Annotated in this window: 112 protein-coding genes and 3 pseudogenes (1 of these 115 cut by a window edge); 54 read left to right on the top strand and 61 right to left on the bottom strand. The window is 58.5% G+C overall.

Features of this window, described 5'->3' with window-relative positions:
- The 4 genes and pseudogenes from treS to ACODTZ_RS24815 all read right to left on the bottom strand — a co-directional run.
- Positions 1–209, bottom strand: a pseudogene (treS, locus tag ACODTZ_RS24830) (maltose alpha-D-glucosyltransferase); its annotated part reaches 1453 nt to the left of the window's first position; the annotation flags it as partial.
- Positions 206–1543 carry a PQQ-dependent sugar dehydrogenase gene (locus tag ACODTZ_RS24825; RefSeq protein ID WP_489028923.1) on the bottom strand — a complete coding sequence of 446 codons (1338 nt, stop codon included), beginning with the start codon at positions 1541–1543 and terminating at the stop codon, positions 206–208. The gene ACODTZ_RS24825 and the pseudogene treS, both read right to left, overlap by 4 nt.
- Position 1544: 1 nt before the next feature.
- Positions 1545–1988 (bottom strand): DUF2231 domain-containing protein, encoded by a 444-nt coding sequence (locus ACODTZ_RS24820; protein WP_489028921.1) that lies wholly within the window; start codon positions 1986–1988, stop codon positions 1545–1547.
- Positions 1989–2088: 100 nt separating this feature from the next.
- On the bottom strand, positions 2089–2724 hold the full coding sequence (locus tag ACODTZ_RS24815) for a glutathione S-transferase family protein (protein WP_489029046.1): 636 nt from the start codon (positions 2722–2724) through the stop codon (positions 2089–2091).
- A 206-nt stretch (positions 2725–2930) separates the two neighbouring features.
- Between ACODTZ_RS24815 and ACODTZ_RS24810 the strand changes: the two genes are divergently transcribed.
- The 5 genes from ACODTZ_RS24810 (at position 2931) to ACODTZ_RS24790 (ending at position 6925) form a co-directional block, all read left to right on the top strand.
- Entirely contained in the window at positions 2931–4331 is a 1401-nt protein-coding gene (locus ACODTZ_RS24810; RefSeq protein ID WP_489028919.1) for an HWE histidine kinase domain-containing protein, read from the top strand.
- Between the two features lie 2 nt (positions 4332–4333).
- A complete protein-coding gene (locus ACODTZ_RS24805) occupies positions 4334–4714 on the top strand; it encodes a response regulator (protein ID WP_489028917.1) in 381 nt (126 codons plus the stop codon).
- Between the two features lie 867 nt (positions 4715–5581).
- Positions 5582–5830 (top strand): hypothetical protein, encoded by a 249-nt coding sequence (locus ACODTZ_RS24800; RefSeq protein ID WP_489028915.1) that lies wholly within the window; start codon positions 5582–5584, stop codon positions 5828–5830.
- A 1-nt stretch (position 5831) separates the two neighbouring features.
- Positions 5832–6323 carry a cupin gene (locus ACODTZ_RS24795; protein ID WP_489028914.1) on the top strand — a complete coding sequence of 164 codons (492 nt, stop codon included), beginning with the start codon at positions 5832–5834 and terminating at the stop codon, positions 6321–6323.
- Between the two features lie 392 nt (positions 6324–6715).
- Positions 6716–6925 (top strand): hypothetical protein, encoded by a 210-nt coding sequence (locus ACODTZ_RS24790; protein ID WP_489028912.1) that lies wholly within the window; start codon positions 6716–6718, stop codon positions 6923–6925.
- A gap of 310 nt (positions 6926–7235) precedes the next feature.
- Here ACODTZ_RS24790 and ACODTZ_RS24785 read toward each other — a convergent pair whose 3' ends face one another.
- On the bottom strand, positions 7236–7544 hold the full coding sequence (locus ACODTZ_RS24785; protein ID WP_489028910.1) for a hypothetical protein: 309 nt from the start codon (positions 7542–7544) through the stop codon (positions 7236–7238).
- Positions 7545–7712: 168 nt separating this feature from the next.
- On the opposite strand from ACODTZ_RS24785, the gene ACODTZ_RS24780 reads away from it, so the two are divergent.
- Positions 7713–7886 carry a hypothetical protein gene (locus ACODTZ_RS24780; protein WP_489028908.1) on the top strand — a complete coding sequence of 58 codons (174 nt, stop codon included), beginning with the start codon at positions 7713–7715 and terminating at the stop codon, positions 7884–7886.
- Between the two features lie 23 nt (positions 7887–7909).
- Positions 7910–8092: pseudogene (locus ACODTZ_RS24775) on the top strand (DUF4142 domain-containing protein); the annotation flags it as partial.
- Positions 8093–8345: 253 nt separating this feature from the next.
- On the opposite strand, the gene ACODTZ_RS24770 reads toward ACODTZ_RS24775, so the two are convergent.
- From ACODTZ_RS24770 to ACODTZ_RS24760, 3 genes are all read right to left on the bottom strand, one after another.
- The gene (locus ACODTZ_RS24770) at positions 8346–9251 is read right to left on the bottom strand and encodes a hypothetical protein (protein ID WP_489028906.1); all 906 of its coding nucleotides are present in this window, start codon (positions 9249–9251) and stop codon (positions 8346–8348) included.
- Positions 9252–9285: 34 nt separating this feature from the next.
- Positions 9286–9927 carry an alpha/beta hydrolase gene (locus tag ACODTZ_RS24765; RefSeq protein WP_489028904.1) on the bottom strand — a complete coding sequence of 214 codons (642 nt, stop codon included), beginning with the start codon at positions 9925–9927 and terminating at the stop codon, positions 9286–9288.
- A 117-nt stretch (positions 9928–10044) separates the two neighbouring features.
- Positions 10045–10311: a hypothetical protein gene (locus ACODTZ_RS24760; protein WP_489028902.1), complete on the bottom strand. Its 267-nt coding sequence runs from the start codon at positions 10309–10311 to the stop codon at positions 10045–10047.
- A gap of 372 nt (positions 10312–10683) precedes the next feature.
- On the opposite strand from ACODTZ_RS24760, the gene ACODTZ_RS24755 reads away from it, so the two are divergent.
- Positions 10684–11253 (top strand): type 1 glutamine amidotransferase domain-containing protein, encoded by a 570-nt coding sequence (locus ACODTZ_RS24755; protein ID WP_489028900.1) that lies wholly within the window; start codon positions 10684–10686, stop codon positions 11251–11253.
- 286 nt (positions 11254–11539) lie between these two features.
- Here the strand turns inward: ACODTZ_RS24755 and ACODTZ_RS24750 are convergent, their stop codons facing one another.
- The 3 genes from ACODTZ_RS24750 to ACODTZ_RS24740 form a co-directional block, all read right to left on the bottom strand.
- Positions 11540–12034: an MgtC/SapB family protein gene (locus ACODTZ_RS24750; protein WP_489028898.1), complete on the bottom strand. Its 495-nt coding sequence runs from the start codon at positions 12032–12034 to the stop codon at positions 11540–11542.
- Between the two features lie 69 nt (positions 12035–12103).
- Complete coding sequence (locus ACODTZ_RS24745) at positions 12104–13126, bottom strand: aldo/keto reductase (protein WP_489028896.1); 1023 nt, start codon at positions 13124–13126, stop codon at positions 12104–12106.
- A gap of 52 nt (positions 13127–13178) precedes the next feature.
- Positions 13179–13793: a flavodoxin family protein gene (locus tag ACODTZ_RS24740; protein WP_489028894.1), complete on the bottom strand. Its 615-nt coding sequence runs from the start codon at positions 13791–13793 to the stop codon at positions 13179–13181.
- 287 nt (positions 13794–14080) lie between these two features.
- Here ACODTZ_RS24740 and ACODTZ_RS24735 point away from each other — a divergent pair, with 287 nt between their 5' ends.
- The 4 genes from ACODTZ_RS24735 to ACODTZ_RS24720 all read left to right on the top strand — a co-directional run bounded on the left by ACODTZ_RS24735 (position 14081) and on the right by ACODTZ_RS24720 (position 16630).
- Positions 14081–14395, top strand: a complete 315-nt coding sequence (locus ACODTZ_RS24735; RefSeq protein ID WP_489028892.1) for a plasmid stabilization protein — start codon at positions 14081–14083, stop codon at positions 14393–14395.
- Between the two features lie 54 nt (positions 14396–14449).
- A complete protein-coding gene (locus ACODTZ_RS24730) occupies positions 14450–14746 on the top strand; it encodes a DUF3175 domain-containing protein (protein WP_489028890.1) in 297 nt (98 codons plus the stop codon).
- An 83-nt stretch (positions 14747–14829) separates the two neighbouring features.
- Complete coding sequence (locus tag ACODTZ_RS24725; RefSeq protein ID WP_489028888.1) at positions 14830–16161, top strand: zinc-binding dehydrogenase; 1332 nt, start codon at positions 14830–14832, stop codon at positions 16159–16161.
- 25 nt (positions 16162–16186) lie between these two features.
- Positions 16187–16630: a PPC domain-containing DNA-binding protein gene (locus ACODTZ_RS24720; protein ID WP_489028887.1), complete on the top strand. Its 444-nt coding sequence runs from the start codon at positions 16187–16189 to the stop codon at positions 16628–16630.
- A gap of 712 nt (positions 16631–17342) precedes the next feature.
- Here the strand turns inward: ACODTZ_RS24720 and ACODTZ_RS24715 are convergent.
- A complete protein-coding gene (locus ACODTZ_RS24715; protein WP_489028885.1) occupies positions 17343–18095 on the bottom strand; it encodes an SDR family NAD(P)-dependent oxidoreductase in 753 nt (250 codons plus the stop codon).
- Between the two features lie 242 nt (positions 18096–18337).
- On the opposite strand from ACODTZ_RS24715, the gene ACODTZ_RS24710 reads away from it, so the two are divergent.
- From ACODTZ_RS24710 to ACODTZ_RS24665, 10 genes are all read left to right on the top strand, one after another.
- Positions 18338–18844 carry a flavin reductase family protein gene (locus ACODTZ_RS24710; RefSeq protein ID WP_489028883.1) on the top strand — a complete coding sequence of 169 codons (507 nt, stop codon included), beginning with the start codon at positions 18338–18340 and terminating at the stop codon, positions 18842–18844.
- A gap of 57 nt (positions 18845–18901) precedes the next feature.
- Entirely contained in the window at positions 18902–19996 is a 1095-nt protein-coding gene (locus ACODTZ_RS24705; protein WP_489028881.1) for an LLM class flavin-dependent oxidoreductase, read from the top strand.
- A 74-nt stretch (positions 19997–20070) separates the two neighbouring features.
- On the top strand, positions 20071–20898 hold the full coding sequence (locus tag ACODTZ_RS24700) for a transporter substrate-binding domain-containing protein (protein ID WP_489028879.1): 828 nt from the start codon (positions 20071–20073) through the stop codon (positions 20896–20898).
- 121 nt (positions 20899–21019) lie between these two features.
- Positions 21020–21847 carry an ABC transporter substrate-binding protein gene (locus ACODTZ_RS24695; protein ID WP_489028877.1) on the top strand — a complete coding sequence of 276 codons (828 nt, stop codon included), beginning with the start codon at positions 21020–21022 and terminating at the stop codon, positions 21845–21847.
- 59 nt (positions 21848–21906) lie between these two features.
- Positions 21907–22569 carry an amino acid ABC transporter permease gene (locus ACODTZ_RS24690; protein WP_489028875.1) on the top strand — a complete coding sequence of 221 codons (663 nt, stop codon included), beginning with the start codon at positions 21907–21909 and terminating at the stop codon, positions 22567–22569.
- A 1-nt stretch (position 22570) separates the two neighbouring features.
- A complete protein-coding gene (locus tag ACODTZ_RS24685; protein WP_489028873.1) occupies positions 22571–23227 on the top strand; it encodes an amino acid ABC transporter permease in 657 nt (218 codons plus the stop codon).
- Positions 23224–23979, top strand: coding sequence for an amino acid ABC transporter ATP-binding protein (locus tag ACODTZ_RS24680; protein ID WP_489028871.1), 756 nt, complete (start codon positions 23224–23226; stop codon positions 23977–23979). The genes ACODTZ_RS24685 and ACODTZ_RS24680 overlap by 4 nt, the downstream gene beginning before the upstream one ends.
- A 38-nt stretch (positions 23980–24017) precedes the next feature.
- Positions 24018–24779 (top strand): SDR family NAD(P)-dependent oxidoreductase, encoded by a 762-nt coding sequence (locus ACODTZ_RS24675; RefSeq protein WP_489028869.1) that lies wholly within the window; start codon positions 24018–24020, stop codon positions 24777–24779.
- A gap of 33 nt (positions 24780–24812) precedes the next feature.
- Positions 24813–25253: a RidA family protein gene (locus ACODTZ_RS24670; protein WP_489028867.1), complete on the top strand. Its 441-nt coding sequence runs from the start codon at positions 24813–24815 to the stop codon at positions 25251–25253.
- Positions 25254–25413: 160 nt separating this feature from the next.
- Positions 25414–26136 carry a GntR family transcriptional regulator gene (locus tag ACODTZ_RS24665; protein ID WP_489028865.1) on the top strand — a complete coding sequence of 241 codons (723 nt, stop codon included), beginning with the start codon at positions 25414–25416 and terminating at the stop codon, positions 26134–26136.
- 3 nt (positions 26137–26139) lie between these two features.
- Here ACODTZ_RS24665 and otnC read toward each other — a convergent pair whose 3' ends face one another.
- Genes otnC through ACODTZ_RS24650 form a run of 3 tightly spaced genes read right to left on the bottom strand, consistent with a single transcriptional unit; the run spans position 26140 to position 29132 of the window.
- Complete coding sequence (gene otnC / locus ACODTZ_RS24660; protein ID WP_489028863.1) at positions 26140–26787, bottom strand: 3-oxo-tetronate 4-phosphate decarboxylase; 648 nt, start codon at positions 26785–26787, stop codon at positions 26140–26142.
- Positions 26784–28049 carry a 3-oxo-tetronate kinase gene (gene otnK / locus ACODTZ_RS24655; RefSeq protein ID WP_489028861.1) on the bottom strand — a complete coding sequence of 422 codons (1266 nt, stop codon included), beginning with the start codon at positions 28047–28049 and terminating at the stop codon, positions 26784–26786. Before otnK ends, otnC begins: the two co-directional genes overlap by 4 nt.
- 27 nt (positions 28050–28076) lie before the next feature.
- On the bottom strand, positions 28077–29132 hold the full coding sequence (locus tag ACODTZ_RS24650; protein WP_489028858.1) for a LacI family DNA-binding transcriptional regulator: 1056 nt from the start codon (positions 29130–29132) through the stop codon (positions 28077–28079).
- Positions 29133–29255: 123 nt separating this feature from the next.
- On the opposite strand from ACODTZ_RS24650, the gene ltnD reads away from it, so the two are divergent.
- Genes ltnD through ACODTZ_RS24630 form a run of 4 tightly spaced genes read left to right on the top strand, consistent with a single transcriptional unit; the run spans position 29256 to position 33303 of the window.
- Positions 29256–30170, top strand: a complete 915-nt coding sequence (ltnD, locus tag ACODTZ_RS24645) for an L-threonate dehydrogenase (protein WP_489028856.1) — start codon at positions 29256–29258, stop codon at positions 30168–30170.
- Between the two features lie 3 nt (positions 30171–30173).
- Positions 30174–30941, top strand: a complete 768-nt coding sequence (gene otnI, locus ACODTZ_RS24640; RefSeq protein ID WP_489028854.1) for a 2-oxo-tetronate isomerase — start codon at positions 30174–30176, stop codon at positions 30939–30941.
- A 21-nt stretch (positions 30942–30962) separates the two neighbouring features.
- On the top strand, positions 30963–31859 hold the full coding sequence (locus tag ACODTZ_RS24635) for an SMP-30/gluconolactonase/LRE family protein (protein ID WP_489028852.1): 897 nt from the start codon (positions 30963–30965) through the stop codon (positions 31857–31859).
- Between the two features lie 13 nt (positions 31860–31872).
- A complete protein-coding gene (locus ACODTZ_RS24630; protein WP_489028850.1) occupies positions 31873–33303 on the top strand; it encodes an aspartate ammonia-lyase in 1431 nt (476 codons plus the stop codon).
- 73 nt (positions 33304–33376) lie between these two features.
- Here the strand turns inward: ACODTZ_RS24630 and gndA are convergent, their stop codons facing one another.
- The 11 genes from gndA to ACODTZ_RS24575 all read right to left on the bottom strand — a co-directional run bounded on the left by gndA (position 33377) and on the right by ACODTZ_RS24575 (position 42772).
- Positions 33377–34807: an NADP-dependent phosphogluconate dehydrogenase gene (gene gndA, locus ACODTZ_RS24625; RefSeq protein ID WP_018900641.1), complete on the bottom strand. Its 1431-nt coding sequence runs from the start codon at positions 34805–34807 to the stop codon at positions 33377–33379.
- Between the two features lie 28 nt (positions 34808–34835).
- On the bottom strand, positions 34836–35867 hold the full coding sequence (locus tag ACODTZ_RS24620; protein WP_489028848.1) for an L-idonate 5-dehydrogenase: 1032 nt from the start codon (positions 35865–35867) through the stop codon (positions 34836–34838).
- Positions 35868–35877: 10 nt separating this feature from the next.
- Positions 35878–36819: a 2-hydroxyacid dehydrogenase gene (locus ACODTZ_RS24615; RefSeq protein WP_489028846.1), complete on the bottom strand. Its 942-nt coding sequence runs from the start codon at positions 36817–36819 to the stop codon at positions 35878–35880.
- 10 nt (positions 36820–36829) lie between these two features.
- The gene (locus tag ACODTZ_RS24610) at positions 36830–37387 is read right to left on the bottom strand and encodes a gluconokinase (protein WP_489028844.1); all 558 of its coding nucleotides are present in this window, start codon (positions 37385–37387) and stop codon (positions 36830–36832) included.
- A complete protein-coding gene (locus ACODTZ_RS24605; protein ID WP_489028842.1) occupies positions 37356–38123 on the bottom strand; it encodes an SDR family oxidoreductase in 768 nt (255 codons plus the stop codon). Before ACODTZ_RS24605 ends, ACODTZ_RS24610 begins: the two co-directional genes overlap by 32 nt.
- Positions 38124–38142: 19 nt before the next feature.
- Positions 38143–38817, bottom strand: coding sequence for a 4-carboxy-4-hydroxy-2-oxoadipate aldolase/oxaloacetate decarboxylase (locus ACODTZ_RS24600; protein ID WP_489028840.1), 675 nt, complete (start codon positions 38815–38817; stop codon positions 38143–38145).
- Between the two features lie 196 nt (positions 38818–39013).
- A complete protein-coding gene (locus ACODTZ_RS24595; RefSeq protein WP_489028838.1) occupies positions 39014–39757 on the bottom strand; it encodes an amino acid ABC transporter ATP-binding protein in 744 nt (247 codons plus the stop codon).
- Between the two features lie 22 nt (positions 39758–39779).
- Complete coding sequence (locus ACODTZ_RS24590) at positions 39780–40511, bottom strand: amino acid ABC transporter ATP-binding protein (RefSeq protein WP_489028837.1); 732 nt, start codon at positions 40509–40511, stop codon at positions 39780–39782.
- A complete protein-coding gene (locus tag ACODTZ_RS24585) occupies positions 40508–41218 on the bottom strand; it encodes an amino acid ABC transporter permease (RefSeq protein ID WP_489028836.1) in 711 nt (236 codons plus the stop codon). The genes ACODTZ_RS24590 and ACODTZ_RS24585 overlap by 4 nt, the downstream gene beginning before the upstream one ends.
- The gene (locus tag ACODTZ_RS24580) at positions 41218–41916 is read right to left on the bottom strand and encodes an amino acid ABC transporter permease (protein ID WP_047515231.1); all 699 of its coding nucleotides are present in this window, start codon (positions 41914–41916) and stop codon (positions 41218–41220) included. The genes ACODTZ_RS24585 and ACODTZ_RS24580 overlap by 1 nt, the downstream gene beginning before the upstream one ends.
- A 19-nt stretch (positions 41917–41935) precedes the next feature.
- A complete protein-coding gene (locus tag ACODTZ_RS24575) occupies positions 41936–42772 on the bottom strand; it encodes a transporter substrate-binding domain-containing protein (RefSeq protein ID WP_489028835.1) in 837 nt (278 codons plus the stop codon).
- A gap of 120 nt (positions 42773–42892) precedes the next feature.
- Between ACODTZ_RS24575 and ACODTZ_RS24570 the strand changes: the two genes are divergently transcribed.
- Positions 42893–43825, top strand: coding sequence for a LysR family transcriptional regulator (locus tag ACODTZ_RS24570; RefSeq protein WP_489028833.1), 933 nt, complete (start codon positions 42893–42895; stop codon positions 43823–43825).
- A gap of 116 nt (positions 43826–43941) precedes the next feature.
- Here the strand turns inward: ACODTZ_RS24570 and ACODTZ_RS24565 are convergent, their stop codons facing one another.
- From ACODTZ_RS24565 to ACODTZ_RS24545, 5 genes are read right to left on the bottom strand one after another with little or no spacing between them, the layout of a single operon-like run.
- Positions 43942–44775, bottom strand: coding sequence for an ABC transporter substrate-binding protein (locus ACODTZ_RS24565; RefSeq protein ID WP_489028831.1), 834 nt, complete (start codon positions 44773–44775; stop codon positions 43942–43944).
- A gap of 32 nt (positions 44776–44807) precedes the next feature.
- Entirely contained in the window at positions 44808–45575 is a 768-nt protein-coding gene (locus tag ACODTZ_RS24560) for an amino acid ABC transporter ATP-binding protein (protein WP_047515222.1), read from the bottom strand.
- Positions 45572–46330 carry an amino acid ABC transporter permease gene (locus ACODTZ_RS24555; RefSeq protein WP_047515219.1) on the bottom strand — a complete coding sequence of 253 codons (759 nt, stop codon included), beginning with the start codon at positions 46328–46330 and terminating at the stop codon, positions 45572–45574. Before ACODTZ_RS24555 ends, ACODTZ_RS24560 begins: the two co-directional genes overlap by 4 nt.
- Positions 46327–47034, bottom strand: a complete 708-nt coding sequence (locus ACODTZ_RS24550) for an amino acid ABC transporter permease (RefSeq protein ID WP_047515216.1) — start codon at positions 47032–47034, stop codon at positions 46327–46329. Before ACODTZ_RS24550 ends, ACODTZ_RS24555 begins: the two co-directional genes overlap by 4 nt.
- Positions 47031–47810: an SDR family oxidoreductase gene (locus ACODTZ_RS24545; protein WP_047515213.1), complete on the bottom strand. Its 780-nt coding sequence runs from the start codon at positions 47808–47810 to the stop codon at positions 47031–47033. Before ACODTZ_RS24545 ends, ACODTZ_RS24550 begins: the two co-directional genes overlap by 4 nt.
- Positions 47811–48044: 234 nt before the next feature.
- Between ACODTZ_RS24545 and nac the strand changes: the two genes are divergently transcribed.
- Positions 48045–48950, top strand: a complete 906-nt coding sequence (gene nac, locus ACODTZ_RS24540) for a nitrogen assimilation transcriptional regulator NAC (RefSeq protein WP_047515210.1) — start codon at positions 48045–48047, stop codon at positions 48948–48950.
- 33 nt (positions 48951–48983) lie between these two features.
- Here nac and ACODTZ_RS24535 read toward each other — a convergent pair whose 3' ends face one another.
- The 8 genes from ACODTZ_RS24535 to ACODTZ_RS24500 all read right to left on the bottom strand — a co-directional run bounded on the left by ACODTZ_RS24535 (position 48984) and on the right by ACODTZ_RS24500 (position 56593).
- Entirely contained in the window at positions 48984–50189 is a 1206-nt protein-coding gene (locus tag ACODTZ_RS24535) for a pyridoxal phosphate-dependent aminotransferase (RefSeq protein ID WP_489028827.1), read from the bottom strand.
- 54 nt (positions 50190–50243) lie between these two features.
- A complete protein-coding gene (locus ACODTZ_RS24530; protein WP_489028825.1) occupies positions 50244–51011 on the bottom strand; it encodes a LamB/YcsF family protein in 768 nt (255 codons plus the stop codon).
- 24 nt (positions 51012–51035) lie between these two features.
- Positions 51036–52025, bottom strand: coding sequence for a 5-oxoprolinase subunit C family protein (locus tag ACODTZ_RS24525; RefSeq protein WP_489028823.1), 990 nt, complete (start codon positions 52023–52025; stop codon positions 51036–51038).
- Positions 52022–52729 (bottom strand): 5-oxoprolinase subunit PxpB, encoded by a 708-nt coding sequence (gene pxpB / locus ACODTZ_RS24520; RefSeq protein ID WP_489028821.1) that lies wholly within the window; start codon positions 52727–52729, stop codon positions 52022–52024. The genes ACODTZ_RS24525 and pxpB overlap by 4 nt, the downstream gene beginning before the upstream one ends.
- Positions 52726–53136, bottom strand: coding sequence for an acetyl-CoA carboxylase (locus ACODTZ_RS24515; RefSeq protein ID WP_489028819.1), 411 nt, complete (start codon positions 53134–53136; stop codon positions 52726–52728). Before ACODTZ_RS24515 ends, pxpB begins: the two co-directional genes overlap by 4 nt.
- Positions 53133–54527 (bottom strand): acetyl-CoA carboxylase biotin carboxylase subunit, encoded by a 1395-nt coding sequence (locus ACODTZ_RS24510; protein ID WP_489028817.1) that lies wholly within the window; start codon positions 54525–54527, stop codon positions 53133–53135. Before ACODTZ_RS24510 ends, ACODTZ_RS24515 begins: the two co-directional genes overlap by 4 nt.
- Complete coding sequence (locus ACODTZ_RS24505; RefSeq protein WP_489028815.1) at positions 54524–54946, bottom strand: acetyl-CoA carboxylase biotin carboxyl carrier protein; 423 nt, start codon at positions 54944–54946, stop codon at positions 54524–54526. Before ACODTZ_RS24505 ends, ACODTZ_RS24510 begins: the two co-directional genes overlap by 4 nt.
- A gap of 234 nt (positions 54947–55180) precedes the next feature.
- Positions 55181–56593, bottom strand: coding sequence for a DUF4365 domain-containing protein (locus ACODTZ_RS24500; protein ID WP_489028813.1), 1413 nt, complete (start codon positions 56591–56593; stop codon positions 55181–55183).
- 370 nt (positions 56594–56963) lie between these two features.
- Between ACODTZ_RS24500 and ACODTZ_RS24495 the strand changes: the two genes are divergently transcribed.
- The 4 genes from ACODTZ_RS24495 (at position 56964) to ACODTZ_RS24480 (ending at position 61323) form a co-directional block, all read left to right on the top strand.
- The gene (locus ACODTZ_RS24495) at positions 56964–58220 is read left to right on the top strand and encodes a hypothetical protein (RefSeq protein ID WP_489028811.1); all 1257 of its coding nucleotides are present in this window, start codon (positions 56964–56966) and stop codon (positions 58218–58220) included.
- Positions 58220–59326, top strand: a complete 1107-nt coding sequence (locus ACODTZ_RS24490) for a hypothetical protein (RefSeq protein ID WP_489028809.1) — start codon at positions 58220–58222, stop codon at positions 59324–59326. The genes ACODTZ_RS24495 and ACODTZ_RS24490 overlap by 1 nt, the downstream gene beginning before the upstream one ends.
- A gap of 256 nt (positions 59327–59582) precedes the next feature.
- Positions 59583–60191 carry a hypothetical protein gene (locus ACODTZ_RS24485; RefSeq protein WP_489028807.1) on the top strand — a complete coding sequence of 203 codons (609 nt, stop codon included), beginning with the start codon at positions 59583–59585 and terminating at the stop codon, positions 60189–60191.
- Between the two features lie 28 nt (positions 60192–60219).
- Positions 60220–61323, top strand: coding sequence for a helix-turn-helix domain-containing protein (locus ACODTZ_RS24480; protein ID WP_489028805.1), 1104 nt, complete (start codon positions 60220–60222; stop codon positions 61321–61323).
- 105 nt (positions 61324–61428) lie between these two features.
- On the opposite strand, the gene ACODTZ_RS24475 is transcribed toward ACODTZ_RS24480, so the two are convergent.
- From ACODTZ_RS24475 to ACODTZ_RS24465, 3 genes are all read right to left on the bottom strand, one after another.
- A complete protein-coding gene (locus ACODTZ_RS24475; protein WP_489028804.1) occupies positions 61429–61992 on the bottom strand; it encodes a hypothetical protein in 564 nt (187 codons plus the stop codon).
- Positions 61993–62314: 322 nt separating this feature from the next.
- Positions 62315–62878, bottom strand: a complete 564-nt coding sequence (locus ACODTZ_RS24470) for a DUF4238 domain-containing protein (RefSeq protein ID WP_489028802.1) — start codon at positions 62876–62878, stop codon at positions 62315–62317.
- Between the two features lie 89 nt (positions 62879–62967).
- Positions 62968–64137, bottom strand: a complete 1170-nt coding sequence (locus tag ACODTZ_RS24465; RefSeq protein WP_489028800.1) for an RHE_PE00001 family protein — start codon at positions 64135–64137, stop codon at positions 62968–62970.
- Positions 64138–64649: 512 nt separating this feature from the next.
- On the opposite strand from ACODTZ_RS24465, the gene ACODTZ_RS24460 reads away from it, so the two are divergent.
- The 6 genes and pseudogenes from ACODTZ_RS24460 (at position 64650) to ACODTZ_RS24435 (ending at position 71335) form a co-directional block, all read left to right on the top strand.
- A complete protein-coding gene (locus ACODTZ_RS24460) occupies positions 64650–65567 on the top strand; it encodes a recombinase family protein (protein WP_047511041.1) in 918 nt (305 codons plus the stop codon).
- A gap of 361 nt (positions 65568–65928) precedes the next feature.
- The gene (locus ACODTZ_RS24455) at positions 65929–66216 is read left to right on the top strand and encodes a DUF7673 family protein (RefSeq protein WP_209234197.1); all 288 of its coding nucleotides are present in this window, start codon (positions 65929–65931) and stop codon (positions 66214–66216) included.
- A pseudogene (locus ACODTZ_RS24450) lies at positions 66216–66572 on the top strand (integrase); the annotation flags it as partial. The gene ACODTZ_RS24455 and the pseudogene ACODTZ_RS24450, both read left to right, overlap by 1 nt.
- Before the next feature lie 62 nt (positions 66573–66634).
- On the top strand, positions 66635–67441 hold the full coding sequence (locus ACODTZ_RS24445) for a helix-turn-helix transcriptional regulator (protein ID WP_209234196.1): 807 nt from the start codon (positions 66635–66637) through the stop codon (positions 67439–67441).
- Between the two features lie 124 nt (positions 67442–67565).
- A complete protein-coding gene (locus ACODTZ_RS24440; RefSeq protein ID WP_489028797.1) occupies positions 67566–68969 on the top strand; it encodes an NAD-dependent succinate-semialdehyde dehydrogenase in 1404 nt (467 codons plus the stop codon).
- A gap of 1886 nt (positions 68970–70855) precedes the next feature.
- The gene (locus ACODTZ_RS24435) at positions 70856–71335 is read left to right on the top strand and encodes a hypothetical protein (protein WP_489028795.1); all 480 of its coding nucleotides are present in this window, start codon (positions 70856–70858) and stop codon (positions 71333–71335) included.
- Positions 71336–72066: 731 nt separating this feature from the next.
- Here the strand turns inward: ACODTZ_RS24435 and repC are convergent.
- From repC to ACODTZ_RS24395, 8 genes are all read right to left on the bottom strand, one after another.
- Positions 72067–73281 (bottom strand): plasmid replication protein RepC, encoded by a 1215-nt coding sequence (gene repC, locus ACODTZ_RS24430; protein WP_489028793.1) that lies wholly within the window; start codon positions 73279–73281, stop codon positions 72067–72069.
- Between the two features lie 153 nt (positions 73282–73434).
- Positions 73435–74427, bottom strand: coding sequence for a plasmid partitioning protein RepB (gene repB, locus ACODTZ_RS24425; protein WP_489028791.1), 993 nt, complete (start codon positions 74425–74427; stop codon positions 73435–73437).
- The gene (gene repA / locus ACODTZ_RS24420) at positions 74424–75659 is read right to left on the bottom strand and encodes a plasmid partitioning protein RepA (RefSeq protein ID WP_489028789.1); all 1236 of its coding nucleotides are present in this window, start codon (positions 75657–75659) and stop codon (positions 74424–74426) included. The genes repB and repA overlap by 4 nt, the downstream gene beginning before the upstream one ends.
- A gap of 473 nt (positions 75660–76132) precedes the next feature.
- Entirely contained in the window at positions 76133–76888 is a 756-nt protein-coding gene (locus ACODTZ_RS24415; protein ID WP_489028787.1) for a 5-formyltetrahydrofolate cyclo-ligase, read from the bottom strand.
- Positions 76889–76907: 19 nt separating this feature from the next.
- On the bottom strand, positions 76908–78491 hold the full coding sequence (locus ACODTZ_RS24410; protein WP_489028785.1) for an ABC transporter permease: 1584 nt from the start codon (positions 78489–78491) through the stop codon (positions 76908–76910).
- Complete coding sequence (locus tag ACODTZ_RS24405; protein ID WP_489028783.1) at positions 78481–79251, bottom strand: ABC transporter ATP-binding protein; 771 nt, start codon at positions 79249–79251, stop codon at positions 78481–78483. Before ACODTZ_RS24405 ends, ACODTZ_RS24410 begins: the two co-directional genes overlap by 11 nt.
- The gene (locus ACODTZ_RS24400; RefSeq protein WP_489028781.1) at positions 79251–80222 is read right to left on the bottom strand and encodes an ABC transporter substrate-binding protein; all 972 of its coding nucleotides are present in this window, start codon (positions 80220–80222) and stop codon (positions 79251–79253) included. Before ACODTZ_RS24400 ends, ACODTZ_RS24405 begins: the two co-directional genes overlap by 1 nt.
- A 46-nt stretch (positions 80223–80268) precedes the next feature.
- Entirely contained in the window at positions 80269–81006 is a 738-nt protein-coding gene (locus ACODTZ_RS24395) for a 5-formyltetrahydrofolate cyclo-ligase (RefSeq protein ID WP_489028779.1), read from the bottom strand.
- Between the two features lie 101 nt (positions 81007–81107).
- Between ACODTZ_RS24395 and ACODTZ_RS24390 the strand changes: the two genes are divergently transcribed.
- A complete protein-coding gene (locus ACODTZ_RS24390; RefSeq protein ID WP_209234186.1) occupies positions 81108–81956 on the top strand; it encodes a MurR/RpiR family transcriptional regulator in 849 nt (282 codons plus the stop codon).
- Here the strand turns inward: ACODTZ_RS24390 and ACODTZ_RS24385 are convergent.
- Positions 81881–82465, bottom strand: coding sequence for a hypothetical protein (locus ACODTZ_RS24385; RefSeq protein ID WP_489028777.1), 585 nt, complete (start codon positions 82463–82465; stop codon positions 81881–81883). The genes ACODTZ_RS24390 and ACODTZ_RS24385 overlap by 76 nt on opposite strands.
- On the opposite strand from ACODTZ_RS24385, the gene ACODTZ_RS24380 reads away from it, so the two are divergent.
- From ACODTZ_RS24380 to ACODTZ_RS24350, 7 genes are all read left to right on the top strand, one after another.
- Positions 82464–83300 (top strand): alpha/beta fold hydrolase, encoded by an 837-nt coding sequence (locus tag ACODTZ_RS24380; RefSeq protein ID WP_489028775.1) that lies wholly within the window; start codon positions 82464–82466, stop codon positions 83298–83300. The genes ACODTZ_RS24385 and ACODTZ_RS24380 overlap by 2 nt on opposite strands.
- Positions 83301–83378: 78 nt before the next feature.
- A complete protein-coding gene (locus tag ACODTZ_RS24375; protein WP_489029044.1) occupies positions 83379–84056 on the top strand; it encodes a gamma-glutamylcyclotransferase in 678 nt (225 codons plus the stop codon).
- 105 nt (positions 84057–84161) lie between these two features.
- The gene (locus ACODTZ_RS24370) at positions 84162–85325 is read left to right on the top strand and encodes an isovaleryl-CoA dehydrogenase (protein WP_489028773.1); all 1164 of its coding nucleotides are present in this window, start codon (positions 84162–84164) and stop codon (positions 85323–85325) included.
- Entirely contained in the window at positions 85325–86920 is a 1596-nt protein-coding gene (locus ACODTZ_RS24365) for a carboxyl transferase domain-containing protein (RefSeq protein WP_489028771.1), read from the top strand. The genes ACODTZ_RS24370 and ACODTZ_RS24365 overlap by 1 nt, the downstream gene beginning before the upstream one ends.
- A 26-nt stretch (positions 86921–86946) precedes the next feature.
- Positions 86947–88806, top strand: coding sequence for an acetyl/propionyl/methylcrotonyl-CoA carboxylase subunit alpha (locus ACODTZ_RS24360; protein ID WP_489028769.1), 1860 nt, complete (start codon positions 86947–86949; stop codon positions 88804–88806).
- Positions 88806–89258 carry a MaoC family dehydratase gene (locus ACODTZ_RS24355; protein WP_489028767.1) on the top strand — a complete coding sequence of 151 codons (453 nt, stop codon included), beginning with the start codon at positions 88806–88808 and terminating at the stop codon, positions 89256–89258. The genes ACODTZ_RS24360 and ACODTZ_RS24355 overlap by 1 nt, the downstream gene beginning before the upstream one ends.
- The gene (locus ACODTZ_RS24350; RefSeq protein ID WP_489028765.1) at positions 89255–90094 is read left to right on the top strand and encodes an HpcH/HpaI aldolase/citrate lyase family protein; all 840 of its coding nucleotides are present in this window, start codon (positions 89255–89257) and stop codon (positions 90092–90094) included. The genes ACODTZ_RS24355 and ACODTZ_RS24350 overlap by 4 nt, the downstream gene beginning before the upstream one ends.
- 166 nt (positions 90095–90260) lie before the next feature.
- Here ACODTZ_RS24350 and ACODTZ_RS24345 read toward each other — a convergent pair whose 3' ends face one another.
- Positions 90261–91025: a FadR/GntR family transcriptional regulator gene (locus tag ACODTZ_RS24345; protein ID WP_052214167.1), complete on the bottom strand. Its 765-nt coding sequence runs from the start codon at positions 91023–91025 to the stop codon at positions 90261–90263.
- Between the two features lie 274 nt (positions 91026–91299).
- Here ACODTZ_RS24345 and ACODTZ_RS24340 point away from each other — a divergent pair, with 274 nt between their 5' ends.
- The 7 genes from ACODTZ_RS24340 (at position 91300) to ACODTZ_RS24310 (ending at position 99413) form a co-directional block, all read left to right on the top strand.
- A complete protein-coding gene (locus ACODTZ_RS24340) occupies positions 91300–92280 on the top strand; it encodes a substrate-binding domain-containing protein (RefSeq protein ID WP_489028762.1) in 981 nt (326 codons plus the stop codon).
- 78 nt (positions 92281–92358) lie between these two features.
- The gene (locus ACODTZ_RS24335; protein WP_489028760.1) at positions 92359–93885 is read left to right on the top strand and encodes a sugar ABC transporter ATP-binding protein; all 1527 of its coding nucleotides are present in this window, start codon (positions 92359–92361) and stop codon (positions 93883–93885) included.
- 12 nt (positions 93886–93897) lie between these two features.
- On the top strand, positions 93898–94905 hold the full coding sequence (locus ACODTZ_RS24330; protein WP_112437129.1) for an ABC transporter permease: 1008 nt from the start codon (positions 93898–93900) through the stop codon (positions 94903–94905).
- A gap of 9 nt (positions 94906–94914) precedes the next feature.
- Positions 94915–95805, top strand: coding sequence for an aldose 1-epimerase (locus tag ACODTZ_RS24325; RefSeq protein WP_489028758.1), 891 nt, complete (start codon positions 94915–94917; stop codon positions 95803–95805).
- 26 nt (positions 95806–95831) lie between these two features.
- Complete coding sequence (locus tag ACODTZ_RS24320) at positions 95832–97460, top strand: GMC family oxidoreductase (protein WP_489028756.1); 1629 nt, start codon at positions 95832–95834, stop codon at positions 97458–97460.
- 13 nt (positions 97461–97473) lie between these two features.
- Positions 97474–98622, top strand: coding sequence for a galactonate dehydratase (dgoD, locus tag ACODTZ_RS24315; RefSeq protein ID WP_489028754.1), 1149 nt, complete (start codon positions 97474–97476; stop codon positions 98620–98622).
- 14 nt (positions 98623–98636) lie between these two features.
- The gene (locus ACODTZ_RS24310; RefSeq protein ID WP_489028752.1) at positions 98637–99413 is read left to right on the top strand and encodes an SDR family oxidoreductase; all 777 of its coding nucleotides are present in this window, start codon (positions 98637–98639) and stop codon (positions 99411–99413) included.
- 416 nt (positions 99414–99829) lie between these two features.
- On the opposite strand, the gene ACODTZ_RS24305 is transcribed toward ACODTZ_RS24310, so the two are convergent.
- The 9 genes from ACODTZ_RS24305 to ACODTZ_RS24265 all read right to left on the bottom strand — a co-directional run bounded on the left by ACODTZ_RS24305 (position 99830) and on the right by ACODTZ_RS24265 (position 109959).
- Positions 99830–100069, bottom strand: a complete 240-nt coding sequence (locus ACODTZ_RS24305) for a hypothetical protein (protein ID WP_489028750.1) — start codon at positions 100067–100069, stop codon at positions 99830–99832.
- A gap of 257 nt (positions 100070–100326) precedes the next feature.
- A complete protein-coding gene (locus ACODTZ_RS24300) occupies positions 100327–101760 on the bottom strand; it encodes an NAD(P)(+) transhydrogenase (Re/Si-specific) subunit beta (protein ID WP_489028748.1) in 1434 nt (477 codons plus the stop codon).
- 30 nt (positions 101761–101790) lie between these two features.
- Positions 101791–103365, bottom strand: coding sequence for a Re/Si-specific NAD(P)(+) transhydrogenase subunit alpha (locus ACODTZ_RS24295; protein ID WP_489029042.1), 1575 nt, complete (start codon positions 103363–103365; stop codon positions 101791–101793).
- A 303-nt stretch (positions 103366–103668) separates the two neighbouring features.
- Positions 103669–104715, bottom strand: coding sequence for a LacI family DNA-binding transcriptional regulator (locus tag ACODTZ_RS24290; protein WP_489028746.1), 1047 nt, complete (start codon positions 104713–104715; stop codon positions 103669–103671).
- A 2-nt stretch (positions 104716–104717) separates the two neighbouring features.
- Positions 104718–105971 (bottom strand): sulfatase family protein, encoded by a 1254-nt coding sequence (locus ACODTZ_RS24285; RefSeq protein WP_489028744.1) that lies wholly within the window; start codon positions 105969–105971, stop codon positions 104718–104720.
- A 40-nt stretch (positions 105972–106011) separates the two neighbouring features.
- On the bottom strand, positions 106012–106845 hold the full coding sequence (locus ACODTZ_RS24280) for a carbohydrate ABC transporter permease (RefSeq protein WP_047510950.1): 834 nt from the start codon (positions 106843–106845) through the stop codon (positions 106012–106014).
- Entirely contained in the window at positions 106845–107732 is an 888-nt protein-coding gene (locus ACODTZ_RS24275; protein WP_489028741.1) for a carbohydrate ABC transporter permease, read from the bottom strand. The genes ACODTZ_RS24280 and ACODTZ_RS24275 overlap by 1 nt, the downstream gene beginning before the upstream one ends.
- Before the next feature lie 28 nt (positions 107733–107760).
- Positions 107761–108993, bottom strand: coding sequence for an ABC transporter substrate-binding protein (locus ACODTZ_RS24270; protein ID WP_209234169.1), 1233 nt, complete (start codon positions 108991–108993; stop codon positions 107761–107763).
- Between the two features lie 138 nt (positions 108994–109131).
- Positions 109132–109959 (bottom strand): formylglycine-generating enzyme family protein, encoded by an 828-nt coding sequence (locus tag ACODTZ_RS24265; RefSeq protein ID WP_489029040.1) that lies wholly within the window; start codon positions 109957–109959, stop codon positions 109132–109134.
- Positions 109960–110305: 346 nt separating this feature from the next.
- Between ACODTZ_RS24265 and ACODTZ_RS24260 the strand changes: the two genes are divergently transcribed.
- Positions 110306–112012, top strand: coding sequence for an adenylate/guanylate cyclase domain-containing protein (locus ACODTZ_RS24260; protein ID WP_489028739.1), 1707 nt, complete (start codon positions 110306–110308; stop codon positions 112010–112012).
- Positions 112013–112168: the final 156 nt, after the last annotated feature.

Genomic DNA, 112168 nt, shown 5'->3' with positions numbered 1-112168 from the left:
GAAGGGTAGAATGGCAATAGCCAGATCGTGTTCACCCCGAGTGAGGCAATGTAGTCCAGCTTGCGTGTCAGCCCTTTGATATCACCTATACCGTCTCCATCGGCATCAAAGAAGCTCTTGATGTGAAGCTGATAGATGACCGCATCCTTGTACCACACCGCGTCGCCGCCTAATTTGTGGTCTCGCACGGGCCGCTCGTATCGGTTCATTGTGCGGTCACCCGCCAGATCGTGTTGCCGACGTCATCGGCGACCAATAACGCCCCCTTAGCGTCAACGCCAATGCCGACGGGCCGGCCTCGCGCCTGGTTTTGATCGCTAAGGAAACCGGTCACCACATCCTGCGGCGAGCCATCAGGCTTTCCATCCTTGAATGGCACGAATACGACCTTGTAGCCGTTGAAGGCATGCCTGTTCCAACTGCCGTGCTCGCCAATGAAAGCGCCGCCTCGATAGGTCTCGGGCAGATTGTTGGCGGTATAGAATGCCATGCCGAGCGGGGCGACGTGCGAGCTCAACGCATAATCCGGGACGATCGCCTTTGCGACCAGATCTGCACGCTGCGGCATCACGCGCGGATCGACATTCTGCCCGTAGTAGCTGTACGGCCAGCCATAGAAGCCGCCATCCTTAACCGAGGTCATGTAGTCGGGCACGAGGTTCGGGCCGAGCTCGTCCCGTTCATTCACGACGGTCCAGAGCGCTTTCGTCTGCGGCTCCAGGCTCAATCCGTTCGGATTGCGCAGGCCGGCAGCAAAAATCCGGTGGCGGCCCGATTGACGGTCGACCTCCCAGATCGCGGCTCGGTTCTTCTCCGCTTCGATGCCGTTTTCCGTGATGTTGCTGTTGGAGCCTACGCCGACATAAAGCAGGCTGCCGTCGCCGCTCGCCACGAGGCTCTTCGTCCAGTGATGGTCGATCGGGCCGCCCGGCAGCTCGGTCAGAACCGTGCCGGGGTCGCTTATCTTGGTATCGCCCTCGTGGTAGGGATAACGGATAATTGCGTCAGTGTTGGCGACATAGAGGTCGCCTCCGACCAGCGTCACGCCGAAAGGTGAATTCAGATGATCGAGAAATACCTCCCGCGTCTCAGCCACACCATCTCCATCGGCGTCGCGCAGTAGCGTAATACGGTTGCTGGGCTCGCCTCCGCCACCTCCGCTGCCCGTCGCGAAGGACTGTACCCATCCCACGATAAGATCCTTGGGGCGCATAATGGGCTCGCCTTTCGGCGCCGTGGATTCGACGACGAGAATGTCGCCGTTGGGAAGCGTATAGACGGAACGAGGATGTGAAAGCCCGGTGGACAGAGCTTGGACCTTTAGCCCTGCCGCCACCTTCGGCGTCTCGCCATCTTTCCAGCCGACCACCTTCGCGACGTTCATCGGCGGCACGAAATATTCGGCCTGGGCCGGAAGTTTCGGGTTGGGGCCGATCTCCGTCGGCTCCGGCTCATTGTCACTGCACCCGGCTAGCGCCAATAGTCCGGCGCTTGCGAACAGGCCGGCGGTGAATATGCGATATCGCTGGGACAGAAGCTTCATTTTACCATCCTCCCGCAGCGAGGCGTCGAACGCGCGCGCCCAGCACTGCAACGATCGGCACCAGCAAGACAGTCACCACAGAGAGAGCCAACCCCAGCGGCATCACTGATGTCCAGGCGTCACGGCTATGAACGAAGGAGTTGAAGATGGCGAGGCCAAACACGATGAGATTCCCGACAACATAGAGCCAACCCGCCGCGGACCTCAGCGCAAGAAGACCCCGCGCCGCATCGATCAGCCCTGCCAGCAATCCGACGGCACCAAGTACAGCCCCGGCAAGCAGGAGCCACGCGGAGAAGTTGGTCCACATCATCTGCATCGTTCGCCAATAGGCGATATCGGTGAGAAGCGCGCCGATGAAACAGGCAGCGGCGAAATGTAGGGGGATTGAGCGGAAGGAAGATTTAAATACCTGCAGCACGGGCGGAGCGGCGACATAGGTCATGGGTATTATCCAACGAGACTGGCAACTTGATGATGAACTGGCAATCTCGCTGATTGTTCCCCTCGTCCTCATTCGCCCAACGGCAAACTGATTTTGTCATTCACACGGCGAAACTATACGTTCCACCTTTCGCCAGCGCCCGTTTGTAAGCAGGGCGGGCATGGATCCTCTCAAGCCAGTCAACTGTCGCTGGGCGTGACTGGTCGAGGCCTGCCTTGGCCCGAGCGGCTTCAAGCGGGAAACTCATCATGATGTCCGCAGCCGAGAGGATGTCGCCGGCAAACCACGGTCGCGAGGCGAGTTCCGCCTCGATGTAGTCCAGATGGACATCCAGCATCGGCCGGACCTTTTTCACGGCAAAGCGGCCAAGGATCGGTACTCGCGACGCCACAAGCAGCGCAAACAGCACCGGCATGACGGAGCCTTCCGCGTAGTGGAGAAACTGCTGGTATCGTCGGATCCCGTCGGCACCAGCGGGCGGCCCGAGAATACCACCCGCTCTATCGACCAGATACTCGCATATCGCGCCCGTCTCCACGAAGACGGTCCGGCGCCCGTTTAGGTCGTCCTCAATAATCGGCGATTTGCCTAGCGGATGGACCCTCTTCAGTTCAGAGGGGGCGCTCATATCGGGCAGGCGCTGATAGCGGCGGATGGTATATTCGATTTCCAGTTCTTCAAGCATCCATAGGACGCGCTGCGACCGGCTGTTGTTCAGGTGATAGACTGTAAGCACAAACTGCTCCGTATGATGATCCTTCAACTGTTTACGAAAACTGGATCATAGCCAACCGAGACAGCCGTCCAGAATGAAGGGCAAGCCCACTTTGAAATGTCGCTCACCGCCCTACTTTGTAGCGGTGCGTTCGCTGCAATGACACGCAAATTCCATCACCCGAGGACGTCCCGCTGCTGAACGAACTGAAGTCTCCATATCCATCGATGCGGCAGCGCGTTGAAGACTTCGACTGGTCACGGACGCCGCTTGGCCCTCGATCCCAGTGGCCGGTTTCCCTGCGAACGATCGTTGATCTGGCCCTCGATTCAAAATTTCCCAAGGCTATCGTCTGGGGCTCGGCCCTGACGACGATCCACAATGATGCGTTTCTCCCGATCCTTGGTGACAAACCATCGGCACTCGGCCGCTCCTTCGCGGATGTCTGGCAAGAAGCGTGGAGCGACATCGCCCCTATCGCCGAGAAGGCTTTCCGTGGCGAGTCCACCTTCATTGAGAACTTCCCGCTCATCGTCGACCGCCATGGATTCGCTGAGACGGCTTATTTCACATTCTGCTACAGCCCGATCCGTGGGGACGATGGCGCCGTGGCCGGGATGATGGACACGGTGGTGGAAACGACGGCGACCGTGCTTGCGGAGCAAAGTTTGCGGCAGAGCGAGGAGCGCTTCCGGGCGTTCACGAACGCCACGAGCGACGTCGTGTACCGCATGAGTGCGGACTGGAAAGAGATGCGCCAGCTCGAAGGACGTGGATATCTCGTGGACACCCTACAGCCAAGCGCTGCCTGGCAAGACGCGTATCTGTTTGCCGACGATGTGCCGGAGATCGAGCTCGCCATCAATGAGGCGATCGCCGCCAAGTCGATGTTCGCACACGAGCACCGCGTCAGGCGGGCCGATGGAAGCGTCGGCTGGACCTTGTCGAGGGCAGTCCCTGTCCTGGATGACACCGGCACCATTCTCGAGTGGTTCGGTGCGGCGTCCGACATCAACGACAGAAAGCTTGCCGAAGAGCGTCAGGAGATCATCAACAGAGAGATGAGCCATCGCCTGAAGAACTCGCTGGCGATGGTACAGGCGATCGCCACCCAAACCCTCAAACCGGTTGGCGAGCGCCAGTACGTTGCCGCCCTGCAAGAGCGGATCCAGGCGCTCAGTTCCGCACATGACATCCTGTTTGATAGGTACTGGCAGCAGGCGCCGATCCGATCGCTCGTATTCTCGACGCTGCAGCGTCTCGTCCCGGCAGGACGATTGGACGTGAACGGCGCCGATGTGATGATTGGTCCGAAAAGCGCTTTGTCACTTTCGCTCGTCCTCCACGAGATGGCGACCAATGCTGTCAAGTACGGAGCGCTTTCGAACGACACGGGCCGGGTCACTGTTTCCTGGCACGTAGAAGGTGTCGGAGAGGATGCCGTTTTCCAATTCTCGTGGACCGAGAGGGGTGGACCTCCTGTCAGCACCCCAAATGAGAAGGGTTTTGGTTCGAAGCTTATCCGTATGGGGCTGATTGGAACCGGAGGGGTGCAGGTGAGTTATGATTTTGCAGGGTTTAACGCGACGATGACCGCCCCTCTGCGCCAACTGCAAGATACGGAATAACGATGGGACAATTCGCGCAGCCGTGCCGCCAGGCCGTTCTTGTGGTGGAGGACGAGCCTCTTCTTCGGTTGATGGCACTCGATCTCGTTGAAGACGCAGGATTCGAAGCAGTCGAGGCGCGAGATGCGGACGAGGCGATCTCCATTCTTGAGGCTCGCAAGGATATCACCGTCGTATTCACCGACGTCGACATGCCGGGCTCGATGGACGGCCTCAAGCTAGCGGCGGCGATACGGGATCGATGGCCCCCCATTGCAATCATCATCACCTCCGGCCATGTCCGCCTTGATGATGGCGGCATCCCTCCGCGTACTGTGTTTTTCTCAAAGCCATACGATCACTCGGAGGTCACTTCCACGCTTCGGTGGATGGCCAAGCAGTAGCGAGAACGGCTCCTGCGAATGAGTTTCACTGTTGCCTTCCATCGAGGAGAAAGCCTTACGGCCTCGACCATCACAATGTGCCGACGGTCCGATAGGAACCAATTGCAATCCAGACGGTTGAATATCACAGACGAAATTAAGCCGGCGATGCTGCTGGTCGCCAAGAACTGCCTTGCATCCCGCTCAGGTTGGATCGCGATTAGAAGAATATCCAATCCCAAACGTCGCGCAGGGAAGGCGGACTATCACAACGGCATTAGAGTTGGTCGAGGCGAAGCACAGCACGACAACTCTTCTAGATGACCTTGATCTGCGGCTACACTCTTAGCCGCCACTAGATGCCGATGTCTGGAACCGGTATAAAGCCAGCTGGGCGTAATTCGGGCGGTGCGTTGCAGACCGCTCGAAACGTAGACCCTTCAACGTCGCGTCCAGCTGGCTACGCTCCATCGATCTGATCGGCTTCAATCACCTTAGCCGCGATCATTTGGACCGTTTTGGGGTGGGCAATTTCCTTTGCCTTGTTTCAGCTATCGAGGGCGCCGAACATCGCGGACCACTCCTGCTTGTGGTTTACATCGACATCAACTGTCTGCTCTGGCGCACCTCATCCACGGTTCGGGATCGCTGTTGCAGCAGCCACCGGTTGCGCTGTTCTTTTCGTCTTCATCTCGTCCACGAGGGTGTCGATGGCCGTCACTGTTTGCGCGTTTGCTGCCTCCTTCACATTGGGGCTAATAGGCGTGCAAGCTTTGTCGCTGCCAGTGACTCCTCTGACCGGGATACTCTTCTGTCGATCTGCCGTTTTCTCCGGAACTGCACCAAGCGGCAAAAGTTATGCCCTGAAGTTAGTAAGGAGAAAGCATCTTGGACAACGCCTCGAAAGAACTTGCCAACGAATATCGACGTCTAGGTGGCCGACGGATTGCGGTGATTGACGACAATCTTGGCTCATCAAGAGACTGGGATGGCGATCCGCCAGAGGCAGCGCGGTTTTGGAACGAGAAAATAGCATCACTATCTGATCGGGAAAGACGCGATGTTGAAACCTTTCTGCCGTCGCTGAACGACGAGAGCGACGAGCCAAAACCCGACTTCAAAAACCGAGACCGATAAAATGGACATTGAAGAGGTCATGTTCCCATCAAGTGACTGGGTACCGAATAATCTTCGGCTCCCGGTCCTGGTCTATAGAAACGTAGGCGGAGCAGCGGTCGCCAGTTCGTTCGAAGCTCTCTTCGCTGACAATGGCTGGACCGGCGTTTGGCGAAATGGGGTCTTCAGCTATCAGCACTATCATTCAGGAGCGCACGAGATCCTTGGCATTGGCCAGGGATCTGCGACCCTGTTGATCGGGGGCCCCGGGGGGCGAGCACTGCAGGTTTCGTGCGGTGACTGCTTGCTATTACCGGCAGGAACAGGTCACCAAAACCTCAAATCTTCTCCGGATTTCGAGGTAGTCGGCGCTTATCCGCATGGGCAACAAGCGGACATCCAAAGAACGGCTCCGACACTAGGCGTTCTAACCAAGATATCTAGGTTGCCCGTACCTGATACTGACCCGGTTCTAGGGACGTCCGACGGACTGGTAAGACGCTGGAAAGTGTGAAATCGGATGCCAGACGCCGTTAGAGGGAGTGGGTTGGAAAAGCCAGCGAACTTGTGCTCGAAATCGTTGGCTAGCTCGCTCACATCATCAGGTGCGAAAAAATCCAAGTCATCAGCTCCGCGGGCGAGGAAAGGTGAACGATTTCAACTGTACCCCCTGCCCTCGACGGTAAACTGAACTCATCTTCTAGGCTGTCGAGCGCCAAGAGATCGCTAGATACGACACCTAATCGCCTAGGCACGAATCTCGGATTGAACCACAGGGTGCGCCCCTGCGGGCTTGATGGCCGGAGGGCCGGGCTACGAACAAGAGGGTAGCGCAGTTGGCGAAATTTGCTCAAGGGAACAAATTACCTGCGATGGCATTTCTCCGCCAACTGAAGGAGGCCGCGAATGAACGACAAACTCTCAGAGCGCGCACGCCCCCTGCGTGGCAGGCCATACTCCCTTGAGGAATTTTGCGCGAAGTATGGCCTAGACAGGCGGGATGCTGATGACCTGTTCAAACGTTTTGGACCTTCCTCCATCGAGCTTGATCTTCTAATGGCGGCCAAGCGCCGGAGACCATCATTCCAGGCCGTCGCCGCCGACATCATACTGTGAGGCAGGGCGCTTCTATGCGAAGTGATCGCAAAGATGTCGTAACGAGCCGTAGCGCGCAGACCCACCAAGCTTTTGCTTTCTGTGTGAGTGTTTACAGGGACCAAAATCCAAGTTGAATGTTCTCCATACAAACAGGAGGCAACCCAGTGGAGTTCCCCGACACGGCGCCTAATACTGAAGTTTCGTTTTCGGCTATTCAGACTAGGACCACGTCCCCTGCCAGCCACAACGGTCAACACTTCTTGAAGAAATCCGCCGCAAACAATGTGTCGCGACGGACCCAATTGATCGCTATATCCAGAGCGGGAATCTAGTTGTTATGCGAGGCGCAGGCTTCGTCCTCTGGCGTGGCGTTGCTTTTGCCGCCCTGTGTCTGGAGCTTGCCATTGCCTGCGCTGCTTGCAGGATTGGCACACTTGGTCTTGTCCATCTTCATCGTGCTACCGGTCTTCGTAGAATCCATAGTCATCGGTTTCTTCATATCCGAACTCGCGCCGCCACCGGTGTCGGCCTGGTTCTTGTCCATAGTGGAACCTGCCGGCGCGGGGTTGGATTGAGCAAGAGCGGAGCCGGCGAGGCCGACTGCCAAGATCGCGGTGGCAATAATGTTTGAGCGCATAGTCTCCTCCTAGGTTGGGATGTGGTGCACTTGGCACAAAGGTCTCCGTTGGTTGTTCCCGTGGAAACGTTAGCGGGCGCTCGCGATTTCTCGGATGTGGGCGTCGCTTGTCGTGGAACGTTTTACCGCTTTAGTAGCTTTCCCTAACAATAAAGCCAGGAGATCGACATGAAAGCTAAAGACGAACCAACCCTTGCACCATCGACCGACAGTCCCGCGCAGACCCGCCAGAAGGCGCGGTTCGGCCGTGGAGCCGTCTGGGTCGGCGTTGCGATCGCTCTTGCCGCTTTCGCATTCTACGTCGGCATCGGCATTTACGGCGGCTATCACGCGGCAGGGTAAATTGATCTGCGAGTGCCTGCGAGCTGAACGGCGACGACTTCACCAAGCATTATCATTCCGACCAGGAGGACGTGCATGAAGACGCAGTCGACCTGTTCAAGCGCTACGGCGACCAGGGCGAAAATGCGGAACTGAATGCCTGAGCCGCGAAGACCCGGCCGGCGTTGGAGCACCATCTGATGATGGCCAAAGACATGAACAAGTAAGCCTTACGTGGCACCCCGCCCAACGCGTACCAGATGCTCGTCCGGATTCGATATCGCGAACTCGAACATCCCCCATGGCTTCAGCCTTGGGGATGCAGAAGCCTCCCCTTCAGCTTACCGGCCAACTCCTCGACGTTTTCCGCATGGAAGTAGAGGCCGAACTCCACTCGATGGGAGCTTGCACGAAATCAGCGAAGGGCCACGCGGGGCCGGCGACCTGCCTCGGACACCGGATCGCGCAACTTCGCTGTTGCTACTTTGGCAGAGGCGAGGCGTTCTCCGCTTCGACGCCTGCAGCCGCGTGCTTGCGCCGCTCGCGAGATTTCGCATCTCTTCGGGCTTGCCTCAATTCATCGATCGTCGGCATCCACCATCCGCGGAGCCGCTCGTATGGTCCCGGAGCTGACTTCGCCGGCCATGTGTGGACCAGTTCCTCCAGGGTAGCCGCCCGCCATCCGGCCCAGACGTGTTCGTCGCTGGCATCGGGATGATGCTCTGCAACCTCTTGCGGATCGACGATCTCTCCGGTGACCTCCGTAATGACGACAATCCCGTATGACACCGCGACCGGCCTTCCGATTGGCGGCAAGTCGTCGCTCGAGACTGGAACCCGACGCTTCTTGCGTTCTATCGTCCGACGCTTCGCCTTCGCCTCTTCCTCCGTGCCCTTGCGGGCCTCGGCGCGCTTTCGCCGTTCTCCCGGCTCTGATCGCTTCGCGGCTTCCTCGATCGTCTGCCAACGATGCTGCAAGTCGTCGTAGGACGAGTACGGAATCTCCCATACCTTGTCATCGCCGTTCCACCTGGCGAAAGGAATCTGCCGAAGCTCGTCGACGACCGTTCGGGAGAACGGCGTCTTCACGCGGAAACCGCGGTCGTAGACCTGCAGATATGGACTTAGGATGGGCTCGAACTCATATGCGTCGCGACCGCGCTCATCCTCGTATGGCTTCTTGCGGTCGGCTTCGGAGGCGAGCCATCGGTCGATGCGCCTTCGCGCAGTCTTGCCGGGAACCGTCCATGCCTGCAGACGGTCGCTCCATCGTGCATTTGGGAAAGTCTCGCGGAAGCGGGCGACCGTCATTCGGTCGAAGGCGAACGAGACCGTTTCCTGCGGCGATGCGTCGGCTTCGTTGTGTTCGATGTGCTCGTCGGCCATGGGAATAAACGGTTTGGCGATCGCCCGGTTGCGTTCAGAGGAGCGACTTCTTCAAGAAGGATAGCGCCTTCTGCGCGCCGCCGCTTGAAATCGTGTGACCCGTGCCGCGCTCGATGTCCAGTTCGACCTTAAAGCCGGCGGTGCCGAGCTGCGCGGCCGCGAGCGTGGAGGCCATAGGCGGGATGGTGGTGTCGTTTTCGCCGTGAACGAGGAGAACCGGCGTGCCATTGCTCGCCCGAGAGACCGGCTGTGGCGGAAGGAGGCCCGAGAACGCGACCAGTGCGCCGACGCGCCAGCGTCCGGACGCGACGGCGTCGAGCCCCATGATGCCTCCTTGCGAGACGCCGACGAACGCAATCCTGTCATGGGCGGCTTCGAAGCCCTCCTGACGGACGACGTCGTTCATCAGTTGGTCGAAGGCCTCACGAGCGGACCGTATGCGCGCCGGGTCAAGTGGGTTTCCTTCCGTGCCGAACCATTGATGCCCGTACCTGTGGTGTCTTGGCGCGTCGGGCGCGGCAAACCTCGTATTCGGCAGGCTTTCTCGCCAGGAAGACGCGAGCGGCATGAGCTGTGCGCCAGACGCCCCGATACCGTGAAGGAAGATAATTAAGTGTTCGGCCAATTGAGCCTCGCTAATAGTGGGCGGACAAGCCGAGGGCGCTCGACCCGTCATGGGGAGCGCCCTCGTTCACCCGGACAGCGCCGCGGGCGCGAAAACATTTCGCGGTACAGGCCATCGTTGGTTCGGGTGGTCGTCCTGAGATGATGTTTCCGGCGACGCTCTTCAAGATCAAAGCGTCTTTGCCGTTGTCTCCATCCAGGCGCGATGCTTCTCTTCGTCCTGATGGGCCGTCATGAAGAACGCCTTCGACGCCGGAATGGCATCCTCATGGCGGATTGCCCTCTCGTAGGCTGTTACGGTGTCGTCTTCATTGGTCTTCATCGCCTTGAGGATCGCGGCGTCGCCCATAAGATCTGCAAACGCGATCTTCCCGGTCGTCAGCATCTGCTTCATGTCGCCTTCGGTCGGAGCTTCGATACCAAGTTCGCCCGCCATCTCCGTCAGGACTTGGACGTAATGCTGGTGGTCTGTCTTGAATAGGGACGCCTGGCTCGCCAGTTCGCGGCTGTCGAGGCGTTCGATTCAAGAATCGTCGGCAGCGATTGCGTCGTGCTCTAGTTAGAGCAGGTTCTTCACCAGATCCTTGATATCGGATTCGTTGCCAACCATCGTGACCATATCCTTCTCCTTCTGAGGTTTTAGGAGATCAAGGAACGAGACGGGCCGAGTGTTGTTTCGCGGCTATCGAGACTGTCCTGTATCCTACTGTCCTCCAGCACCAGACCCGTTGCGGCTGGAACTTCGATCACTCGGGCGGGTTTCAACTTCGACATTTCCGTCGCAACTTCAATCCAAATTGGAGATATCATGACACTAGAAGGAAAGAAGATCGCCGTTCTGATCTCACCGCGCGGCACTGAGGAGCCCGAATTCAAGAAGCCCAAAGATGCCGTCGAGGCGGCAGGAGCGTCCGTGACGGTCGTCGGCATCGAGGCCGGAGAGGCAAAGACGAACAACGGCGATCTCAATCCGGGCGGCAGCTACACCGTGGACAAGACTGTGAAGGATGTCTCGGCCAGCGACTTCGACGGCCTTATCATCCCCGGCGGAACTGTCGGAGCAGACAAGCTCCGGGCAGACGCCGACATCGTCTCTTTCGTGCGGTCGTTCTTCGAGCAGGCCAAGCCCGTCGGCGTGATTTGTCACGGGCCGTGGCTGCTTGTTCAGGCTGATGTCCTAAAGGGACGAACCGTGACATCCTACTCGTCGATCCGGAAGGACATCGAGAACGCGGGCGGCACCTGGGTAGACAAGGATGTCGTCACAGACAAGGGGCTGGTCACCAGCCGCAAGCCCGACGACCTGCCGGCGTTCTGCGCGAAGATCATCGAGGAGTTCGCCGAAGGAAAGCATCCCGAACAAGCCCGCAGCGCGTAGTAAAATCAGAGGAGCGCCGGCCGTCTGGCGCTTCTCACATCATGGGTGGTGCTTTAGCCCGCCGGCGACGCGATCGAGGATTGGCTGCTGGATCCGAAGAGACAGGCCGTCCGACTTCAGCACCAAGCTGATTGTCTATGACTGCCCCGCGCAACACGTTACCGAACCCAGCCCGCCGACGGGTCTCACTTTCACGCCCCCTCCGACCGGTCCAACACAAGACCGCTCCTTGCGGGCTTCCGTTCGATCGCAAGCTTCGATGGCCGGCAGGTAGCGCCCTGCCAATCTATTCTGCCGTCTTCTCGGTCGCCGAAGCTTTGGAACTCGCATCGCCCGGCTCGTTTCCCTCGGACTTAAAGGTCGTCATGAAGCGGAGCGTGGCGAAGGTGACGATCGAGAGGACGATGGCCGTCTCGTAGGCACCGAGGCCGACGGCAGCCCCGATGGCACCGGTCGCCCAAAGGCTCGCCGCGGTCGCAGTGCCGCGAATGCTCGCTTTGCCGACGAGGATCGCCCCGCCGCCGATGAAGCCGACCCCGTTGATCAGGCCCTCGACAATGCGGGCCGTGGCCTCCGCATTGTCTCGGGTGACCGTCTCTGCCGCCTGGATGAAACCGCAAGCGGCGATGGCGACCAGAGGGAACGTCCTGAGGCCGGCGCTACGCTCGTTACGCTCGCGATCCCAGGCGATCGGCAGCGCAAGCACGTAGGCGAAGAGCAGGGCCGCGAGATGCGGAAGGAACCGTATCTCCATCTGATATGCTGCCAGCCAGTCACCCATGCGAACTCCCTCCCCTTGACCCCTTTGCTGGGAGATGGCGCCCGGCCGATCCTTGGCAAGTGGGCGACGTCAAGCCGATGGCACGGCCGCTTCGCCGTGAATCAGGCCGCGATCTTTGAGCGCCTGCCAGAACTCGTCCGGAATCTTGGCCTGCAGCGAATTCCAGTCCTCGCGGATCTGCCGGTCGCTGCCTGCGCCGACGACAAGAGCGACCGCTACATCCGGCGCGGCGGAGAACTGAATGGCGGCGGTGCGCAGATCGACGCCGTATTCCTCGGCGACTTCCCGAAGCTTTCTACGCTTCTCGATGACTTCCGGCGGGATCTTGTAGTTTTCCGCCCCGTAGTTGTAGCGCGGACTGCCACCGATGAAGCCGGCGTTAAGGCTCGAACCAATGACCAGTCCGACGCCCCTCTCTCGCACCTTTGGGAACAGCTTTTCGACGGTGGCCTGGTGGTCGATCAGCGAGTACTGGCGCGCGCACAGGCAGACGTCCGGGTCAGCGTCTTCCATGACCTTGAGGATCGCCATTGGTGTATTCACGCCGACGCCCCAGCCCTTGACGATGCCCTCCTCTCGCATTTTCGTCAGTTCCGGAAACGCCCCCTTGCGGGCGATCTCGTACTGCTCTTCCCACGGCGTCGGAAAGAATGCAAAGTCGGGCGACAGGTCGTGAACGAAGGCGACGTCGACGCTGTCGACGCCCAGCCGCTGGAGACTGTCCTCGATTGAACGACGGACGCCGTCTGCCGTGTAGTCGATGACGAGGTCGTTCGGAGAGTCCGACAACGGGTACATCTTCTCGTGGCTATTATCCTTCGATGCCTTCAGGAGCTTGCCGACCTTGGTGGAGAGCAGATAGTCAGATCGCTTCTGGTTATGAAGGAAATGCCCGAATCGTCGCTCGGCGAGGCCTAGGCCGTACCAGGGCGCGACGTCGTAATATCGGACACCGACGCTCCAAGCCGCCTCGAGAGCATCCTCCGCATGCCTGTCGGAAATCTTGTTGAATTCGTTGCCCAGCGAAACGCCGCCCATGCCGAACTTGAATTCGGGCTTGAAGATATCACGTACGCGGCTGTTCAAAGCCATGATGGAATTCCTCTGATGCTTAAAGATCTTCGGTTAATCTGGGCCAGGAACGCTACTTCTCGCCGGGGTACTGGCTTTCCTTCAGAAGCTTTGCCAGATGAATGGTGTTTCGGGAGAGCACCGCGATCATGGTCGCAACCTCCTTGGGGACCTTTTTCAAATCCACGAAATTCGTGCTACCCATCACCTCACCGACCCAATAAGCGACAGCGTTCGCCGGGATCGTGAAGCCGACGTCGTTGAGCGCCTGGTACATCTCCGCCGAGACGTGATGGGCGCCGTCCTCGTTGCCAACGACGGCAACAGCCGCGACCTTGCCATAGGACACCATCCGGCCTTCGTCGTCGGTCTCTTCGAGGAATGCGTCCATGCGCTCGAGGACGCGCTTTGAGATGCTGTCGGGCTGACCCATCCAGATTGGCGTGCCGAATATGACAATGTCGGCGGCGAGCACCTTTTCACGGAGTGCCGGCCATGCGTCGCCAGGCCCTTCGTCGGAAGTAACGCCCGGAACAATGTCGTGGTCGGCAAGACGGATTGTTTCGGTCTCGACGCCGGACTTCGCCATCTCAGCAGCGATGAGGTCGAGCATTCGTCCTGTCGAGGACGGCTCCTTGTTGTCGCTGCGCTTCAGGGTCGCGTTGAACGCGAGAGCTTTGATGGTCATCGTGCATCCTTTCGAGAGATGCTGGACAACCCCTGCCTCACGTTCGAAGTTCCATACGAAAGCTTGGAAAACGGGCTGCGCTTGAAAAGGGTCTCCATGGCAAAGCAAGCACGAACGCGCTTCTCTGCCAATAGAGGGCCGACGTCTCGTCCCGATCGAGGCAGGCAGCTCCGAGTCGAACTCCGGGTGACCTTAGAAATTGTCTGTTTCAAGCGGCTCCGGTTTTGAGGAACTTTGTAAACCGGGCATCGTTTTCCTTGCTTCATCAAAGCAACAGGAGATCCTCCATGCCACAAGGTGACAAATCCGCATATACCGACAAGCAGAAGCGCAAGGCCGAACACATCGAGGAAGGCTACGAAGATCGCGGCGTCTCGGAGAAGGAGGCCGAGCGGCGTGCCTGGGCTACCGTGAACAAGGAAAGCGGCGGTGGCAAAAAGTCTGGTTCCGGTCGCGGCCATCAGGAAAACCATGCCTCCTCCGAAAAGGGCGGACGCAAGGGTGGCGCGGCCGCTGCGTCGCGCACTAAGGAGGAGCGCTCCGCATCAGCGAAAAAGGCTGCGGCAACCCGCAAACGTAACGAACACCACGCTCATCACTAATCGGACCCGGCGCCGCTCAAAAGGGGCGCCGTTCTCATTGGTGGAGGAACAGTCATGCCAAGAAAGAAATCCAAGCGGAAATGGTCGCAGGATGTGACCGAAAACAGTGACGCAATGGACCTCAAGCAAGGCGTGTTCAACCAGCCCAGCGCCAAGAAAATCGCGGATTCGCTGAAGAAATCATCCGAACAGAGCGGCCGTCGCAACACAAGTCCGTTCCAGTCCGCCATGTCGATGCTCAGTTTTTATATCAATCGCGCCGGCAAGCATCTGTCGAAATCAAGATTGGCCACGCTCGACCGGGCCAAGGATGAATTGCGTAAAGATTTCGGCAAAGAGCCGAAACGCTAAAAGGCCTTTTTGGTGTTCATCGCCCCTATCGCAGATTCACGCATAAAACCCCGACGTGTTCGCAACTTCAGAGGAACCTGATCATGCAAGCTGTCCGTATTCATCGTTTCGGCGGGCCCGAGGTGATGACGATCGAGGAAATCGATCAACCGAAACCTACCGCGAAAGAAGTGCTCATCAAAGTTTTCGCCGCAAGCGTCAATCCGGTCGATGCCAAGATGCGAGAGGGCAAGTATCCGGTGGTTACCGAAAATGACCTTCCTTACGTTCTAGGGCGGGACGTCAGTGGTCGGATTGAGGCCAAAGGCGATGACGTTTCCGCTTTTGAAGTTGGGGATGAGGTCTTCGCATTCCTGTCGCCAGAACACGGAGGATACGAGGAGTTCGTCATCGCGCGTGCAGACGAGGTGTCCACCAAGCCGCGAACACTCGACGCGATCGCTGCAGCCGCCGTGCCGCTCGCTGGTATCACCGCCTGGCAGGGGCTCTTCGATCAAGGCGGTCTCCAGCCCGGCCAGCGCGTTCTCATTCATGGAGGTGCCGGCGGTGTCGGTCACTTCGCCATCCAGTTTGCGAAGGCAAAAGGTGCCTGGGTCGCAACTACGGTGTCGTTTAATGATAAAGAATTTGTACGCGATCTGGGGGCGGACGAGGTGATCGACTATAAAGCCGAAAAGTTCGAAGACCGCGTTGAGCCCGTGGATCTTGTATTCGATCTCATCGGTGGTGAAACGCAAGAGCGCAGCTTCGGCGTAATCAAAGCTGGTGGAGCGCTGATTTCGACGCTTCAGGAACCGGACAAACGGAAGGCCAAAAAGCAGAATATCCGCGTCGGTCGCTATACGGCCCAGCCGAGCGGGACCCAGCTGCAGGAAATCGCTGCGTTGATCGACCAAGGCAAGGTGAAAGTCGTTGTCGACGCCACCTTCGGACTTCGCCAAGTGGCGGAGGCGCAAGCCGCGCTTAAGGAACAGCATATTCGCGGAAAAGTGGTTCTCAAGGTTGTCGAGCAGTCACAGAAACCAGTGATCGACGATGAGACCCGCAGGCTGCGGGCCTATCAGATTTGGGAGAATGAAGGACGCCCGCAGGGTCAAGATCTTGCACACTGGTATAAAGCAGGCGAAGTCGACGCAACGGCAACGGCAGAACGCGCTGACTATCAGCAGTATGTACCGGGCCGAGCGCCTACGGGGTCATTGGTCATCAAATTCTACCACTCCGGCGACCAGGTCCGTGGATACGTACGCAAGATCGCAGACGCCGACACCGAGGACACGATCTTCCCGGGTGAGGAAATGGAGCCGGAAGCTGCCTTCAAACTGGCCAAGTCCCACAATGACAACCAGAGGCCCATTTTTATCGAACTTGTCGAGGGGATCGAGTGGGACGCAGCCTGGGGCCGTCTGGGATAAGTGACAACGACGATTGGAGATCTCAATGAAGAGCAAGGAGCTAACCGAGAGCGACCCATGGCGGGAGCGCAATTTTGTTGTTGTGCTCTCCGATGGTGAAGAGGCGTTCGCAGCCATTAGAAAGTTTGCCGAAGAACATGAGATCGGCGGTGCATCCCTGACCGCGATCGGCGCATTTCAAAGCGCCATGCTTGGCTTCTTCGACTTTTCAGCGAAAACCTACCGGGAAATACCAGTGAACGAACAGACAGAGGTACTTAGCGCGATCGGCGATATCGCAGTCGGTGACGATGGAAAGCCCAGCCTTCACATACATGTCGTTCTCGGCTTTCCTGATGGATCCACGAAAGGCGGCCACTTCTTGAAAGGCATCGTTCACCCAACCCTTGAGATTATCATTAGGGAAAGTGCTGAAGGATTTCGCCGTAAAAAACAGAAGGATCTCGGCATCGCATTGATTGATCTCTGACCTGGTGGTCCTGTCGGATTTACTCTCGACCCATCGATCTAACCCACGTGGCATCGCGTACCACAACGATTTCGTTTGGTAGGAATAGCTATGAATAGTTGCCTCATACAGTGGTTCCACACCGCCAAGCTAACGATGATGCATGACTTGCAAAAAGATCGTCGTCTCACGAGGCGTCCTTTGTCCTGAGGACGGTGTGGCGACAAGCCAGCCTACAGGTTCAACCTCGCGCACGCGCTGCGCGCAGTCATCAGGCGCGACTAGCGGAGCAAGCGTTGGTCATGTTCTGTGAACTCGCTGCTGTTTTTGAACACAGCAATCTGCGTTCTTGATGGGAAATGAACTGGCGACACGTAAACTGGTGAAGCCAAGGGGTTGATAGATCTGAAAACAAAAACATCGAACTTTGCGTAAAACTCCTCGCTTGAGAGCGATTGCAATCGTCTTGCTGTCGCTTCCCGACATATGCAGAGCACTGGCCGCTAATTTGGTTCGGAAACCCCAGTTGCACAGGCTCCAACAGCGTTGATCATCGCTGTGAGCATGCAAAGACGTCGTCTGCCAAACTTCAGCGTCGTACCCGCCGTCGCGGCTATCAGTACAACCGAAGCTATCTGCTTCGAACTCCATCGTTGACGGCCCCAACAACAGATGCTGCGTCGCTAACGCGAGGGGCGTCGCCGTATTCTAACGAGCCGTACGCCGTTCCTAATCAGCGGGCGCTGTAGCCCCCATCAGCCATCAGGATCTGCCCGGTAACAAAGGACGAGCCTGAGCCGGCAAGATAGATGATGACATCAGCGATTTCGCTTGGCTCCGCCCATCGTCCAAGCGGATGCGCAGCCTTGATCGCCATCTCGGCAGCGGACGGATCGTCCATCCCCTCAAGATAGCGGGTCAGGAACGGTGTATTGATCGAGCCCGCGCCGACCGCGTTGACCCGAATATTGTAGGAGGCATAGTCGATAGCCATCTGCCTGACCAACTGCAGCAGCGCTCCCTTGGCAGCGCAATAGGCGGCCTGCTCCGGCAAGCCAACGACGCTGGAGATCGACCCGGTTGCGACGATCGCACCGGCGTTGCGCTTCATCATGGAGGGAAGTGCACGCCTCGACATCAGAAACAGAGACTTGGCGTTGGCGTTCAAGACCTGGTCCCACTCGTCATCGCTGGTCGCGTGGACGGACTTCGAGACGATGTAACCGGCGTTGCTGATGACAATATCCACCTCGCCGAACTTTTCTTCCGCCGCGGCAAAGATGCGATCCACGTCCGAGGAAAGCGTCACATCCGCACCAACGGCAATAAGGCGTTCGTTCTCACCAGGTGCGACAGCCGAGACCACGCTCTCCAGATCGGTGGCGCATACGTTGGCACCGGATGCGAGCAGCTTGCTGACGACGGCCAGCCCAACGCCCCCATAAGCGCCCGATACCACGACAGTCTTTCCGGAAAATTCTGACATAATTTCAAGTCTCCATTTGGCGGTATCGGCACAATTTCCTCGTCGAGGTGGCGCATCCTCATGCAGATTGTCTACAATTGCAAGGCAAGTTCATGGATTTTTATCTACGCGAAAGCAGTAGCTTAGTGCTAAGATGGCGAAAAGCGCACAGATACATGCACTTAACAAATAGCAATTTTTCACGTTGACAGATTGTAGATAATCTGCAAATTTTTTCTCAACGAACAAGGGAACTCAAAGGCATGCCAGAGCAAGATTTGGAAAATTTCCGCCAGTCCATGCGCAGGCTCGCTGCGACGGTTTGCATCATTTCGTGCGAAAACAATGGCGTTCGCCACGGGATCACCGTCACATCGGTAACGTCGCTGTGCATGGAGCCGCAGTCCATTCTCTCGTGCATCAACCAGAATGCTTCGATACGTCCGCACATTCGCCAGGTTGGCCGCTATTGCGTCAATCTGCTGACGCAGGCCCAAGCGGACATATCGAAGCGGTTCAGCGGCGGCGTGCCCGCAAGCGAACGGTTTCTCGCAGGCAACTGGCTTCAGTCGGAAGACGGTATTCCGTATCTGGCCGACGCTCAGGCGAATATCTTTTGCGAGATCGATCAGGCGTTCGGATACGCCACGCACGACATCATCGTCGGCCGAGTGCTGAGCTCGCGGTTCAACGCCGAAATTGCGCCCCTGCTCTATCAGGACGGCAAATACGCTGTGGGTGCGCCACTCGATCTTTCAACGGCAGCGTAATTACAAACCGGCAGTGACGCCGAGTGTCACGCCGAAAAGAAAGCTTAGGAGAATATCATGCAATTAGGTCTGTTCAGCCTGATGACCCTGCGCGATCACGTCGACGGCGCCGTCGGCGTCATGCGCGACACAAAGAAGATGGTGCAGACCGCCGAGGAGCTCGGCTTTGACATCGCCTGGTTCGCGGAGCATCACTTCGCCAACTACTCAAGCTCTCCTTCGCCGTTGATGATGTGTTCCTACGCAGCTGGCTGGACGAGCAAGATCAAGCTCGGTCCGGGCGTCATCGTGCTGCCGCTCTACAATCCGCTGCGCGTCGCTCAGGAGATCGCTGTCGCCGACACGCAGAGTGAAGGCCGCTTGATCATCGGAATGGGTACTGGCTACCAGCAATACGAATTTGACCGATACGATGTATCCCTCGAGAGCAAGAACGAGATCTTCATCGAATACTGGGATGTTATCGAAAAAGCGCTCGTCGAGGGCGAGGTAGAGTATAACGGACAGTTCATCAAAGTGCCGAAGACGACCTTCGCCATCACGACGCAACAATCTCCGCTTCCTCCGATCTTCGTGACGTCGTCACACCCAAAGCTGCTCAGCCGCTTCAAGAAGTGGAACGCAACGCCGTTCATCGCCGCCAGCACGCTGGGTTCTCCGGTACTCTACAAGATGGCCGACGGGCTGAACAAAGCCTGGGAAAGCATTGGCGAGCGGCCGGCCGAAAAGCCTTTGGCGATCATGCAGTATGTGAATATCACCGATAGCCGCGCTGAAGCCCTCGAGGTCGCGGAGCGTGCACGTTATGTCGGACGCATGGCGCACCATCTTCGCAAGGCTGAGCTTCCGCTCGATGACAACGGCTTCATTTCCAACGAAGCGTTCGAGGGTGAATACTCGCTCGACCAGTATGCCGACAACATGGTCGTGGGCGATCCCCATACGGTCGCCGAAAAGATGGTCGACAACATCAAGCGTCTGAACCCCAGCAACTTTACCTGCAATTTCTCCTTCGGCTGCATGCCGATCGAGAAGGCCCATCGCTCCATCCTGCGTTTCAAGAAAGAGGTAATACCGCTGGTCGAGAAGGAAGTCGGTCCCCTGTCAAAGATCGGCGCCCAAGCTCCCGCCCTCGACCGTCTCGCCAGCTGACAAATGCGCTCTCCGGCCGGGGGTCCCTATCCCCGGTCGCCTCACCGTCAAACCAAAGCAAAAAGGGGAATATCATGACAAAAAAATCTCATAAGCTCGGGCTTCTCGCCGTTACCGTAGGGATGATACTTGCCGGCCACGCCTACGCGCAGTCGGCGCTCGATACCGTCGTGCAGAACAAGAAGTTGCGGTGCGGCGTCATGCTGGACTCGCCTCCCTCCGGCTTCCGCAACTCGCAGAACGAGCCCGACGGCTTTGATGTTGTCACTTGCAAGGACATGGCAAAGGCGCTCGGCGCCGAAGCAGAGATCGTGGAGACGCCGGCGCCGGATCGCATTCCTGCTTTGGTGTCGAACCGCATCGACATCCTGATCGCATCGACGACGCCGACGCCTCAGCGTGCGATGACCGTCGCTTTCACTCAGCCGTATATGAACTACACCACAACCGTCATCACGCATAAGGGAACCAGCATCAAGGGCTGGGACGACCTGAAAAGCGCCAAGCTCGGCGGTGTGATCGGAACGACGACAGAGCAGCTCCTGAACACCCAGATTGAAAAGGGTTGGAAGGACACCGGCGCGACGTATACCGGCTTTTCCAGCGACACCGAGGCGTTTCTTGCTCTCCAACAGGGCAAGGTTGACGCAATTCTCCAGGCGACTGCCGTCTTCAACACGCTTTCGGCGAGTGGACAGTTTCCGGAGTTCGTCGCAGCTGGCACGGCGCCGATCAACGATATGGTTGGCATTGCCGTTCGTCGCGACGACCAGCAATTCCTGAACTGGGCCAAGCTTTTCGTGTGGCAGCAGACGGCCAGCGGTCGGTTCACGGAAGTCTATAAGCAGTTCTTCGGTGACTCTCCCGTGCCGTCGCTGAGCGCGCCAGGTGTCAACTACTAGGATCTGAGATCCGACCTAATCGCTCGAACAGGTATCAGCAGGATGGAGCGCGGCCTCGCGACGGGCCGCGACAGATGAACTACAATCGTCGCGACGGATAAATCAAAAAAGGGAACGCTACATGCTTAGATCAGCAGTCATGAGCGCCGCGCTCATATCAAGCTTCAGTTTTCTGGCGTGCGATTTCGCAAATGCCCAGTCGACCCTCGATACGGTAATCAGCAGCAAGAAGCTGCGTTGCGGGGTCATGATGGACAATCCGCCGTCAGGCTTCCGCAACGCGCAGAATGAGCCTGACGGGCTGGATGTGGTATATTGCAACGACATGGCGAAGATACTGGGCGCCGAACCTGAAGTCGTCGAAACCCCCTCACCCGATCGTATTCCGGCGCTTGTGTCCAACCGCATCGACGTGCTGATCGCCTCGACCACCCCAACGCCACAGCGCGCGCTGACGGTCGCATTTACCCAGCCATACATGAACTTTACCATGGGTGTGATTACGCGGGCCGACACCGGCATCAAGTCTTATGGGGATCTCAAGGGCAAAAAGCTCGGCGGCGTGATCGGCAGCACCCAGGAGCAGCTGATCAACAAGGAAATGGAAGGCGGCTGGGCAGCCGCTGGAACGACCTATACTGGCTATTCCAGCGATTCCGAATCCTACCTGGCGCTCCAGCAGGGCAAAGTTGACTCGATCCTCGTCGCAATGGGCGTCTTCAACGCGCTTGCACAAAGCGGACAATTCAAGGAGTTCGTGCTTGCAGGTGCTGCGCCGCTTTCGGACACGGTCTCCATCGCCGTCAAGCGGGACGACCAGCAGTTTCTGAACTGGGCCAAGCTCTTCGTTTGGCAGCAGGTTGCGAGCGGGCGCTTCGCCGAGGTTTATAAGACCTACTATGGCGACGGACCTGTTCCGGCTCTCAACATCGCCGGCGTTGATTTCTAAGACCCGCGGTAACTTACCGGCGGCGCTGATGCCGCCGGTGGACAGTTTGGAACTGCATCATGTTCGGATATCAATTCTACTGGTCGATCGTCTGGTCAGCATTGCCTCAGCTTCTTTCCGGAGCTTGGGTCAGTCTGCAGATCACCTTTCTTTCGCTTATTCTCGGTACGCTGCTGGCGTTGCCGATGGCAGTCGCGCGGCAATACGGGTCGGGATGGGCCTATCGGTTCTCGACCGCATGGGTCGAGCTCTCGCGCAACACCCCTGTCCTGTTTCAGGTCTATATGATCTATTTCGGGCTTGGTGCTCTGGGTGTGAACATATCGAGCTATCTATCGATCCTTGCCGCAATCTCATTCAACAACGCGGGCTATCTGGCCGAAATCTTTCGCGGTGGCCTCACTGCCATTCCACGCCAGCAGATGTCCGGTGCCCGGTCGCTTGGCATGACAAGCTTCCAAGGCTTCGTGCACATTATCTTTCCGCAGATGTTCAAAATCATCTTCTTTGCCTATGTGACGCAAGCGATCTGGGGCATGCTGAATACCTCCCTCGGCATGCTGGTGGGCTTGAAGGAGCTCGCTGGAACCGCGCAGTACGCGCAATCGGTCTCGTTCCGAACCTTCGAGTTCTTCATCGTCACAGCTGGCATCTATTACGCTATGGCCAAGTTGGTTCAGCTTTCAGCGCAGCTGGTCTTCCGGCTGATGTACAGGAGCTAACATGCAGTTTCAGTTCGCACATCAAGGCCTACAGTGGTCGGACAGCTATTTCATACTGATGGGGGCTGTGAACACGATCCGGCTCGCCGTCTGCGCCGCAGCGCTTGGAACGGTGCTCGGCATTTTCCTCGGCTGGCTCCGTGCTGTCTCCGCGACCGCACGCTTCATTACAGCGCCTTTCATTGATGTTCTGCGCTCCGTACCGATGGTCATCCAACTGATCCTGGTCAACAGCTTCTTGGCGATGATGGGATTTGGCACGTCACCCTTCTGGTTCGGCACGATTGCCCTGAGCGCATGGATGGCGGCTGTCACCGCAGAGGTCGCACGTGCGGCATTCATGTCGGTGCCCGAACCCTATCGCCGTGGCGCGCGCTCGTTGGGCATGACCTACCCGCAGGAGTTTCTGCACATCTCCATCCCGCTCGCCTACCGCGCCGGCTTGACGTCTTGGATCGGTCTGGTCCTCAGCCTCATCAAGGATAGCTCGCTTGCCGGCGTCATTGGCTACGTCGAATTCACCCGCAATGCACAGGCACTAATGACCAGGACACACGAGACCTGGTTACTGCTCTTTGGCATAGGGCTATTTTACTTCATCATCTGCTATCCTGTTTCTCGCTACAGCCGCTATCTCGAAAGAAAGGTTCTCGCATGATTGAGATCCGCAACGTCAAGAAGATTTTCGGTCCGCTGACCGTCATCGATGGCATCAATCTCGACGTCAATAAGGGCGAGCTGCTTTGCCTGATCGGCGCAAGCGGCTCGGGCAAATCGACGCTGCTGCAATGCATCAACGGCCTCGAGCCGATCCAGGGTGGCGAGATTATCGTCGATGGGATCTCGGTCCATGACCCGAAGACAAACATCAACCAGCTCCGTCGGAAACTCGGAATCGTCTTCCAGCAGTATAATGCCTTTCCTCACCTGACGGCTCTCGAAAACGTGGCGCTCGCGCCGCGCGTCGTTGCCAAGAAAAGCCGCGCCGAAGCGCGCAAGCTTGCACAAAAGCATCTTGATCACGTCGGCTTGGGAGACAAGGCAGGAACCTTGCCGTCACGCCTTTCTGGCGGCCAACAGCAAAGACTGGCGATTGCGCGAGCTCTTGCGATGGAGCCGGCCTACATGCTGTTCGACGAAGTGACATCGGCACTCGATCCCGAACTGGTAGGCGAGGTGCTGGAGACGATGCGCCTTCTGAAGACAGAGGGAATGACCATGGTTGTCGTCACCCACGACATTAACTTCGTGCGGGAATCCGCCGACCGCGTTGCCTTTCTCCACCAAGGCCAGGTCTGTGAAATCGGCACCGCCGAAGAGGTTATTGATAACCCTCAGAAGGAACAGACACAGAAGTTCCTTAGGCGCGAGAAGCGTGCGGCTGCAACGAGCCAAAGTTCCGCAGCCTGACGCTACAGAAACCCATCTATGTGTAAGGAGAAGTAACAGTGATCTCTTTTGATCTGACTGGTCGCACCGCGTTGATCACCGGCGCCGGTTCTGGCATCGGCCTTGAAGCAGCGCGCATCATCGCCAAAAGTGGTGGCAAGGTCGCCATCAATTTCCTTCCCGACGACACGCGGGGTCCAGCTGCAGTCGAGGCGCTGCGGAGCGAAGGCTTCGACGTCATTGCGGCACCCGGAGACGTCGGCGATGCCGCTGCCGCGCTGGCCATGGTAGAGCAGGCGATAAAGGATCTCGGTCACTTGGATCTTCTCGTCAACAACGCTGGCACACCTGGTGTCAAAACACCGATTCCGATCGCAGATCTCGACAGTATCAGCGAGGAATTGTGGGAGAACCTGCTCAACGTCAACTTGATGAGCGTCTGGCGCTGCTCGAAGGCTGCCGCCGAGGCACTTAAGGCAAGCAAGGGTGCCATCGTCAACACGGCGTCAATCGCCGGTCTCGGCGCTGTTGCAAGCACGCTGGTCTACAGCGGCTCCAAGGCGGCAGTCATCAACTTGACTAAAAACCTCTCCAAATCGCTGGCGCCAGACGTGCGCGTTAATGCAGTCGCTCCGGGTTCTGTCGACAGTTCGTGGGCCATTGAATGGTCCGACGAACGTCGCGCGAGCACGATCGCCTCGACGCCTCTGAAGAAGCTTTGCACACCATACGACGTCGCCGAATTGATCGTCTATCTTGGCTTCGCCGCGACCATGATCACCGGCCAGACGGTCAATATCGACGGTGGCGTTTACCTGTAAGTCGGCTAACGCCGGCAGAAACTCCTGAACTTAATGGAAGAAAGAGCATTGACCACTGAAATCGTAAAAGTAGCCTCCGGTAGCATTCTTGAAGAGAAGGAAGGCTATTCGCGTATCGTCGCTGTCGGCGATTGGATCTTTGTGTCACTGACGGCGGGCCGCGACTACAAGACCCGCGCGATGCCCGACACGGCTGTGGGCCAAGCTGAGCAGGCCATGAAGAATGTGGAAGGCGCCCTCGCATCGGTCGGCGCCTCGCTTGCAGATGTCGTACGTCGGCGGATCTTCATTCCCAACCAGGCCGATGTTCCTGATGTCATGGCCTACATGGGCGAAAAGTTTCGCGGGATCAATCCGGCAAGCTGCGTGAGCTGCGGTCCGCTGGGCGGGCCGGAATACCTTTTCGAGATCGAGATCACCGCATACAAGGGTGCAAGTCAGCTTCCCGAAAAGCGTATATCGATTTCTTTGTAGAGCAAAGATTGTATATCATCGACAATTGATCGTCCCTCATGTAAGGGACGATCATCAGACTTCGGGAAGTATCGACTGGACAGGATCGGTTCTTGAACGGCCTGATATGCCCCTGCTCGCTATCTAGTTAGCTCGGGCACTGTTCATTACGAGGAACATCGTGGCAAAGTCGACTTCGAAGAATGCACCGCTCGCCCCTATGACCAATATGGAGAGCACCGAGTTTGCCGCCGAGCAAATACGCCGCGCGATTATTTCAGGGCGTTTCAAGCCAGGCGACCGATTGATCGAGCAACAGCTTACCGACATGCTCGAGGTCTCCCGTCATCCCGTGCGCGAAGCGCTCCGTCTTTTGGCGCGAGAAGGCTTCGTCGAGCTCCGACGCAACAAGGGCGCGCTTGTCAGCGACGTCGACGCGGCTAGCGTCATTGAAGTCTATAATATCCGAATGGCGCTCGGAAAATTTGCCCTCGATTATCTCCTGACCGAAGATGGCCGCCTATCGGGCGTGGATCTCAAGAAACTCGAGAAGCTGGCCAATAATGCGGTGCGGTTTGCCGAGCTCGAAAACCAGACGGAAACCGTTCATAACGACCTTGAATTTCAGCAAGCGATCATCGAAGCGACCGAACTGCAGCGAACCATCCGCTACTTCTCCGAACTTACTGGAGATGTCCGCCGCTTCAACAATCTGCTCAAGGTCAAATACACCGACCGGAAGGGCGACGCTGAGCGCTACGTCATGAAGCTTTACGAAGCGCTTCGTGATCGCAACCTTGCCGAGGCGCAGGTCATCTGGCAGGCCAAGTTCAGCAAGGCGGCAGAACGATACCTTTCGCTGATCGCGCATACCCGGTCGGACGGCGCGGAGCAGCAGAGCTGAATTTTACTTCTGCTTTTCCAACAACGCGGCGCATTGCGGGCCTGTAAGAGGTCTGAGCTTTTCGCCGCGCAGCATCAAAAACAGCTTTGCCGTCTCTTCCAGTTCTTCCGTCGCATATTGCGCCTCGCGCAGCGTTTTGCCAGCAACCACAGGACCATGATTGGCGAGCAACACGGCATGGCTTTCGCGTGCGCGCTCCCGTACCGCTTCGGCCAGCGCAACGTCCCCTGGCGGGAAGTAGGGTGCCATCGGCAGCTTGCCGACCCGCATGACGTAATAGGCGGTCAACGGCGGAAGGATATCGTTTGGGTCAAGCCCGTCGATGACGCTGACGGCGACGGCATTCGTCGAATGCAGATGGACGACGGCACCGGCGCCCGCACGCTCGCAATACATGCATTGGTGCAGGAACGCCTCCTTGGTCGGCTTGTCTCCATCGACATGGACACCTTCGGCTGAAAACCTGGATAGGCGTGCCGGATCGAGAGCGCCAAGCGACGCATTGGTCGGCGTCATCAGTAAGTCGCCGTTACTCAGCCTTGCGCTGATATTGCCGGTCGAACCAAACGTGAAGCAGCGATCGAACAGTGATTTTCCCACGTCTACAATCTCATCGCGCAGGCGTGTTTCTTCCGACAGAATAGCCGTCATTTCAGGATCTCCCACGCTTTCGTAAAGAAGTCAGGTGCACCAAAATTTCCCGATTTCAGCGCAAGCGCCATTGGCTCGCCGTCGCCGAGCGTCAATGTCCATGGCACCCCCGGGTCAATCTCGGGGCCGATGAACAAGCCTGCAGGCGCAAGCGCGCCGACCACGGCTCCCGAGGTTTCACCTCCCGCCACGATCAAACGTCGAACGCCATTTTGGCGCATCCCGACCGCTAGCTGTGCCAGGAATTTCTCGATGACTTCCCCTGCCCTTTCCTGCCCAAGAGTCTTTTGGGCGGCGAGGACATCCTCTGGATCAGCGCTCGAATAGATCAGCGGAACCCTATCACTCTGCGAAAACGCCCACTCCAGTGCCTCATTCACCGTCACACGGCCTTCGGCGATGTCAAGTGGATCAAGCTTGAGCGTCGGCATTCCTGCGTCAATCGCCCGATCTATCTGTCCGCGAGTGGCTTGCGAACAGGAGCCAGCAAGAATAGCGGCGCGACCGACAGGCGGCGCAAACACATCGTCCCCATTGTTTTGATGCAGGAGGCCGAGACGCCTAAAATTGTTTGGCAATCCGAGCGCGATACCTGATCCTCCGGTGATCAGCGGAAAATCCGCGACAGCTTCACCGATCACACGCAAATCGTTGTCGCTAATCGCATCGACGACCACGACCCCTTCGCCGCGTTGTCTGGCTTCTGCAAATGCGCCGCCGACGGCAGCGGCGCCGCTGGCAACAATCTCATGCCCGACCAGGCCGACCTTCAGCGTGGATTGAGCTGCCATGAGGCGAACCAGGGATGAATCTGTCATTGGGGTAAGGGGGTGATGGCGCATAGGGCTATCCGACAGCAATTGGTCGCCGACGAAGAGATGCCCCTTATAGACCGTCCGGCGGTTCGCGGGAAAAGCCGGGCAGACAATTGTCAGATCCGCGCCCAGCTCCGCGACCAGCGCGTCCGTCACGGAACCAATGTTGCCCTTCGCGGTGGAATCGAAGGTCGAGCAATATTTGAAGATGATCTGACGGGCGCCCGACGCCTTCAGCCAAGCGAGCGCCTCAAGCGACATGCCGACGGCTTCCGCGGCCGGGTTTGTCCGCGATTTCAGAGCGACGACTACGGCGTCCGCGTCGCCGAAATCAAAATCCCTCGGCGGTACGCCAACCGTCTGCACTGTACGCATGCCCTCTCGCGAAAGCATCAGCGCCAGGTCGGTCGCTCCGGTCAAATCGTCGGCGATTGCGCCAAGCAGCATGTCATTTCTCCGTGGGTAGGGTTCCGCTCAAGCGGTAGCACCTTCAATGATCGAGAATCCGGTATCGATGGTCCGTGGCGCCTCAGGACGCTTCGGATCTTCGAGCAATATGTCGACAGCAGCCTTGCCAATGGCAAAGCGGTTGGAGAGAACGGTCGTCAGCGGCTTAGGCAGAGCCTGGCCAATTTCGAGGCCGTTGAAACCGATCAGCGCCAGATCGTCCGGCACCGCAATACCCGCAGCAAGACAATGCATGAAGCCGCCAACCGCCATGTCGTCATTGGAAAAGGCGACGGCGTCGATCTGCGCGCCATCGGCGAGGAGACGCGAAAGTGTCTTGCGTCCTTCGAGTGTCGAACTTGACTGATCAGTGCTGCACTCGGCTGCAAGCGGAAGGCCAGCATCCCCGAGGCCGTCGCACAGGCCCTGGTAGCGGATATATGCCCGTCGATCGGCTTCCCAGTTGTGACCGACATAGCCGATATTCTTGTAACCGCGCTGGACAAGATGGCGTGCCATTGCGCGGCCCGCTTCACGATGCGAAAGTCCTACGGCCAGATCGATCGGCTGACTGTCGATATCCATGAGTTCCGCCACTCGCACCCGGCTTCCTTCAAGCATTCGGCGTGCCTGATCCGTGTGATCGAACCCTGTGGTAATGACCGCCGCCGGCTGCCATGCGAGAAGCGAGGAGATCAGTTGCTGTTCAACTTCGAGGTCATAATCCGTCACTCCAATCATCGGCTTGTAGGACGTACCGTTCAAGCCGGCATTGATACCGCGCAAGAGCTCCGGGAAAACGATGTTTGACAGTGAAGGCAGGATGACGCCGATGATCAGCGAAGATGACGACGCCAGCGACCCGGCCGCGCGGTTCGGCACATAGCCGAGCTGCTCTATGGCTGCATTGACCCGCTTCCTCGTGTCGGGTGCGATGGAACCCTTGTTGCGGATTACTCGCGAAACTGTGTTCTCGCTGACATTAGCCAGCCGGGCCACATGCGCGAGCGTTGGCGTTGTCCCCGCAGCCTGCGGTTTTTCCGCCAAAGATGTGCCGTCGGTCGCCGGCCCGTGATCTGCCATCGGTCATTCTCCACATTTATCTCAGCGCTAACATAACTTGCTTGAAGAGATCAAGAGGATGTGCTTTTAAAGAGATGTTAGCGCTGAGATAGTGCTTCGTTTGTTCTATGAGAGGTATTCTTCATGTCACGCCAAACCACTGTTGCCGTTGTGGGCTTGGGCTCGATGGGGCTCGGAATGGCCCGCTCTGTCCTCAAGGCCGGCTGCCAGGTGCACGGTTTCGACATCAACTCCGAAGCGCTTGAAGCGCTGAAAGCTGCCGGCGGTATGGCCGCCGCCACGCCAGCAGAAGCTGCAACCGGTGCAGATGTTGTGGTTGTCGTCGTCGTCAACGCCGTGCAGACAGAGGCCGTGCTGTTCGGCGAAGACGGCATCGTATCCGCCATGAGGCCTGGCGCGGTGATCGTCTCTTGCGCCACGATTTCTCCTAGCCAAGCGAAGTCCTTTGCGTCGCGCACGCAGGCTGCCGGTCTGCTCTACCTCGACGGGCCAATCAGCGGCGGCTCCAAGAAGGCAAGTTCCGGCGAGCTGACTTTCATGGCTTCAGGATCTCAGGAAGCGTTCGAGGCGGCAAGGCCGGCTCTGGATGCAATGGCTGGGACGGTCTACACGCTGGGAGATCAACCAGGAGTCGGCTCGTCCTTCAAGATCGTCAATCAGTTGCTTGCCGGTGTACATATTGCAGCAGCCTGCGAAGCGATCACATTCGCGAAGAGCCTCGACCTCGACATCTCCCGCGTATTCGACGTCATTACCAAATCCGCTGGCAACAGCTGGATGTTCGAAAACCGTGTTCCGCACGTCTTGGAGGGCGATTACACGCCCCATAGTGCAGTGTCGATCTTCACGAAGGATCTCGGCATTGTGTCCGACATCGGCCGCGTTCAAAAATTCCCCCTGCCGATCACTGCGGCAGCGCTGCAACTGTTCATTATGACAGAAGCAGCCGGTATGGGCCGCGACGATGATAGTTCGGTCGCCCGCCTGTTTGCACAGATCGCCGGGCTTGAGCTGCCCGGCTTGACAAAGAAGGCGTAATTGATGCCGAAATTTGCTGCTAATCTGTCGATGATGTTCAACGAGCGCCCATTCCTGGAGCGCTTTGACGCCGCTGCCTCAGCCGGGTTCGGCGCCGTTGAATATCTGTTCCCATACGACTATCCTGTGGAGAAGGTGGCTGACTCTCTGCACTCGTCAGGTTTGAGGCAAGCACTCTTCAACATGCCGCCGGGAAGCTGGGAAGACGGCGATCGAGGGTTAGCGAGCCTTCCCGATCGACGTGAGGAATTCAAGGCCGCGCTCGCCAAGTCGATCACTTACGGGCGGGAGCTTAATACACCGCTCCTTCACATGATGGCGGGTATAGCACCTTCGAATGAGCCAAATGCCGTCGCATGCTATCGCGATAATCTGAAGAGAGCCGCCGACGCAGTCGGTCAGGTAGGTATCGATCTTGTGATCGAACCCATCAACAAGCGCGACATGCCCGGTTATTTTCTCAACGACTTCGACCGGGCGCTTGAGCTGCTTCAAGAGGTCGACATGCCCAACGTTAAACTTCAGTTCGACGTCTACCACCGGCAGATACTCCATGGCGACGTTATTACCGCTTTGAGGAGTATGGCTCCGCAGATCGGCCACATCCAGATCGCCGCTGTCCCGACGCGCCATGAGCCGCTGACCGGCGAGCTTAATGATCGCCGAATTTTCCAGGAAATCGATGCGCTCGGATACCTTGGATATGTAGGCTGCGAATACAGACCCGCGGCCAACACCGAAGACGGACTTGGCTGGATGAAGAAGCTTTAGGTTGCGACGGGAGGGGACGGCATGAAGTATACAGATTGGTTCGAGATCGTAGATCCGCGCTTTCGGGATCTGATACTACCGAATGTCCACGTAGATCATCTATACTCGGGTGGACGTTGGCTTGAGGGACCGGTCTATGTGCCGGCAGCGCGTCATCTGCTTTTTTCCGATATCCCGAACAATCGCGTCCTTCGCTACAATGAGTGTGATGATACGGTCTCCGAGTTCATGCGGCCCTCCAACTTCGCCAACGGACACACGCTCGACATGGAAGGCAGGGTAGTCGCATGCGAACACCAGACGCGCAGCGTAGTGCGATATGAGCATGATGGTTCGCGGACCGTCCTGGCCGACCGTTTCGAGGGCAAACGCCTCAACTCTCCGAACGACGTCGTCGTCGACTCTACTGGATCCATCTGGTTTACCGACCCGACCTACGGTATTTCGACGGAGTATGAGGGCGCTAGGTCGGACAGCGAAATTGGAACTCGCAACGTCTTCCGCCGCGACCCGGATGGTAGTCTCCATGCCGTGATCACTGACCTTGAACAACCGAACGGCCTTGCAATCTCGGCTGATCAGACGCGCTTATTCGTGGTCGATAGTGGCGCGAGCCCCGCCCGGTTAATCACCTACGCACTTTCGCAGAACAAGCTCCCGACCGAGGGACGTACCCTACGTGTCTGCGACACGGGCATGTATGACGGCTTCAGGCTCGACGCTCATGGCAACATATGGACGAGTGCCGGAGACGGTGTCCACTGTCTATCAGCGAACGGCGACCTTCTCGGCAAGATCTTGGTGCCTGAAACGGTTAGCAATGTGTGTTTCGGGGGCGCGATGCGCAACCGCCTCTTCGTAACAGCAACACGAAGCCTGTTTGGCGTCTATCTCAACACCAAAGCCAACGTCGTGTGAGGCAAAGCAAGAGATGTCTTCAATGAAAATACGTGTCGAGCGCGATTCACTTGGTAATGTTGACGTTCCTGCCGACGCCTATTTCGGCGCTCAGACCCAGCGCGCGACACAGAACTTCATGATATCGGGAACGCTGCAAAATAACCAAAAGCCGCTCATTAAAGCGCTTGGCATGGTCAAGCTCGCCGCAGTCAGGGCGAACAGAGCGCTCGGCGACATCGATGAGCGCCGTTTTGCGGCGATTGTAGCGGCTTGCGAGGAACTTATAGGGGGAGAGTTTGACGACCAGTTCGTTGTTGATGTGTACCAAGGGGGAGCTGGCACATCGGTTAACATGAACGCTAATGAGGTCATTGCGAATCGGGCGTTGGAGCACCTAGGCTTTCCAAAGGGAAGTTACGATGAGATCCACCCGAACAACCACGTTAATTTGTCACAATCGACGAATGACGTCTATCCAACGGCCATTCGACTTGCCCTGTTGGAAAGCAGCAAGGATCTCGTGCAAGCCTTAGATGATTTAGCCGCCTCTTTTGATCGCAAGGCGACAGAGTTCAGGAGAATTCTCAAACTCGGCCGCACACAATTGCAGGATGCTGTGCCAATGACGCTCGGCCAGGAATTTGGCGCTTTCGCAACCACGCTGAGAGAAGACATTGCCAGGGTGCGACAAGCCTCTGAGCTGATGCTCGAAATCAATCTAGGTGGCACCGCGATTGGCACCGGCATCACTGCAGACCCAAGATATTCGCGACGGGTCGTGGACGAACTCTCGTCGATTGCCGATCAACCCTTCGTGCTGTCCCAAAATCTCATCGAGGCTTGCTGGGATACTGGCGCCTTCGTTCTTTTTTCCGGGGTGTTGAAGCGAACGGCCACAAAGCTGTCAAAGATCTCAAACGACCTCCGCTTGCTATCGAGCGGTCCTCGCGGCGGTCTTGGTGAGATAGAACTGCCACACGTTCAGCCCGGATCGTCAATCATGCCGGGAAAGGTCAATCCGGTGATTCCGGAGGTCGTTAATCAGGTCGCGTTTCGCGTGATCGGATCTGACCTCACGGTGACGATGGCAGCCGAAGCTGGCCAGCTCCAGTTAAATGCGATGGAACCGGTCATCGTTCAAAGCTTACTGGAATCAATTGGCCTTTTGGTAAGCGCGATGCGCACGTTGCGGATCAACTGTATCGAAGGCATCAGGGCGAACACCGATATTTGCGAAAAACACCTGATGTCGGGAACTGCACTTGCCACCGCGCTGGTTCCCTTACTCGGCTATGATGTTTCCGCTGAGCTTGCAAAACAAGCGCTTAGAACTGGCAAGCCCCTGTCCGACCTGCTTAGGGAGCATGCTTCCTTATCGGATGAGGTTCTGGCACAGGTCTTTACTCTTGCCACTCTCGTTGCACCCTCCCGTCTGCGCCCCGCCGCCGAAATCCAGTTCTGAACCAAGTCAATTGGCCCAAACGCAAAACAGCCGGACCAATGGCCCGGCTGCTGTCATTTTCAGAGAGCGAACCTTAGAAGGTCGCCGCACCGCTGCCCCATGGGCCGTGGTGGAAGTCCTTGCCGTCGAGGCGATCGAAGCCGTGGGCGCCGAAGAAGTCGCGCTGTGCCTGGATCAGGTTGGCGGTGCCGCGGCCCTGGCGGTAGGCGTCGAAGTAGGTGAGCGCCGAGGTCAGCGCCGGAACCGGCAGACCAGCCTGCAGGGCGGCACCGACAACGCGGCGAAGCGCCGGCAGCGATTCCTTGACCATATCCGCGAAGGCCGGCGTCACGATCAGGTTGGCGACGTCAGGCGCCTTGGTGAAGGCCGAGGTGATTTCGTCGAGGAACTGCGAGCGGATGATGCAGCCATCGCGCCAGATCTTGGCAATGGTTGGCATCGGAAGCGACCACTTGAACTCGCGCGAGGCTTCCGCCATCACCGCGAAGCCCTGCGCGTAGGCGCCGATCTTGGCGGCGAACAGAGCCAGTTCCAGATCCTTGACGAGCTCAGGACCGTAAGCGACCGGGAAGTTGTATTCCGGCTTGCCGAAAATCTTCTCGGCGGCTTCGCGCTCGGTCTTCATCGACGACAGGCTGCGGGCGGCAACGGCCGCTTCAATTGCCGTTGCCGGAATGCCCATGTTTTGCGCCTCGATCGCCGACCACTTGCCGGTGCCCTTCTGGCCGGCCTTGTCGAGGATCATGTCGACCATCGCACCGCCGGAGATCGGGTCGGTCGCGGCCAGAACCTTCTCGGAGATCTCGATCAGGTAGGAGTTCAGGCGGCCCTTGTTCCAGTCGCCGAAGATGCCGGAGATGTCCTTGGCACTCTTGCCGAGACCGTCGCGCAGGACGCCGTAGATTTCGGCGATCATCTGCATGTCGGCATATTCGATGCCGTTGTGGATCGTCTTGACGAAGTGGCCAGCGCCGTCATTGCCGAGCCAGGCAACGCAAGGGTCGCCCTTGTACTTGGCGGCGATCGAGGTCAGCACCGGCTCAACGCGCTTCCAGCTATCTTCCGTGCCGCCGACCATGATCGACGGGCCGTGACGCGCACCTTCCTCGCCACCGGAAACACCCATGCCGATGAAGGTCAGGTCGGTGTCCTTGAGGCGGTCGAAGCGGGCGATCGTGTCGCGGAAGTTGGCGTTGCCGGCATCGATCATGATGTCGCCCTTGGAGAGATGCGGACGCAGCAGCTCCATCTGCTGGTCAACCGGCTCGCCGGCCTTGATCATGATGATGATCGGACGCGGCGGGCGGATCGCCTCGACGAATTCCTCGATCGTTTTGCACGGAATGATCTGCTTCTTCAGATCGCCGGCGCTTTCGTAGAACTCGTCCGTCTTGTCAGGCGTGCGGTTGAACACCGCAATCTTGTTGCCCTTTTCCGCGATGTTCAGAGCGAGGTTGGAACCCATGACCGCAAGGCCGATCAGCCCGATTTCTGCCTTTTCCATTACGTCTTCACCTTGGTGCTGTGCAGCGTCAGAACGCGAGTTGAATCTTCATCGATTTCGTACGGTCACCGGCAGCTTCGAATGCTGCGACGGCGTCCTCAATCGGATATGTGCCGGTTAGAAGCGGCTTCAGATCGACGCGGCGCTGGTTGATGAGGTCGACAGCCAAGCCGAATTCCTCATGAAACCGGAATGTCCCCTTCATCTCGATCTCCTTGGCGACCACCATGTTCTGTGGGATGGATACGTCGCCGCCAAGACCTAGCTGCACCAGCGTGGAGCGAGGACGCAGCACCTCAAGACCGGACCGAACCGCGCGTTCATTGCCCGACGCTTCGAACTGCACGTCGAAATATCCCTTGTTGGACGAGTAGGCCGAGAGCGCATCTGGATTATTGGCCACATTGATGACGCGGTCGGCGCCGATCTCCAGCGCTTTTCCCAAAACAGTGTCGATGACATCGGTCGCGACGACCTCGCGGGCACCATGCGCCCGCGCCGCGATGATGGCGAGCGCACCGATCGGTCCGCAGCCGGTGACGAGGACGCGCTTCCCGATGAGCGAACCGGCACGATTGACACCGTGCAACGTCACGGCGAACGGCTCGGCCATGGCGGCCTCATTGATCGAAATCCCCTCGCCGACCTTGTGGCACTGGTATGCGTCGGCGACCAGCCGCTGGCGGAAGGCGCCCTGAATGTGCGGCATCGGCATGGCGGAACCATAGAACCGCATGTTGAGGCAGTGGTTCTGCTCTCCACGCAGGCAATACTCGCACTCATTGCATGGTCGGCTTGGGGATACGGCGACACGATCGCCGACGGTCAGATGCGAAACACCCTCGCCTAGTGCCTTGATGGTACCAGCCACTTCATGACCGAGGATCATCGGCTCGCGAACGCGAACCGTGCCGAAGCCACCATGATTATAATAGTGGAGATCGGAACCGCAAATGCCGCCCGCCTCGACGGCGACCTCCACCTGCCCGGGCCCGAGAGCCTCAGCGTCCCGCTCTTCAACGCGCAGATCCTTTGCTGCGTGGATAACCACTGCTTTCATGATTCTTCCCTTACACAACCGGCGTTGGCAGCGACTGGCCTGCAAAATGCGCTGAAAGATTGTCGCGCACGAGCTGTCCCATCGCCTTTCTAGTCTCAACCGTACCCGAGCCATGGTGCGGCTGCAGCACGACATTGTCGAGTGTCAGGAACCGCTGATCGATATGCGGCTCGTTGTAAAAGACATCCAGGCCGGCCGCCTTGATGGTCCGCTGCTGCAGAGCGGCTATCAGCGCCTCTTCGTCCACCGTCGATCCGCGCGACACATTGACCAGGATTCCATCCGGCCCCAGCGCCTTGAGAACCTCGGCGTTGATGATGTTCTTCGTCGCATCGCCACCGGGTACGATAACGATCAGAAACTCCGACCACGCAGCCAGGGCACGGAGATCTCCCTGGTGGTGATAGGGCAACTGCGACTGCGGATTGCGTGAAAAGTAGCGTACCTCACAATCGAAACCGCTGACCCGGCGCGCGATCGCCTGGCCGATCCGCCCCATCCCGACAATCCCAACCCGCTTTCCGCTGACACGAGTGACAAGCGGCATTGGCTTCGTTCCCCACATACCGGAGCGGACCAGTTCATCGCCGCGCGGGATCAGTCGTGCCGCCGACAAGAGCAAGCCGATTGCCATATCTGCGACGTCATCCGACAATACGTCAGGCGTATTGGTGACCCGAATGCCGTTTTCCCGAGCATGGACAAGGTCGACCGCATCAGTGCCCACGCCGTAGACGGAAACTACCTCGAGCTTGGGAAGGCTCTGCATCAGCTCTGCCGATGCGCCGAGTTCGCCGCGGGTCGCGATGGCTCTGATCTTGCTGCCATTCTCTTTGAAGAAAGCATCACGATCCGTGGCTTCATAGAGCTTGTGGACGACATAGCTATTCTCAAGGTCAACCATGTCCCATTCCGGGTATGGACCTGCGAGCAGGATTTCAGGCTTGGACATGTTTCCTCCGTCAGATGGTTCTTTCGCCGCACCGATAGGCAATCGTCGCCGAATGCGCGATTGCGATCGAGGCAATACGTTCGACCGGTTGGTCAATTTCGATGGTGATGACGTCACGTTCTTCAACCGGCAATTCCAAGGTCCGCAGCTGGCTGTCGAGTAGCGAAAGCGGCATGTAATGTCCCTTGCGTGCTGACAGACGCGCCGCCAATGTTGCGCGCGCTCCCTGCAGGAAAACGAACCTTATCGGCCGCGCTGCCCTTTCTCTCAACAGGTTCCTGTAAGACCTTTTCAGTGCGGAGCAGGAAATAACGATCTCGGCACTCGCTCGCAGTTCGTCGCCGAGATTTTCCAACCACGGCTTGCGGTCGTGATCATCAAGAGCGATCCCGGCGGTCATCTTTTCGACATTAGCTTGCGGGTGACGGCTGTCGCCTTCGATGAAGCAATAGCCCAATCGCGAAGCGAGCAACTTGCCGACCGAGGTTTTTCCGCATCCCGACACGCCCATGACAACCAGAGGACCGAGCCCTAGGCTAGAGACAAGTGGTGATGCCGCCATCGACATAAAGCGTGTGTCCGTTCACAAAAGATGATGCCTTGCTGGAAAGGAAAACTGCGGCACCGACGAGTTCATCGACATCACCCCAACGAGCGGCCGGCGTGCGTTTTTCAAGCCAGGCGGAGAACTCGGCATTGTCGACAAGCGCCTGGTTGAGCGGCGTCTTGAAGTATCCCGGTGCTATCGCATTAACCTGAAGACCGTGTTTGGCCCAGTCGGCGCACATGCCGCGTGTCAGGTTTTTCACCGCTCCCTTCGTCGCCGTGTAAGGCGCAATGCCGGGACGGGCGAGCTCGCTCTGCACGGAGGCGATATTGATGATCTTGCCGCAGCCGCGGGAGATCATGTGACGTGCAACCGCCTGACCGACATAGAAAACGCTCGATATGTTCGTCCGCAGCAACTGCTCCCACTTCTCAGCCGGGAAATCCTCGAGCGGCGTGCGAAACTGCATGCCGGCATTGTTGACGAGGATGTCGATCGAGCCGATCTCGCGCTCGATCCTGTCGACGCCGAGCGCGACGGCGCTGGCGTCAGTGACGTCGAAATCGGCCGTTGCGACTTTGTGGCCCAAGCCTGTAAGATCTTTTGCGGCAGCGGCCAGCTTTTGAGGATCCCGGCCGTTGAGAACGATGCTTGCGCCGTGCTCTGCAAGCCCCCTAGCTAGGGCCAGCCCAATTCCCTGAGACGAGCCAGTTATAAGGACCGTCTTTCCGGAAAGATCGAAGAGCGGATAGGTCATTGCGTTACTCCAGAGTGGCTCAAGCCTCGACGACCAGGCCCTTGGCCTTGAGGACGGCCTCAAGGTTGGATACTTCCACGACCGACTTGCCGGCCTTGTAAGCCGCGATGTAACCGGCCTCTGCGTCCTCACGCGCCTGAGAAAGCCTTGCAACTTCCACAGCTTCATTCTTGCGCACCACGACAAGGCCATCAGCATCGCCAACGATGATATCGCCAGGGTTGATGATTTCGTCGCCGATGGTTATCGGTTCGTTGGTTGCGCCAAGCGTTTCCTTGACAGTTCCCTTGATGCAGACACTCAAAGAGAACACCGGAAAGCCGAGTTCGCGGAGCTGAACCGTGTCGCGAACGCCGGTGTCTGTTACGAGACCACCGATGCCCTTGGCGAGGCAGGCATTTGCCAGTACGTCTCCGAAGGAGCCCGCCTCTTCATATTCGCCGGCGGAAACCACAATGATATCGCCAGGCTGCGCGTAGTTGATCGCTACCTGCAGCATGATGTTGTCACGCGGTGCGCATTTGACAGTGAAGGCCGGACCGCAAAGCTTCATACCGTGATCGACCGGCTTGATGCGCGACGACAGGGCGCCTTTGCGGCCTTGCGCTTCGTGGATCGTCGCAGGCGAGAATTTGGCAACGGCAGCAATCTCATCCTTGGACGGGCGCTCAATCTTCTGGTTCAGCTTGATCATGTTTTCCTCCTTGCGGGCAAAGGACCTGCCCAATGCTGCAAGCGTTTTATCAACGTGCTGACCCATCTCGCAAATATATGTTATGGATTTCAGCTATAACATTTCGATATGAGAGAGCGGCTTCCGGAGAGAGTTTCCACGGTCGATCCCGCGCCGAAAGTTGATCTCGGCGCAGGGCAAAGCGATCAAGCAGAAGCTAATGCAGGATCTGGCTGAGGAAGAGCTTGGTGCGCTCGTGCTGCGGATTGTCGAAGAACTCGGCGGGCGAGTTCTCCTCGACGATCTGGCCCTGGTCCATGAAGATGACGCGGTTGGCGACCTGGCGGGCGAAGCCCATTTCGTGGGTCACGCAGAGCATCGTCATGCCTTCTTCTGCAAGACCGACCATGGTGTCGAGCACTTCCTTGATCATTTCAGGATCGAGCGCCGAGGTCGGCTCGTCGAACAGCATGATCTTCGGGTTCATGCACAGCGAGCGGGCGATCGCCACGCGCTGCTGCTGACCGCCGGAGAGCTGGCCCGGATACTTGTTGGCCTGCTCGGGGATCTTCACGCGCTTGAGGAAGTGCATGGCGATCTCTTCGGCCTGCTTCTTCGGCATCTTGCGCACCCAGATCGGCGCCAGCGTGCAGTTTTCCAGGATCGTCAGGTGCGGGAAGAGGTTGAAGTGCTGGAAGACCATGCCGACTTCGCGGCGCACTTCGTCGATCTTCTTCAGGTCGTTGGTCAGTTCCGTGCCATCGACGATGATCTGGCCCTTCTGGTGTTCTTCCAGGCGGTTGATGCAGCGGATCATCGTCGACTTGCCGGAGCCGGAAGGGCCGGCGATGACGATGCGCTCGCCGCGCATGACCTTCAGGTTGATGTCGCGCAGCACGTGGAAATCACCGTACCACTTTTGAAGATTGACAATATCAACTGCGGGGATGGTCTGAGACATCAGGCTTGTCCGGAATTGGTTGTTAGCGGGTACGCTTGACGGCCGACAGGAAGGAGCGGACCTCCTCAGGCGCGTCATCGGAGAAGAAGGCAGCCGGCGCTCCGCTGAACTTCAGCTCACCCTTCTTGAGAAACCATATCTGATCAGACACTTCCCGAGCGAAGCCCATTTCATGGGTAACGCACATCATCGTCATTCCCTCCTCGGAAAGCTTCCTGAGGAGCTTGAGAACCTCACCCACCATCTCGGGGTCAAGCGCACTTGTTGGTTCGTCGAGAATGAGTACACCGGGTGTCAAGACAAGCGAGCGCGCGATTGCAACACGCTGAGACTGCCCACCCGATATGTCCGCCGGCAGCGACTTTGCCCGCTCGGCAAGCCCAACGCGCGTCAGCATGTCCATCGCGATCGGCTCTGCCTGCTTCCGCGACTGGCCGCGGATGCGCTGCAGCGGCAGCATCACATTCTCGAGGACCGTCAGGTGTGGGAAGAGATTGAACTGCTGAAACACGAAACCGATGCCGGTTCTAAGCGTGTTGACATTGACGCCGGGTGCATGAATGTCGGCGCCATCGATCGTTATCTTGCCTTCCTGAATCGGTTCCAGGCGGTTGACGGTACGCGCCAACGTCGATTTTCCCGATCCTGACGGTCCGCAGAGCACGACGGTACTGCCTTTAGGCACAGTAGCGGAGATCGAGGTGAGCACCTGAAGGGCGCCGAACCATTTCGAGACCTTGCTGAACTCGATCATGCCAGAGCCTCCACGACAACCCGCCCTGTCCGTTTCATGGCGATCCGGCGCTCGAGCCAGTTCGTGGCCTGGGAAAGGCAGAAACAAAGAATGAAGTAGGTCGCCGCAAGGATGCCAAAAATCTGAAGAGGCTTGGTCACCTCGTTAGAATTGACCTGCAGCATCACGTACGAGAGTTCCGAAACAGCAATGATCGATCCAAGCGAACTTTCCTTAATGATCGTCGTCAGCTGATTGATGATACCGGGAATGACGTTGAAAAGCGCTTGCGGCAATACAACCCTGAACGTCGTCGGCACGTAGCCAAGACCAAGCGCCTTGGCCGCTTCAACCTGCCCTTTCGGCAACCCCTTGATCCCGGCGGCTATGATCTCTCCAAGATAGGCCGTCTGGTAGATGACGATGGCGACTACGAGCGTGACGGTCGCATCGATCGGAAAGCCTGTCAGCATCGGCAGCGCGAAGTATGCCCAGAAGATCAACATCAGTAGCGGAATGGCGCGCACGCAATGCACGAAGCCTGCAGCGAGCTTCTGGAGCCAGACAACGTTTCCCGTGCGTGCAAGCGCGATGAGAACGCTGCAGGGGAAGGTAGCAAAAAGGCTGACGAACGAGATGATCAGAGTGAGCGCGAGCCCGCCGAGCTTACCATGCGGATACTCGCCGACCAGCAGCATCAATCCATATTCCTGGAGAATGTCCAACATCACTTGACCCGCAACTGGAAGCGCTTTTCGAGCAGGGAAGAAACCCACATGATCGCGAAGGAAATGAGCATGTAGATCGCCGTGGTGATCCCATAGGACTCGAAGATCCGGAACGACTGCTCCTCGACATATCGCGCCTGATAAGAGAGCTCCGCGACGCCGATCGCCGCACCGAGGCTGGTAGCCTTGAACAGTATCAGCGTTTGACCGAGAAGTGCCGGCAGCGCGAGCCTCCAAGCCTGCGGCAGGATCACCCAACGCATGGCGCCGAGATAGTTGAGCCCGATCGACCTTGCCGCTTCCATTTGCGCGGGATGGATCGAGCGCAGTCCGCTGCGGAAATCTTCCGACATGTAGGCGGCTTTGTTGAGCGCAAGCGCGACGATCGCGTAGCCCATTTCCGCCCCGATATCGTTCAGGAAATCGTTGATGCTATCAGGCAGGATCACGGCAAAGCCGAAGTACCAGACGAAGAGCTGGATCAGGATCGGCACATTGCGATGGTATTCGACAAAGGCAGCGACGATGAAATTGGTCGGTTTGAATTCTGTCGCCCGGATGACGGTCACGATGATCGCGAGAACCAGTCCAAGCGCCCAGGAGACGACGAAAAGTATCATCGTCGTCTCCAGGCCCTGCAGGATCATGTCCAGATATTGGCCCTGCAGGACCTTGCCGAAGTCGAGTTGGTAACCCATGCGTTTAGGCCTTAGTCGATCAGTTCGTAAACCAGGTTTCCTGGGGTTTGCCGAATTCGAACTTGCGGGTCGACTTCAGATCGGAATCCTTACCAAGCCACTTGTCGTAGAGCGCCTGGCCTTCACCGGATGTCTCAAGTCCAGCCAGGAAGTCGTTAGCGGCCTTTACCATCTCCGGCGAGCCTTTGCGGAAGGCAAAGCCCGAAGGCATCGACAGCAACGGCTCGTCGAGGAAGCGAAGAGCCTTGATGCCATCACCGGCATTACGCTCGACCGCCTTGCCTTCGGAGTAGCGATAGACCGTCGCCTTCACCTTGCCTTGCTGAAGTGCCAGGAACGATGCCGCACTCGTCTCGAACGACAAAACGCGCGCGTCCGGCAGGCGCTTTTCTGTCAGCGGGATCAGAACCGAACCCTTCACGAGCCCGATACGCTGACCAGAAAGGTCGTCCACCGACTTGATGTTGGATTGGTCGAGGACCACGAAATTGAAATCCTCTGCAATGTATGCGCCACTGAAATCGACCTGCTCGGCACGCTCCTTGCTGTAGCTCAGCAACGAGGCGAGCACGTCGACGCGGCCTTGCATAAGCTCCGCCATGCGGGTCTGTGGCGAAACCGGCACGAGTTCGGCCTTAACGCCGATCGACTGCGCAAACTTCTGGCAGATGTCAATTTCGTAGCCAGCGGGTTCGCGTGTCTTCGGATCTTGGAAGCCGAGCGGCGGTGAATTGGTCAAAACTCCGCAGGTGATCTTCCCCGCCGTCTTGACGTCATCGAGCTGACCCGCCGAAACGGCCTGGGTCAAAGCCATCAATCCAAAGACGGAAGCGGCAAGTGTGGTCTTGAAGCTCATGATTTCCTCCTACTGAGCGTCCCCTCGCTGTCTATCCGTTTAAGCGGCTTGCGCTATTCTCACAAATATATATTGAAGATGACTGCTATAAATATCCGTTATGGGGGCATCACGAAGAACGTGGCACTCGATCTCCTAAAGTTGCGTTATTTCTCCAAGATCGCTGAATTCGGCTCATTTACGCGCGCCGCGCATGAACTTGGCGTGGCTCAACCGGCGCTCAGCCTCCACATGCGCTCGCTTGAAGAGCAGCTTTCCGTCCAGCTGCTGACCCGCACGCCGCGAGGTGTTGTCGTAACAGAGGCGGGCACGACGCTTTTGACCCATACTCAGGCTATTCTCAAGGCGCTCGACCAGGCCGAGGCGGCCACGAAAGAGCAGGCCAAGAATCCGACTGGCGAAGTATCCCTTGGCGTGCTCGCGTCGATTGCGCCGTTGATTGCCTTACCGATCTTGAAGATCTGCGAGGAACGCTTCCCAAAAATCCGACTGACGATCAGCGAGGGCGACAGCCAAACCCTTCGCGCGGCGATTGAAACCAAGGCGCATGATCTGGCCGTCAACCTCGGCGAGGTTGCACGTCCGACCGCATCGCCTCTCTTTGACGAAACACTGTACGCGGTCGGCCCGGCCGGACATTTCGCCGGTGACGGCGCAACCATTTCGATCAGCCAGGCGCTCGACCTTCCCCTCATTCTTCCGACGCGCCGGCATGGCATCCGTATCCTGCTCGAGCGCGAGGCCCTTATTCTCGCGAAACCAATCAACATCGTGCGAGAAATCGAAGGGCTTGCCAGCACGAAGGCCGCAATCGCCGCCGGCTTCGGCTTTACCGTGTTGGGACGCGGGGCGGTCTTCGAAGACAGTCAAAGAGGCACGCTTTCGGTGCTCCCCCTTGCCGGAAAGGGATACACTCGGCGCCTGGTCCTAGACAGTCCGGTGGATCACCCACCAACGAAGGCAGTCGTTGAGGTCAGGAACATCCTTCTTGAGGTAGTCCTCAAGCTTGGTGAAGAGGGGAATTGGTCGTGGGCCGGCCACGAAGCGGCGTAGTCGCAAGTTTGCCAGATACGAGCCAATCGCCAAAACGGCAAAAGCAAAGAGGCGGCCAGACAAACCAGCCGCCTCGCGCTGTCAAGTAGGAGGATCTTGACGTGTCGGCCAGCAGATCAGGGGATTGGATCGAACTTCAGTTCTGAGAGCGGAACGACTTTATCGGTACGCGTCATCTTATACTCGGTGTTCGGCCCAAGCCACGTATCCCAGATCTTGTTGATCTCGCCATCATCGTCGAGCTTGTGCAGGATCGCGTTGACCTTCGCGGTCAGCGCAGGCTGGTCCTTCTGCATGCCGATGCCGATCGGCTGGTAGAGCATCGGATCCTCGATCATGCGCATCTTCTTGCCGCGCACCTGGGATTCGTTGACGAGCTTGGTAATGGTCATCGTGTTGGCGACCATGCCACGCGCCTTGCCCTGCTGCAGCGCGAGATAAGCAGAACCGGTGTCCTGAAACGTCAAAGGGTCGGACTTGTTGAGCTTGATCGAAAGTTCGGACGTCGACCCCTTGCTCGAAGCCAGGCGCTGCCCCTGATAGTCCGCCTTTGTCTTGCCCTGGTCGTCCGCGGGAACCATCAGCATTTCCTTGGCAACATAGTAGGGGTCGCTGTACTGAATCTGCTCCGCGCGACTTTGCGTGTAGGCGAGGTTGGCGACTGTGATATCGACCCGGCCAAGCTTTACCTCCGAGACGCGGGCTTCAACCGAGATCGGCTTGATCTCCGCGTTGACGCCAAGCTCGCGCGCAACGGCCTTACACAGATCCACGTCGAAGCCGACCATCTCGCGCGTCTTCATGTCAGGTGAGGAAAAAGGGGGAACGTCGGCATAGGTCGCGCAACGCAGCGTCTTGTTGGCAAGGATCGTTTCAAGCTGATCGGCCTTTGCGGGAAGTGCCGCGGCGCCGGCCAGTATCAGGCTGACTGTAATGCATTTCCAGTTCATTGCTGTTCTCCGTTGTTATGAAGTCTTGTGCGTCAATGCCGCAGGTCGGATAGGAAACGCTGGGCGCGTGGATGACGGGGGTTCTTGAAGAATTCATCTGGCGTCGCAGACTCGAGAATTTGGCCGGCATCGATGAACCAGATCCTATCCGCGACATCGCGTGCAAAGTTCATTTCGTGCGTGACGCACAGCATGGTCATGCCATCGGCTGCCAAGCTCTTCATGACCGCCAGCACTTCACCGACCATTTCCGGATCGAGCGCGCTCGTCGGCTCGTCGAAGAGCATTACAGGCGGCTCCATGGCAAGCGCACGCGCAATCGCGACGCGTTGCTGTTGTCCGCCCGAAAGCTGAGCCGGAAAGGCATTTGCCTTGTCGGCCAAGCCGACACGATCAAGAAGTTTCGTCGCCTTCTCCCGTGCGAGCTTTGCCGGTACGCCCTTTATCTTGATTGGCGACATCGTGACGTTTTCAAGCACGGATAGGTGTGGAAACAGATTGAAGCTCTGGAACACAAAGCCAATCTGGCTGCGCAACCTGTTGAGCTCTGAGGCACGCATCTTTGCGTGGATATTCTGCCCCTCGAACTCGATTGCACCGCTGCTGATTTCCTCCAGCCGATTGACCGTTCTGATCAAGGTCGACTTTCCCGAACCAGAGGGTCCGCAGATGACAACCACTTCGCCGCGCTTGACTTCGGCATCGATGTTCTTGAGGACCTGATAATCGCCGTAGCTCTTGCTGACGCCGGCAAGGCGAATGGCCTGCCCATCCTGCGGATTTGACTGAGACGCGGTCATAGTTGCTCCGTAAGTGTTTTGAGGGCCAGGTTTTCAGCTGGAAGGCGGGCGTTGACCGGCCCGGCGCGCCGGCGTGCGATCCGTTTTTCGACGCTGTTTGCGACGAAAGTCAGCGTCCAGCAAAGCACGTAGTAGACGAGGGCAAGGACAAGGAAGACCTGGAAGGGCTGTGTCAGCAGCTGATTGTTGACCTGACTCGCGGCAAAGGTCAGGTCGGGAACGTTGATGACATATCCGAGCGTCGTGTCCTTGATCGTCGAGACAAATGTCGAGATCATGCTCGGAATCATGTTGTAGAGCGCCTGCGGCAGGATGACATACCGCATCGCACCGAGATAACTATGGCCAAGGGCACGCGCGGCATCCATCTGCCCCTGCCCAAGCGAGACGATCCCCGCCCGCACGACTTCACTCAGAAAAGCGCCTTCGTAGATCACGAGCGTAACGAGCATGATCCAGAAACTCGGGACGTCAGCTCCGGTCCACAATGGGACGACGAAGTAGCACCAAAGAATAAGCATCAGCAGCGGCACGCCGCGGGTGACATAGACAAGAGCGGTTACCGGCCATCTCAGCGCCCGGAATTTCGAAAGGCGGGCAAGCGCCAGTAAGATGCTGAGCGGAAAGGCAAGTGCGATCGCAAGGGCGGACAAAACCAACGTGTTCGCCAGCCCGCCCAACGGACCGTTCGGGTATTGGCCAATCAGCAGCAGCAGCCAGTAGTCGTGGATGATGTTGACGATATCCTGGATCATCGACGTGCCCTCAGGACCGGGTCGGCGCGCATCGAGATGGCGGCACCAGCGCCCATGATAATGAGAGAAAAGAACAGATAGATCAGCGTGCCGACCAGGTAGATTTCGAACGTCCGGAAACTGACATTGTCAATTTCCTTGATCGCGTGTGTCAGCTCAGAGGCGCCGACGACGATTGCAAGACTGCTGTTCTTGAAAAGGGAAACAGAGTGGTTAATGAGCGGCGGCAAAGCGTTGCGGACACCTTGCGGCATGATCACGAAGCGCATAGCAGAGACGTAACTGTGCCCAAGCGCCTTCGCCGCCTCCATTTGCCCGGGGCTCACCGCCCTTAGGCCGGAGCGCAGGTCCTCGCTGAAATAGGCAGCCTGACACAGACCAAGCCCGATAACCGCGAAAATCGCTTCTGCGTTGTGCTCAGCGAGCCATCCGGTCACCGCATCCGGCATGAGTGTATAGATGCCAAAATACCAGAGCATCAGCTGAACGAGCGTTGGCACGTTGCGATGGTACGAGACATAGGCTTTAACAATCGGGTCGGCGAACCGGAGTGGCGAAATACGAAAGCCAAGGAGCAGGATCGCAAGCGCCATCGCTAGGACCCAGGAGCCAATGTAGATGACAAAGGTCATCTCGATGCCATGCAAAAGCATGGAGCGATAATCAGGGTTGGAAAGGATAGCCGAGAGATCGAATCCGCTCACGGCCGCGCCCCCACCTGATCCTTGTTTTCGCTAAGAGCTTGTGGCTTTGCGGTCTGCAGGCCGCCCATTACCTGAAGGGTCGGCGTGATCTCCATATGACCAATGTTGACGGCAACGGGTGCGGCGATCGCAAAGGCAATCGCGTCGGCAATGTCACTTGCCTGGGGCAGTTCGAAGCCATCGATGAATCGTTCGCGAACGCTGGGGTCATTGCCGTGCACGTGATTGAATATATCGGTGGCGACGCGCCCAGGGCATACCTCCGTCACCCGAACGCGCTTGCCAAATGCGTCAATACGCAGCTGGTTCGACAGCATGGCAACGCCAGCCTTGACGGCATGGTAGGTCGAGTTGCCGCCGAAATTGTAATTGCCTGCGATCGACGAAATGTTCACGACGTGACCGCGATCCCGCGCAACCATGCCCGGCACGACGAGACGGCAGATATGAAGGACAGCACGCAGGTTGACGTCGACGAGCAGGTCGATGTCGCTCTCATCGGCCTCAAGGAACTTTTTCGGGCGATCGACCCCGGCGTTATTGACGAGAATGTCGAAGTCGACCCTGCCAGCAAGTTCGGCAATCGCCTGGCGATCGGTCACGTCGATCACATGCGCGATGCATCCAGTACGAGCTGCAAGCTCGTTCAGTGCAGGTTCACTGCGCGCGATGGCGTGCACCTCGACATTTTCCCGGCGCAAGCGCTCTACCACCGCCGCGCCGATCCCTGAGGACGCGCCCGTGACCAGTGCTGTCTTGTAATCTGAGAAAGGCATTTGCGTTCCCTTTTTGATTGGAATGGAGCTTAGCGGAGCTTTCAGACCTTGCCTAAGACCGATTATTTCTGACCTAATAAGCAAGTCTTATGGACCGCGACAGCGCCTCGGGGGGACGAGCATCGGCTGACAGTCGGTGCGCTTTCTTCACATGGGTGGCAGGTGGTCCGCGTTGCAAATGCCAACGCCCTCAGTAAGATCGATGCTCAAAAGCATCGGAAAAACGCGACTCACATGGATATCAAACGCCTCAAGTCCTTTATCACTATCGTCGATAGCGGCAGTATCACGCGAGCCGCCGATATCCTTCATCTTGCCCAGCCTGCACTCAGCCAGCAGCTAGCCGCTCTTGAAGAGCATTTCGGGCAAAAGCTGCTCATCAGGAGCCAGCAAGGCGTCAGCATGACTGATGCCGGCCATGCCGTTTATCGTCACGCACAGATCATCCTGCGGCAGATGGAGCTTGCACAAGCAGACGCATCTGCTGCGGGAAATTCGCTTGCCGGCCGGGTTTCGGTTGGCTTGGTTCCTTTTAGCAGCGCGGCAATGCTCTCCGTCGAGCTGCTCGCCGAGACGCGCAAACGCCATCCCGGCATTCTCCTGCACCTGACCGAAAGTGTGGGCCAGACCTACAGTCAGCTTATCATGAACGGGCGACTGGAGATGGCGCTCATCCACGGCATTGGCCCGATCAAGGGTGTCCGTTTCGAGCCTATCCTCAGCGAAGAGTTTTATATCGTAGCGCCACACGATTTCTCTATCGAGGCCGATACTAAACCGCTCCCCGTGGGCGCCTTGGACGGCGTGCCTTTGCTTTTGCCACCTTCGTACAATTTTGTGCGCCGCGCCGTCGAGACAGCCTTTACGCGCAGCAAGATCAATCTCAAAGTGGTTGCCGAGGTGGAGGTTGTTCGCACGCTGGCGCGTGCGGTCTCAAGCGGGCTGGGTGCCACGATCATGCCGAAGGCCATCGCGGACCGGATTGTCAGTGAATCGACTGAACCTCTAGTATGCAGGCTTGTCTCCCCGAGGATCGAGGAAACACTGTCGCTTTGCACATCGGATCAGAACGCCTTGTCGGAACCGGCACTTGCTGTTCGCGATATCCTTGTCGAACTGACAGAGAGCCTGAAGATGTAGAAGCCCGACGGCGCGGGCTTTTAATGTGCAACTTCACCGCATGTCGTTGCAGAACTGTGCAATCCTGGAGCACCCTTCCCGAAGCATCTCCATGCTTGTCGCGTAGGAAATGCGAAAATATGGGCTCATTCCATAAGCGGCGCCCTGGACGGTCGCGACATGCTGCTCATCGACCAGCGCCATGACAAAGTCGACATCGCCTTCGATCTTGCGTCCGCCCCGGGTCGTTTTTCCAATCAACGAAGCCATGTTGGGGTAGACGTAAAAGGCGCCTTCGGGCTTGTGGCAACGAAGACCGTCGATCTTGGAAAGAGTGTCGACGACGAAGTCACGGCGTTCGCGGTAGATGGCTGCGCGCTCTTTCAAGAGATCCTGGGGGCCATTCAGGGCTGCAATCGCGGCCGCCTGCACGACAGTGGAGATACCGCCGCTATTTTGGCCGTTGACGTTGCTTATGGCACGGATCAGTTCCTTGGATCCGCTTGCGCAAAAGCCGAGCCGCCAGCCAGTCATGGCGTAAGCTTTCGAAACGCCGTTCATCGTGAGCACTCTGTCGTGAAGCCGTGGCTCCACTTCGGCGATCGTGCAGAACTCGAAATCATCGTAGACGAGGTGTTCATAGATATCATCAGTGAGGATCCAGACGTCAGGATGACGCAGCATCACCTCGGCAATCGCGGCCATCTCGGCGCGTGAGCAAGCCGCACCGGTCGGGTTGTTGGGAAAGTTCAAAAGCAGCCACTTGGTCCGCGGCGTAATCGCGGCTTCCAAATCCTCGGCGCGCAGCTTGAACCCAGCATCTTCGACGCAAGGAACAGCCACAGGCACGCCGCCGGCGAACTTGACGATGTCCGCATAGCTTACCCATGACGGTGTCGGAATGACGACTTCATCGCCGGGATTGCAGGTCGCCAGCATCGCGTTGAAGATGACCTGCTTGCCGCCACCCGATACGATGATCTGGCTGGCATCATAGTCGAGGTTGTTATCACGTTTGAACTTACGCGAAATTGCCGTCTTCAAGGCGAGCGTCCCATCCATGGGAGGATATTTCGTATCGCCGGCAAGCGCTGCGGCGTGAGCGGCCTCGATGGCGTGGACAGGCGTTGGAAAATCCGGCTCGCCGGAAGACAGGCTGACGACTTTGACGCCGTTGGCCGCGAGCTCGCGAGCTCGCTGCGTCATTGCTGCGGATGCTGATATCGAAACGTTCTTCAGGCGATCGGCTGTGGAGGGCATGGTCAGGTCTTTCGTTCTCGGTAAAGCATGGAAAAGATGGTCAGACGGCGCGGATCACGACGCCAATTCTGTAACCGGAGCAATCTCGGCGCCGGCGTGATCGATTTCATTTCGGATGAGCCGCGCAAGCTCGATTGAGCCGGGCGTATCGCTATGAACGAGGATGGAGCGAGCCGGCATCTCGATGACCGTGCCGTCGATCGCCTCGACGGTGCCGTCCCGCAAGAATCGACGAACGCGGGAGCGAACCGACGCCTCATCCTTGACCAGAGCACCTGGAAGCCCTCGAACGACGAGCTTGCCCGCTGCGTCATAGGCGCGGTCAGCAAGGAAAAGCGAGAGCGTCTTGAGGTTCGCGCGCTTTGCAGCGCGCTCGATCTCGCTACCGGATGTGACAAACACCACCAGGCTGTTATCGGCCTTGGCGATAGCGTCCATCATCATGGCGGCGAGAACAGGGTCGCGATTGACCATGTTGCCCATTTCGGCATGGAATGAGAAATGGCCGACACGCATTCCTTGTGCATTGGCAATCGCTTGAAGGGCGCCGAGCTGATAAAGCATTTGCAGGCGAAGCTCGTCGGGCTGAAAGGCAATCTCGCGGCGGCCGAAACCCGCCCTGTCAGGCAGACCGGGATGAGCTCCGATGCCGACACCGTTCTCCTTCGCCAGACTGACCATCCTGCCCATGGTCTGCGGATCGCCGCCGTGGAAGCCGCAGGCAATATTTGCGGATGAAACGACGCGCATCATCGCTTCGTCATCGCAAAGCCGGTAGGGGCCGAAGCCCTCCCCCATGTCCGAATTCAAATCGATCTTCACCGTCTTCTCCCTAAGGAAACCCAATCAGCCGATGACGCCAAGCGCCCGCTTTACCATTGTCGCCGTCCGGTTCACGTCCGCGATGTAGTCGTTCACCGCCCTTTCGGTTGCTCTGGCTTCCGCGTGCGTCGAGCGCACGAACCGGATCTTGGTCCCGATGCGGGCCTGGCCGAGACGCCACAGGTCGGGCTCGATCACGCCGGCGATTTTCGGATATCCACCAGCGGTGTTTGCATCACTCATCTGTATGATCGGCTCGCCACCGGGCGGCACTTGGACCACGCCGGGAACCACACCATGCGAACGCATCTCCACCGGTGCGTCGGGCTTGATCGGATCACCTGACAGACGATAGCCGGTGCGATCGCTTTGCGAGGAAATCCGCCAGGACTGGCTCCAAAAGCGATCGGCATCCACCGAAAACAGCCCGTGCTCACCGGCGGCTATCGCGCGAACCGTGAGAACATCATCGACAACAGCCGGAAAGAAATCCGCAAGCGCCACCACAGGCTCGACGACGGCGATCGGATGATACGGCGGCGGGACAGCTTCGATCGTCACCCCAAGCCTATCACCGTTCGCAAGCGGGCGTCCGTCATGGCCGCCAAACCCGCCACGCAGGGTGGTGCTTCGTGATCCCATGACGATAGGGACATCCACGCCGCCAGCAACGGCGACATATGAGCGTGCCATTCGGCGCGGCTGGCGAATTTCGAGCACATCACCCACCACAGCGCGATAAACGCACCATGGCATCAACTCTCGGCCGTTCAAGAGCGAGGCGCCGTCAGCACCAGTGATGGCAAAGTCGACGACGCCCGAGAAGCAGAGCGTGAACGGAAACGTCTGCACTTCTATTGCAGCAGCAGATTCGGCGTTGCCAAGAAGAAGGTTTCCGACCCGTACGGCAAGCGGGTCCATGGCACCGCTAGCCGAGACACCGACTGCCCGGTATCCCGGTCGGCCAAGATCTTGGACGGTGTTCAGCGGACCTGTTTGAACGATTTCGATCACAACTCGATCCTTTCCGGAACAAAGCGCACGACGTCGCCCGGCGCCAAGAGGGACGGGTTGTCAGCCATTGGATCGAACATCCGCTGTTCGGCGTGGCCGATCGAGTTCCAGCCATTCGGGCCAGTCAGCATGGCAACACCAGTTTGCATGCCGCCAATAGTGACAGAACCCTTCTCCATACGCAGCGACGGCACCTTCTTGCGTGGCATGTAAATGCGCGGATTGAGGCCGTGAAGATAACCGAAGCCGGGTGCGCTACCGAGCGCGAACACCCTGTAGCTTCCCTCGAAATGCAGCCTCACGACTTCGCGATCACTCAACCCCGAGTGATCACAGATGGCAGCAAGATCGGTTGCGTATTCGCCGCCATAGACGACGGGAATCTCAACCGTCTTGCCTTTCAGATCGACGCTGCGCGCCTCGTTCCAGGCGTTAGCCAAGCGCTCGACAACAAGATCGGGCTGTTCTGGTGTTTCCTTGAGGATCGCCAGAATATTCGTCATGCCAGGAATGACCTCTGCGACGTCATTCCAATTCGCGACCGCACCTGCCAGTGCCCAGATCAGTCTTTGTGCCGGTAGATCGAACTCGCCAGGGGCTTCCAGCAAGAACGATTTGCCGCCGATGAAAGAAAGTCGAGTACCATCACGAAGGATATGCAGTCCCTCGTCATTCCGTGGGTGAACGTTTGTCTGTGTCGTCATGACGTCTTCTCAAGCTCGAACAAGGGCGTCGCGAAGCCGAGCAAGACGTCGGGCTCGGCAAGCGTGCGCCGCACCATACCGCCGTGAGGCGCGGTCACTGGGACAAGGATTGGCCCCACTGCCATCGAGCCGATGATGTCGCCCTGTTCGATCACCTTCTCGTTCTCATTCGCGATGATCGCCAACGGACGAAACCGACCAGCGATCGGCGCCTTGATGATGAATGTATCGGCGTGTTGCGCGAGGCGTTTTTTATTATGTGCAACCTCGACGCCTTTGCCGGCTTGGACGGTGATCCTGACGTGACCCTCGGGGGTAGTAATCTCTATGCCGTCGACACCAGCACGGATCAGCGCTTCGCAGAGCGTGGCAATCGTTGTCGGATCGGTAAGGCTGATCGCGCTCATGCCGAACTCCTGTGTCTCAACCAATGCTCGAGGTAGTGGATATCGGTTTCACCGCGGCCGAAGCCCTCGTCATCGAGAAGTGCACGCAGGAAAGGTATGTTTGTCGAAATCCCATCGATTTGAGTGGCCGCCAAGGCATCGCGCATTCTGGAGATCGCGGCGGGACGGCTATCGCCATGGACGATCAGTTTCGCAATGAGCGAATCGTAATATGGAGAGACGCGATAACCCGCATGAATGTGGGTATCGACGCGCACGCTGGGACCTTCTGGAAAGCGCACTGTCTCGACAATGCCAGCCGATGGTAGGAAGCTGTTCGGGTCCTCGGCATTGATGCGGCACTCGATCGAATGGCCAACGCTTTGCACTTCGTCCTGACGAAGCGTTAGCGGCTGGCCCTGCGCAATGGTGATTTGTTCCATGACGATGTCGAGACCGCTCGTCATCTCGGTCACCGGATGTTCGACCTGCAAGCGGGTGTTCATCTCGATGAAATAGAATCGATTGTCTTCGTATAAGAATTCAAAGGTTCCAACGCCACGATAGCCTATCTGGCGGCAGGCTTCGACGCAGGCTTGCCCTACCGGAGCGATAACGTCTGCCGCGATCCCCGGAGCTGGCGCTTCTTCAACAACCTTTTGATGCCGCCGCTGCATTGAGCAGTCTCTGTGGCCAAGCCATATGGCATTGCCATGGCTGTCGCAGATGACCTGGATCTCGATGTGACGCGGATGCTGCAGAAACTTTTCCATGTAAAGTTCTGCCGAACCGAATGCCTGCCGCGCTTCTTCGCGCGTTACCACAACTGCCTCCTGGAGCTGTTGGGGGTCGGCCACGACGCGCATGCCACGTCCACCGCCACCGCCGGCGGCCTTTATGATCACCGGGAATCCAATCTCTCGTGCCGTCGCCTCGATGGCTTCCGGGTCATTGGGAAGCGCTGTGTCCGGACCGGGCACACAGGGCACTCCGGCCAAAATCATGGCCCGTTTGGCAGCGATTTTGTCACCCATCGTGGCGATTGCCGAGGCCGGCGGCCCTATGAAAACAAGCCCAGCTCGATCGACCGCATCTGCAAAGGAGGACTTCTCCGACAAGAACCCGTATCCGGGATGGATCGCGCCGGCACCGGTGAGGCGCGCGGCAAGCAGGATTGCATCTTGATTGAGATAGCTTTTGGCGGCCGGCGACGGGCCAACACATAGAAAATGGGTGGCCGCGTCGCCATACTTGGCCGATCTGTCGGCTTCCGAACAGACAATTGCCGTTTTGAGCCCGAGTGCATCACAGGCTTTTTGAATCCTGACGGCGATTTCCCCGCGGTTGGCGATGAGAACCGTGTCAAAATGCTTTGCAGCGCCTGCGCCCTCGGCACCAAGTTGATCGCTCATTCGGCAATCTCCACGAGCACATCGCCCGTTTCCACTTCCACTCCATCGACGCCGGCCAGGTGGACAATACGTCCCGCGACCGGCGCCGTTATGCGATTGAACACCTTCATAGCCTCGATGATGAACAAGGTCTGCCCTTCGACCACCTGATCACCGACTTCCACAAACGGTGGCTCTTCCGGGGAAGGTCTACGATGGAGGACGCCAAACAGAGGCGCGGATACGCCCCGTGCCGGAGCGGCTCCAACTGAAGGGACTGGCGATGCCGTCCCTGTCTGCTGGGGAACGATCGTGGCGGCGGTACTTTGGTCTTGCGTGCGAAATATGCGAACAGTGGTGCCTTTTTCCGTAACTGACAATTCAGTCACGTTTGACTGCCCCACAAAATCGACCAACCTCTTTATTTTCTCAAGATCCATGAGCATCTCGGTGTACTGGAATGCAACTATCGATCACGGCGCAAAGCCGAAACCGCTCATCCAATAGCTAGCACGATGCATCCAATGATGGGGTCAGACGAAGTTTTGATGACCCGTGGTTTTCAGGCTGATCCAGGTTCTTGAATGGAAGCGAACCGCCGACCCCGTCGTTCGGTCATTGTTCGAGTGATCGACAAAACGATGTACGAAGTCGCTGACCCAGTCTGACATGCTCTACGCGATTGGCCTACTGGCTTGGGCGAGCTCAGCGGTAATGTGCTCCCCGTTAATCAGATGCGGGATTGGGAATTCAATCGCTGCGGGCTCGACCACCGACATCACCCCTATCGGGGCCATGATAGACATGACTTCCTCGTGGAAGGCTATCTGCTTGGCGTTGGTCCGACCCGAAAGGGTTTCCGCAGTATAGGGGCGTGGGTCGCCGTACCAGTTCTCCAGCCAGCATCCCAAAGGATTGAGCGGCAGGTCTAGGTGACGCAGCACGATTCTGTCTTTCTCCACACCCTCGAACTTTGAGCCGATGTAATCGACGAGCTCGAAAAAGAAGATGGATTGCGAGCGAACAACGGCCCCGACGCTGTCGGCGGAGCTTTTCTTCAAATGCGTCATCCGATAGTAATCCAAATGAGGGTTGAACGATATAGCCAGAACGTCGGTGTAGCGACCGAAGACCCACGCGTCGTCGGTTTCTGTAAAGGTGTCGAAAATCTCGATTTGAACGAGAGGGACAGAGATCAGTGAAAAGTACTGTCTGTCGTTGACGTTCTTCAAACCTGCATCACGCAGAAATTCTACGAACCTTCGTCCATTCGTCGTGAGTGGTGCTACGAAGGTCGGAAACTCCATCTTACCGTAGAGGGAATTATTTATATCCGCAAAGTCTAGGCTGGCCAGATGATGCTTTCCAAGCAAGGCGAAGTACGAAGAGAAGAACGGATATAGCGTGGTTTTGGACAGTGTATACCTGATGTCAATCTCGTGAGCGCTGCGCGTGGAGGCATCTCTCAAGAGGTCGGTGACCAAGCTGGAATGAAACTGTACCTTCGTGCAGAGGCCCCAAAGACCCTCAAGGAAAAGGTCGAGCGCAGAAAGCTTCACGGCCGGCGTGCCGCCAGCTATGGTGACCTGCAATTTTTCTAGTTCGGATCTAGCGACGACGAACGCTTCGTCGTCATAAACCGTGAGGTCGAACCGTGCCTTTAGATAGTCCACGAATGCTGAGTTGAGGTTCGCCGACTTCGAGAACTCGATGAAGTTGACATCTTCATCGCTATTCGCAGCAATCGTCTTCTGAATATCAGCCCAATAAACCGTCTTATTCGCGGGGTGGTAGACGAGAAGAAACAGCGGAATGGACAGCCCGCCCCAGTAAGTCATATCGTCTTGCCGCGGATAGAAGCGGAAGCTCTCATCGGTTTCGGACCGGATGTAGCTCGCTCCGGACTTTACCTGAGCTGCGACGAGTTTACCGGTTGGGAAGGCGCCCAAAGCGATTTCGATGGTGCCGTCTATCCCGACATCCTCTTGGAACTGATCACGCCAGATTAGATCGAGATCATGGCAGGCACGCTCTACGGCAAGAAGTCCCTCGCGCTCAGTCTTCGAATTCGGTGGTCTCTGACGCACTCTTCACCCTCGTCATCTTCTGACATAATCGCTTGTGCACCTGCCACGACATAGCCCTGCGGTTGCCGTTGTCCTTGCTAGGGGGCCCCCATTACGTTTGCCCCGGTTTTACTGCTGTTGCAATGCTGTCGCAGACTGCTCAATGATCCGGATTTAGGGCAACGTGTCCTTATCGACTTACTTTCGACGGTCGAGTAGGTCCCAATCGCACGCTATACCCAAAGATTCGTTGCGGACATTCCTTTATTTACTCCACACGCGCAGATTTATTCCACGTAGAAAGTATATCGCGTTTGGGTATATTCACGATTTAGCATTTCTAAGATCGCACTTTTGGCTGGGGCTGGAAAAATTGGGAGCGGGGCAGACTATGGATGAGCAGAAGCGGAAACTTCCAAAGGGCGTTGTCGGTGGTTGGCTTCTGCATCACGATCAGAAGCTATTGAATAGCAAGACGGTCGAATTCGAAAACATCGCGACCGCCGGCCGGTCAGCACGCCTACTCTCTGCTATTTCTAAGGAAGAGGGATGGACTGTCGGGAACGAGCGAGTCGTTGAGTTGGGTCGGCAACTCGGAATTCGCAAGCACGAACTGCCTGGACTGCTAGATGTGCTCGTATCTGAGGGCCTGGTTCAGACCGATAGCAGCGGAATATCGGTGTTGGGTGTCACGCAGGCCCGCTTACTAGATCACGCAGCAGGCATTTTTGATGCTCATGAACCTCAGGGTATCGAGTACGCAGCTATCGATCTGGCCGAACGGGGCAGTGCAAGCCCAGTCCGCCGGGCCGACGTATCCGAGGAGATCTCTGATACTTACAAGCTATCTAGGACAGAGTTGCAGGATCTGTTTGTTCAATCGGAGCACATCGGCTTCGTGGACTATGAGGGCAAGGGTGAGGACCGGCTATATTTCAACGGCTCACTATTCAAGCGGGAACATGCCGACAAGGCCAAGAAAATCCTCGACAGCCTATCGGGCGTAGAAACGCAGAATCTTTTGGAAGCCGACGACCGACTTGGAAAAAGCGGCTGTCTGCCTGCCGCGACAGTTAAGAAAATTGTAGGTGATATTTTATGGAGCAAGCTTCACCAGATCGGATATTTTGAGGTGAGTATCGTAGCAAATGAGTACGGCAGCACCGAATTCGTCACGAAACCAGAAGCTTTGACCAAATTCGTTCCGTCTGGTTTGGCAGATATGCTTGATGACGCGAAGGCTCTCTCGAGCAGCCTCACATTCGGCATACTCGCGAGTCCGGCTTCGCGTGGACAGATTAAAGCTCCCGATGTACTGATGGATCGCTTCATCAACCGAGGATATGTGGAAGGTTGGGCAACTGCTATTAAACGCGACTATACGGCCTTAGAGCGCAAAGGTGTCGTACAGGTTTCCTCATCTGCTAACGGCCATAGATTGACACTGCTGAAGCCGGAAGTTGGCAAAATGGCACGGGAGCTCGTTCTCCGGGGTGACGCGGCCAAGATCGCGGCCGAGCTCGTAATAGGAAATCGACAGACGGACTTTGCGGGGCCCGAAACAGCGCGTACAGAGGAACGGCGCAAAGATATTCCCGAAGCAAAGGCTGCGGCCGCGAGGTCACTGAACATTCTGAGGAAGCGCTGATGGGGAAGGCTAACGACGTTATGGACAAGGGCGGGGCCGCCGAAGAGGCTATGCGCGAGTACTTCAAAGGCCTTGGTTCGTTTGTTCTGCGCGGGGTTCCAGTTAAAGAGGGCTCTGAGACTGTCACAGACATAGACTTGTGGGTCTACACCAGATCGAGCCCGCTTTCCCGACATATTACGATCGTAGATATAAAGAACAAGAAGCGCGGGAAGGCCTTTGAGCGAGCGGTCTGGCTCAAAGGATTGCAGGCAGCTGTTGGCGCAGATGACGCCGTCATTGCATCCCAGGGTGCCCGTGACTCGGCCTACAAATTTGCGAACCGGCTCCAGATCAAAGTTCTTTCGAGTGGCGTATTTGACGCTATCGTCAAGAAGTATTCGAGCGAGGGCGAACGACTTGCATTTGAAGTAGTAGATAGCGAATGGCGTAGCACTATGATCGACAGATCGAACGTCTCGGCATTTGTTGAGTCTGCTAGACTAGAGGTCTCAAGAGGAATCGACTTCGCAGCCCTAAATCATTGGCTCGACGATGCCGTGAAATTGTTGAAGGAGGCTCGTGATCGCGAACGCCTATCCGCCGGACCAATAACTCGAGCATGCTATTTTACCTGCGCCTTAGTCTCAATTGCCGCAGACTTTCTCGGGAGGGAGCTCGTTCTCGCCGATCATGATACGAGAAAAAATCATTTTCGTTCCGGGATGATCTTCGGTCAGAGTGACGACGCTGCAGCAAAGCGATATCTTGACTTCGCTGAAAGCGTCGCAACTGACTTCCTGGACCAGAGCGGCGCAGCCGCCGCAAAGATTAGAAGCGGATTCGAAAAAGCTGCAGCAGAGCTACCGGTCGAAGGGCTAGTTGAGTTCTTCTCGAAGGCAAATTCTGGTCAGGAGCTTTTTAAAGCTGCTCAGGTGCTTGAGGAAGCGGCATTCGCCAAGACACTAGCAAAACCCTCTGAGCTTGCCGTCGAGGCAAAGGTAATTCTCGGTCTGTTGAGCGATTATGGCGGCGTCAGGCGCTCTGAAATTTTGGGCACAGGCGACACGCTTGGTAAGCGCAAGGCAGCAGATAGCACAGCGTCTCAAGGACTGCTTCCAATCTGACCTAACCTACCACGTCCAAGCGTTCAGTATGCAGGCAACCCTCAAGATACCAGTTGCAGCACGCGAGCGACCAAGCGGCTCGTCGACAGGCTCTTTATTTTGCAAAACTCAAAGCTCGGGCTAATGATGACCTGCGCCCATTTTCCAAGCTATGTCGCAGTCAGCCCGAAAAAAGCTACCAGTTTACAAAATTCAATCCGGTTGACAGAATCAAAAAAAAGCCCATTATCGCATCTGGTCAAGAATGGAGCGGTACGTGGCGAAGATTTATCCGTGGGACTATCATCCCGACCTAACCGAGGATCGGCTTTGCGCCGTGGCAGCGATGATTGTTGACGGTCGCCACGCAGCTCTAGACAGGTTTGATGAGGAAGCCGGCGACAACGGTTGGACACATGGGTGTCGTGCTTTTCAATTCGGACGAGCTCGCATTTTAAGAGCGATTGATGGCGGTGAAAGTCCGTGGCTCACCGCAATCGATCGCAGCCTACAACTGATTTTCAAGATCGGTGAAGTCCCTGTTCGCATTTATAAGGGCTTGGCCGAGGAACCAACCGGCCGCACCCTACGCCAGAGCTACGGCGAGCTTCAACAACTGGGCCTGCTTTTTCCGGATCGCCACGAGGGGCACGATCTTGCGTATCGTTTTGCGGTGGAGACGGATGTCGATGGAACCGTAATCGCAGTAAATTTTGTTGGTTTGCACGGGGAAACGGCTGTTCTCAACTGGAGCGTGCCGTTCGATAGTAGCCTTGGATTTACCGGCACGGTTGGTCGTGAAGCGTCCGAGAGCGTTGAACTGGAGGCGCCGCCCGTCGGTCTGCGCTCAGACCGTGTCGAGAAGGACGGCAGCGAGGATGCTTGAGGCGATGCTTTCATCCAAGAGCTAAATCATGCCTGAACAAGAAATCTTTGAAGGTGAGCGGTTGCGGCTCGCGCGCGTAGCTCAAGGCCTGACTCTTGACGAGTTGGGTGAGCGGATTAGTGCGACGCGACAATATCTCAATCAGCTGGAGCAAGGCACAAAGTCGCCGACGGAGCAAATGGTGGGTGCACTGGCTGCAGCAGTCGGCGTGACGCCAAGTTTTTTTGGGATGATCACGAGAGGCGGAGTGCGGCCGGAGCAGTGCCATTTCCGCAAACAACGGACCACGCCGATGTCGGTTGTCAGCCAAGTCCTTGCGCGTGGCACGCTGCTTGATAGCTTCATCGAAGCCCTCGATCACGAGTTAGATCTTCCTAAGGTGTCTTTTCCCGACATCCATGTCACGACTGCGACAGACATCGAAAAGGCAGCTGAGGAGACTCGCCAAGTCTGGAAGCTGGGATCTGGTCCGATTTCCAGCATGATGCGTGTTGTTGAGAATGCAGGCGCCGTCGTCAGCTTTTTCAGTGGTGTATCGGAGCGCGTTGACGCACTTTCAATAGATCGCCCTCGGCCAATGATTATCAGAAGTGAAGCCAAGCCAGCTGCAGTTCGACTGAGATTCGATCTTGCACACGAATGCGGCCATCTAATCATGCACAGAGGCATTGAAACCGGAGATAAGGCAACAGAGAGCCAAGCCAATCGGTTTGCAAGTGCATTCCTTCTGCCGCGGTCGTCTTTTATTCATGAGTTCCCAAGGGGACGGCTGCTTAACTGGCATGCAATTTTTGACTTGAAGCTTCGTTGGAAGGTATCCGCGGCCGCGATTATTCGGCGCGCCTTTGACCTCGGGATCATATCTGCCGACCAGTATCGGACCGGCTACATCCATCTCAGCAAAACTGGACAGAAAAAGATGGAACGATACGACGACGAAATTGCTGCAGAGGAGCCTGAGCTCCTCCAATCCGCGATGGCAGCTCTCGAGAAGGCGTTCCCAGGGGCGGTTCGACGCCTTGCTGCAGAGTCGGGATTAGAGGCGGAAATGTTCAATAGTGTTTCGGGTCTCAAACTACCTGAGCCGCATGATGATCGGAGCACTAAGGTCATCAATCTCTTTGGCCGTTAACTCCAGTTCCCCTTTATGGAAATGCTCGGTTGAGCAACAAGGGAAATAGATCATACACCACCACTTTCGCGGTACCGTCTCCACTTTTAAATTTCTATTGGTGGCCTAATGTTCAGGCCACCGTGTCGAGAAAGCGTCCCTAAAGGGAGTCTGGATTTGAGGCGGCGCTTCCCTCACATATTCAGCTGCCAAAGCAAACTTTTCGGGCGACAAACCACCAATATATGCAAGCGCTTCATCCGTGGAGTAAGCACGTTTCGTCAAGTCAGCGTAGTTGGGTGCGAGCGCCGTCCAGATCACCGCATCAAATTCATTTCGGCGTCCCCAATCGTCCACGTCATCGACAGCCTTGGGATGGCGCTCCTTGGCACGGGCGCTCACCGTTCCAGTTTTGATGTCGACGTATCCCACCCCGTTGACGTGAGCCATTCCCTCGCGAACTCTGAGATTCTCGCGTGCATCTCCTAGATCCGCAAACGCGCTGATAGCGTAATATGTCGGACATACCGTCCCATGTTGCTCATCCACCACGAGCGTCAAGCGACCGTTCCCCGAGACCCTGCTGAATTCAATGGCAAGAGGCGGCCCACCGACCTTGAATGCCTCCGTGATTTTAAGTTGTCGGGGGTCCCAAACCAGCGAACCCCAACCCAGAACCGCAATTCTCATCGCACCCCGCCTCTATTTCAGACGCAAGCCAATTACATCAGCTCGCCGCCTCTGGGTCTATGAAGCCGACAGTTTTCGTACAACGTCAACCATCGGGGAAGCAACGCCCAGGTCAATCTGATTCACGGTGGCCTTGTGCAAAGCCCCCGATCGTTATCACGGAAGAATAGCAGCCGTTCCTTGTATTTTGCCTGATACTGATTTGCGAGCCTTGCGCGCTTCCGTTCGAGTCTAGACTTCTTCCAGGCTCCTTCACGGCGCCAGTCAAGCCGAAGTATCACACCTGGGCTCAGTGGAAACGGAACGACAGCGAGCGGATTACTCAACCCAAAAGATCGACAGGTCCGCCGCCTTTGACCCAAAACACAGGGTTGTCGCTTGTGGCCAATTGTTGATCTTCGCTAATCTCATAGCTCCAATTCATACGCGCCATGAGTTCCATCAAGGGTTGGGCCTGCTGGAAGGCAAGAAGCCCGACCCGACGATCAACATGCATTGTGAACGCATCGTTGCCGTGCAGAATCTTATGGATGGCTCTATCCGCGTCCGACAGTTCGCCCCTTTCCTCCCTCTCTCGAAAATCGCGATCCATACTATGTCGGCCGCCCCACAAAGCAATTTGACCCATAGTTTGCGCGAACTGCCGAAGTTGCGCGGGATTTCGCGCAAACATCGTGGCTAGGAACGCCGCGAAATCGAGCTTTGCGACAGGTTCCAACGGCTTAAACGCTAACAGATCAGGATAAATACTCGCAGCCTGCGACTCGATAGTCGCAAGCGTGTCCTCAATGATCTCGGTTCGGATGCCATCCTCTCCGACCGGCGTGTAGATGTTAGTCTCGAAGGCAGTCTTCTCGGGAGTCGATTTGCGTGCAATCCCCGTCACGCAGTCATGCGTTCATAATTCTCCGTCGGGCTGTGTAAAACGCCTCAGATAGAATCTCGGGACCACATGCTGTCTTTTCGTCCGCTCGCTCATACTATCCCCCACGCCCGAAACCTCCCCCTGCCCGTCATCTCGCGCAGGCCGAGCTCCACCACGATCCGCCGTGCGGCCTGCTGCGTGACGCCGAGCGTCTCGGCCACCATGCCAGCCGAGACCAGTGGCTTTGCCATCACCAGCTCGACCAGCTCCGGCAGTTTCGAAGACGTTCGTCTCCCTGACACCTTCCGCTCCATCATGGTGCGGGCCAGCGCCAGCCGGTCGTGCTCCTTCAGGCCGTTCTCGGCCGCCGCCAGCAATCCGTGGGCGATCGCCAGCAGCCTTGTGTCACGATCGCGATGCCGGCGCCGATCGACCGGGATGGTTTTCAGGCCAACATTGACCGCCACCAGGTGGTCGCCGGTTGATATCCCGCCCTGGCGCAGCAGCGCCGCGGCCAACAGCCGGCCAAGCCACGGCGCGTGCTGCGACACGGATAGCTTGTTCCAGGCGTCGAGAGCGACAATCGCCGCCAGCACCGACGGCAGCTCTTGCGCATGCCGCACGACGTCGCGCCATTCATCGAGCCGCGCATCCTCATCCCAGTCGAGATCGTAGATCAGCGCCTTGGTGTCGGCCGCTCGACCGCTGACGCCAGCACGGCTGGGGCGTCTCGCTTGCTCGATCGCGGCGTTAGAGCGGGCAAGCACAGCGTCGATCTCAGCGAAGACACTCATGTCGGGATCGGACGCGTTCGCGCCACCTCGTTGCTCGCGCTCCCCCTCCCCTCCCCCCGGTGGCTCGCCCTCAATCTCGTCAGCCTCACTCCCGCCGTCGTCTCCCAATGATGGTCCGGGCCCAGGCCCAGCCTGCGCCCGGCGAAGCGCGCGCAAGCCGTCGGGGCTGAGGGCCCAAGTTAGCGACTGGCTGGCGATGCGCCGGCGGCTGCGCAGGACGTCGCGGGCGATGGTCAGTTCGTGGGTCGGGGCGCGGACGTCGGCGCCGGCATCGTGCAGGACGAGGTCCTCGAGATGCACGAGTTCGCCGTCGAGCCACAGCGAGGCGCAGGCGTCAGCAAAATTCTGCCGTTCGAGGAGGCCCACGCCGACGGCTGAGCGGGCGATGCGCTCGTCGAGCCGGCACAACGCTGCTGTCGCCTCAGTGACGAGATTCAGCATGCTTTGGAGAGGTAGAGCCGCGAGATCGTAACGCATTGAATTCATGGTAAATCATTCGTTAAACGAATGCTATGTGATATTTACTATTCGCCACTGTGTATGACTTTCAGGTGGGTTTTCAATTATCGATAATGATCGGTTATCGATTGTGGATATAAAAACCACGCGAATCCGCCTTGTCGGTCGCTCTTGCTCAGCGGATTGCCCGCAAATCCTGGCCTTCGAGCGATTTTCCGCCGAATTCGGTGAACCGTTCCGCCGCGACCGGATGGACGCGCCGCGTACCGGCAGGTCGCACCAGCTCGCTGTGGACGCCCAATGCGACCTGGCGAGGGGACTCCCCAATGACACCACCTGACATCAAGCCCAGTTTTCCAGTGTTTTCGCCACAGAGCGCCGCTGACGCGCGTTTGGCCCCGTGGATGGGTACAGATGCGTATCGTATCGAAGATCGCGCTGTACGATCTCCCATTTACTATGTAAAACACGCTTGCAAAGGAACCTTTATCACCACATTCATTATCTGAACGAAGGTCCGAGATTCGAGCAACAAATTCATGGCCAGAAACATCGGGGCGGCCGCCCCTCCCCCAGCCCGCCGGCTAATCGGTTATGCGCGCGTCTCAACGGACGAGCAGTTTAACGATGCTCAAGTCGCGGAGCTCCGTGCAGCCGGCTGTGATCGCATTTACCAAGAACACGGATCCGGTGCGTCGCGAGCCCGTCCGGTGCTCACGCGTATGCTGGGCGAGCTGTCAGGCGGCGACGTCCTTGTCGTCGTGCGGTTGGACCGCCTGGCGCGATCTGTCAGTCACCTGCTCGATGTGATCGAGGATCTCGAACAACGTGGCGTACATTTCCGCTCCCTCCGCGATCCGATCGATACGTCGACTCCGCAGGGCATGTTCTCGCTACAGGTTCTCGGGGCCGTTGCCCAGCTGGAGCGCGCCTTGATCGCCGAGAGGACAAAATCAGGCATGAGGGCGGCCAAGACGCGGGGCCGTGTCGCCGGTAACCCTGGACTACGCGAGCGCCGCCCTGAAGCAATCAGGGCCGCAGCCGCAGCCCGCAACCAAGTCTATCTTGATGAGCTGATCACCTCAGCGCAGACATGGCTTCCAACCGTCAAGCAGCTGCGGCCAAAGCACAGCTGGGACAACGTTGTGCGCGTCCTCAATCGGAAGGGCCACGACTGGACCGTCGAACGCCTTCGCCGCGCCGTCCACCGGATGGTTCGAGAAAAGCTCGCGGATCCTGCTCTTCTAGAGCGATCGCCACGTCGGCCGTCAGAGGATCACCATATGAAGCTCGTCGCAGCCATCGCAATCGCAGATCCCACCCTGTCATTGCGCGACATAGCCGGCCAGCTCGACCGGATGGGTGAGCGCCCAGTGCGCGGTGGACGAAAATGGCAGCCTTCGTCGGTCAAGGCGCTGCTGGATCAGGCGTTCCGGTTCGGACTTCTGCGCCAATGAGAGAATCGAGATGCTCTCATCCGTGAGACGATCGGCTGAACCCAAGTTCAGTTCAGTAGTCCCAGCTATCCAACGAGCAACCAGACGACTGATACTAGCGACGGTGATACGAAACTTAGTCCAAACGGTTGCCGGTCGCGATGACTGATCGATGTTGCGGTGAGGCTGTGACTGGCATTCCCTCAAATGGGAAAAGCGGTATAACACCCAACATGAAGCGAGGCCAAGGCCACTATCCCTCTCGAAGTTGAAGAACGGCTGCCAGCGCACCGGATAGGGCTCAAGTTAATCTTATCAGCTAGATTGAGCGCACAGACACACTTAGTCTGAGCCAAAACCTATATTCAGAGGCGTTTTCGATATGGAAGATCGCGTCCGTTTCGCGCTCGAAAAGCTGCTCAACGTCGCCAATGGTGATACCAGCCAGAGCCGCCGGGTGGCCAACTTCATCCTCGCCTGGTGGAATGCCGACGTTCATGGCGGCTTCGACCTGACAGACCTTGCCGATCTCGACCGCGACGTCTGCGAAGACGTGATCACCGTCTTCACTTGGATGGCCCGCGAAGAAACGCTCTCCTATCCGGATGCTTACAAGCCGGAGATCGTCGATATCATCCGCCGCTGGCGGCCGCACGTGGAGATCGTCTGATGGTGACGAAGCGGAAATCCACGGCCCTCATCGGTGCCGATCGGCGAGCCGTCGAGCTCGACACTATAGCCGCGGTGTTGCCGATCGAGCGTCGCGACGAACTCGCCGAGCCGCTGACCGACCAGGACATCGAGACGCTGCGCCACCTCGTCAACGAGGGAATGGGCGACAACACCCTCCGCGCCATCACCTCGGATCTCGCCTATCTTGAAGCCTGGGGGCTGGAGGCAACCGGCAGTCCCCTCCCCTGGCCGGCGCCGGAAGCGCTGCTGCTGAAATTCGTCGCCCATCATTTGTGGGATCCGCAGCGACGGGAAGATGATCCACATCATGACATGTCGGCCGAGGTCTGCGAGTCCAGGGCCCGACCGAAACAAAGAGGGCACGGTTTCAGCATGCAGCGCCTGGCAAAATCACCATGAAGAAGCCTTCCCTAGATCAACGTCGCGAACTGGGCGCTTTCCTGTCCGGCCAGCGTGCGAAACTTGATCCGCACGACTTCGGTCTTCCGGCTGGTTTACGACGCACTCCAGGGCTGAGACGAGAGGAAGTGGCCGTGCTCGCCGGTGTCAGCGTCAGCTGGTACACGTGGCTGGAGCAGGGCCGCGACATCCAGGCGTCGTCCGACACCTTGGCTCGGATTTCCAGTGTTCTCAGACTTGACGCCGTCGAGGCGGCCTACCTCGCAGCCCTCTCCTCCCGGGGAGCGCCGCCTGTTGAGACTGGCGGGACGCTAAGCCATGGCCTACGCGACCTGGTCAATGCGATCCAACCAATCCCCGCATATGTCCGCAACACCCGGTTCGACATTCTCGCGTGGAATAATGCAGCTGCCGACATGTTTGTCGATTATGGCTCTCTCCTGCCCCACGAACGCAACACCCTGCGCCTACTGTTCCTGTACATGCCCTATCGGACGCTGATCCTCGACTGGGAGCAAATGTCGCGTGGCATGATCTCAGCTTTCAGGGCGGCGCGGGCGCAGGCACAGGACAGGGCGCCATTCGATCGCTTGATCGCTGAGCTCAATGAGCTCAGCGAGGAATTTCGCTCTTGGTGGCCTGACACAAATGTTCAAGGTTTCGATGAAGGCCGCAAGCGCCTAAACCATCCCATCCATGGGCATGTCGAGTTTACATATGTGGCGCTTTCTCCGGAGGGGCGGCCTGACCTTTCGCTAGTGACTTATATTCCGCGGAAGGCTGCCTATGACTCGGACTCATAGGATCACAACACGCCTTACTGCACGGCATTCCCCAGACTACTGAGTGCTCAACAGCGCTTCTCGTGCGGTTGAACGGCATCATGCTGTTCGCGCGCGGCTACGCCGGCGAACCCAGGAGACCCTCATGAATGCCATCACAGCGACCGCCCCCGCCGGGGCCATTTCACAAAACCCGACGACCGGCGCGGTCATCGAAATCTATCCGTTCCACACTGCTGAGGCGATTGAACATATCTTGCAAGGCGGTGCGACAGCATATCGCCTGTGGCGGGACACGCCGATGGCGGAGCGCACCGCGACCTACCGCCGCCTCGCAACGACCTTGCGCGAAAGCGTTGACGAGCTGGCGACATTAATTACCCGTGAGATGGGCAAGCCAATTGGTGCTGCTCGAGCCGAAGTTGAAAAATGCGCAGCGACCATCGAGTGGGTCGCGAGCCATGGTCCTGCGATCCTTGCTGACGAACCGGTCGACGTTGATGGTGACGACGAGGTCCATGTGTCCTACCTGCCCATCGGCACTGTCCTCGGCGTCATGCCCTGGAACTTTCCACTCTGGCAGGTCATCCGCGCCGCAGCGCCGATCATGCTGTCAGGAAATGGCTTCCTTCTCAAGCATGCTCCCAATGTCATGGGTTCGGCCTATGCCTTGCAGCGGGCTTTTGAGGTCGCTGGCTTTCCGAAAGGGTTGTTCGCAAACCTCAATGCCGATTACCATGCGGTCGCCAGTGTGATAGAGGACCCCAGGATCGCGGCCGTCACCCTCACCGGCAGCATGCGTGCCGGCGCCGCGGTTGCCGCAACGGCCGCCAGAGCGCTCAAAAAGAGCCTGCTCGAATTGGGAGGCAGCGACGCGTTTATTGTTTTGGCCGACGCCAACATAGATCTCGCCGTAGAGGCGGCGCTCGAAGCGAGGTTTCAGAACACAGGCCAAGTTTGTCTCGCGGCCAAACGCTTCATCATCGAGCGACCGGTCGCCGAAGAGTTCACCCGCAAGTTTGTCGAGGGTGCGAAAGCGCTGAAGGTAGGCGATCCTTTTGATCTTGATACCCAGATCGGACCCATGGCTCGACACGACTTGCGCGAGGAGCTCCATGGCCAAGTGTGCAAGACGATCCAGCAGGGCGCGAATTTGCTTCTGGGCGGGCAAATTGTCGAAGGCCCCGGCAACTTCTATGAGCCCACCGTACTCGCCAACGTATCCCCTGGCATGACAGCTTTTGCCGAAGAGACCTTTGGTCCAGTTGCCGCTATCGCCGTCGCCGACGACATCGAGCACGCCATCGAACTTGCCAACGCCAGTGATTACGGCCTTGGTGGCAATCTTTGGAGCAGCGATGTTGCGCTGGCAAAGCGCCTCGCTCGTCGCCTCGAAACCGGCGGTGTCTTCATCAATGGCTTCAGCGCAACAAATGCTCGCATACCGGTCGGTGGGGTCAAAAAAAGCGGCTATGGCCGGGAGCTCTCTCACTTCGGCCTGCGCGAGTTCACCAACGCACAAGCCGTCTGGGCCAGAACGCTCGGTTAGGCTGAGCAGTTACGGGCCGTATCGCACTATGCGGGGCTGATTGACGGCTTCGCGGGCCATAGCCTTTTGCCAAGCTGTCTCGCTGATAAGCATCCTATCATGGGTCTGCGCCATTAAGACCTCCTTGCCGAGTTAACGGCTTCGCTGCCTTATGAAAGCCCGTTATCCACCGCTCCAGATCTTTACCCATTTCCTGAGTATCAAGCCGGAGGGCAAGAATCTGTACCTTGGAAAGCTTTCGCTCTAAGCCCAACGCGTAGCCAGTTTGCCGAAACTTGGCGACACCCGGATGAGACGTCGGCCTGCCTACGCTCATACAGCGAGTACCCGAGTGGAATCAAAGCTGCCAGCATCCCGCCGGCGCCTGCAAGCCGTTCGGTTAGCCACGCCTTGCCCGCCTTCGACTTCATTGCTCGGCTCAGTCCGCCGATTTTGTCACATCTACTGTAGATAGCGGATTTAGGCTAGTCTTCGACCAGTTTCAAAGCTTTTGCTCGAGTCGGGTTTGACACGATCTTTTGCTCGCCGGTCTATCCGCCGTTTGCGGACCGTTCAGTGGTTCGCAGCGCGCCGCCGAGACTTTGGTCACCTACCTGGCCAACGCGGGATCAGGGCGGGCAGGGCGCGTTTCAGAGTCAGTCAACAGCCAGCAGATGGCGACGGTGACATAAGTCGAAGTCCCTAAACGATATCTTCCGTTCAATGTGATTGCGTTTCAGGCCGGCCGGTTGAGATCGAACTTCCAACGCCCGCACCGCGAGCCAGGTTGCGCTAGCTCCCAGGAGACGTGGAACTGTTGCTGCAAGCCTTTGCGGAGGAGGGCGTTCACCAGCATAGACCAGAGCGACGGCGTGAATGCGTAGAATCGCATGAACTGATCTCGGCCTTCTATCACGAGTACAGAAAGACCAGCCGCGATCGCCTTGGCGACGTTGGCCCACAGTCGTAAGATCACGGCACCATCAATGCGTTGTAGCTGCCAGCGATGTTGTGGCTTAGGTGAGGCCAACACCCACTCGGGAGAAACGGCAACCGATGCATCGCTGTGTGACAAACTCCCGTAGCGGCCCGTATGCTTGGTGGTACCTTGTGCCAGCGATTATTTTCGCCGAGCGCGCCATCACTCAACCGCATCGCTGTTGGCAGTTGGCCGCGGCCCACAGACTTAACATATTGAAATCATTGTAAATATCGGATGACAAAGAATAGGGGCCAATTTGATCTGTGTGGGCCGCGGCCCACAAAGCTAACCAATTGAAATAATTATGTTTTTTAAACCAACAGGTCATATGGCATCCAATCACAATCTGCATCCAATGACTTCAGACAATAGTCCTAAGGTCGCGGTGATTGGCAAAGAAGGACAACAAAGCATCCATCAAAGCCACGTATCGCAGAGGCGCGTCGGCCGCATTCGATTTCGCTCGAGAGCAGCGTTAGCTCCTGCGAGCGCGTGTCGAGGCGCAGCATCAAGTGTCAGCGACTGACTGCCTAATACAGTAACAGAGACCATGGGGTGCTCAGGGCAGGGGAGGGGCGTCTTCAGCCTGTACGGACCAACGTTTGCGCCATAGCATAGCGTCTGAGAATGCCGTCGTCTCGCGGACAGCAAAGCACTCTCTACCAGCGCCGTCGATCGACGCCATCTACAGCGACGACGATTAGCCTTTGGTAGATGCTAGCCACAGCGATCAGGAAGCAGGGTGGACTGGCTCGACGGAGAAAGATTTTCTGTCTCGACCTAAACTTTAGCCAGGACCTCAGATCGGGCGCGGGACCCTCACCCAGCTCGGCGTCCGCGCACCATCAAAAACAGTGCCGTTCGTCGCCATCAAAAACCCGGGAATAACAAGTCTCATCCTCTCGGAGCGCAAGAGGAGGTAGCGATGAGTTTCGACCAGGCATCTTACCGGATCGTGTGCATGTCAGCAGGATTGCTTTGGCTGTCGCTAACGCCCGCTTGGGCGAACTGCACATCGGTTATGGCAAATAGCGAGTGGCCGGCTGTCGCCCACGCGATCTCAAATGCTCGTCTCTGTGAACAAATACCGGTCGGCCCCAATCGAACAAGGAGCTTCAACGTCATATCCGCCGAAATCTGCCGCAATGCGGGGGGCCTGACGTCGATAAGGGCTCAAGCACTTCTGACCTGCGAAACCGACGACAACGCGTTGTTCCAGTTAGAACCGATCGAGGGGAAGGTGACAGTGAACGTCACGCTCGACACCGCGGCCTGCAGGATAACGGACGCCCGCATGGATATCGACGACGGCGTTGGCGGCCTCCTATCCGGGCTCGCGGATACCCAGGACCTAGCAAGAGACTGGGCGCAATCGCAGCTCTCAAGATTGTGTCGATTGCGGTGAAGGATAGGTTAGGGGAGGGGAGGGGATCAATGAGGAATTCATATGTGCCGTCCACGATGCTTCCGATCGTCTCGTTTATCTTCGTCATTCCCGGATCAATATCTTTCGCAGTACGGACTTGCGATGGGTACGAATAAGCTTTGCTGTCGTGAAGCATCGCTGCCCTCAATTCCGTGACAGAGCATCTTGCCACTCCGCTCTAAGAACGGTCATCGCGTTGCAGAGCGGTCCTTCAGGTCTACAGATCTTACCCGGTAGCCAGCATCCTCTTTGGATCTGTTCCAGATAAGCGAATCCAACTCGATGCCCTATCCGGCTCGTCCAGCGCCGGTAACCGAGACGTGATCCCTTGCCACACATCTGCGTCGTCTTTGGGTGATAATCCTGCGTCATGACAACGGAGCATGAAACAGTGGATTGGGAACCTACAATTCAGCAGATGCTGATCGACCCATTGATAGCACAGGTGAACCGAGCCGACGGCGTGAACGATCGATCGTTTGCACAATTACTTCAGAGCGCGGCTCGGATACGCGATCTGAAGACCTCCGCGCTCTCGCCGACAACTGACGGCGCCCCAGCTATCTCTTCCCTCGCAACACCACACTGATGCTCGACACGAGCTGTCGTCAAAGCCTTGCGCACTCGGATATCCAACACCGCGTCTTAACCTACGCTTTGACAATCTAGCCGCCACGGCCAATCGAGCGCTCTCGTCCCCAAGGGCTCTACTATCCAACCTTACGGCCCAAATCCGCATTCGCTTTCAACAGCGCCATGATCATCGGCCCAAGAGAAAATTCACCGCGCTCAGCGCGGCTGGTCAAATCTCTCAGATATCCGCCAGCAGAATTGATCATGTTGGCTCGTTCAAGCATGCAGGCAACCGTGACGGCTGCATTTTCCGGTCCCATCACGTCGCACGCGTCCTGATAGGCCGAAGGGCTAATCCCCATCATCGACCGCACGACCACGCCGGCTGACATCAGATCCCGCCAGGCCGCGATGGTTCCGCCGGGACCGTAGTCAACTATCTGCGGGCACGCCTTCAAAACAGTACCCAGTGGGAACACCTTGAGCGGCTCGCTCCTCGGTCGGCTGTTTTCATTCGACTTCGCCCCCAGCTCTTCTTCAGAGCGTGGTTCAAATTCTATAGGAGATTCGGGATTTGAATTATGTATGTGGCGCTCATCGTGAGCAGCATTGGTGCCAGAATAATCCAATTTATTCTGTGTTTCCAGTCGATTAAGGATTTCTTCCCTCAGTAGCCGCATCTCTTCGAGTATGCTGACGACAATTTCGATTGTTGCCACTCGCGGCAACCGTCCAATCATGCCTACGTAAACAGCCTCTACCGCATACCAATCTCCTTCGGCTCCCTCTTCCATTGCCGCAGAGATCAGTTTTCGAACATCGCGCCGGCAGATCGTCAGGTCTTCTTTCGCCTTGCGCAAGGCTGCGCGTGCTGCGATGACCTCCTGTGCCATGATCGCGAGCTCTTCTGATCGTGCGAGAAGAGGGGAGAGGTCAAAGCCGAAAGCACTCTCCACATCGCCCGCGTCATCTTTACGAGCATAGCGTTTGCCGTTCGCGCTGTCCTTTCGCACGATCAAGCCGGCCTCGACGAGCAGCGCAAGATGCCGACGCAGCGTCGAACCCGGCATTCCATTGGCTCTGAGGGAGAGTTGGATGTTCGAGGGGTAAACGATAAGCTGTGCGTCCTCGCGCAGCTCATTGTCTGGATGAAAGCTCAACAGAGCGTCGAGAACCGCCAGGCTGTTCGATTGAAGCCCCAGCTGTTGCATGGCCGCCGACGCGTCCCGCTTGACCTTCCATTTATCCGCTGTTTTTCCCGCCTTCAGCTCGGCGACAGCCTGCTGACGCCGGACCAAGGCAAGCGTCACCGGCCGCCGCCCGAATGGCGTCGTCACATTCCCCGTATGCATCGTCTTTCACCTTTCAGCAGGCAAAAGAAATTCACTCATCAAAACGATGCCAAAGACTCTTGACGATGATTCCCGGAAATGCGATTCTACTGGTGCTAGACAGATAGGGGCTTCCGAGACGGCGACGTTTTGGGGGCTCTTTTCTTTTGCGGGTTACGCTTCCTTCTTCGCTTGTTGTCTTGCACGATAATCTGCGTAGAGCGTGGGCAGCTGCTCAAGTACGAAAGCGGCGAAATCAGGCGTCGCCTTCCTGTCGATTGTCAGCTCCACCTTCGCCTTGCTTTGTTTGACCTGAGCGAGCCTTTGCCCATCAAGTGCCGCAAGTACGTCGGGAATCCCCCGCTCGATTCGGCGGGGCTTGAGGTGCGCCAACGTGTCCTTGAAACGATCCTGTGACGGCAGGGCTCGAAGTGAGAGCGCGAAGCTTGTCACATCCTGCGGCGATGGCGCTTTTTCGAGGAGTTCAGCCAGTTCGATCCAGCTACGGCGCCCAACGCCCGGCGCGCGACCGATCGCATCGATCAGATCCGCCGGCAGGGCATCGACGATATTGAACATTCTCGTGAGGTCGCTCTTGTCAACCGACATGGCCGCCGTAATCACGTCTCGTGAGAACCGCTCTTTAAGACGCGCAGCGAAGCGTGCCTTCTCGATGAAGGTCAGATCCTCGCGTTCGTTGTTTTCCTGTCCCTGCGCGATAACCAACTGTTCATCGGTCAGGTCACGAACGATGGCCTTGACCTCAAGGCCCAACTCGATGAGCGCGCGCAATCGGCGATGGCCGAACGCAACCTGGTAGCGCCCGGGCTCGCTTGGATGAGGACGAACCAGGATGGGGACCTGTTGACCTTGCTCACGGATCGAGGCGACGAGACCATCGAGATCTCCGTCCATGCGATCCTGCACGAATGATGGCTCGATGCTGGCAGTCTCGAGCTCGACCACGACCTGGCCCTCGGCCAGCTTCCGTTCGATCTCGTTGGCTCGCCGGCTGCGATCGTTCAGATCACCCAATGATTTGCTGACGGCAGCCATCGGTTTGGATTTCGTGGCGTCAAGATGCGGCCGCGAGGGCGGGGGAGGGGCCGCTGGCTGTCCGTCCTTTGGCTCGCTGTGGAGCATGGATAGAAGGTTCTTCCGGCTCATGATCTACCCCATGTCGCCTTGATCAGGGATTCGATCTCGGCGTTGACGTTGTTCATCGATTCCAGCGCGCGATCATAGGTCGATCGGGTGAACTGACTGCGCTCAACCTCGAAAAGAGTCTGGTTTGTAATGCCTGCGTCGGAAATTGCGGTACTTTTCAGCATCGGATTGACGAGCACATCCTCGCCGAACATCGAACGAAGAAAGGCAACCATCTGGTTCTGCGGGCCGTCGGTCGGCTCGAAGCGCGTGACAAGGTAGCGCATCCAGTTGTTCCGATCCTGCGCTCCGGCTTCCGCGATTTCATCGAGAAGGGCGCTGGTCATCGCGAGAAACTGGTTCATGGACATCACATCCAGCATTTGCGGATGGATCGTGATCAAGACAGAGGTTGCGGCGGTCAGGGCCGAAAGTGTGAGAAAGCCGAGCTGAGGCGGGCAATCGATCACAACCACATCATAAGCATCCTCGACCTCGCCGATCGCCGCCTGCAGGCGGGCGAAGAAGAGCACGTCATCGGGTTTGCGCTGAAGCAGGGCCTTCGGCGTGTCGTGCTCAAACTCCATAAGCTCGAGATTGCCCGGAATTATATGCAGTTCGGGAATATAGGTTCCGCGAATGATTTCCTGGATTGGGCGGCGCTCTTCGTCGTAGCGAATGGCACCGTACACCGTTTCGTTCTCGCCAACGTCGAGTTCGGGCTGGTTGCCAAACAAGGCCGAAAGGCTCGCCTGCGGGTCAAGGTCAATGGCCAGAACACGATAGCCGCGCAGCGCAAGATATTGCGCAAGATGCGCCGATGTTGTCGTCTTGCCCGAGCCGCCCTTGAAATTCATCACCGAAATGACCTGCAGCTCCTCGCCATCACGGCGGTGCGGAAGATAGCGGCCGTTCGAGCGTGCGGGCTTGTCGAGATAGCCCCGCATCGCGGCAATATCCTGCACAGAATACATTCGCCGCCCGCCTGCAAGCGCTGGGCTGAAGTCGCGTTCGGAGCCTTCCGACGCTTTCTTCTCAAGCTCGACAGCGATTGTACGCAGATAGCCTTCGGCCACCCCCAACAATTTTGCTGCTTCCGATGGTGAGAAGGACCGGATAGTCTTACGCGCATGGGGCGGGAAAATGTTGGATTGATGCTCCTGGAGCTTAGCCGACAGCGATGCGGAATGGCTCGCGATCTTGGATCGGAGCGGTAGAGAGCGGCTAGTGCCGGCGCTTGCGGTCTTCGTCATCAATTTGCCCATCAGCTCACATATGCGGAAAACACCCAGGAAACGTCAAAATTCCGCATTTCAGGAGTGCCGCGATTCTCTCTCCCTTGCAAGCCTTTTAAAGTTAACGGAATTCGACTCGCTTCGCCGCCGTCGAAAACGAACAGCTTTTTATGCCCTTGGCGAAGAATCCGGACCTCGCAGTATGGTACAGGATCTGGGAGCGTGATGATTGCCGAAATCCGGCGTTCGGTGCGCGGCCGAAATGTCGCCCTTCAGCATCCAGACGACATGATTGATATGGCACTATTGTTAGGGAGCAGAATACCGGTGCGCCTTGGCCGCAGCCTTGTCGGTGAGGTGAGAGCGGGCTGCGCTCACCCGTCCAACGCTTGAAAAGTCGGGCAATTCGAGCGTGGCGAGATCGATTCAACAATCCGAAGCCGCTGCTTGTTCAGCAAAGGTCGCCGCAAGCAGCGGCTTCGGAGCGATCGTCAGAGGCCCATGGCCTTCAGTTCTTGCAGCGGCGGGATGGTATCGAACATATGCTGGTCGAGACGATCCCAGATGATGCCGCAGGTCGGCTTGTGCGGGCTGCTGACATTAATCGTGCGCGTCGGCGTGAAGATGACGTCAACGACGGTGTCATAGACGTCGGGCATCAGCTTTTCGGAAAGAACCTGGCAGTCGTGGACGACGGCCGCGCAAGGCGTCTCCACCGAAATGCGGCCGAGTTGGTAGAGCATGCCCCATTCGGCGTCGAAGAAGCCATGCCCCTTGCCGAAGCGGACACCTTCCAGGTTGATGGCGCCGGTACCCGTGACCATGTAGTCGACATCCGGCAGTGTTGCCTGGATGTCGGCCAGCGTCAGATGCTGTCCGATCCGCTCCATGCCATCCAAGGTGGAGGCGTAGAGATAAAGTTCCGGCGCGATCTTGGCCGGATCGAGCAGCCAGAATCCACGCTTGATCGAATAAGTGGTCATCAGCACGACCTTGCCGTCCTGCAGCGCCTTGAGGCGCAGACGGTCGAGGCAGTTGTCGGGCGTGATGAAGATCAGCTTGGCATCGCGATAGTAGGCGTTGTCCGTCAGCCGCTCGACCGCTTCCTCTCCGCCCTCAAAATCGGCGATGAATTCACCGAAATCGAAGTGGAAGCGGCTGTCGGCGACAGCGACCTTGCGCAACTCGGTCCATACGCGTTCGCGCACGGATGATTTGTGATCGGCGATTTCGGCTGCGGTGGTCATGAAAACTCCTTGTAATGCTTCAGGTCGCCGGCTGCATGCCGCGTTTGCGCAGCACGTGCCGTTCGATGATGATGACGATTTGATAGAAGAGAGCCGAGATGAGGACCGACACCAGGGCGACCGTCCAGATCATGCCGTAGTCGAGATAGCCTCGCGACTGGTTCAGGAGATTGCCGAGCCCGGTGCCGGTCGCCAGCCATTCGGCGATCATGACGCCCAAAAGCGCGCGCGGCACGGCAAGCCGCATGGCGGCGAAAAGATAGGGCAGGGATGCCGGGATCGAGACCAGCCTCAGCTGGGTGAGGGGGCTGGCTCCATAGGCGCGCACCACGTCGAGCGCGCCGCGCGACACCATGCCGAGCCCCTGCGCCAGCGTGACAAAGGCCGGGAAGAAGGTGACCGAAATGGTGATCCAGAGGATGACCGAAGGCCCGCGGCCGAGAAGCAGAACGAGAAGCGGGGTCAGCGCCACGAGCGGCATGGTTTGCGTGACCAGCGCCACCGGCATGAACGAGCGGATGATGCCGGGACGCACGACGGAGGCGAGCGCCAAGAGGAAAGCGAAGGCGAGGCCTGCCGCCATGCCGATCAGTGTCATCGGCAGCGTCTGGCCGAGCGCTGCAAGGAGCCGCGTCTGGGCCGAGGTCGCCGAGGGGGCGAGAAATAGATAATCGAAGACGGCGGCCGGGGTCTTGGCGATCATTGCCGGTGTGCCGAGCACCTTTAACAGCAGCCACCAGACGATAAAGGGGGGGGCGATCGAGGTGAGGGTGATGGTAATCATCGAAACGAGACCGCCCTCGGAACGGATGCCGGGCGGTGTGGCGGCGACGGTGACGGCGCGGGTGGAGCGGGTGAGGCGGGCCTCGATAAGCGCGAAAATGCCATAGGCGATCAGCGCCATGGCGGTTGCGGCAAGGCCGATACCCCAGAGGCGGGCGGGATCGGCGCGGCCAAGCGAGCCGATGAGATAGGCACCGAGACCGAAACGGCCGCCGCCGCCGAATTCCGCCAGGATCGAGCCGAGCACGGCGGCTGGTGCCGCAACACGCAGGCCGGCGAGGATCGCGGGGAGGGCGGCGCGGATTTCGACGAGGCGCAGAAGCGCAAGCCGTCCGCCGCCATAAGCGCGCACGACGTCGAGCATGCGGCGGTCCGTCTGGCTGATGCCGGTGACGGTGGCGCTCATGGTGACGAAATAACAGCCGAGTGCAGCGAGCACGACACGCGGCGTCATGCCGGAAAAGGTAAGGACGAGGATCGGCGAAATGGCGATCGGCGGCAGTGCGAAGATCGCGACATTGAGGCCGCGCCCGAGCCTTGCGGCAACCGGCGAGACGGCAAAGAGAATGCCGGCGAGGATGGCAAGCCCGTTGCCAATCAGGAAGCCGAACGATGCGCCTTGGAAGGTGGCGAGGATATGGGCCGGATAATCACCGCGGTCCGACCAAAAGCGCAGGAGAACGTCTGTCGGGGCGGGCAGTGCGCCACCGGCGACGAGCTTGAAGCGGCCAAGGACTTCCCAAAGGACGAGCAGGATCGCCGCGTTTCTGAGAGCGGACCAATGCCGGAAGCCGGTCGCTGTGGCCTGGTCAGTGGCCATCCAGCGCCTCCGCAACCTGATCTTCCAGCGCATGGAATTCCGGCGTCGTAAACACTTCCGGCAGGCGCGGGCGGGCGAGCGGGATGTCGACGATCTTGCCGATACGACCCGGCCGGCTCTGCATGACGACAACCCGGTCGGCGAGGAAGACGGCCTCGTCTATGCCATGGGTGACAAGAAGGGTCGTGGCGCGGCTTTCCATCCAGATGCGCTGCAGCTCTAGATTCATCTGACGACGCAGAATCTGGTCGAGCGCGCCGAACGGTTCGTCGAGGAAGAGAACCTTGGGATCGGTGACGAGGGCGCGGGCAATCGCCACGCGCTGGCGCATGCCGCCGGAAAGCTCGCCGGGCAGCGCCTTCTCGAAACCTTTCAGGCCGACGAGGGCGATCAGTTCTGCAATCTTTGCGGAAAAATCGGCGCGCTTGCGGCCGAGCACGTCGAGCGGCAATGCGATGTTTTCCTCGACACTGCGCCAAGGCATCAGGGCGGCATCCTGGAAGGCGACGCCGGTCAGGCCCGCTTTCGCCGCTTGCTGCGGTTTCATGCCGGCAATGCCGATCTCGCCCGATGTTGCGTCATCAAGGCCGAGCGCGAGGCGCAGCATGGTGGACTTGCCGCAGCCGGACGGGCCGATCAGCGCCGTGAACGAGCCTGCGGGACAACCGAGCGAAACATTGTCGAGCGCCTGAACGACAGCCCCGCGCCCCTGAAAGGAGCGCGAGACGGCTTCAAGCGTAATGCCGGTTGCAGAGGTCATCAAATTTCTTCGAGAACAGTGGTGTCGAAGTGTTCGCGCTTGGCGGTGATGCCGACGGCGGCGAGCGCCTCGATATTGGCGGCAATCGCTTCCTCGCTCATCGCATAGACGCCCTTGGCATTTTCGATCAGCGGCTTCTGCGCGGTGTTGAAATAGACCTCGTTTTCAATCGAACGCCCGGTGCCTTTGAACCAGCTGTCCGCAAAGGTCTTCGGATAAGCCGCCGGATCCTTGAGGTTTTCGTCCCAGCCCTTGCGGCTAGCCTTGAGGAAGGCGACGATTTCCTTGCGCTTAGCCTTCAACGTCTCTTCGGTGACGACGACGGTGTCGTTGAAGATGGTGAAGCCGAAATCGTACAGCAAGAAGGAGGTGGCTTCCTCGCCGGCCTGTTTGATGGTGAAAGGCACGTTGGTGGTGAAATCGACCGAAGCGTCGATCTCGCCCTTGATCAGCGGGGTCGGGTCGTAGGCGTAAGGCACGATGTTGACCTGGGCGCGGTCGACGCCGGAAATTTTCAGCATGGCTTCGACGGAGATGACGTTGACCGGCGGAACAGCAAGCGTCTTTCCGATCAGGTCTTTCGGTTCCTTGATCGGGTTCTTGGCCAGTGAGACGATGCCGATCGGGTTCTTCTGGTACTGGGCGCCGATGATCTTGAAAGGCGCGCCCTGTTCGACGATCGCCTTGATCGTCGTGTCCGGCGTCGTCAGCGTCAGGTCGGCCTTGCCGGCAATGATCGAGCTTTCCGGGATGACGTCCGGGCCGCCGGAGAGATAGTCCAGCTCAAGGCCGGCTTCCTTGTAGTAGCCCTTGTCGGCGGCGAGGAAATAGCCGGCGAATTCGGCATCGTTGATCCAGGAGGCCTGGAAATTGAACGGAGTGGCGGCAGAGGCCATGCGGCTCATCATCGGCATGGTCGCTGCGGCGCCCATCAGGCCCATGAAATGGCGGCGGTTGAGTGTAAGATGCATCGGTGGCTGTTCCTTGGTCTTTGGGTGAAGCGTCAGTGATGTTTCGTCAAACGATGCCACGCATGTGGGCGAGTTCCTTGAGCGGCGGCGTTTCGAAAATCTCGTCGCGCGCCAGGTCATCCCACTTGATGCCGCGGGGGCGCCGGCTGCGGCGCTCGACTGTGGCCAGTCGGCTTGGTGTGGCGATATAATCGACCTGTATGTCGGTCTCGCTCGGGCTCAGCTGCTCATCGACCACCTGCACGTCATGCACGATAGCCGCGACCGGCGTCTTCTCGTCAACGAGCCCTAGATCGGTGAACATGCCCCATTCAAGATCGAAATAAGTGTGGCCCTTTCCGAAGCGGATACCGTCGCTGGTCACCGCCGATGCGCCTGTCGCGAGAAAGTCGAAGCGGCCGATCGTGGTCAGCTCGGCAAGATCGATACGGCGGGAGAAATGCTCCATGCCATCGAGCCAGGCTGCGAAAGCCGCCGCCTCGGCCGGCACGATACCGGGCGCCATGTAGAGAAAGCCCCGCTGCATGTTGTAGGTGGACATGACGAAGGCCTTGCCCTCGGCAATCAGCCGCCGTCGCAGTTCGGTCATGGAATTGTCGGGGGTGACGAAGGCGAGCTTCATCGCCTTCCAGGCGTCAAGCCCGGCAATCCGGTCCGTTGCCTGCTCCACGCCTTCGAAATCGGGAATGAATTCGCTGAAACTCATATGGAATCGCGTGTCCGGCCGCGCGACAGCCTTGAGGCTATCCCAAATTCTCTGCCGGATTACGCGAGGCTGCGCCATTCTTGGCCCCTGTTTCAATGTTTCATACCTTTGAAACAACAGTTTCATTATTGCAAGAGGGCTGCTAATCTTTTTATGCAGAGCGGCAACCCGGAGAAATCATGGCCTCGCGTCTTGTCTTACGCATTCAGGAACGCCATTCGCGGCTGACCGCCGGCGAGCAGAAGCTCGCCCAGCTCATCCTCGATCGGCAGGATGATATCCTCACCCATTCCGCGACAGAGATCGCTGAGATGGCCGGCGTCTCTAAGGCGACTGCCGCGCGCTTCTTCCAGCATCTCGGCTACGCGGATTTCAATGAGGTGAAACTGCAGGCCCGTGAGGAACGCAATCGCACCGAACCTTATGGCTATTCCGTTACCCAGTCCGAACAGGTTGCGCTTGGCCGCACGATCGGCGCCCATTTGGAACTTGAGCTGAAGAATTTGACCAAGACCTTCGAGGAGATGCGCTCCGACAAGGTACGCCAGGCCGCAGAACTGATCGGCGCCGCTCCGAAGGTCTGGATATTAGGCCTCGGCACCGAAGAGGGCGTCGCGCGCTATGCGCGGCTGGTCTTTTCGCGGCTTCGTCACAATGTGATGATCCTCGGCATCAATCAAGGATCGTGGGCCGAGGACCTTGCCATGACCGGCCCGAAGGACGTGCTGATCCTGGTAACGCTGCCGCCACATCAGCCGATTTTGCGGCCGATTCTCAGCCATGCCGCGACGAGCCGTCTCAATGTCATCACCATCACCGACCGCACCTCGATGCTGGAGGCTCAACGTTATTCCAATGTCGTTCTGCCCTGCCATGTGGCAAGCTTCGCCCTCGGTCCATCGCATACGACGATCCTCAGCACGGTAAGACTTCTGGCATTGACCTACGCTGCTCACGCCGGTCGATCCGCGCAGCAGCGCGCCGAGATCATTTCGGCCATCCACGAAGAATTGGGTGATTTCGGCTGAGACGCTTGCTCGCAGCCGGGCCTTTCCGGCGTTGAGGACTGATGATCCGTTCGAGCTGGCAAACCACCAGCCACATCGCGTAAGAGAACTGAGGCAATTGAGTTAGGCAAATCATAGGTGGGGCAGAAGCGCCCGCCTTGATCAACGGCTTGCGGGATCGACGCGCGATCAGCTCGTGACCGACCAAGAAGTCTCCCATCGTCGTTCATCCCGGAAACCTTCTCTCTCATTGTTGCAAATAACGCAATTGAATCGAAAATATTAGTGCAATTGTTTGCGCACCTCGATCCGTGGCAATTTCCAGTCATCAGCCGAGCAACAGCGTCGTCTGAAGCTTGAAACGACAAAATTGCAGGATATGAAATGACCGAGATTTTTTCTTCCATGACGCGCCGCAGCGCACTGCTCTCCGCCGGTGCAGCCGCAGCGACCATGGCAATCTCACCCGCCTTTGCCTTTGCAGCGAGTGCTGCACCCACAAACACTAAAACAGAAGGAAATACTGACATGGCTACCATCACCACCAAGGACGGCGTCGAAATCTTCTACAAGGATTGGGGTTCGAAGGACGCACAGCCGATCGTCTTCCACCACGGCTGGCCGCTGTCGTCGGATGACTGGGATGCGCAGATGCTGTTCTTCCTGTCGAAGGGTTACCGCGTCGTTGCCCATGATCGCCGTGGCCACGGCCGCTCCGCCCAGGTCGCCGACGGTCATGATATGGACCACTATGCCGCCGACGCTTTTGCCGTCGTGGAAGCGCTGGATCTGAAGAACGCCGTGCATATCGGCCATTCCACCGGTGGCGGCGAAGTTGCTCGCTATGTTGCCAAGTTCGGCCAGCCGGCCGGTCGCGTCGCCAAGGCTGTTCTGGTGTCGGCAGTACCGCCGCTGATGCTGAAGACCGAAAACAACCCCGAGGGCCTGCCGATCGAAGTGTTCGACGGCTTCCGTGCCGCGCTCGCCGCCAACCGTGCGCAGTTCTTCCGCGATGTCCCGGCCGGTCCCTTCTACGGTTTCAACCGTGATGGCGCGAAGGTTCAGGAAGGCGTGATCCAGAATTGGTGGCGCCAGGGCATGATGGGCGGTGCCAAGGCGCACTATGACGGCATCAAGGCGTTCTCCGAAACCGACCAGACGGAAGACCTGAAGGCGATCACCGTTCCAACGCTTGTCCTGCATGGTGAAGACGACCAGATCGTACCGATCGCGGACTCCGCACTGAAGTCGGCAAAGCTTCTGAAGAACGGTTCGCTGAAGACCTACCCGGGCTTCTCGCATGGCATGCTGACCGTCAATGCCGATGTGCTGAACGCCGACCTGCTCGCTTTCGTGCAGTCCTAAAACGAAAACCTGGCCGTGGCGGACATCTGCCGCGGCCAGATACTCCAGTTCCTTGACCTGATACAGATCGATACCACCATGCAGCTGACGCCCGAACTTGTTGCCCTGACCATCCGCGATGTCCGTGATGATGGACCGGAACCGGGTTGGACACCGCTCTCGGAAGCTGAGCTTGACGATCTCGTCGACAGGATCGAACGTGAAGCGGCAGGTGAGCCTCTTCTGGTCTTTGCCTATGGTTCCCTGATCTGGAACCCGGAGTTCGAACCAGCCAGCCGCGAACGGGCAACCGCTTATGGCTGGCACAGGTCGTTCTCCTTGAAAATTCAGCGGTGGCGCGCAACCAGCGAGCAGCCCGGCCTGATGATGGCGCTTGAGCACGGCGGCCAGTGCGATGGCATCGTCTTCGAACTCTCAGCCGATCGCCGCCGCCAGGATTTGCGTGCTCTCGTCGCGCGCGAGATCAAGTATAGCGAAGTGGTGGACATGGTGCGGTGGCTTCCGGTGAGGACCGAAAGCGGCTCTAAGAAAGCCCTGACATTCTGGGCCAGCACCAAGCGGGCCGGGCTGACGAAACCGCTGCCGGTGGCGGAAGCGTCTTCGCTGATCGCGGCAGCCTGCGGTCAGGGCGGCTCCTGCGCAGAGTACCTTCACAATACGATCGTCGATCTTCAAGCGGAGGGCATCCGCGACCGCAACCTGTGGCGCCTGCAGGCGCTGGTCGCGGCCGAGATTTTGGCGCGCCAGAAGGCGTAGCCTACCATCCTGTCCGGTAAGCCGTCGTGAGGCGATGGCGTTGATACGATTTTACTAATCGCATTCGTCGCGGTAGCATGATCGCAGTCTGGGAGGACTGGCGACATGCTGGAGTTGGATTTCGGGTTATCCGAAATGGCGGAGGCGATCCGTGAGACGACACATCGGTTTGCGACAGATCGTATTGCCCCGCTTGCCGCGAGGATAGACGAGGAGGACTGGTTCCCGGTCGAGATCTGGCCCGAGATGGGAGCGCTTGGCCTTCATGGCATTACGGTGCCCGAAGACCATGGCGGCCTTGGGCTTGGCTATCTCGAACATGTTATCGCCTGTGAAGAAATCAGCCGTGCCTCGGCTTCGGTCGGCTTGTCCTACGGCGCGCACTCCAATCTCTGCATCAACCAGATTTCGCGCTGGGGATCGGCTGAACAAAAGCAGCGATACCTTCCATCTCTGATATCGGGCGCGCATGTGGGCAGCCTTGCCATGTCGGAAGCAGGTGCCGGCTCGGACGTCGTCTCGATGCGGCTGCGCGCCGATAGGGTTGACGGCGGTTACCGCCTGAACGGCACCAAATTCTGGATTACCAACGCGCCTTATGCCGAGACGCTGGTCGTCTATGCCAAGACCGTTCCCGATGCTGGCTCCAAAGGCATTACCGCCTTTGTAGTTGAGAGGGGCTTCGACGGCTTCTCGATCGGCCAGAAGATCAACAAGGTCGGCATGCGCGGATCGCCGACGGCGGAACTGGCCTTCAACGACTGCCTCGTTCCGGAGGAAAACATCATGGGCCCGCTGAACGGCGGCGTTAAAGTGCTGATGTCCGGGCTCGACTACGAGCGCGTGGTGCTTTCCGGCATTCAGCTCGGCATCATGCAGGCCTGCCTCGATGTGGTGCTTCCATATGTCAGGGAGCGCAAGCAGTTCGGTGCGCCGATTGGCAGTTTCCAGCTGATCCAGGCGAAGGTGGCGGACATGGTCGTGGCGCTGAATTCGGCTCGCGCCTACGTCTATGCGGTGGCAAGAGCCTGCGATGCCGGCAAGACGACGCGGCATGATGCGGCCGGAGCCATTCTTTATGCATCCGAAAGTGCGGTCAAAGTGGCCGAGCAGGCAATCCAGGCGCTGGGCGGCGCGGGATATACGAAAGACTGGCCGGTCGAGCGGTACTGGCGGGATTCGAAGCTGCTCGACATCGGCGCCGGTACCAACGAGGTGCGCCGGATGCTGATCGGGCGCGAAGTCATAGGTGGCGAGGGGAGGGGCTGATGCCGGAGCTGCAGACGGTGCTCGACCCCAGCTCGCAAGCGTTCGCAGTTAATCATGCGCATAATCTCGCTCTGGTGGAGGCACTTCGATCCAAGGTGGCGCAGGCAGCTCTGGGCGGCTCTGCGAAACATCGCGAGCGGCATGTCGAACGCGGCAAACTGCTTCCGCGCGACCGCGTCCAGCGCCTGCTTGATCCCGGCTCGGCGTTTCTCGAGATCGGACAGCTTGCCGCTAATGGCATGTATGACGACGAGGCGCCCGGCGCGGGCATGATCGCCGGCATCGGCCGTGTCTCGGGCATCGAATGCATGATCGTGGCGCACGACCCGACCGTGAAGGGCGGCGCCTATTTTCCGATGACGGTGAAAAAGCATCTGCGGGCGCAGGAGATCGCCTGGGAAAATCGGCTGCCCTGCATCTATCTGGTGGACTCGGGTGGCGCCAACCTGCCGCATCAGGCCGAGGTCTTTCCCGATCGTGATCACTTCGGGCGCATCTTCTACAATCAGGCGCAAATGTCGGCGGCGGGCATCGCCCAGATCGCCTGCGTCATGGGCAGCTGCACGGCGGGTGGCGCTTACGTGCCGGCGATGTCGGACGAAACCGTCATCGTGCGCAACCAGGGAACGATCTTCCTCGCCGGCCCGCCGCTCGTGAAGGCGGCGACGGGTGAGATCATATCGGCCGAGGAACTCGGCGGCGCCGATACGCATGGCCGGAAATCCGGCGTCGTCGACCATGTCGCTGAAAACGACGAGCACGCGCTTCTGATCGTCCGCGACATCGTCGCCACGCTCAATCGGCCGAAGCGGGTGGATATCGAGGTGGCCGAGCCACAGCCGCCGAAGCTCGATCCGCAGGAGCTCTACGGCATCGTTCCGCGAGACGTGCGCACGCCCTACGACGTCCGCGAGGTCATCGCCCGAATCGTCGACGGATCGGAGCTGCAGGAGTTCAAGGCACTCTACGGCACCACGCTGGTCTGCGGCTTTGCGCGGATCTGGGGTATCCCCGTTGCCATTCTCGCCAATAATGGCGTGCTCTTCTCCGAGAGCGCACTGAAGGGCGCTCATTTCATCGAACTTGCCTGTCAGCGGCGCATACCATTGCTCTTCCTTCAGAATATCTCGGGTTTCATGGTCGGCGGGAAGTATGAAGCAGAGGGGATCGCCAAGAACGGCGCGAAACTGGTGACGGCGGTGGCAACGGCATCGGTGCCGAAGGTAACGGTGCTGATCGGCGGCAGCTTCGGCGCGGGCAATTACGGCATGTGCGGCCGCGCCTATCAGCCGCGTTTTCTGTTCACATGGCCGAATGCGCGCATTTCCGTCATGGGCGGCGAGCAGGCCGCCTCGGTTCTCGCGACCGTGCATCGCGATGCCGAGAGTTGGAGCGTTGATGAGGCCGAAGCCTTCAAGGCGCCGATCCGGCAAAAATACGAGGACGAGGGCAACCCCTACTACGCCACCGCGCGGCTATGGGACGACGGCATCATCGACCCCGCTCAGACGCGCGATGTGCTCGGCCTGGCATTCGCGGCGACGCTGAATTCGCCGATACCGGAGCGCGCCCAGTTCGGCCTGTTTCGCATGTAGCCGGAGAGCCAGGGAGAGAAGAGACCGTGATAGACAGCCTGCTGATCGCCAATCGCGGCGAGATCGCGAGGAGGATCATAAGAACGGCGAAACGGCTAGGGATCCGCACCGTCGCCGTGCACTCCGAGATCGATGGCGACATGCCCTTCGTTCGCGAGGCGGACGGGGCGGTGTGCGTCGGGCCGGCATCGGCCAGGGACAGCTATCTCAACGCCGACAGGATCATTGAGGCCGCGATCCAGACCGGCGCGAAGGCGATTCATCCGGGCTACGGCTTTCTGTCGGAGAATGCCGAGTTCGCAGAGCGGGTCACGGCCTCCGGTCTGATCTGGGTCGGCGCGCCGGCGGCTTCGATCCGGGCCATGGGCCTCAAGGATGCGGCCAAGAAGCGGATGATCGCGGCGGGCGTCCCGGTCACGCCAGGCTATCTCGGAGAGGACCAGGCGGACGAGCGGCTGCAGCGCGAGGCGGATGCGATCGGCTATCCTGTTCTGATCAAGGCTGTCGCCGGTGGCGGTGGCAAGGGGATGCGTCGGGTCGATAGCGCCGCGGAATTTGTGGCGGCGCTCGACAGCTGCCGGCGTGAAGCCGTTGCCGCCTTCGGCGATGACCGGGTACTGCTTGAGAAATATATCCTCTCGCCTCGGCACATCGAGGTCCAGGTGTTTGGCGACACGCACGGAAATGTCGTCCACCTGTTCGAGCGCGATTGTTCACTTCAGCGTCGGCACCAGAAGGTCATCGAAGAAGCGCCGGCGCCGGGCATGGATGCGTCGACGCGCGAGGCTGTCTGCCAGGCCGCGGTCCAAGCAGCGCGCGCGATCGATTATGTCGGCGCGGGGACGATCGAATTCATCGCGGATGCGTCCGAAGGGCTTCGCGCCGATCGCATCTGGTTCATGGAGATGAATACCCGGCTGCAGGTCGAACATCCTGTGACCGAGGCTATCACCGGCCAGGATCTGGTGGAGTGGCAAATCCTGGTGGCATCCGGCGAGCCGCTGCCCCTGCGCCAGGAGCAATTATCGATCAACGGATGGGCGATGGAAGCGAGGCTCTATGCCGAAAACCCATCGACCGGTTTTCTGCCGTCAATCGGACGGCTGACCCATCTGAGGTTTCCCGAGGGCATCAGGGTCGACAGCGGTGTCAAGGAAGGCAACGAGATCAGCGCCTACTACGATCCGATGATCGCCAAGCTGATCAGCCATGGTGCAACGCGCCAAGACGCGGCGCGGCGATTGGCCCGTGCGGCAGCGGGTGTCGAGGTCTGGGCCGTGCGCACCAACGCCGCATTCCTTGCGCGCACGCTCGATCATCCCGATTTTCGCGCCGGCGCGGTCGATACCGGCTTCATCGAAAGACACGCGACCGATCTGGTCCCGCCGACCGAACCCAGCGAGCGCGTGCTGCAAGCGGCGGCACGGGCGATCCTGCCGAAACCGGGCGGCGATATATGGACGACGGCAAGCGGCTTCCGGATGAACGCACCGCCGTCGCGGGAGATCGGCGTCGAGGTCGGCGGTGCAGCCTATCGGGTGGAACTGCGCGATGATGGTGGCGAGCCGGCCGTGACCGATGCCGGCGTGCTCTTTCTGGATGGCGAAGCCTGGGCTTTCGGGCCGCGACGCGCCGGTCATGCCGAAGGAAGCGCCGGCCATTCCGATGGCGCAATCGTTGCGCCGATGCCGGGGAGGGTGATCGCGCTCATGGTCGCCAAAGGAGATCGGGTGGCCAGAGGTCAGCCCCTTGTCGTCATCGAGGCAATGAAGATGGAGCAGACGCTGAGCGCACCGTTCGATGGCGTCGTTTCGGAAATGAAGGTCCTTGCCGATGCCCAGGTCGTCGAAGGCGGTATTCTCATGCAGCTGGAAGGAGACCAGTGATGGCCGGGCGTCATTTCGAGGACTGGACCATCGGCGACAGGGTTACGCACGAGATTCGTCGCACGGTCACCGAAACAGACAATCTCCTGTTCTCCACCATGACCCACAATCCGCAGCCACTGCACATCGATGCGGAAGCGGCGAAGGCAAGCGAATTCGGCCAGATACTGGTCAATGGCACCTTCACCTTCGCGCTGATGATCGGGCTTTCAGTTGCGGATACGACGTTGGGCACGCTGGTTGCCAATCTGGGCTACGACAAGCTGGTCATGCCGAAGCCTGTTTTCATCGGTGATACGATGCGCGCCGAAACCGAAATCGCCGATCTGAAAGACAGCCGATCGAGACCGACGGCCGGCATCGTCACCTTCCAGCACGAGTTGCTCAATCAGCGCAGCGAAGTGGTTTGCAGATGCCTGCGCACCGCACTGGTGCAAAGGAGACCGGCATGAGGCTACGCTCACTGCTCTTCGTGCCGGGCGACCGGCCGGATCGCATGCAGAAGGCGCTCACGCTTTCCGCCGATGCCCTCATTCTCGATCTGGAAGATGCCGTTGCGCTTGTCGAGAAACCCGCAGCGAGAGCGGCTGTCGCCACTTTCCTGCGATCGGCTGAACGGCGGGCCAAGCTCTTCGTGCGGGTGAACTCACTCGGTAGTGGCCTTCTGGAGCAGGATCTCGCGGTCATTCTCGATGCCCGGCCCGACGCGCTTGTCTTGCCGAAGGCCGAGGGCAGTGCAAGTGTCGAGGCCTTGGCGGCGCTCGCCCCCGGTGTGCCGATCATGCCGATCGCGACGGAGACGCCCGCAGCAATCTTCCAGCTTGGAAGCTATGCGGCCGTTCGTCACCTCATCCTGGGATTGACTTGGGGGGCGGAAGATCTGCCAGCGGCGATCGGTGCCACACGGTCACGAAATGAGGATGGCAGCTATACCCATCCCTATGAAATGCTGCGTTCGCTGACATTGTTTGCCGGTCACGCCGCCGGCGCCGCTGCCATCGAGACCATCTACCCGGCATTAGGCGATCTGGAGGGCCTGCGGCGCTACGCGCACCGGGCGCGCTGCGATGGCTTTACCGGGATGATGGCAATTCATCCCTCTCAGATCCCCGTTATCAACGAGGCCTTCTCGCCGACGCAAGCCGACGTCGAAAAGGCCCGAGCCATCGTCGCGGCATTCGAAGCGAACCCCGAGAAGGGCGTACTTCAACTCGATGGCCAGATGATCGATGCGCCCCACTTGCGGCAAGCGCGGCGCATACTGGAGCTTGCGACGGGACCAGCGTAAGTGCTGGCGAACGAAGCGGCGTTCAGTTTCGAACGGCGCCGACGCCGCCAAGCCGCCGCGTTGCCAATCGTGTCGCCACTCTCGGAAATGAGCGATAGCGCGGTCAGATCAATGAGACGTCACCGGCCGGAAGAATGAAACCTTCGCGCCGACAACAGCCTTGTAGTCACACGCGAACCTTGCGAAGCGCATCGGTGATCTCGCTTCGGGCAACGCCGATCAGCTGCTCCATCGCGTGCCGGGCGGCTTCCGGCCTTCGCATTCTGATTGCTTCAAGCACGTCCTGGTGCTTCAGGATCGCCTGCTCGTGTGACTGGCTGGCGCGGTTCGTCAGACGGAAGCTCGCCAGAAGCGCGGCGCGGATTGCGCTGGCGAACTGGCGATAGACCCAGTTGCCGCTCGCATCGATAATGGCCGTATGGAACTCCAGGTCGGCGCGACTCCAGGCCTCGTTGTCACGTGAATTGGCCTCGACCATGTCCTCGAAGGCCTTGGAGATCTGGTAGAGTTGGCGCGCTGTTGCATTCGCGGCCGCATGCGCGGCGGCGGCGGGTTCAAGCAGCTGGCGAGCGTCGATCAGTGACATGTAGAAGTTCTCGTCGGTGCCGATGGACAGCAGCACATCCAGAACCAGCGGATCGAGATAGTTCCAGTTCTCGCGTGGCAGCACCGTCGTTCCCGCCCGCGTACGCGAGCGCACAAGCCCGAGCGCGGACAAATACTGCATCGCCTCGCGCAAGCTCGTACGGCTGACGCCAAATCGCTCGGTAAGCTCAGCCTCGTTGGGCAAGGTGGAGCCCTCCGCCATCTCGCCGGAAACGATCTTCTCGACGAAGTGATGCAGAAGCGCCTCGCGGACACTGCGCTTTCCGCGTGCTGCGATTGGGTCGCCGTCTTCCGTCAGAGTGCGTGCCGTCTTTGCGCCTGCCACTCGTGTCCCTCCCGATTCATATTCTGCAAATACCCGCAACACGCAGCAGTAGTCAATCACCGATAAATCGTCAAATAAATACGATTTATTATCCGCTAATTTGACGAGAACTCAGGCATTTTCGGCCATCCGGCGCCAAACGTAGGCGACATTCTAAAAATAAATCGTATTTATATTGACATTTGTACGATGATGAATAGTTTCCGGTCGTCGTGGAGAGGGCGGCAGATGAGCCTTGGTCTTCGCCGGTGGTCAATTTTGTTGGGAGGAAAAAATGAAGCTTTTCAGACGCGTCGCATTGGCGGCGATTAGCGCCCTTGCTGCCTCAAGCGCAGCCCCTGCCTTTGCGCAGGACAAGGACCTGAAGGTCGGCGCGATCTACATGGATGCCCAGGGTTTCTATGCCGGCGTCCGCAAGGGTATTCAGACAGGCGCCAACGACGCCGGGCGCAAACTGGACGTGGTGGAAACCAATGCGCAGGGCGATGTCAGCAAGGAATCGTCGTTCATCGATTCACTGATCTCCGCCGGCGTTCAAGCGATCATCGTCTCACCCGTTTCTGCCGACGGCTCCTACCGCGCGATCCGCCGCGCGCATGACGCTGGCATCCCGGTCGTCTGCTATAATACCTGCCTCAACGACGCCGACATGAAGGAATATATCTCCGCCTATGCCGTCGGCGACCCCTACGACTTTGGACACAAGCTCGGCGAGGCAGCGGCCGATTACTTCATCGCCGAGAAAAAGGATGCGCCGAAGATCGCGGTCCTCAATTGCGAATTCGTCGAAGTGTGCGTCACGCGCCGCAAGGGCTTTGAAGATGCACTGAAGGCCAAGGTTCCCGGCGCTCAGATCGTCGCGAACCAGGAAGGTGCCGTTCTGGACAAGGCGGTATCCGTCGCCAGCACCATGCTTTCCTCCAACCCGGATATCGATGCGTTCTTCGGCGAGGCCGGTGGCGCTACGCTCGGCGCCGCTCGCGCGGTCAAGAGCCAGGGCAAGACCGGCAAGGTTGTCGTCTTCGGCGGCGACATGACCACCGAAATTGCACAGGAACTTTCAGACTTCACGGTCATCAAGGCCGTGGTCGACATCTCCGGCCAGGGATTGGGCAAATTGGCTCTGGCTCAGGCGATCAAGTCCATTGACGGGCAGGCTCCGGCCGACATCAAGGTTGCCTACGACATCGACCTCTACAAGTCTTCCGACGACGGCAAGGCTTGGCTGAAGGCACACGCAGACGGCATCCCCTGATCGCGGATCCTCTCGCTTGCCTTGAAGAAAGAGGCCGCCGGCCCAACCGGCGGCATCGCTCCATAAGTGGAAAGATCTATGACACAAGCTACCAATCTTCAGCCAGCGTCATCGCCAATCGTTGCATCCGTCATCGGCTGTACGCGTCGCTACCCTGGCGTGCTTGCGCTCGACAACGCCACGTTCCAGGTGGCGGCCGGTGAAGTCCGGGCGCTCCTCGGAAAAAACGGTGCTGGAAAATCGACGCTCATCCGCATGCTGACCGGTGCCGAAATCCCGGACAGCGGATCGGTTTCGATCAACGGCGCGGAACTGTCGCATGCCGGATCGGGGCGCGCTCAGGAGTCATTCGAAAAAGGTGTTCGGGTTGTCTATCAGGAACTCAGCCTCGTACCTGGAATGACGCTTGCCGAGAACCTGTTCCTCGGCCGCTGGCCGCGCAAGGGCGGTGTTATCCAATATGCCGAGATGGAAGCCGCGGCAGCCGAAGCGATGGGACGGCTGGGCCTCGACCTGCCTCCCAACAGACTGGTTGCTGGCCTCAGCCCCGCCGAACGGCAGCTTCTGGAGATTGCCCGTGTTCTCGTCGGCAAGCCGACGATCGTCATTCTGGACGAGCCCACGAGCTCGCTTGCTGCGGCCGAAGCGGAAAAAGTGATGGCTGCGGTGACGCGCATCGCTTCCGAGGGCATAGCCGTGATCTATGTCAGCCACCGCATGAACGAGATCCGCCAGATCGCGCATTCGGCGACCGTGATGCGTGACGGGCGCATCATCGACACGGTTGACGTCAAGGGCGCCGACACGCGCGAGATCGTTCGGCTGATGCTGGGATCGGAAGCGTCGCAGGCGGCCGCTCTTGAAAACACCGGCAGTGACAAGGTCGTCCTTGAGGTGCGGGATCTGGCGCTTGCGCCTAAGCTGAACTCCGTTTCCTTCGCACTCAGGAAAGGCGAGGTGCTCGGCATTGCCGGCCTTCTCGGCTCCGGGCGAACGGAGCTGCTGCAGTCGATCGCCGGTGTGCGTCGTTTTGATGCCGGCCAGTTGCTTGTCGATGGCGCGACCGTGAAGCCTGGCCGCTACAAGGAGATGCTGGGCCGTGGATTCGGCTACACACCGGAGAGTCGCAAGGAAGAAGGCATCGTCCCGTTGCTGGGTGTCGATGAGAATACGCTCTCGACCAACTTCTCCGGTGTCAGCAAGACAGGTGTCCTGTCGAGCCGGATGATGGCGGAAGCAACACGGCGCGTGATCGATCGGCTGCATATCAAGGCAGCGCGCACCGACACGCCGATCGGCACGCTTTCCGGAGGCAACCAGCAGAAGGTCGTCATCGGCCGCTGGGTCTATGCCAACAGCCGTATCCTGCTCCTCGACGAACCCACGCGTGGCGTCGATGTCGAGGCCAAGGCGCAAATCTATGCAATCATCCGTCAACTCGCGGCCGAGGGCCGGAGTGTGATCTTTGTCTCCAGCGAAATCGAGGAACTTCCGCTTGTGTGCGATCGCGTCCTCGTCCTGAGAGACGGCACGCTGCAAGACGAGTTCATATCACCCAACATCGATCAGGATGCCGTGATGGCCGCCTGCATCAGCGGACATTGAGGGAGGCACCAGATGTCACTCGAACAGACGGCCAAGCCGTCCTCAAGATCAAAATCCAGCAAGTCGGGCTTTGGTCTGTCGCAACACATGAACGAGTTGAGCCTCTTCGTGGCCATCATCGTTCTCTACGTCGTGTTTACCTCGTCTGCGAACGGCTTCCTGTCGTTCAACAACCAGATCAACATCCTGCGCGATGCCGCCACGATCGGCATTGCTGCCTGGGCGGCCACACTGATCATCATCGCCGGCGAAATTGACGTCAGCGTCGGACCGATGGTGGCGTTCATTTCCGTCGTATTGGCTTTCTTCCTGCAGTGGGGTGCCCCGACGCCGCTGGCCTTTGCGCTTGCAATCGTGGTCGGCGCTTTGCTGGGATCCATCGCAGGTGCGCTGCGCGCCTATTGCGACGTGCCATCCTTCGTTGCCACGCTCGGCCTGTGGAGCGCGCTGCGCGGCACGGCCCTGTTTGTCACGGATGCGCTGCCTGTCTCCATCGGTCGCAACGACATGCTGGACGCGCTTGATCGCTCACTGTTCGGCGTTCCGCCGGCAGCAATCATCATGCTCGTGCTGTTTGCGGTCTTCGCGTTCATCAGCAGAAAGACAGCCTTCGGTCGGTCGGTATTCGCGATCGGCGGCAATGCACATGCCGCGTTCCTGAGCGGCATCAGCGTATCGAAAATTCGGGTCGCGCTATTCGCCATTGCCGGCGCCATGGCGGCAATCTCCGGCATCCTGCTCGTCTCGCGTCTCGGATCGGGCAATGCAACGGCTGCCACCGGCCTGGAATTCGACGTGATCGCAGCGGTGGTGGTCGGCGGCACATCCCTGTCCGGCGGCCGCGGGTCCATGCTGGGAACGCTTCTCGGCGTGCTCGTCATCACACTGATCGGGAATGGCCTCGTGCTGCTCGGTATCAACCCGTTCTTCCAGCAGGTCGTGCGTGGTCTCATTATCGTCATCGCCGTCCTGGCAAACATCCAGGCGATTAAGCGCAGCATGTCGCGAAACAAGGGCTGAGCGCATATCATGTCCGAAATCGAACTGACGTCAGGCTCGTTGTCACTGAAGGTATCGACGACGGGCGGTCTTGTCCTCGGCTTCTGGCAAGACGGTGACATGGGCAAGGTGCCGCTGTTGCGCCCGGCTCGGTCTGATGATGCCGACGCGCTATCATCAGGATGCTATCCCCTGGTGCCCTTCGGAAATCGCGTTCGGCAAAACCGCTTCGTGTACGAGGGTAGGGCGTATCACTTCACGCCAAACACCCCATGGGATGAGCATTACCTCCATGGCGAGGGATGGCAGTCGGAGTGGGCGATCGATGGCCAGGGCGATGATCACCTCGAGCTCGCCTTCACGCACCGAGGTGGCCATACGCCGTATGCATATCATGCGACGCAGTCCTTCGCGCTGAAAGATGGCGCACTGGTTTTGACATTGGCCGTGGAGAACCGCGGAGAAGTGGCCTTGCCGTTTGGCATCGGCTGGCATCCATATTTTCCGATGGCAGCCGAGACAACGCTCTTTGCCCCGGCTTCGAAGTTCTGGACCGAGGTCGAAGGCTGGCTGCCCGGAGAGGCGACAAACATTCCCGAGGACCTCGATTTCAGCAGGCCGTCCGAACTTCCGCATAGGTGGGTAAACAACGGATTCGAGGACTGGTGCGGCGAGGCGATCGTGTCATGGCCAGAGCACCACACCGCTCTTCATCTGACGGCGGACCCCGTGTTCAAGCACGCCTTCGTCTTCGTTTCCGATACGGCGTTCGATCCGTCATTCAAGCGGGATTACTTCTGCTTCGAGCCAATGTCGCATCTGGCGAACGGACATAATCTCCCCGACCTCGGTGATCTCAGGCGGCTGGAACCCGGCGAGACGCTTTCGGGATCCATCCGGCTTCGGCCACAAGCCATTTAATACGTCGCGCATAGCTGGAGAATCGCATGCCCGGTACTGGTCAGTTCGACTACATCATTGTTGGCGGAGGCAGTTCCGCCTGCGTCGTTGCCGCGAGACTTGTGGCCGATGGCAAGGCGCGCGTGCTCATCCTCGAGCGCGGCCCCGCCAAACCCAACCCAATCATGAATTTCCCCGCCGGATACATGAAATTCCTGGCGAAGGATACGTACCTCGCCATGCACAAGACCAAACCGCAACCACAGTTGGGCGGTCGTGGTCCGATCGTACCGCAGGGGCGCGTTCTCGGCGGCGGCAGCACCGTCAACGCCATGGTTTACATGCGCGGCCAGGCCGCGGATTTCGATCATTGGAACGAGCTCGTGACACCGGCCGGTGCCAATAACGATGGCGCCTGGTCCTATCAGGACATGCTTGGCTACTTCAAAGGCCAGGAGGACAACGATCATCTGGCGGGTGAGTATCATGGCTTCGGCGGTCCGCTGAAAATATCGCATCTGGGCCACACAAGCCCGATGACGCGCACCTACGTGAAAACGCTGCAGGGCATGGGCATTCCCTACAACCCGGATTTCAACGGCGAGCATCAGTTCGGCGTCGGCTTCATGCAGCACACGATCGATTGGGCGACGCGCAAGCGTTCAAGCGCGGTCGATGCCTTCCTGAAGCCGGTAATGGACAATCCGTTGCTGACGATCGAGACCGGTGCGACCGTAACCGCCATTCGCATGGAAGGCGACCGCGCGACAGGCGTCGACTACATGAAAGGCGGGAGCAGCAAAACGGCGACAGCGGGCGTCGAGGTCATTCTGGCCGCCGGCGCTTATCAGACACCGAAGCTGATGATGATCTCAGGCATCGGACCGGAAGATGAACTTGCCAGGCACGGAATAAAGACGCGGCTGGCGCTCCCCGGCGTCGGCAAGAACCTGCAGGACCACTATGAGTGCCCGGTCGTCGCCACGACCCGCGGATCGTTCGGATATTACGGAGCCGACCGGGGTTGGCCGATGATCAAGGCAGGGCTGCAATATCTGCTGTTCAAGTCCGGGCCCGTTTCCACCACCGGCGTCGAGACCTGCGCCTTCTATGACCCAGACGGCAACAACGACCGACCGACGATCCAGATGTTCTGCGTGCCTACGGTCTATCTCGATCGCGACGTGATGGGGACGGAGCCGGGAGACGGCGTCACCATCAACTCGCTGCTGCTGCGCCCCAAGGCACGCGGATCCGTAACGCTTTCGTCGGCGGAACCATTTGCCGATCCGGTTGTCGATACGCAGATCTTTTCCGACCCCGACGACCTGCGGCTGACGATGGCGAGCTTTCGCTTCGCTCGAAAGGTCCTGCAAGCCTCGCCGCTGCGTGATCTGATCGACAAGGAAATTTTCCCGGGCCCGGATGTCTCAAGCGATGAGGCAGTCGCCGCCCACTGCAAACGCACCGTAAAGACCGGTTACCACCCTGTCGGCACTTGCAAAATGGGCCGCGACAGCGATCCCGAAGCCGTCTTGGATGCAAGCCTAAATGTCTATGGAACACGCGGCCTGCGCGTGATCGACGCCTCGCTCATGCCGACCATCGTTAGCGGCAACACCAATGCCGCTGTCCTTGCCGCCGCCGCCAAGGCGGCCGACCTCATTCTCGCTTGATCGGACCCATGCCATGAAGATTACCAAGCTGACCACTTACATCGTTCCGCCGCGCTGGCTGTTCCTGAAGATCGAAACGGACGAGGGGATTGTCGGTTGGGGCGAGCCAATCGTCGAGGGGCGCGCGCTCACGGTTCAGGCCGCCGTGCACGAGCTTGAGGATTACCTGATCGGCAAGGACCCGTTTCTGATCGAAGACCACTGGAATGTCATGTATCGCGGCGGCTTCTACCGCGGCGGCGCAATCCACATGAGCGCGATCTCCGGCATCGACCAGGCACTCTGGGATATCAAGGGCAAAGCGCTCGGCCAGCCGGTTCACTCGCTGCTCGGAGGCCAGGTGCGAGACCGGATCAAGGTTTACTCCTGGATCGGTGGTGATCGCCCCGCGGATGTCGCCAACAACGCCCGGGAGGTGGTGGCCCGTGGGTTCCAGGCCATCAAGCTCAATGGCTGCGAAGAGATGCAGATCGTCGATACCTATGACAAGGTGGAAAAAGCGGTCGAGACCATAGCGACCATCCGTGAGGCCATCGGGCCGCATGTTGGTATCGGCGTCGATTTCCACGGCCGCGTTCATCGGCCGATGGCCAAGGTGCTGGCCAAGGAGCTCGAGCCCTACAAGCTGCTTTTCATTGAAGAACCAGTGCTTTCCGAGAACCATGAGGCGCTGAAGGAAATTGCCAATCACTCCTCGACGCCCATCGCGCTCGGCGAACGGCTGTACTCGCGCTGGGATTTCAAGCGCATCCTGGCCGAGGGCTACGTGGATATCCTTCAACCCGATCTCAGCCATGCCGGTGGCATCACCGAATGCCGCAAGATCGCCACCATGGCGGAAGCCTATGACGTGGCGCTCGCCCCGCATTGCCCTCTCGGCCCGATCGCGCTTGCCGCCTGCCTGCAGGTCGATGCTGTCAGCTACAACGCCTTCATCCAGGAACAGAGCCTCGGCATCCATTACAACAAGGGCAACGACATCCTGGACTACATCTCCAACAAGGAGGTCTTCCACTATGCGGACGGTTTCGTCAGCATCCCTCAAGGGCCAGGGCTTGGGGTGGAAGTCAACGAGGAATACGTTATCGAGAAGGCCAAGGAAGGCCACCGTTGGCGCAACCCGGTGTGGCGCCATACCGACGGCAGCTTTGCCGAATGGTAGGTTGGAGCGAGAATATGTCCGGACGGTTGAGTGGAAAGAAAATCTTTGTCACCGGCGCGGCGCAGGGCATCGGCCTGGCGATCGCAAAGGAGTTTCTCCGCCAGGATGCCTCGCTGTTCCTTATCGACAGGGATGCAGCGCTCCTGGCCGAACAAGCCGAGCGTCTCAAGCAGCTCGGCGGAAAGGTGGGCTACTGCCCGGTTGATATCACCGATGCCGCGGCTGTCACCGCCGCGGTCAAGCAGGCAGCCGATGAAATCGGCACGATCAACGCCCTGGTCAACAACGCCGGAGTCAACGTCTTCTCGCACCCCTTGGAGACCACCGATCAGGAGTGGGATCGGTGTTTCGACATCAACCTGAAGGGTGCCTGGAATTGCTGCAAGCCTTTGCTTCCTGACATGATAGCGATGCAGGGTGGCGTCATCCTCAACATCGCATCGACCCACGCCTTCACCATCATTCCCCACACATTCCCCTATCCGCTGGCCAAGCACGCACTGCTTGGAATGACAAAGTCGCTCGGGCTCGAATATGCAGCCCAGAATATCAGGGTAAACGCCCTGGCGCCGGGCTATGTGGCGACGCAGAAGGTTATCGATTACTGGGACAGCTTCCCAGACCCCGTCGCCGCCAAGGCCGAGACGATGAAGCTGCACCCGGGCGGGCGCATAGCGACGCCCGAGGAGATCGCACTGGCCGCGGTCTTCATGATCTCGGACGAATGCCCATTCATGAATGCGACCTGCCTGACCATCGATGGCGGTCTGAGCGTGCAGCAGCATCCGTAGCCATTGCCTGGTGCGGGATAGATAGCAATCGCGGGCCGCATGAATGCGCCGCCGCTGCCTCGATGTGACAACCGCGCACCGTGACGGAGCGCCTATCGTCGTGAAAACGTCAGCCTTATCTATTCACGTCTGAGGCGCCAGATCGGCTCGACATCGCCCACCACTCTTCGCGGTCAGCATCTGGTTTCTGCGCGACAGCGTCACGCGTTTCATGGCCGAGTGTTGATGGCCAAGAAGCCACCACAGTCCAAGAGGCTGTCGCACCGGCTTGTTCGTACCCGTGACCTAGGGAAGCATTCCAACTGGAGTGTGGTCCTACCGACGATGCCGTCGCTGCAACCGAAAATACCAAAGGCGGAGCGATCTTTCAGGTCGCTCCGCCTTTGGTATTTTACAACTGTGAACGCGAAAAGGCTTTAGGCGCGGGCGCCGTCTTGCACCGCAGGCTGGGGCCGCTTGCCGAAGGGGTGATCCACCATCACGTCATCGAGGCGCGTCCGCAGTTCGTCAGGATCCAATTCACCTTCCGCCACAAACCGCATGAGCAGTTCAGCCGCTTCGATCGCAGGGCGATCCTTGACGGACAGATCATGCTGAGCGCAGAACTCGTTGAGCACCTGCCGCATAATGATCACCTGCCAAAGTTCTCCACGCATATCCGTCTCCCTTTGAGGACTATCGGTAAGCGGAAGTTACTTTAGAGTTGTCGCAGGGGTTTGCCGGGTCTGTAGGAAGTTTGTCGCAGGATTTTTCAAAACGGGTACATTAAGAATGATGTCCTGCCCGGCGTAGGCCACCAAAAACGTCCGCGAAGACGCCACTGGACGGGAAAATGCCGGACGCTTTTGAAACGCCCGGCATAGTGTATTCACGCAGTGTTGGAAGTCGCGATAGACTGCCTCTCGTTACCTAACTATGCGAGAAGAGGCACCAGGGCTCCAACGCTCGCCTTCGCGTCGCCATAAAACATCCGTGTGTTGTCCTTGTAGAAGAGCGGGTTCTCGATGCCGGAATAACCGGTGCCCTGACCGCGCTTTGACACGAACACCTGCTTGGCCTTCCACACCTCCAGCACCGGCATGCCCGCGATCGGAGAGTTCGGATCTTCCTGCGCGGCCGGATTGACGATGTCGTTGGAGCCAATGACGATGACGACGTCGGTTTCAGGGAAGTCCTCGTTGATCTCGTCCATTTCAAGCACGATGTCGTAGGGCACCTTGGCCTCTGCAAGCAGCACGTTCATGTGGCCCGGCAGGCGGCCGGCAACGGGATGGATCGCGAAGCGCACGGTCTTGCCGGCAGCCCGCAGCTTGCGGGTAAGCTCGGACACCGCCTGCTGCGCCTGCGCGACCGCCATGCCGTAGCCCGGCACGATGACGACGCTGTCGGCATCGTTCAGCGCGGACGCCACACCTTCGGCATCGATGGCGATCTGTTCGCCTTCGATTTCCATGGCAGGACCGGTCGTCGTGCCAAAGCCGCCGAGAATGACCGAGACGAACGAGCGGTTCATCGCCTTGCACATGATGTAGGACAGGATCGCACCGGACGAGCCGACCAGCGCGCCGGTGACGATCAGGAGATCGTTGCCGAGCGTGAAACCGATCGCCGCCGCCGCCCAGCCGGAATAGCTGTTCAGCATCGACACCACGACCGGCATGTCAGCGCCGCCGATGCCCATGATCAGGTGGTAACCGATGAAGAAGGCGAGCAACGTCATCAGCATCAGCGTCCAGACACCACCGCCGTTGACATACATCAGCAGCAGGATGAGCGACAGGATGGCGGCGCCGGCGTTCAGGAAATGTCCGCCCGGCAGCTTCTTCGCCTTGCCATCCACCTTGCCGGCCAGCTTGCCGAAAGCGACGACCGATCCGGTGAAGGTCACAGCGCCGATGAAGACGCCGAGGAAGACCTCGACCTTCATGATCGCCAGCTCGACGGACGTCTTATGGGCGAGAATGCCGGCAAAGCCATCGAGGGTCGCGCGTGTCGCCTCGTCCATGGCAGCAACGCGCCAGGCTTCCAGGTGAGCGTTGAAGCCGATGAACACGGCCGCAAGGCCGACGAACGAGTGAAGTGCGGCCACAAGCTGCGGCATCTCGGTCATCTGCACGCGGTTTGCCACGTAATAGCCGGCAATGGAGCCGGCCAGGATCATCGGCAGAATGATGAACCAGTTGCCGACGCCCGGTCCGAAGATGGTGGCGACAATCGCAAGCGTCATGCCGACAATGCCGTACCACACGGCGCGCTTGGCGCTTTCCTGGCCGGACAAGCCACCAAGGGAAAGGATGAATAGAACGGCCGCGGAGATATAGGCAGCCGAAACGATACCAATCGTCATATTGAAAACCCTTTGATATCCCTTGGCCGATCAGGACTTCTGGAACATGGCGAGCATACGCCGCGTGACGAGGAAGCCGCCGACGATGTTGATCGTCGCGACCAGCACCGACAGAGCGGCAAGGAGAACGACCAACCAGTTGCCGGAGCCGATCTGCAGCAACGCACCGAGGATGACGATGCCGGAAATCGCATTGGTCACCGCCATCAAAGGCGTATGCAAGGAGTGAGAGACATTCCAGATCACCTGGAAGCCGATGAAGCACGCCAGCATGAAGACCACGAAGTGGTTCATGAAGCTTGCCGGCGCATAGGCACCGACGAGCAGCAACAGGGCAGTGCCGATCAAAAGCAGGAAGCCCTGGCTCTTCGTCTGCGCCTTGAAGGCCGCAGTCTCTTTCGCCCGCTTTTCCTCGGGCGTCAGCTCCTTGGCTTTTTCTTGTCGCTTCTGCGCGGCGATCGCCTGGATCTTCGGCGGTGGCGGCGGATAGGTCACGTTGCCCTCGAAGGCGACGGTCGCGCCACGAATGACGTCGTCTTCCATGTTGTGGACGACAACACCGTCCTTGGCCGGCGTCAGGTCCGTCATCATGTGGCGGATATTGGTCGAATAGAGCGTCGATGCCTGTGCGGCCATGCGGCTCGGAAAATCCGTGTAGCCGATGATGACGACGCCGTTGTCAGAGACGACACGCTGGTCAGCAACGGTAAGCTCACAGTTACCACCGCGCTCGGCAGCAAGGTCAACGATGACGGAACCCGGCTTCATCGCGGCGACCATATCGGCCAGCCACAGCTTTGGCGCATCACGCCCCGGGATCAGCGCCGTGGTGATGACGATGTCGATCTGAGGCGCCAGTTCGCGGAACTTCTCCAGCTGCTTCTCGCGGAACTCCGGCGAAGACGGTGCTGCATAGCCGCCAGTGGCTGCACCATCCTGTTGGCTTTCCTTGAAGTCGAGGAAAACGAATTCGGCCCCCATGCTTTCGATCTGCTCGGCCACTTCCGGACGGACGTCGAAGGCGTAGGTGATGGCGCCGAGCGAGGTGGCCGTGCCGATCGCGGCAAGTCCGGCGACACCGGCGCCGATGATCAGCACCTTGGCAGGCGGAACCTTGCCGGCGGCGGTCACCTGACCAGTGAAGAAGCGGCCGAAATTGTTGCCCGCCTCGATGACCGCGCGGTAGCCGGCGATGTTGGCCATCGACGACAGCGCGTCCATCTTCTGAGCCCGCGAAATGCGCGGCACCATGTCCATGGCGATGACGTTGGCACCGGTTGCCTTGGCCTGCTCCAGCAGTGTGGTGTTTTGTCCCGGATAGAAGAACGAAATCAGCGTCTGACCGGCACGTAGGCGCTCCAGTTCCCGCGGTTCGGGAGGGCGCACTTTGGCGATGATATCGGCTTGTTCAAACAGGGCCTCGGCTGTTTCGACAACCTCCACGCCGGCTGCGCCATAGGCTTTGTCAGAAAAGCCGGCCAGAGAGCCGGCGCCAGCCTCGATGAGACAGATATAGCCCAGCCTCTGCAGTTGCAACGCCGACTCCGGTGTCATCGCCACCCGGGATTCGCCGGCTATAAGCTCCTTCGGAGCTCCAATTTTCAATGTCATGTTTATTGTACCCCTAACGGCGACCGGGTCGCGCTTATTCAGTGCACGGCGGTTATGGCCGAGGCTGATCAACCAAAGACGTCAATACCTGTCCAGTACCGGAAATCGCAAATCCGAGCATTTCTGTCGGTTTCATGAATCTGCTAATCGATTTTAATTTTAATTGCCACTGGATGCAGGTGCGACAAAAGATAGCGAAAGCGTGGCATCTCACGGAAAACCAATTGCAATCCCAAGGCCGCAGCGAATCGGCCGCGTCTCGGCCCCATCGAGATTGAAGTCAGTAACCTGGGGCTTTCACGCGCTATTGCGTCGAATGTAGCTCCAGGGCGAATTGAAACGCCTCGGCGGAAGCGGGTTGCTAAGCTCCAGCCCGTCTATCAGGTATTGACCCGCCTCTTCGAACGACGACCATTCAGGGCCTATTGTCGTAAGGCGGGGTCGGCAGTAAAAGCCTTCTTCCGCGTTACCGCAGCCCACGACGGCGATCTGGTCTGGCACGACGATACCTAAGCGCGAAAACTCCTCAATCACCGTGACCGCCGTAAAATCGGACTCGACGATCACCGCAGTCGGACGCTCATCCCATGAGGCGATCTGGCGAGCACAATCGGCGGCGGTCGACCGTTCACTCGCCCCTGTCAGGACCGAAACTTTTGTGTCGATACCGAGCTCTTCCCGCCGACGGACGACCGCATTGAGACGGGGGTTGGTTCCCTGAGACGTGTTCTCAATATAGCCGATATGCCGATGTCCCTTGAGCACAAGATCCTCGAAGGCAATTTCCAGTGCTGCCGTCAGCCCGTTGTTGAGAACACTGAAGGGGCCAGGTTTGGCTGTCGCGTGGATGACAAGGCAATGTTTGGTCATCGATGAGAACGCTTTTTCGACTTCCGCCTCGGTCAGATAGTCAACCTCGGCCACGACGCCATCGGCCAAGCCTGCCTCTACCTCGCCGAGAATCGTTTCAAGGTCCTCAAGATTGGAAGCGGTCACGATGATCGGCATGAAGCCGCGCTCGCGTGCTGCCTTACCCAGTCCGTGGACCATTCTGTCGGCGTAGGGGATACCCAGCTTGGGAAAGATCACACACAGCCGTTCGCTCTTCTGTCGCCTGAAGTGGCGAGCAATCTTGTTCGGCACATAACCCAGTTCCTCGACTGCGCGCCGGATGCGTTCGCGCGCTTCTGGTCCTACCCGCTTCAGGTGTTCGGAGCGGTCGCTGAAATACATGGACACTGCGGCGGTCGAGACATTCGCCAAGCGCGCCACGTCGCTGACCGTCGCCGATTTCTCGACCACAACTGCTTCGGGGCTCTGCGACTTTCGACTTTGCTTGGTCATGTTCAGGTGATTTCAGGTCTGGGCTCGCCTGCGTCAACGATCCGTTTCAGTAGTTCCGCTCGCAGGACATTGCGTATTTCCATGTAATCCTCGCGATCGCAAAGGTTCTCCAACTCGTAAGGGTCCTTTTCGAGATCGTAAAGATACGCCTCCTGATAGAGCTGCGAATTCATGTCCACGTTGCCGCTTAGGTCGGCGGCCGTGATTTCGTATTTCCAGCGTCGTGTCCGCAAGGCTCGCCCCACGTGATGCTCGCTGATCTGGATGAATACGTTGTCCTCGGGTGTGGGGTTCTTCCTCAGGATCGACTGTCCCTGCATTTCTGCCGGGACGGGAAGCCCCGCGGCGTCCAACAGCGTGGGTGGAAGATCGATCAGGCTGACGAGACCATCGTACGGTCCTTTATTCATCAGGCCCGGCCCATGGAAAAACGTGGGCACGCGGATCGAGGATTCGTGGCAGGACCGCTTGTATTCGTTGTTTCTCGTCTTGAAATGGCAACCGTGATCCGACGTGAACAGAATGATCGTGTTGTCGAGTTGCTTGGAACTGATCAGGGAGTCGACAAGTCTTCCCAGCGCCTCGTCGAGGCGTTGGACCATGCCCATGTAGCCGGGGTAGTGCTCGTTGGACGACCCTTGTAGTGCCTGCAGGTCTCTAGGCAACTGCATGTTCTTCCGGATTCGATCCTCATAGCCGACGGGGGCGGGATAGTCGTCGAACTCATTTTGATGATGGGGCTCAAGGAACGAGAGGAAGAGGAAAAACGGCTTGTCCTTGCGTTTCGTGACATAGCGGACGGCGGCATCCGTCAACGCGTCGACCCGGTAGCCCGGCAGTTTGACCGCCTCTTCGGCGTCATTGAACATCGTGGTGTCGTAGGCGTAGGACGTGAACTCGAGAATGTTCGAGGCCAGCCAATGCTGATACCCGCCGCGCTGCGCGAGCGGTACGGGATCCTGCGAGGCAAGATGCCATTTTCCGATATAGCTCGTCTCGTAGCCTCCCTCCGCGAAGTGGTGTGCGAGGGTCTTCTGGCCTGCCGGGAGCGGGATATCATTGCGGAAGCAGCCTGTCGTTGTCGGATAGAGGCCTGTCTGCAAGGCGGACCGCGCCGGACCGCAAACTGGCTGGCAAGTGAAGGAGTTGGGAATGAACATGCCTTCTGCTGCCAAGCGGTCGAAATTGGGCGTAAGGCTCATCGGGTTGCCATGCAGACCGACGCTGTCCCATCGCTGCTGGTCGGTGAAGAACACGATTACATTTGGTGAATTGCGCATTGAATGCCTCTTCTTCCTATTTCATTCCGGAAGTCATGACCGACTGGACGAAGTAACGTTGCATGAAGATGAACAGCAGCAGGCTTGGCACGAAGAGAATGACCCCGCCTGTCGCCGTCAGATTCCATTGGGTAAAGAATTCGGAATTGAAGAGTGTGAGACCGGTGGTGATCGGTCGCATCTCAACCGAGCTTACGGCAACGAGCGGCCAGAGAAACTCGTTGAACTGGAATACGAATGTAAGCAGCGCAAGCGTTGCCATCGGCGGCCCGAGTTGGGGAAGCACGATCGACCTGTAGATCCGCCACTCCGAGGCTCCTTCAAGGCGGGCAGCGTCGAGCAGATCCATGGGGATTGGCCGGATAAACTGCCGCATCATGAAGATGCCATACGCGCTCATCGCAAAGGGCATAATCAAGCCCTGGTAGGTATCGAGCCATCCAAGCTCCGCCGTCAGGATATAGAGCGGGATCATTCTGATGAAGAACGGAAGCATCAGTGTCGACAGTAGCGCCCCGAACATCAGCTTGCTGCCCGGAAATTCCAGCTTGGCGAACACGTAGCCGATAAGCGGGTCGAAGATGAGATGAAGCAGCGTGATGCCGCCTGCGATGACAAAGCTATTGATGATGAACCGGAAGAACGGCGCCTTCTCCCAGATTGTGACGTAGTTGGAGAACTCCAGCACCGACGGAATAAGCACCGGTTCACCACTCATGAGGTCCGCATCGCTCTGAAGGGAAAGCGAGACCATGTAAAAGAACGGGAACAGTGCAAGGATCACGAAGATGCCAAGAACGATATAGATGACGAACAGTGCGCCCTTCGAGGTCTGATTTACATTGGCCATCAGTATGCGACCTCGCGATTGAGGAACCGGAACTGCAAAGCAGTGACGATGAGAATGACGATCAACATCAGAAACGAGAGCGCCGAAGCGTATCCGATATTGAGTTCCACGAACGCGGTTTCGAACACATGCAGCGCGTATAGGCGCGTCGCCTCGGCGGGGCCGCCGCCAGTCAGGAGATAGGGTGCGGACAGATCCTGAAGGTGGGCTATCATGCTGATGACGGCCAGGAAGAGTGTTGTCGGCGTCAAAAGCGGTATCGTGATCTTCGTAAACTGCTGCATGCGCGAAGCGCCATCGATCTCCGCTGCTTCATAGAGCTCCTTCGGGATCGACTGGATGGCGGCGATATAGATCAACATCGCATATCCGATATCCTTCCAAACTGTGACCGCGATGATCGTCGGCAACGCGGTAGAAGGCGTACTTAGCCAGTTCTGCATCGGCAGCCCCAGCTGCAGGAGGATCGCATTCAACATGCCCGTGTATGGATCGAGGATGCTCTTCCACATCAGCGCCACGATCACGAAGGAAATGATGTAGGGGAAGAAGATTATAGCCCTGATCGTGGTAGCCGCCTTGATCGGCCCCGAAAGGATCGCAGCGAGACACAGAGCGGGAAGCAGTGTTCCGACCGTCCCACAGACGGCGAAAATAACTGTCCGGATGAACGCGTCACGGACCCGCGGATCCGTGAGCGCCCTGATGTAATTGTCGAAACCGGTAAACTCCGAGTCCCCGATAAGAGGTTGCCCGCGAAAGAAGCTCGCCCAGAATTCGACAACGATCGGGTAGAAGAAGTAGACGGCGAAGTAGAGGATCGCCGGCGAAAGGACGACATAGGCAAAGATTGCCTGCCTGCCGTTACGGCTGCGAGCGTAGTTCATACCGACGATCTCCGGTCTTTGATCCTACCTATTTCTTCGACAGCTCAGCGTTTGCCTGTGCCGCATAATTCGACAAGACTTCCTGGGCCGGTTTGCCGTTGTAGAGGATGTCCTGCACCGCGGCCTTGAAGAGATCTTGGACCATTGCGTTCTTGCCCGTCAGCGCAAGATCCGCCGACGAGTCAACGGCGTAGGGCAGGCACTGGCTAAACCTGCTCAAGACGGGATCTCCCGTCACCTTCGGATCAGCGGCCCAGGACTTGCGTGGCATCGTCATCCCATTCGCCACCGAGGCGGCCAGTTCCGTGTCAATGGCAACGAAGCGCTTCAGAAGATCCCACGCTTCGGCGGGGTGCTTGGCGTCCTTTGGTATGAAGAGGCTAACGCCACCGGCAAATGTCGCCTGCTTCTTCTCAGTCAGGGAAGGAGCGACATCCCACTTGAGCTTGGGATTTCCGGTCTTGATGGGCGCCACGTCCCAAGGACCCGTCAAAATCATCGCGGCGCGTCCTGACGTGAAAAGCTTCTGCGGCCCCTCGTAGTCTGCGCCTGCCACAGGCAGAATCGCCGCCTTGTCCTTGTGAATCAAATCAGAGACGAACTGAAGCGACTGCGCCGCCTCAGGGCTATCGAACGTGACCTTGTTTGATGCCTTGTCGTAGAATGTGCCACCGTTCTGATAAATCCACGGAATAAAGTATCCGGCCACCTGATTTGGAGCGAAACCAATCCGGCCGTTTTTCGCCACGGCCATTGCTGCATTTCGGAATTCCTCCCAGTTGGCCGGAGGCTTTTCGAAACCCGCGGCCTTTAGCAGATCAACGTTATAGACGAGCGTTGCGCAAGTCAGATGCAACTGCACACCATAGTATTTGCCATCAACGGAGTTTCTCGAAACCGAAAAATCCTGCCAGTCGTCAGGATAGCCCATCGAGCTTCCGTCCTTCGCCACATAGTCGTTGAGTGGAAGGATCTTGCCCTGAAGAGCGAACTCCGGGACCCAGCCGCCGGGATCGGCTACGAGGTCGGGGACATTGCCGACGGACATGTCGGCAACAATCTTGGTGCGCATGTCCGGCCATTGGAACCTGCCCCACTCGACAGTCCAGCCGGGATGATCAGCCTCGAACTTCTTGATCACCTCAGCATAGGCTGGATAGGCGTGGCCCGCGTTCCAGTAGACCTTCAAGGTCTCGGCATGTGCGGGAGCGTAAAGGGCGACGGACAACGCGGTCGCAGTGATGCAGTGTGTCAGCTTCATTTGGTCTCCTCCTACCGAAATCTGCGGGCATGGCTCCGATGCCCCTCCTCAAGGGTGTTCGGTGCCGTGGCAAGTTAATCAATTAACTCGCGTAAGTTAATTGATTAACTTGATGTCGACGCGGTGTCAATATTTCTGTCACCTTGCGTCAAACGCCACTCGGAAACCGATGTGCCCGGTCGTCGAATCTCCGGTGCTCCCCATCCGCGCCGCAATGCGATAGCGATGGCAGTAGGAAGCGTGGCAAAGGTAGGAGCCGCCCTTCAGGACCTTTTTTCCCTGCTCTTTCGCGGACTTGTTCGCGATAGCGGCCTCCCTTCGAATAGAACGGATACGAAATGCGTCGGCGGTCCACTCCCAGCAGTTGCCGGACATGTTGTGCAGGCCGTAGCCGTTTGGAGGAAACGAAATAGCGGGCGCGAGGCCGACATAGCCATCCTTGCCCAGATCATCCCTTGGAAAGTCTCCCTGCCAGATGTTGCAAGGCGTAAAGGCGTCTGTTGGATGTTCGTCGCCCCAAGGGTAGATGGGTTCCCTCAGGCCACCGCGTGCGGCGTGCTCCCACTCTGCTTCGGTTGGCAAGCGCCCGCCGATCCATCGCGCGTAGTCCGTGGCGTCCTGCCAAGAGACATGAACAACAGGCAAGTCGTCCAGCTCCGCTCCCGATCGTTGCGGTCCGAATGGTGCTGCCCAATGGGCGCCGTCTATCTTTCTCCACCATTCGGCCCCGACGACACCGGTCGTCGGAACGCTGCCGTCGATGAACTTGTAGAAAACGTAGGACGACCCAAGCCGCTCCGCTTCAGTCACATATCCGGTCTCGCGAACGAACCTTGCGAACTCCGCATTGGTTACGGCAGCCGTAGAGAGGCGAAAGCTGTCGATCTGAACCGGTCGTGGCGGCCCTTCGCCATCAAAGGGAAGAAGCGGCTTAGCTGTCCCGACGTGAACGCGACCGCCCGGGATGTCCCTGACATCGCATGGTGGAGGAGACGTAGCGGGCTGGACCGCAGTCGCGCGATCCGGAAGCGACCCTGTTTCCGATTTGTTATCAAAGCTGCAGCAACTCATTTTCTACTTGCCATAGGTCGGTGGACTGGACTGACATCCACTCGATTCATATCGGCCGAGCCTCGAAAGTTGAAGGCTTATTCGGCATGTTTGGATGAATGATCATGGACGTGCCAATGGGAGCGCGGGAGCCCCCTATGGCGACTTCAGGCCGACAGTAGACATTGCACCTCTTGCGACTTGTTGACTCACATACGGCTGAACAATAACCTGCGCATTCAGTCGTTAGGCTTGTCCTCAGATGACGGATCCATCTCTTCAGCGGCGCCTTGCCGCCATCGTTGTTGCCGATGTGGTGGGATATTCGCGCCTGATGGAGGCTGATGAGGTCGCAACGGTGGAGAACCTCAGGGCACTACGTTCCGGCGCTATCGAGCCCGCTGTGCTGAGCCACAACGGTCGCATCTTCAAGGTCGTGGGCGACGGATTCCTAATCGAATTCGGTAGCGCGTTGGACGCAGTCAAGGCAGCGTTGGAAATACAACGTGCCACCACTGCCATCGAGGCCCCCGGAGACCGGCGCCTGCTTTTGCGCGTCGGCGTCAATGTGGGAGACGTCATTGGCGACGGTTCGGACATCCTCGGCGACGGCGTCAACGTCGCTGCGCGCCTCCAGACGCAGGCCGCATCGGGAGGCATCTGCATTTCAGCCGGTGTCCACGGAGAAATCGTCGGCAAGATCCACGAACGGTTCTTCGATGCAGGCGAACGCTATCTGAAGAACCTGACCCGCCCGGTCCACGTGTGGCATTGGCCGGATGCGCTGCAGAGCATATTGCAGTTGCCCGAAGGTCCCTCGATCGCCGTATTGCCGTTCACCAACATGAGTGGAGATGAAGCGGACGCGCATTTTGTCGACGGCTTGACCGAAGACCTGATCACCGACCTATCCCGTACGCCTGGCCTGTTCGTCATCGCGCGCAATTCCGTCTACGGCTACAAGGGTAAAGCAGTCGATGTACGGCTGGTCGCCCAGGAACTTGGCGTGCGCTACGTCCTTGAGGGGAGCGCCAGACGCGCGATGGGCCGTGTCCGCATCAATGCGCAATTGTTCGACGTGCTTGGCGGCAAGCACCTGTGGGCCGATCGGTTTGACAGGACTGTGGAGGATGTTTTCGAGCTTCAGGATGAAGTTAACGCCAAGATTGTCGAAGCCCTCGTCGGCCGGCTGACCGTGCCAACGCAACGCAACCGTCCGAAGAACGTCGAAGCATACGACCTGTGTGTCCGCGCACGCCTCCTGACGGAAGAGTCCCCGCAAACTGAGCGTGAGGCATATATCCTGCTCCAGCGCGCGGTTCAGCTCGAGCCCTCATATGCCGAGGCGCTCGGTCTGCTCGCATATAACCGTTGGCTTGCCTGGACCCATTTCGGCGAGCCTGAATATCCGAACCGGGGGATGGCGGCGACGTTCGCGCAGAAAGCGGTCGACCTCGATCCCAACGATGCTGGCTGCCGATACATTCTAGGGACCATCCTGGCTTATGAGCGACGATGGGAGGAATCCGAGGCAGCCTTCGCCAAGGCCCTGGAGTTGGACCCCAACCACGCCGACACCTGGGCTGCCATGTCGGACATGTCCGTGCTGGATGGCAAGATTGCAGCCGGCCTGGCGCAGATCGAAAAGGCCCTGCGGCTCAATCCCTATCCAGCCTGTTGGTACCTTTGCCATCTTGGACAGGCGCAATACGCCGCGCGCGACTATCAGGCGGCGAAAGCCACACTCCGCAGGGAGGAGACTTATCGTACCAACTCACGCAAATTCCTGGCTGCGACGCTTGCGCAGTTGGGCGACGATGATGAGGCGCACCGGGAAGCGGAATTGTTCCTGATCGCCCACCCTCATTTTACGATCGACCATTGGCTCAACTCTCAACCGCTGCGCGACACAGGCGTGCGGGACCACTTCGTCGATGGCTTCCGGAAAGCCGGCCTGCCGGAGAGGTGAACGCACCAGATCGTCGGGAGTGAGATCGCGGACTTCAGCGAGCAAAGCCATTGCCGACAGGCTGGGGGAGCGATGGGAGCACACCGCCCCCATCGCTTGGCTAAAGCGTGTCGCGCCAAACCAGATTCGGGATTTCCAAATCAGTTGATCCGTGAT

Source organism: Rhizobium sp. FG113 (assembly GCF_057809895.1).
The sequence above is the reverse complement of the archived record's forward strand: the minus strand, read 5'-3'. Positions and strand labels throughout refer to the sequence as shown.

Excerpts from the sequence above, each read along its gene's own strand:
- ACODTZ_RS24825 (WP_489028923.1), bottom strand. The coding sequence starts at position 1,543 with ATGAAGCTTCTGTCCCAGCGATATCGCATATTCACCGCCGGCCTGTTC.
- ACODTZ_RS24820 (WP_489028921.1), bottom strand. The coding sequence starts at position 1,988 with ATGACCTATGTCGCCGCTCCGCCCGTGCTGCAGGTATTTAAATCTTCC.
- ACODTZ_RS24810 (WP_489028919.1), top strand. The coding sequence starts at position 2,931 with ATGCGGCAGCGCGTTGAAGACTTCGACTGGTCACGGACGCCGCTTGGC.
- ACODTZ_RS24805 (WP_489028917.1), top strand. The coding sequence starts at position 4,334 with ATGGGACAATTCGCGCAGCCGTGCCGCCAGGCCGTTCTTGTGGTGGAG.
- ACODTZ_RS24795 (WP_489028914.1), top strand. The coding sequence starts at position 5,832 with ATGGACATTGAAGAGGTCATGTTCCCATCAAGTGACTGGGTACCGAAT.
- ACODTZ_RS24790 (WP_489028912.1), top strand. The coding sequence starts at position 6,716 with ATGAACGACAAACTCTCAGAGCGCGCACGCCCCCTGCGTGGCAGGCCA.
- ACODTZ_RS24785 (WP_489028910.1), bottom strand. The coding sequence starts at position 7,544 with ATGCGCTCAAACATTATTGCCACCGCGATCTTGGCAGTCGGCCTCGCC.
- ACODTZ_RS24780 (WP_489028908.1), top strand. The coding sequence starts at position 7,713 with ATGAAAGCTAAAGACGAACCAACCCTTGCACCATCGACCGACAGTCCC.
- ACODTZ_RS24770 (WP_489028906.1), bottom strand. The coding sequence starts at position 9,251 with ATGGCCGACGAGCACATCGAACACAACGAAGCCGACGCATCGCCGCAG.
- ACODTZ_RS24765 (WP_489028904.1), bottom strand. The coding sequence starts at position 9,927 with ATGACGGGTCGAGCGCCCTCGGCTTGTCCGCCCACTATTAGCGAGGCT.
- ACODTZ_RS24760 (WP_489028902.1), bottom strand. The coding sequence starts at position 10,311 with ATGGCGGGCGAACTTGGTATCGAAGCTCCGACCGAAGGCGACATGAAG.
- ACODTZ_RS24755 (WP_489028900.1), top strand. The coding sequence starts at position 10,684 with ATGACACTAGAAGGAAAGAAGATCGCCGTTCTGATCTCACCGCGCGGC.
- ACODTZ_RS24750 (WP_489028898.1), bottom strand. The coding sequence starts at position 12,034 with ATGGGTGACTGGCTGGCAGCATATCAGATGGAGATACGGTTCCTTCCG.
- ACODTZ_RS24745 (WP_489028896.1), bottom strand. The coding sequence starts at position 13,126 with ATGGCTTTGAACAGCCGCGTACGTGATATCTTCAAGCCCGAATTCAAG.
- ACODTZ_RS24740 (WP_489028894.1), bottom strand. The coding sequence starts at position 13,793 with ATGACCATCAAAGCTCTCGCGTTCAACGCGACCCTGAAGCGCAGCGAC.
- ACODTZ_RS24735 (WP_489028892.1), top strand. The coding sequence starts at position 14,081 with ATGCCACAAGGTGACAAATCCGCATATACCGACAAGCAGAAGCGCAAG.
- ACODTZ_RS24730 (WP_489028890.1), top strand. The coding sequence starts at position 14,450 with ATGCCAAGAAAGAAATCCAAGCGGAAATGGTCGCAGGATGTGACCGAA.
- ACODTZ_RS24725 (WP_489028888.1), top strand. The coding sequence starts at position 14,830 with ATGCAAGCTGTCCGTATTCATCGTTTCGGCGGGCCCGAGGTGATGACG.
- ACODTZ_RS24720 (WP_489028887.1), top strand. The coding sequence starts at position 16,187 with ATGAAGAGCAAGGAGCTAACCGAGAGCGACCCATGGCGGGAGCGCAAT.
- ACODTZ_RS24715 (WP_489028885.1), bottom strand. The coding sequence starts at position 18,095 with ATGTCAGAATTTTCCGGAAAGACTGTCGTGGTATCGGGCGCTTATGGG.
- ACODTZ_RS24710 (WP_489028883.1), top strand. The coding sequence starts at position 18,338 with ATGCCAGAGCAAGATTTGGAAAATTTCCGCCAGTCCATGCGCAGGCTC.
- ACODTZ_RS24705 (WP_489028881.1), top strand. The coding sequence starts at position 18,902 with ATGCAATTAGGTCTGTTCAGCCTGATGACCCTGCGCGATCACGTCGAC.
- ACODTZ_RS24700 (WP_489028879.1), top strand. The coding sequence starts at position 20,071 with ATGACAAAAAAATCTCATAAGCTCGGGCTTCTCGCCGTTACCGTAGGG.
- ACODTZ_RS24695 (WP_489028877.1), top strand. The coding sequence starts at position 21,020 with ATGCTTAGATCAGCAGTCATGAGCGCCGCGCTCATATCAAGCTTCAGT.
- ACODTZ_RS24690 (WP_489028875.1), top strand. The coding sequence starts at position 21,907 with ATGTTCGGATATCAATTCTACTGGTCGATCGTCTGGTCAGCATTGCCT.
- ACODTZ_RS24685 (WP_489028873.1), top strand. The coding sequence starts at position 22,571 with ATGCAGTTTCAGTTCGCACATCAAGGCCTACAGTGGTCGGACAGCTAT.
- ACODTZ_RS24680 (WP_489028871.1), top strand. The coding sequence starts at position 23,224 with ATGATTGAGATCCGCAACGTCAAGAAGATTTTCGGTCCGCTGACCGTC.
- ACODTZ_RS24670 (WP_489028867.1), top strand. The coding sequence starts at position 24,813 with ATGGAAGAAAGAGCATTGACCACTGAAATCGTAAAAGTAGCCTCCGGT.
- otnC (WP_489028863.1), bottom strand. The coding sequence starts at position 26,787 with ATGACGGCTATTCTGTCGGAAGAAACACGCCTGCGCGATGAGATTGTA.
- otnK (WP_489028861.1), bottom strand. The coding sequence starts at position 28,049 with ATGCTGCTTGGCGCAATCGCCGACGATTTGACCGGAGCGACCGACCTG.
- ACODTZ_RS24650 (WP_489028858.1), bottom strand. The coding sequence starts at position 29,132 with ATGGCAGATCACGGGCCGGCGACCGACGGCACATCTTTGGCGGAAAAA.
- ltnD (WP_489028856.1), top strand. The coding sequence starts at position 29,256 with ATGTCACGCCAAACCACTGTTGCCGTTGTGGGCTTGGGCTCGATGGGG.
- otnI (WP_489028854.1), top strand. The coding sequence starts at position 30,174 with ATGCCGAAATTTGCTGCTAATCTGTCGATGATGTTCAACGAGCGCCCA.
- ACODTZ_RS24635 (WP_489028852.1), top strand. The coding sequence starts at position 30,963 with ATGAAGTATACAGATTGGTTCGAGATCGTAGATCCGCGCTTTCGGGAT.
- ACODTZ_RS24630 (WP_489028850.1), top strand. The coding sequence starts at position 31,873 with ATGTCTTCAATGAAAATACGTGTCGAGCGCGATTCACTTGGTAATGTT.
- gndA (WP_018900641.1), bottom strand. The coding sequence starts at position 34,807 with ATGGAAAAGGCAGAAATCGGGCTGATCGGCCTTGCGGTCATGGGTTCC.
- ACODTZ_RS24620 (WP_489028848.1), bottom strand. The coding sequence starts at position 35,867 with ATGAAAGCAGTGGTTATCCACGCAGCAAAGGATCTGCGCGTTGAAGAG.
- ACODTZ_RS24615 (WP_489028846.1), bottom strand. The coding sequence starts at position 36,819 with ATGTCCAAGCCTGAAATCCTGCTCGCAGGTCCATACCCGGAATGGGAC.
- ACODTZ_RS24610 (WP_489028844.1), bottom strand. The coding sequence starts at position 37,387 with ATGTCGATGGCGGCATCACCACTTGTCTCTAGCCTAGGGCTCGGTCCT.
- ACODTZ_RS24605 (WP_489028842.1), bottom strand. The coding sequence starts at position 38,123 with ATGACCTATCCGCTCTTCGATCTTTCCGGAAAGACGGTCCTTATAACT.
- ACODTZ_RS24600 (WP_489028840.1), bottom strand. The coding sequence starts at position 38,817 with ATGATCAAGCTGAACCAGAAGATTGAGCGCCCGTCCAAGGATGAGATT.
- ACODTZ_RS24595 (WP_489028838.1), bottom strand. The coding sequence starts at position 39,757 with ATGTCTCAGACCATCCCCGCAGTTGATATTGTCAATCTTCAAAAGTGG.
- ACODTZ_RS24590 (WP_489028837.1), bottom strand. The coding sequence starts at position 40,511 with ATGATCGAGTTCAGCAAGGTCTCGAAATGGTTCGGCGCCCTTCAGGTG.
- ACODTZ_RS24585 (WP_489028836.1), bottom strand. The coding sequence starts at position 41,218 with ATGTTGGACATTCTCCAGGAATATGGATTGATGCTGCTGGTCGGCGAG.
- ACODTZ_RS24580 (WP_047515231.1), bottom strand. The coding sequence starts at position 41,916 with ATGGGTTACCAACTCGACTTCGGCAAGGTCCTGCAGGGCCAATATCTG.
- ACODTZ_RS24575 (WP_489028835.1), bottom strand. The coding sequence starts at position 42,772 with ATGAGCTTCAAGACCACACTTGCCGCTTCCGTCTTTGGATTGATGGCT.
- ACODTZ_RS24565 (WP_489028831.1), bottom strand. The coding sequence starts at position 44,775 with ATGAACTGGAAATGCATTACAGTCAGCCTGATACTGGCCGGCGCCGCG.
- ACODTZ_RS24560 (WP_047515222.1), bottom strand. The coding sequence starts at position 45,575 with ATGACCGCGTCTCAGTCAAATCCGCAGGATGGGCAGGCCATTCGCCTT.
- ACODTZ_RS24555 (WP_047515219.1), bottom strand. The coding sequence starts at position 46,330 with ATGATCCAGGATATCGTCAACATCATCCACGACTACTGGCTGCTGCTG.
- ACODTZ_RS24545 (WP_047515213.1), bottom strand. The coding sequence starts at position 47,810 with ATGCCTTTCTCAGATTACAAGACAGCACTGGTCACGGGCGCGTCCTCA.
- nac (WP_047515210.1), top strand. The coding sequence starts at position 48,045 with ATGGATATCAAACGCCTCAAGTCCTTTATCACTATCGTCGATAGCGGC.
- ACODTZ_RS24535 (WP_489028827.1), bottom strand. The coding sequence starts at position 50,189 with ATGCCCTCCACAGCCGATCGCCTGAAGAACGTTTCGATATCAGCATCC.
- pxpB (WP_489028821.1), bottom strand. The coding sequence starts at position 52,729 with ATGACGACACAGACAAACGTTCACCCACGGAATGACGAGGGACTGCAT.
- ACODTZ_RS24515 (WP_489028819.1), bottom strand. The coding sequence starts at position 53,136 with ATGAGCGCGATCAGCCTTACCGATCCGACAACGATTGCCACGCTCTGC.
- ACODTZ_RS24510 (WP_489028817.1), bottom strand. The coding sequence starts at position 54,527 with ATGAGCGATCAACTTGGTGCCGAGGGCGCAGGCGCTGCAAAGCATTTT.
- ACODTZ_RS24505 (WP_489028815.1), bottom strand. The coding sequence starts at position 54,946 with ATGGATCTTGAGAAAATAAAGAGGTTGGTCGATTTTGTGGGGCAGTCA.
- ACODTZ_RS24495 (WP_489028811.1), top strand. The coding sequence starts at position 56,964 with ATGGATGAGCAGAAGCGGAAACTTCCAAAGGGCGTTGTCGGTGGTTGG.
- ACODTZ_RS24490 (WP_489028809.1), top strand. The coding sequence starts at position 58,220 with ATGGGGAAGGCTAACGACGTTATGGACAAGGGCGGGGCCGCCGAAGAG.
- ACODTZ_RS24480 (WP_489028805.1), top strand. The coding sequence starts at position 60,220 with ATGCCTGAACAAGAAATCTTTGAAGGTGAGCGGTTGCGGCTCGCGCGC.
- ACODTZ_RS24475 (WP_489028804.1), bottom strand. The coding sequence starts at position 61,992 with ATGAGAATTGCGGTTCTGGGTTGGGGTTCGCTGGTTTGGGACCCCCGA.
- ACODTZ_RS24465 (WP_489028800.1), bottom strand. The coding sequence starts at position 64,137 with ATGAATTCAATGCGTTACGATCTCGCGGCTCTACCTCTCCAAAGCATG.
- ACODTZ_RS24460 (WP_047511041.1), top strand. The coding sequence starts at position 64,650 with ATGGCCAGAAACATCGGGGCGGCCGCCCCTCCCCCAGCCCGCCGGCTA.
- ACODTZ_RS24455 (WP_209234197.1), top strand. The coding sequence starts at position 65,929 with ATGGAAGATCGCGTCCGTTTCGCGCTCGAAAAGCTGCTCAACGTCGCC.
- ACODTZ_RS24445 (WP_209234196.1), top strand. The coding sequence starts at position 66,635 with ATGAAGAAGCCTTCCCTAGATCAACGTCGCGAACTGGGCGCTTTCCTG.
- ACODTZ_RS24440 (WP_489028797.1), top strand. The coding sequence starts at position 67,566 with ATGAATGCCATCACAGCGACCGCCCCCGCCGGGGCCATTTCACAAAAC.
- ACODTZ_RS24435 (WP_489028795.1), top strand. The coding sequence starts at position 70,856 with ATGAGTTTCGACCAGGCATCTTACCGGATCGTGTGCATGTCAGCAGGA.
- repC (WP_489028793.1), bottom strand. The coding sequence starts at position 73,281 with ATGCATACGGGGAATGTGACGACGCCATTCGGGCGGCGGCCGGTGACG.
- repB (WP_489028791.1), bottom strand. The coding sequence starts at position 74,427 with ATGAGCCGGAAGAACCTTCTATCCATGCTCCACAGCGAGCCAAAGGAC.
- repA (WP_489028789.1), bottom strand. The coding sequence starts at position 75,659 with ATGACGAAGACCGCAAGCGCCGGCACTAGCCGCTCTCTACCGCTCCGA.
- ACODTZ_RS24415 (WP_489028787.1), bottom strand. The coding sequence starts at position 76,888 with ATGACCACCGCAGCCGAAATCGCCGATCACAAATCATCCGTGCGCGAA.
- ACODTZ_RS24410 (WP_489028785.1), bottom strand. The coding sequence starts at position 78,491 with ATGGCCACTGACCAGGCCACAGCGACCGGCTTCCGGCATTGGTCCGCT.
- ACODTZ_RS24405 (WP_489028783.1), bottom strand. The coding sequence starts at position 79,251 with ATGACCTCTGCAACCGGCATTACGCTTGAAGCCGTCTCGCGCTCCTTT.
- ACODTZ_RS24400 (WP_489028781.1), bottom strand. The coding sequence starts at position 80,222 with ATGCATCTTACACTCAACCGCCGCCATTTCATGGGCCTGATGGGCGCC.
- ACODTZ_RS24395 (WP_489028779.1), bottom strand. The coding sequence starts at position 81,006 with ATGGCGCAGCCTCGCGTAATCCGGCAGAGAATTTGGGATAGCCTCAAG.
- ACODTZ_RS24390 (WP_209234186.1), top strand. The coding sequence starts at position 81,108 with ATGGCCTCGCGTCTTGTCTTACGCATTCAGGAACGCCATTCGCGGCTG.
- ACODTZ_RS24380 (WP_489028775.1), top strand. The coding sequence starts at position 82,464 with ATGGCTACCATCACCACCAAGGACGGCGTCGAAATCTTCTACAAGGAT.
- ACODTZ_RS24385 (WP_489028777.1), bottom strand. The coding sequence starts at position 82,465 with ATGTCAGTATTTCCTTCTGTTTTAGTGTTTGTGGGTGCAGCACTCGCT.
- ACODTZ_RS24375 (WP_489029044.1), top strand. The coding sequence starts at position 83,379 with ATGCAGCTGACGCCCGAACTTGTTGCCCTGACCATCCGCGATGTCCGT.
- ACODTZ_RS24370 (WP_489028773.1), top strand. The coding sequence starts at position 84,162 with ATGCTGGAGTTGGATTTCGGGTTATCCGAAATGGCGGAGGCGATCCGT.
- ACODTZ_RS24365 (WP_489028771.1), top strand. The coding sequence starts at position 85,325 with ATGCCGGAGCTGCAGACGGTGCTCGACCCCAGCTCGCAAGCGTTCGCA.
- ACODTZ_RS24355 (WP_489028767.1), top strand. The coding sequence starts at position 88,806 with ATGGCCGGGCGTCATTTCGAGGACTGGACCATCGGCGACAGGGTTACG.
- ACODTZ_RS24350 (WP_489028765.1), top strand. The coding sequence starts at position 89,255 with ATGAGGCTACGCTCACTGCTCTTCGTGCCGGGCGACCGGCCGGATCGC.
- ACODTZ_RS24340 (WP_489028762.1), top strand. The coding sequence starts at position 91,300 with ATGAAGCTTTTCAGACGCGTCGCATTGGCGGCGATTAGCGCCCTTGCT.
- ACODTZ_RS24335 (WP_489028760.1), top strand. The coding sequence starts at position 92,359 with ATGACACAAGCTACCAATCTTCAGCCAGCGTCATCGCCAATCGTTGCA.
- ACODTZ_RS24330 (WP_112437129.1), top strand. The coding sequence starts at position 93,898 with ATGTCACTCGAACAGACGGCCAAGCCGTCCTCAAGATCAAAATCCAGC.
- ACODTZ_RS24325 (WP_489028758.1), top strand. The coding sequence starts at position 94,915 with ATGTCCGAAATCGAACTGACGTCAGGCTCGTTGTCACTGAAGGTATCG.
- ACODTZ_RS24320 (WP_489028756.1), top strand. The coding sequence starts at position 95,832 with ATGCCCGGTACTGGTCAGTTCGACTACATCATTGTTGGCGGAGGCAGT.
- dgoD (WP_489028754.1), top strand. The coding sequence starts at position 97,474 with ATGAAGATTACCAAGCTGACCACTTACATCGTTCCGCCGCGCTGGCTG.
- ACODTZ_RS24310 (WP_489028752.1), top strand. The coding sequence starts at position 98,637 with ATGTCCGGACGGTTGAGTGGAAAGAAAATCTTTGTCACCGGCGCGGCG.
- ACODTZ_RS24305 (WP_489028750.1), bottom strand. The coding sequence starts at position 100,069 with ATGCGTGGAGAACTTTGGCAGGTGATCATTATGCGGCAGGTGCTCAAC.
- ACODTZ_RS24300 (WP_489028748.1), bottom strand. The coding sequence starts at position 101,760 with ATGACGATTGGTATCGTTTCGGCTGCCTATATCTCCGCGGCCGTTCTA.
- ACODTZ_RS24290 (WP_489028746.1), bottom strand. The coding sequence starts at position 104,715 with ATGACCAAGCAAAGTCGAAAGTCGCAGAGCCCCGAAGCAGTTGTGGTC.
- ACODTZ_RS24280 (WP_047510950.1), bottom strand. The coding sequence starts at position 106,845 with ATGGCCAATGTAAATCAGACCTCGAAGGGCGCACTGTTCGTCATCTAT.
- ACODTZ_RS24275 (WP_489028741.1), bottom strand. The coding sequence starts at position 107,732 with ATGAACTACGCTCGCAGCCGTAACGGCAGGCAGGCAATCTTTGCCTAT.
- ACODTZ_RS24270 (WP_209234169.1), bottom strand. The coding sequence starts at position 108,993 with ATGAAGCTGACACACTGCATCACTGCGACCGCGTTGTCCGTCGCCCTT.
- ACODTZ_RS24260 (WP_489028739.1), top strand. The coding sequence starts at position 110,306 with ATGACGGATCCATCTCTTCAGCGGCGCCTTGCCGCCATCGTTGTTGCC.